The sequence below is a fragment of the Chloroflexota bacterium genome (genome assembly GCA_016235055.1).
In the GTDB taxonomy this organism is placed as follows: domain Bacteria; phylum Chloroflexota; class Anaerolineae; order JACRMK01; family JACRMK01; genus JACRMK01.
In genome coordinates this window covers 1-115,343 of record JACRMK010000050.1, presented here as the reverse complement: position 1 = coordinate 115,343, position 115,343 = coordinate 1, and the positions used below count along the sequence as shown (strand labels likewise).

Below are 115,343 nucleotides of genomic sequence, written 5' to 3'. Positions count from 1 at the left end.
TTGACGTACTCGCCCGGCACCACATTGCCGACGCCCGGCACCACGCCATGCGCGCCCGACAGCAGCGCCAGGTCGACGAGCGTCTCCGAGCCGGTGAAGATGCTGAAACCCTCGACCTGCCGCGTGCCCATGATGATCTCGCGGAACGTCTCGAGGTTGCCGCTGCTGTCCTTCAGGCCTGCGATAACACCTTCCTCAGCCAACTGGATCACGGTGCGCGGCTCCAGCTTTACCTTCACCAGCACCGGAATGTCGTAGGCCATGATCGGCAGTCCGACCGCAGCCTTGACAGCCCGGAAGTGATCCATGATCTCGCTCTGGCTGTTCAGATGGTAGTACGGCGATGCCAGCACGACCGCGTTGCAGCCAGCGGCCTTGGCGCGCAGGCCTTGCGCGATGGCGCGCGCCGTGCTGGTTTCGCTGATGCCGCTCATGACCGGCACACGCCCGGCCGAGACTTCGACGCCGGTGCGCATCACCGTTTCGCGGTACTCGTCGGTCAGTTCCGGCCCCTCGCTGGTCGAGCCGAGCATAAAGAGGCCGTGCACGCCCGCATCGATCTGAAAATTGCACAGGCGCTTTAGTGAGCCAGTATCAAGCCGGCCATCCGGGGTGAACGGGGTTGCGACCGGTGGGATGACGCCACTCCAGGTGCTTGCAGACATAGTCCAAGACTCCAATCAGTTTACTGCGGCCACTGGAAGACCACACCCAGCCAGTCTTCGCTGCCGCGCAACAACATTTCAAACATCTTCTGCGCGTCCGTGTACGGCGCGACATGAGTGATCAGGTGCCCGAGGTTCAGACGGCCTTCGGCCATCAGCCGCAGGCAGGCGCGCCGGTTGCGCTGGCGCGTCCACCGCCAGTAGGCGTGCGGCGTCATCAGTCCCAGTTCGTAATTGCCGACGATCGTCAACTCGCGGCGCAGCAACTCCTCCTGCAAGCGAATCGTCGCCGTGCCGGGCGGGCTGCCGGTCAGCACGAGGATACCGCGCTCGGCCGCGCACTCCATCAGCGACTGCAGGATACCGGCCACCTGCGTGCAGTGAAAAACCGCCTCCGCGCCCGCGCCGGTTAGCGTGCGGATCGCCGCGACGGCGTCCTCGCGCCCAGCGTTGACGACGTGCGTCGAACCGTACTTCAGCGCCTTGTCGAGCCGCGCGTCCACCAGGTCGACGCCGATGACTGGGCTTGCGCCCGACAGGCTGGCGAACTGCGCGGTCAACTGTCCGACCATGCCCATGCCAAAGACGGCCACCGACTGGTCGATCTGCAGCGACGCGCGCCGCACACCGTGCAGGGCGACGTCGCCCAGCGCGACAAACCCGGCCCACTCCGATGGCACACCGTCCGGCACCTTATCGAGGAACGCCGGTGTGTTGAGATCGACGAGCGTGTGGCTGGCGTGATTGCCGCCGGTGACCACACGGTCGCCCGGCGCAAAGTTCGCGACGCCCGGGCCAACCTGCTCCACGCTGCCGACCGTCATATAGCCGATCGACACGCGCGAGGCGCCCGGCTTGAGGCCGTACGCCACCGGGCCGTGGCGCAGGAAGTTCATCTCCGAGCCGGCGCTGACGTGCGTGTGCGTGTTGCGCACCAGCACCTGCCCCGGCCCCGGCGCCGGCACGTCGAACGACTCGCGCTCGATGAGCGGCCCTTGCGAGAATAGGAGGCGCTCGCCTTTCACAGCTTGACCTTGACCACAATCTTGCGGACCGCCGTGGACTCCGCACCGGCGTTCAGGCTCGGAATGTGCGCATCCTGCGGCGCGAAGATGGCGAAGCTGCCGGCGGGCACGAGGATGTTGTCGCCCGGGCCTTCGGCGGGTACGAAGTCCTTCGACTCATCGTACGCCCCGGCCTGCAGGTTCGCCAGCGACGCGAAGCCCATACGCTCCACACCCTTCAGCACATACTGGATATCGTAGTAGTTGCGGTGGGCTTCCCAAAACGCCTGCTCGCGCGCCTTGGTGTTGTAATCCATGATAAGGACGAACAGCCGGTCGCCATCGATTTCGTAGCGGCCCGGGGCAATCGACTTAAGATCGGTCTCCTGCAGGTACTTCAGACCGGCCGCCAGGCCGGCGCCCAGGCCGTAATACTGCGCGGCGTTCTTCAGTTGATCCAGAATCATGCCTCAGGTTCCTTTCGGTTTGCGCCGCATGCTGCGCGGCGCGGCATTCGAGAAATTTTGCGTGATGGCAATTGGGTTGGTAATCGCATTGCCGACGACAACCGCAAACGCGCCGGCTGCAAACGCGGCTCGCAGATCGTCGGCATTTCGGACGCGGCCCTCGCAGATAACCGGCACGCGTACACGCGCGGCCAGTTCGGCCAGCAGTTCCAGATCGGGTCCTTCGGTGCGCGGTCGGCTGCCGGTGTAGCCGGCCATCGTCGTCGCCAGCATATCGGCGCCGGCTTCGGCGGCGGCGATGCCCTCTGCGAGCGAGTCCACGTCGGCCATGACTGGTTTGCGCAGTTCGCGCTGTATCTGCCGGATCAACTCTTCCGGTGAAACCGCTCCCCGCCGCGCCCGGTGCGCCGCGTCTATGGCTATGATGTCCGCGCCGGCCAGCGCCACGGCGCGTGCGGCGGCGAACGTCGGCGTGATATAGACCGGCCAGCGCGGATCGCGCTGTTTGTATATGCCGATGATCGGCAGGCGTGTCGCCTTGCGCACGGCGCGCACGTCGGCGGGGCCGTTGACACGGGTGCCGACTGCGCCGCCCAGCGCGGCCGCCTGCGCCATCAGCGCCATCGCGCGGGGGCTGTGCAGCGGGCTATCGTCGTCGGCCTGGCACGAAACGATCAGACCACCCCGTAATTTGCGAAGTGCGGGTTTCATTGCTTGTTCAGCACATGTCGCGCCATGATGACCGCACCGATGACTGGTGATCGCTGCGGCTCCACCACGACGGCACGGACCGCTTCGAATCCGCACACATCGCCGGCAAACACAGCACGCAGCCCGAAAACGTGCTCGAACGCGCCACCCACCGGCGCGACATGCACAGGCATGTCGTCAAACTGCAGCCGGTTGATGACCGCCAGCGCCGAAGCGGCCAGCGCATGGCCTGCATCCGCGATGACGCGCCGCGCCACCGCGTCTCCGGCCTCGGCCGCGCCGGACACCACCGGCGCCAATGCCGCAAAACCGCGCGCGCCGAAATCCGGCGCGTAGACCATTCGCTTGGCGTCATACAGATCGGGCACAGCAAACTCGCGTAGAAACCGCTCAACCAGCGACGTGGCCGGTCCGGCCTTGTCGTAGGCCGCCAGCGCGGCGATCAGGCCGTCGCGCCCGATGGTGCAGGCGCTTCCGGCGTCACCGAGCAGCCACCCCCACCCACTGACACACGCCAACTCGCCACGGGAATCCATGCCCCACGCGATTGTGCCGGTGCCGGAGATCACAATGACGCCCGGTTGCCCCGCATGTGCCCCGTACAGTGCGGCCACGCCGTCATTCTCGACGACGACCACGCGGGCCTCCAGCAGCGCCGGCAGCATCTCGCGCACCGCAACCGCTTCGGCGGTGCCCCCGTCAACGCCCGACAGGCCCAGCGCAATCGCATCGACCGGTTGCGGCGCCAGGCTGGCGGCGCGCCACGCCTCGGCCAACGCGGTGCGCAGTGCACTGGCAAACCGCTCGCGCCCACCTTCAGCCGCGAGGTGAATCAGACCGCCGCCGCACCCCTCGCCGACCACGTTGCCATTGAGATCGGCAAGCGCAGCGCGTGTGGACGTCTGTCCGCCGTCCACGCCGATTATCAACCCGGACATTACCGGTCGTTGAGGTAATCGTCCAGCGTGTAGCCTGGCGCGCGCCACTTGGCGAACAGGGTCTGCTCGCGCTGGCGCACGTCGAGCGCCTGCTCATATACTTTATCTGCTAAGTCAGGCGGCATGCAGAACGCGCCGTTGATGTCGGCGTGGATGATGTCGCCGTTGCGGACCGCCATGCCGTCGATCATGACCGGGCTGCCGACGTCGAGCCAGCGCATCTTGCCGTGCATGACCGACAGTCCCGCCGCCCAGCAGGCCAGTCCCACGTCGTGCACGCCGGCGAGATCACGCATCGCGCCGTTGCTGATGAACGCCGTCGCGCCGGCCAGCAGCATGATCGTCGCCATACCGTCGCCGATCGTCACGGTATAGCGCGGGCGCGGCCCGACCGCTTCCATGACGGCGAAGACGGGCAGACCAGTACGGGCGGCCTCCTGCATCAGCAGGATCCACTCCTTCATCAGGCTCGGTGGGTTGTCGCTGCCGCCGCTCGTCGTATCCATGCGCGACGTGACGGCAATGCCAACGCGCGGGCCAAAGTCGGGCATCAACGCGCGCACGTCCGGTCCGGTATAGCCGACCGATGGATCGCGCACGTCCAACATTTCGAAGCCGTTGGCTACGGTCGGCGTGTCAAACTCCAGCAATCCCTTGATGCGGTCAATGTTCACAATCGCTCTCCTAGTTGTCGCGGGCACGCGGGTTGAGCGCGTCGCTCAGCCCATCGCCGAGATAGTTAATGCCGAGCGCGGCGATGCCAAGCACGGCAGCAGGAACCAGCGGCAGCAACGGGCTGCTGCGTAACTGGTGCATGTTATTACTGATCATCGCGCCCCAGGACGGATTTGGTTCCTGGATGCCGACACCGAGGTAGCTCAACGAGGCTTCAAGGATCATCGCCGTCGAGAAACCGAAGGTGGCTGCGACGATAACCGGGCCAAGCGCGTTGGGCACGATATGACGCGATAGAATCCTGCCGACTGGCACACCGACGGCCTGGGCTGCGGCGATGTACTCGGTTGCCCGGAGGTAGAGGATCTGCCCGCGTATGAGGCGCGCGTATTGAGGCCAAGTCACGATGGAAATCGCGAACAATGTAATGAAGTAGTCCACGTAAGTCGTGCCCTTGAACAGGTCGAACTTGGTTGCATCGTAGATCAATTTGAAAAGCGCCTCGCTCGGATTCCTGATTGATGCGTTGACCAGGATGGCGAAGAGGATGCCTGGTATGGACTGGACCACATCGATGAGGCGACCCACGATCCAGTCGGCGAAGCCGCCCAGATACGCGGAGGTGCCGCCCAGCACGATGCCGATCAGCATCGCAATGCCGGTCACAAAGAAGCCGACGGTGATCGCCGTGCGCGCACCATACAGGATGCGGCTGTACACATCGCGCCCCAAATCGTCGGTGCCGAGCAAGTTCTCGGGGCCCGGCGCGGCGTTAGCACGGCGGAAATTCTGCGCCCGGAAGTCATACGGCGCAGCGAGCGGACCAAAGACGGCCATGAGCACGAACAGCAGCGTCACCGCCAGCCCGACAATGGCGAGCTTGTTGCGGAGCAGGCGGCGAAAAGCGTCGCCCCACAGGCTGCGCACCTTTATCGCTTGCGGGGACAGCGCCTGTTGGATGTTCTCGGTGGTGGCTGACATGAGTTACCCGTGTGAGAGCTAAAGACCACGAAGAGTTGCTGCGCGCTACTACAGGCGCACGCGCGGGTCAAGGAAAGGATAGATGACGTCCGTAACCAGATTGGCGACCACCACCAGCAAGGCGCCGAACAAGGTGGTGCCCATGATGACCGGGAAGTCTTTGAGCTGGATGGCGTTGATGACCAACTGCCCGAAGCCGCCGAGCGTGTAGAGCCGCTCGACGAAGACCGAGCCGTGCAGGAGCGCATTCACAATCAGCCCGAGCGAGGTGACAACCGGAATCATGGCGTTGCGCATAACGTGGCGAAGTATGACAGCGGAGAACTTGAGCCCCTTCGCGTGCGCGGTGCGCACATGGTCCTGCGTGAGCACTTCAAGCGCCGAGGAGCGCATCTGGCGCACAATGTCGGCCAGCGGCCAGGCCACCAGCAGGATCAGCGGCAGGATGATCTTGCTGGACAACAGCCCGTCCCAGCCAATCGGCACCTCCAGAATCGGAATCCAGAGCACGAACAGGAACATCAGCAGCGGACCCAGCACGAAGATCGGAATGACGCGCAGGGGCAGCACGCCGCCGACGATAATGTAGTCCACCCACGTATTCTTGCGCAGGGCGGCGACGAGTCCGAGCGGGATGCCAACCAGGGCGAGGATAACGGCGGAGGCCAGCCCAAGCTGCATCGTGATGGGCAGCGCCGTCTGAATGAGCGTCATGACGGGCAGTTTCTGAGCGATGGAGTTGCCAAGGTCGCCGCGCGCCACCTTGATGACGTAGTCCGTGGCTTGCTCGATGTAGCCCTTGTCCAGCCCGTGGTCATGGCGCAGGCGCTCAACCTGCTCAGGCGTCATGTAGGCGATCTGCTCGTTGTAGATCAGAATGATTGGATCGCCGGGCGCGAAGTAGCCGAGCGTAAACGTGATCACCATCACCACAACCAGCACGGGCACGGTGATGAACAGGCGGTTCAGGATGTAGCCAAGCATGGTCGCTCCCGAGCGCAGACGGGCAATCCAAGATGGCATGCGCGCCGGCCAATCCCGACGCGCATGCCGTACCGCTCAAACGCCTACTTCTTGGCGTTCGTGATGTAACCCTGCGGGAGCCCGCCGCCGAACCAGCCGTACGGGGCGAGGTACGGGCTCAACTTCACGTTCTTGACCCACGGCTGAGCGATGGCAAAGTCGCCGCTCTGACGCCACATCGGGACGAGCACATAATCCTCGAGGAACGTCTTCTCAGCTTCCTTGATCTTCGCGCACAGCGTCGAATCCTTCGGATCCAGCGACGCAATCACATCGACCAGCTTGTCCAGCGTGTCGTTCTTGTAGCCGCCGAAGAAGCGCGTGGCATGAATCTGCGTAGACTTCATGTTGACCGACATCCAGACCTGGTCGTTGGGCGGACGCGCGCCGATGCTCTGGCGGTCGAGGTTGAGCTTCGCCTCGTCCGGGCCGAAGCCCGAGGGCTGCTCCTTGAACTCCACGTCCGTGATGCCCAGATTGGTGCGCCAGTACTCCATAATGATCTGGATGCCCTTCTTCTGCGCCGCGCCGGTCGAATTGGACGAGACGCGCAGTTTGCCCAGGCCATCAACGGTCTTGTACTTGGACGCCGCCAGGAACTCCTTGGCTTTCGCCACATTGTACTCGAAGTACTTCTCGTGTTCCGTGCTGTAGCACTTCAATTGCAGATCGGGATGCAGCAGGCCCAGCCACTCCTTCTGCGTGCCTTCGGTGGCGGCGGCGGCCAGTTCCTTGAAGTTGATCGAGTGGATCAGCGCCTTGCGCACGTTCAGGTCGTCCACCGGAGCAGCGTTCACGTGGAACGAAGCATAGAGGCCGAACGGCAGCAAGTTCTCTTCCAGACGCGCCCCCGGCGTGCGCGCCGCCAGTTTGCGCCGCGCGTTGATGTCGCCGAAGGAGTAGGCGAAGTCCACCTGCCCCTTCTCGACCAGCGCCTCGAACGTCGCCAGTTCCTCGGCGACGACCAGCTCGATGCGCTCGAACGCCGGTTTCTCGCCCCACCACTTCGGGTTGCGCGACATAACGATGTTGCGGCCGGTGGCGTCGATCTGGGTGACCTGGTAAGGGCCATTGACGCGCGGGTTCGGCTTCGTCAGGTAGTTCGGGTCCGCCTTGAGTTCCTTGGCGGGCACGATGCCCATGTAGTAGATCGACAGCTTGTGATTCAGATACGAGTCGGGGTTGTTAAGCTGGATTTCCAGCGTCCCGGCATCCTTGGCTACCAGACCACTGATGCTGGGCGCCTTGCCATCCGCCACGTCCTTGAAGCCGACGGCATCGGCAAGCGCGTATCCGGTGATATTGGACGTCTTCTGCGCGGGCAACGTAATCCAATCCCACGCATCCTTCATGTCCTGCGCGGTGACCGGCGTGCCGTCAGACCAGACCGCCTTGGGGTTGATCTTGATGGTCCACGTCTTCTTGTCGGCGCTCGAGGTCAACGACTCGGCCAGCAACGGGCGCGGGTTGAAGTCCACGTCATGGTACACGGGCGAGAGGAACTCGTTGATGGCGATGGCCTGGCCGCCCCAGCGGACGCTCCACGGAGCCAGCGGCTCCTGCGAGCCGAAGCCCTGCCATGCAACCTTCAGGACTTGCTTGTCAGCAGGCGCGGCATCGGCCGGCAGGCCGGTGGTTGATGCGGCTGTAGTGGCTACCGGCGCGGTCGTCGCGGCAGCGGCGGCCTTGGTCGGCGTGGCCGCGGCAGGAGCCGTGGTTGGTGCGACCGGCGCCGTGGTTGGCGCTGCGGTAGACGGACCGCACGCGACAATCACGGCCAGCACCGCAATAATCAACAGGGCGGTGCGAAGCTTAAGTGAATTATGCACTACTCTCCTCCTTGAGGATGGCGAATCTTCAGATGGTGTCCGACGACAGGGCACAAATATCATGAAATGGCTCGTGCAGGCATCACCTCCTTTGCCAGTATTCTAACCTATATTACTTGAGCGGCATAGAGCGCTTACATATCAGAAACCGGCATCGCGACGCGCACCCCGGCCCGGTGGTGCGATTGCAGCATGCCCAGCATGATCGACAGCGAGCGCAGCGCCTCGCGCGGGGGCGACACGCTCTCGCCGCCGTTCACGACCAGTTCGGCCATCTCCTCGATGACGGCCTGCAGCGTGCCGCGCGTCGTATGATGGCGCGGCAGGTTGCGCGTCACGACATCGTACGGGCCATCGCCGGTGGTGGACAGCGTGAATTCGTGATCCGACGCGCCGACATGGATGCGACCCTTGTCGCCGATCAGTTCCAGGTAGAGACCGCCGATCGTGCCCTGCGAGCCCTGGTACAGGGCGCGCACGCCGTTCTTGAAGCTAATGATGCCAACTGCGCCGGGGTCGAACTTCGGGAGGCGGCCGCCGTCGCCCGCGTAGCGCGGTCCGTAGCCATCGAACTCGGCATCCAGCGCGCCGGTCACCCATTCGGGGTCGCTCTCGGCAAAGAAACAGATCAGGTCGATCAGGTGCGTGCCGTTGCGGAACAGCATCGCGCGCTCACCGTTCAATGTGCCGACGATGCGCCGCAACTGCCCGATCCGGCCCGCCCGCACCTGGGCGCGCGCCTCGTGATAGTCGTACACCCAGCGCCGCGTGTGCTCGATCGACATCTTGACGCCGTACCGCTCGGTCGTCTCGACCATGCGCAGCGCATCCTTCATGGTGGTCGCGATCGGCTTCTCGCAGATGATGCCCTTGATGCCCGCCTCACAGGCGGCCACGACCATGTCGGCGTGCACGTCGTCGGGCGTGCAGATGCTCAACACGTCGAGCTTCGTCTCGGCAAGCATGGCGCGCCAGTCGGTGAAGTACTTCAGGTCGGGCCAGCGCGCACCCCAGCGGTCTTTGAAACGGTCGAGCGGCGGCTGCACGATGTCGCAGATAGCGACCAACTCGGTCGTCGGGGAGATCTCGTAGGCTGCCGCGTGCGTGTACGGCATCTTGGTGCCCAGCACGGGGTGCGGCGCGGCGTCGGCTTTGGCCGACGTGATCACGTCCGAAAGCCCGATGATACCTGCTCTTAGTTTCGTCACAGCGCTCCTGTTCTATATGTAAACCCAAAGGCACCCAGACGACTCGGACTCCGAGAGCAGCTATCCAGGCGCCTCTGCGGCTGGATGGTAGGTATGTTGTTGCCCGGTCAAGCGCCCGCCGCAGTCAGGTAGTCGTACGCCGCGAGTGTATAGACACGCACGCTGTTGAGAAACTCATCGACCAGCACGTGCTCGTCAAACGCGCCCATGTTATGCGGCGTCACACCATAGATGAAGGCCGGAATGCCATTGAAACGCCAGAAGCGCGAATCCGTGCCGCCCAGGCTCACGACCGGCTTCGGCATGATACCGGTCACCTGGCGCGCATTGTCCTGCACAAAGCGCAGCAATGGATGCGCCGGGTCGCACCAGTTAGCCGGGGTATGGTACGCTTCGCGCACGGTCACCTGCGGGTACCCCCGCAGGATGCGCTGCAACTCGAACATCAGGTATTCTCGGCTGGCTCCAATCGGCAGGCGGATATCCAACTCAATGCGCGCGCGGGACGGAATCATGTTGACCTTGACACCGCCCTCCATGATGCCGACGTTCAGGGAAATGGCAGGGATGACACCCGTCGCGCCGGCCCCGAAGGTGCGTTCCAACTCTTCGTGAGCGGCATCGAGCGCCCGGCGCACCGGGACGGGCAGATCAACCGTGAGCTTGGTCAACTGTTCGAGATCGCCGACCAGCCGCGCGGCGACCTTGGTCGCGCTCTCGCTCATGTGCGCGTACGCGCCGTGCGCGCCCGGGGTCTCGACGATCAATTCCAGCCAGAGCAGCCCTTTCTCGCCAAAACGGACACAATACGGGCCCGACGGCTCCGCATTCAGCACGCAGTCGCCGTGCGTTTCGGGATGGTTCTCAACCAGGTACTTCGATCCCCACGTGCCGAACGTCTCCTCGTCGGAAACGCAGGTGAGCGTCAATGTGCCACGCAACTGCTCGCGGATGCGGTGCAGGTAGCCGTAGACAAAGACGATGGCGGTGGTGCCCGCCTTCATGTCGGTCGCCCCGCGTCCGTAGAGCTTGCCATCGGCCGTCGCGCCCGACCACGGCGGAAAGCTCCAGCGTGCGTCCTCAGACACTGGAAAGACATCGACGTGCCCGTTCAACACCAGGTGCCTGCCGGGATGCGGTGCGTCGAACGACGCGACCAGGTTGGGCATCGCCGGCCGCGGCGCGATGAGGCGATACGGCATCTGCGCCGCGTCGAGATGCGCCTGCACGAACGCCATGGCATCCCGCGTGTCGCCGGGCGGGTTCGGCGATGGCACCTGCACAAAGCGCGACAAGAAATCGACCAGACGGTCGCGATCCTGTTCGATCCATGCCAGCAACTGTTCTTTCACGCCGTCGTTTACCCGTGTCGTCCGCTCAGTTGCCGGCCCCGGTCAGGTAGTCGTATGCCGCGAGCGTGTGAACGCGCACCGTATGCAAGAACTCGTCGATCGAGGCGTACTCGTCGACCGTGCCCATGTTCGAGGGCGAGGTGCCATACACGAACGCCGGCACGCCGATATACCGCCACAGCCGGGTGTCGGTGCCGCCCAGGCTGACGACCGGCTTCGGCGTGAAGCCCTTGAGCGCCCGCACGTTCTCCTGCACGATCCGCACCATCGGGTGATTCGGATCGCACCAGTTGGCGGCGTTGTGGTGCATCTCGCGCACCGTTGCCTGCGGATAGCGTTCCAGGATGCGCCCGAGCGCATCCATGACGACCTCGCGCGTGACGCCGATCGGCAGGCGCACATCCAGCTCGATGCGCGCCTGCGACGGGGTCATGTTGACCTTGACGCCGCCTTCCACGCGCCCGATGTTCACCGTGATCGCGGGAATCACCTCTGCCGCACCCGCGCCGTGCGCCCGCTCCACTTCGGCGCGCGCCGTCTGCAGCGCCTCGCGCACAACCGCCGGCATATCGACCGGCAGTTGTGTCAGGCTTTCCAGCTCGCCGATCAGCCGGGCGGCTACCTTCGTCGCGCTTTCGGACATGTGCGCATACGCGCCATGCGCCCCACGCGTCTGCACAGTCAACTCCAGCCAGAGCAGCCCCTTCTCGCCAAAGCGCACGCACCATGGGCTCGACGGCTCGGCGCTCATCAGACAGTCGCCGCGCACCGCCGGGTCGTTTTCAACCAGGTAGCGCGCGCCCCAGGCGCCAAACGTCTCCTCATCGGAAACGCACGTCAGCGTCAGGCGGCCCTTCAACTGATCGCGGATGCGGTACAGGTAGCGATAGGCGAACAGTATCGCGGTCGTGCCGGCCTTGCTGTCTATCGCGCCGCGACCGTATACCTTACCGTCCGCCACCATGCCCGACCACGGCGGGTAAGTCCAGCGCGCCTCGTCGGACACCGGGAAGACGTCGATGTGCCCGTTCAGCACCAGGTGGCGGCCCGCCGCTGCGCCCGCGAAGCTGGCCACCAGGTTCGGCATCGTCACCTGCGGCGCGACAATGCGCGACGGCACGCCCTCGGCGTCCAGGAACTGCTGCAGGTACGCCGTGGCCGCGCGCGTGTCGCCGGGCGGGTTCGGTGATGGCACCTGAATGAAACGCGACAGGAAATCGACCAGCAGCGCTTCGTCCTGCGCGATCCACGCCAGCAGTTGCTCTTTCACGCGACCTCCACGACCTGGTTGGTCCTCGACGACTCGTACGCAGCCAGGATCGCCGCCGTGACGGCGCGGCCATCACGCGGTCCCACCAGCGGCTCGCGGCCCGTGTCGATCGCGGCGATGAAGTCGTCGAGGATGCCGACCGTGCGCGCCGCGCCCGGGTCGTTGGCGACCCGCGCGCTCACACCCAACCCGCGTTCGCCGTAGATATCGACGCGCGGCCGGTACTCGTCCACGAACAGGTAGCCGTGCGAGCCGTGGATGCGGATCGTAAACTCGCCGACGTTCGGCAGCACGGCGGGAATGCGCCCGACGGTGACGGTCGCCACGACGCCGCGCTCCAGCGTAAACGCCACCGAAGCCAGGTCCTCGACGCCCCACTGGCGATGCGGCTCGAAGAAGTGCGTGCCCGCCGCCGCGTACACGCTGACGATCTCCAGCCCGGTCAGGAAACGCAGGTAGCCGACCGGGTAGACGAGAAAGTTCATCATCTCGCCGCCGCCGCTCAACGTGCTGTCCACAACCAGCCGGAAGTCCTCCACCGCGCCAGAACCCAGACCGCCGCCCGACAGAAAGTCGACATGCAGCGCATACGGCAGTCCCAGTTTACCGTCGAGGATCGCCTGCCGCGCCATCTGTGTGGACTGGCTGTACAGGCGGTGAATGTACGTGCATTTGACGCCGGCCTGCTTCACCGCCGCAATCAGCCGGTCGCCATCTTCCAGCGTCGTGCACATCGGTTTGTCGACCAGCACATGCTTGCCAGCCAGCGCGGCCTGCGTCGCCAGCCGCGCATGGCGCGTCGGCTCGGTGCAGACCGAGGCGATCTGCACGCCCGGGCGCGCCAACGCAGCCGCCACGTCTTCAATGTACGGCACGTTGTAGTTCGCCGCCATGTCGACATTCGCCTTGCGCATCCAGTCCGGCAGGCCCGGTTCGTCGGCGACGGCGACGATCTTCAGGCGCGGATGCGCCGCGATGTACGGCGCATAGTCGCGCTGATGGCGGACACACGAAAGCAGCAGAACTCCCAGTTGGTCAGTCATGGTTGGTTCGTTTCCTGCTTCAAATCTCGACCACGCGACCGGTGCGTGACGACTCGTCGGCAGCCAGCGCCGTGCGCAGCGCCGTTCGGATCTGGGCCGGCGTCACCATCGGGTCGCGGCCCTGTTCCACACAGTCCACAAAATGCGCGACCTGCCGGGCAATCGGCGGATCCAGTCCGTCGTCCACGAAATGCAGCCCGGTGTCGCTGATCAGGTAGGCGTCGTCGCTCAGGTTGTGATACGCCGAGCCGTGCGAACCGACCAGCATCGCGGCGCGCACGCTGTCGCCGCGCCGCGGCAGCGCGTAGGTCAGGTTGGCGATCGCCGTCGAGTCATCCGCGAAGCGGATAATCGCCTGATAGTAGTCGTTCATGTCCATCGCACTCGACGCGCGCTTGATCGTCTGTGCGTAGATGGAGCGCGGCGGACGGTCGAACAGCCACAGCAGCAGGTCGAGCATGTGAATGCCCAGGTGCAGGAACAGGCCGCCCGAAAGCGCCGGGTCGATCTGCCAGCCCTGCCAGCCGCCCGGCCAGAAATGACCGGCATCGGTGTTCACGCGCGCCATCACCAACTTGCCGATATCGCCGCGCTCGATCACCTGCTTCATCTGCTCGTGCACCGGCTTGAAACGCTCGGTCTGCCCGGCCATGACCTTCACACCGGCCTGCTCACAGGCGTTCAGCAGCGTTTCGCACTCGGCAACGGTCATCGCAAACGGCTTCTCAATATGCACGTGCTTCCCGGCGCGCGCCGCCGCCGTCCCGATCTCCACGTGCGTCGCGCTCGTGGTGCAGACATCCACGATGTCGGCCATGTTGAGCGCTTCGCGGTAATCGGTGAGCCATGGCACGCCGCCCGCCATCGCCGCCATGCGGCGCGCGCGTCCGGCATCCACATCGACGACGGCCGCCACCTGCGCGTTGGCCGCTTGCAAGTAGCCTTTGAGGTGGCTCTCGGCGATAAAGCCGGCGCCCACCAACACGACTTTGATCACGATTCCCCCTTCTCACAGAGACAGGATGACAAGATGACAAGATGAAGAGACGACACGGTGACATGATGCCCCGGTGACGGGCACTCGGTTGTGCCTTTTCACCCGGTCACCTTGTCACCCCTTCATCTTGTCATCCTGTCACCCTGTCATCTTGTCATCCCGTCATCGTGTCGCATCAATAGGCCAGCGCGTAGCCGTCGCGGCGCGGATCGGCGCCGCCCATCCAGACGCCCGCCGCGCCATCGCGCAGCAGCCCCTGTCCGCCGCCGACCCCGTACGACCAGTCGCCCAGCAGATTGAGTTGATGACCGCGCGCTTCCAACCCGGCGCGCACGTCCGAGACGATGCGGCTTTCGACATCCAACCCTCGCCCGCGCGCAATGCGAGCGCGCGGCATCTCGATCGCTTCCTGGATGTTCATTCCGAACGCCAGCAGGTTCAGCGTCATCTGAACCGTCGTCTGCAGGATGCCATAGCCCCCGGGCGTACCAATCGAGATCTGGAACTGCCCGTCGCGATAGATCTGCATCGGCGACATGTTCGTTGCGGGACGGAAGCCGGGGCGCAGGTACTGCGGGCTTTGCGGGTCGAGATCGGCCCACAGGTCCATGCTGTTCATCGTGATGCCGGTGCCGGGCGGAATGAACGCCGAGCCGAAGAAAGGTCCCAGCGTCTGCGTGACCGTGACGACGTTGCCCTGCGCGTCCGCGACGGCGAAGTGCGTCGTGTGCTCGCGCATAAAATCGGCTGGGGTGCCCGGCTGCAACTGCTCGGGCAAGCGCTCCGGATTGAAGCGCTCTCCGCCGGTGACCGCCGCTTTGCGCGGGTCGATGCGCTTGCGCTGCGACGCCGCATACTCTTTGGAGAGCAGTCCGGCCAGCGGCGGCGCATCCTGATAGCCGTACGCAACACGGTCGGCGTTCGCCAGTTTGACCGCCTCGACCAAGTGATGCAGGTACTCGGCGGAGTTGTGGCCCCACGCATTCAGGTCGTCGTGCTCGAGCATGTTGAGCGTCGCGAGCATCTGCCACGCCGGGAATGGCAGCGGGGTCGTCGCCAATTCATAACCGCGAAATGTCGTGGTCAGCGGCTTGCGCCACGTCGGCGCCCAGTTCGCCATGTCCTCTTCGCTCAGCCAGCCGCCGGCCTCCTGCACGCCGCGGCAGATCGCCTTCGCGATCGGGCCACGATAAAAGGCGTCGATGCCGCCCTCGGCCACCTGCCGGAACGTCTTGGCCAGATCCTTCTGCACCATCAAGCGCCCCGGTTGGGCGTTGTCGAGGAAGCGCTCGCGCGCGGCGGTCGACGTCATCAACACCGGGCGCGCCGCTTCGATGAACTCGCAGTTCTTCCAGGTGAACGGCGTGCCCTCGTCGGCCAGCCGGATCGCGTGCGCGAACAGCCGCTCGCGCGGCAGCGTGCCCCAGCGCGCGTGCAGCGTCAGCCAGCCGGCCGCGTTGCCCGGCACGATGCACGCCTTCGGCCCGTGAGACAACTCCTCGATCGTCGCCTGCCGGGGGTCGGCGCCCTTCGGCACCGGGCCGACGAAGTCGAGCACGTGCCGCTCGCCGGACTTCGCATCGTACACCATCATGACACCGATACCGGCAATACTGGACATGTACGGCTCGACGACCGTGATGGTGCTGCCGATGGCGACCGCCGCATCCATCGCGTTGCCGCCCTCCATCAGCACCTGCAGGCCGGCGAGCGACGCCTGCGAATGCGCCGAAGCGACAACGCCATTCCGGCCCATGATGACCGGGCGGTATGAGTTTCGGTGTGGTGGCATAGATCGTTCTCCGTGCGTGACGTCGCCGTTCATCGGCGGCGAGACGAGCAAGTGAGTCCACCGGAAACGCAGCCTTGTGCCTACGTCGCGCCAGAAGAGAGCCGTGTCTCGCGATCAGCCGATGCGGATGACCCTGACGGGGCAGAGACGCGGTCGTATGCGCGTATGTCAGACAAGATCGTTTCGGTGGGTGTCTGTGGGCGCGTTTAACGCGCGCATTATAGTGAATGCGCGTGAAACCGTCAACGACGCCTTGATGCTGTTCGGCTATTGTATGTCAGACAAATGTCTCTACGGCAGCGGGGCAATGGTCACGGAGTCGTCACCGCCGGCGGTCGTTAGGCGCACGCCGCTCGGTGCATCGTACAATCCAACGAGTACCCGTGCTACGTCGGATGCCACCGTCAGGTAGTGCGCGTCGCGCACCATATCGCCCGCGACCCACTCGGTGGACGGCCGCGTTCCACCCGCCGGCGGGCCGTCGTGCTGCCCGGCCAGTTGACCGTCGGCGGCGAGCGCATGCACGAACACCGTGTACGGGCGCATCACCGGAGCGCGGGCGCGCCACCACAGGATGACACGCGCCGCTTGCCCGGCTTTCAGCGGCCCGGCTGCGGGTCGGTAGATACCGTCCGCATCGCGCACCGCAACGTCGAACCCGAGCAGATCGACCTGCGCGCCAAACGTCTCGTCGAGCGCGCGCGGAATGCGCGGCGTCACCGTGTATTGCAGCACTTTGTAGTCACAGCCGTCGCCGATCAACGCGTACGCCGGGTCCGACAGGAAGCGATTGACGAACGCCGGCACGTCGAGGCGGCGAACGAGCGGCCAGTTGCTGTAGCCGCCCGCTGCTTCATAGTTCGCGTCAATCGCCACGTACTCGGCCAGCGGCTCTCCCATCGACGGGAACACCCAGAGCGACGAGCGGTGTGCCAGGTGCGGCATCAGATTGTCGAGCGCGGAGAGCGATGCCGCAGGCGGGATCAATTCGAGCAGTTTGTGGCCGCACGCCGTGCGCTCGGTGACGGCGAAACGCGCAGGCTCGTATTGCGCAGCCAGCGGCCCCTCGCCGTACTGCCAATACCCCCAGATCGCCGCCAGCAGGCATAGTCCGCTCAGCGCCAGAGCGAACCGTGGTCGCGCGCGCTCAATCGTGCGCGCCGTGGCGATGAATAGGATCGGCAGCAGCGGTGCCACGTACCAGACCTGCAACTCGGACACACTGTGCTTGCTCGACGCCAGCAGATAGCCCAGCACCGCCAGCGCCGGCGCCGCAAGCCCCGGCGAGAGCAGCGGCAGGAAACCGAGCGGCGCCAGGACGCGCAGTACCGCCGCGCCTTTCGCAGGCACGGCAAACCGGCTGATCAGGAACGCCGGGTCGGTCAGCATGCGCATCGCGCCCTGCAGTGGCGTCGGCGCAATGTCGCCGTAGCGCAAGCGCCAGTGCGAGACCGCTTCCGGCAGCAGCGATGGCAGCACACCCCAGACGAACGCCAGCCAGCCGAGCGCACCCGCCGCAAGCCCAGCGCCGAGCCAGCGCGCATGGCGTGTGTGACCGGCGCGCGGCCACGCGATGAACACATAGACGCCAGTCGCCGCCACGACGACCGCGACCTCCTCTTTGGCCAGCAGAGCCGCCAGCAGGCAGCCGACCATGATCCGGGCGCGCCCGTTGACCATCGCCCACAGTGCAAAGGCGAGTAACGGCGCGGCCAGGCTGATTTCATGAAATTCGCTGAGTGCCACGCCGATCATCGCCGGATTGAGCAGGAGCGCGGCCAACAAAAGCAGCGCAGCGAGTGGATGCGCGCGCCGCGCCAGCAGATAGGCTGGCACCGTCGTGAGCGCCAGCGCAAACGCTTGCGCGATCAATAGCATACGCGCGTCCGGCCAGAGCCAGTACAGCGGCGCGAGGACAATCAACAGCGGCGAGACGTGCTCGCCGAGGAAGATACGCGGTTTGTCCGGCATGTCGTTGACGAACAGCCGCCCCTGTGACGTGTTCCACATGACGTTGTCGAAGTACGCCATATCAAAAGCGTGCGTGTGGAACGAGTCGTGCTGGCGCACCGCCAGTGTCGCCGCAAACGCGACATACGCCAGCACCAGCAGGACGGCGGCAATATCAATTGCCAGCCGGTGCAGAGAACGCACAGCGGGGGGAGTCAACGGCTGGCGAGCCACTCAAAGCCCTCCAGAGCGCCCGCCGCCATTGGCGCGCTGATCCGCTCGCCAAACGACGCGGTCGCGGGGCGAATCGGCGAGGCGTTCTCGTTCACGATACGCGCACCGTCGCGAGCACGCATCATCACGACCGCATGGCTCCAGCGCCAGCCAATGTCCGTGCGCACTCCATATCGGCGGAGTTGGTCGATAATCGCCCCCGTCAGGTATCGCGACGCCTCGTCGCGCACCGCAAACGCGAGTATGGATGGATCGGACGCCAGCAGTGCAGCAAATGCGTCGGCATCGGCTGTTGCGCTGAACGTATCGAAGGACGCCACGCGGCCATCGTACCAGACGTTGTATCCGCGTGCATTCGGCGCATAGTCCACCCCGTCAACCCAGAGGTGCGCGAAGTCGCCGACTTCGTTGCCCGCGCTTTTCGCCACAATGAACGGTGCGGTTGATCCGGAGGTTCTAGGTATAGCGCTAACCGGCCACAGCGCGCCCCAGGTCAGGCGCACGTCGTTGACCGGTCGGTCAGCCACGCCGCGCGGCACCGAGACACGATATTCGCCGGCGCCCATACGGAGAGGCTGCGCGCCAATTACCTGCCCATTGATCGCCACGGACAACGATTGCGCACCGGGCGAAAACAGCGTCATCTGCAAGTTTGCGCCATCGGGAAACGGCGGCAGCAGCAAGCGCGTTTCGCTGCGCTGCGCCCACACACGCGGCGCTCCGAGTTCGCCCCAACCCTCCGCAAAGTTGAGCCGCGCCTGTGCATCGCCAGGCGTTACAGACAGGTTCGCGGCTACCGACAACGGCGCCAGCCGGTAGACCCGCACGCCGCCATCCTCGCGCCAAAGCGACAGCCCCGGCAACGCCGCATCGAGATACGGCTGAACGCGGTCGCCAGCCTCCGGCCGCACGACGATATAGCGCACGTTGAAGAACCGCATCACATCGGGTGCCAAGCGCCGATCCTGATCCATCGTCGCCGCATCGAGATCGTGGCCCGTTTCCAGCGCAATCAGCGAGTTGATGACCGGAGCTTCCGTGAAGTACTGGAACTTCAGTTCCGGGTTGCGGCTCGTGTTGCCGCTCAACATCGGCTTCGCGTGGATCGTCTGATAGAACTGCGAGAGCATGAAGACCTTGTCGAGCGTGCCGGTGATGCGGAAGCCGTTGCGCCAGTCGAGCGGAATTTCCAGCACCGTAAAGTCGCCGGGGTCGTCGCGGATCTCCTGATAGAACGACGGCGCACGATAGTCCGAGAGTGGCAGGATCGCCCAGTGCTCGCCCAGCATGAGCGTGATTGCCAGCGCCGGCAGCACGACGGCAGCGCGCATCCCGCGCCGTGCCTGCATGCGCCGAATGATCCATGCGAGCGCCAGCGCGACCAGCACCGCGATCCCGAGCGTGATCATGACGGAGTAGCGGCTCGGGTAGCGGTTGCCCTTGAAGAACGGCAGTAGCTGAAAGATGCGAAACGGCAGCGGCAGGTCGATCACCGCACCGTCCACGCGCAACTGTGGGCCGAGCGCGATCAGCGCGAACGATAGGGTGTAGAGCGCCCAGAAGCGGACTGACGGCGAGCGCCGCCAGATCCACACGCCGATAGCCGCCAGCGCCAGCGTCAGCCAGCCGACGAACACGAAATTGATGTACGGGAAGTTGAACGCCGCATCGAGGCCGCCGAGCAGCGGGTGCAGGCGGCCGGGCACGACGAAGCCAAGCAGGTCGGCTGAGAACGCCTCGGCGAAGCCCGAGCCCTCAACGAAGATGTCGCCCTCGGTCGCCAGTTCTTGCAGCATCGGCACGAGAATCGGCAGGAAGCAGAGCGTGAACAGCGTGCCGGTCAGCGCCAGCCCCAGCCACATGCGCGCCTGCCGCCAGTTGGCCAGCGCAAAGAGCGCCGTAAAGACGACCAGAAACGACGCGAACGTGAACTCGGCGTACGCCTGCAGGAGCAGAAACAGCGCCGCCAGCGCGGCGGCCCGCACGGCCGGCGGCGGCAACCGCCACCAGGCGCGACCCGGCGCGGCAGAAAGCGCATCCCGCAACTGAAACACGAACAGGACATAGAACGGAATCCATTGCGACGACGCGATGTTGAACTGGCCGAGCGACGCATAGAGCGCCTTGTTGGTCGAGAACGCGTAGACGATGCCGCCGCCAAATGCGGCCAGCGCCAGCCCGCGCGCCGGTCCGGGTAACACCTGTTTCAGAACGTACGCCGAAAGCAGGAACGCGCCGTAGCCGCCGAGCACGAACGAAGAGAGCAGCAGCAGATTGGCAGCCGGTACCAGGCCGAAGGCCGCCTGCAGCGGCAGCGACAGCGCGTCGTTGAGCAGCGTCAGCGTGTAGAAAGCCAGGTTGATGCCGATCGGGTAGAACATGGCGTCGGAGATCAACGGGGACACGTGCAAGTCGAGCACCGCGCGCTTGAACCACCAGAGGTTCCAGGTCAGCGCCGGGTCGTCGCTGCCGTCGCCCACGACGTGCGTCGCAAAATTCAGCGCGAGTGGCTGGGTCAGCGCGATGGCAATCAGCGCATACAGCACGATGGCGAGGACATGTTTGCGCACAACGCAGACTATAGCAGAAGCGGCATGAATCGGGAAACTCCACGGGTCATTCTGAGCGCGGAGGCCAAGCTGATGGAGCGCACCACGTTTCGCGCGCGAAGAATCCGGGGCGCCACAGTTCGAACGTCTCGCCCATGTGACAGTCTCACCGGCCATCGTCTTGCCTCCGCGCTGCCCAGAGACTTCAACGAGTTACCATTTTGCCGGCAAGCCCTGCCGCAGAGTTCAGATCCTTCGCGCGTGCAGCATGCGCACACGTCATGGTGTTGCCTTCGCGCTCAGGATGACAGTTTCTGCCGCGCCGCGCGCCACGCGCGGTGCGGCCTCCCTCGACAGGGCGAACTGGGACATAGTCAACTTGCGATGATGCGAGAGCACCTAAGCGGCCAACCACGCTGGTCTGTACTGTTTATGCCGCATGCGGCCGGGCCGTTTCATGTTTGATCTGTTCCCGCTTAAAATGAAGGATGTTAGGAGTATATTGATGGCCACTGCCAGACGCCGCACACGCGGCACCACAACCCGTCGTTCCGTAATGCAATCGTACCCGCTCGTGCCGCTGCGCGAGACGGTGCTCTTCCCGCACGTCCTGACGCCGCTGCTGGTCGGTCGCGAGCGCTCGATGCGCGCGCTGGAAGACGCGCTCGACCACGACCAGATGATTGTGGTCGTCGCCCAGCGCAGCGCCGACCATAACGATCCGGCGCCCGACGACCTATACGAGACCGGGACGCTCATCGAAATCGGCCGCCTGCTGCACATGCCCGACGGCGCCACCAGCATCCTTGCCCAGGGCGTCCAGCGCGTCAAGATCGACTCCTACGAGCAGACCGACCCGTTCTTCCGGGTACGCGTCATGCCGATCGTCGAGCCGCGCCGCAGCACGCTCGCCACCGAGGCGCTCATGCGCGCCGTGCGCACACTGTTCGAGCGTTATGCCCAGTTGAGCGGCCAGATGCCCGAGGAGATCTACAGCAGCGTGATCGGCTCGACCGAGCCGGGCATGCAGGCCGACCTGATCGCCTCCACGCTGCGCCTGACGCTGCCGGAGCTGCAGGACCTGCTCGAAGCGGTCGCGCCGGCCGACCGGCTGCAGCGAGTACACGCCATCCTCGAAAAGGAAATCAGCGTCACCGAGCTTGAACATCAGATTCAAGATCGTGTCCACCAGGAAATGGACAAGTCGCAGAAGGAATACTTTCTGCGCGAGCAGATTCGCGTCATCCAGAACGAACTCGGCGAAGGCGGCGGGCCGCTCGGCGATGTAAAAGAACTGCGCGAGAAACTGGCCAAGCTGGAACTGCCCGAAGAGGTGCGCCTCAAAGCCGCCAAGGAACTCGAACGCCTGGCCCAGATGCCGTCCGCCTCGCCGGAGATCGGCATCGTGCGGACGTACCTCGACTGGATCATCGACCTGCCGTGGTCGAAGACGACCGAGGACAACTTCGACCTGAACGCGGTCGAGCAGGTGCTGAACGCCAACCACTTCGGCCTGCCCAAGGTGAAAGAGCGCATCATCGAGCACATCGCCGTGCGCAAGCTGGCGTCGGACACGATGCGCACGCCGATCCTCTGCTTCGTCGGGCCGCCGGGCACCGGCAAGACCTCGCTCGGCAAGTCGATCGCCGAGGCGCTCGGCCGCTCGTTCGTGCGCGTATCGCTCGGCGGCATCCGCGACGAGGCCGAGATTCGCGGGCACCGCCGTACCTACATCGGCGCGATGCCCGGGCGCATCATCCAGACCATGCGGCGCGCCGGCACCGTCAACCCGATCTTCATGCTCGACGAGATCGACAAGATCGGCGCCGACTATCGCGGCGATCCGTCGGCGGCGCTGCTCGAAGTGCTGGACCCCGAACAGAACCATGCGTTCTCGGACCACTACCTCGACGTGCCGTACAACCTGTCGCGCGTCCTGTTCATCACGACCGCCAATTGGCTCGACCCGGTGCCCTGGGCGCTGCAGGACCGACTGGAGGTCATCCGCTTCTCCGGCTACACCGAGTCGGAGAAGCTCAAGATCGCGCGGACCTTTCTGGTGCCCAAGCAGTTGAAGGAGCACGGTCTAAAACAGTTGCGCATTACCGACTTGGCGCTGCGTTCCCTGGTTCGCGAGTACACCTACGAATCCGGCGTGCGGAACCTCGACCGTGAACTGGCCAACATCTGCCGCAAGGTAGCGCGACGCGTGGCGGAGGACAAACCGCCTGTCAGCCAGGTCACCCCGCTGACAATCGGGAAGTATCTCGGCCCGCCGAAGTTCGACTACGGCGTGATGGAGGAGCAGGACGAGATCGGCGTCGCCATGGGCGTGGCCTGGACCAGCGGGGGCGGCGATACCATGCCGCTCGAAGTGATTATCATGGACGGCAAGGGCGGCATGCAATTGACCGGCCAGGTCGGCGAGCAGCTCCAGGAGTCGGCACAGGCGGCGCTGTCGTATTCCCGCGCACATGCCCGCGAGCTTGGCATCACAGCCAACTTCGACCGCATCGACATTCATATCCATTTCCCGGAGATGGCGGTCGCCAAAGACGGCCCCAGCGCCGGCGTGACCGTCGCCACGGCGCTGATTTCCGCGTTGACCCGGCGTCCGGTGCGCCGCGATGTGACGATGACCGGCGAGATGACCCTGCGCGGGCGTGTGCTGCCGATTGGCGGCGTGAAAGAAAAGACACTGGCCGCCCACCGCGCCGGCTTAAAGACGTTCATCCTGCCGTACAAGAACCGCAAGGACCTGGTGGACGTGCCGAAGAACGTGCAGCGCGACCTTAGTATAGTGCTCGTCAAAACGATCGCCGACGTGCTGTCGGTCGCGCTCGTGGCGGAAAAGCCGGTGACGCGCCCCGCCGCGAACCTGCGCCGTGGCCGTTCGGTACGGCACCAGCATTCCGTTCCCAAAGCGCCGGAGCAGCCGCCAGCCAGTGCGCCGGCGGCCCATTAACCGCAGCGGACTACGCCGCTGCGCATCATTAGCCTCCATTGGAGTTTCATTCAATGATCTGTCCGAATTGCGGCCATAATGTCCGCGAAGGAGCCAAGTTCTGCGACGAGTGCGGCATCGTCATGCCGGCGACCACAGCCAGCGTGCCGCTCGCGCGCCCCGCGCCGGCGACGTCTGCGTACACAAGCCGACCGGCCGACGCGCCGGCGCCACAGCCGGCCGCCTCCAGTTACGGCGGCGCAACGGGCGGTGCCGGCGGTTCGATGCTACCGCCTCCCGATCCCGCCGGCGGCCGCCGCAAGTTCGCCATTATTGCCGGCGTGCTCGTCTTTGTGCTGTGTTGCTGTTGCTCAGGCGCCGCGGTGGTCGGCTACCTGTTGATGAATCAGACCGGCATGTAAACTTGCGGCGCGCCGGTTCCGACCGGCCGCCCTTCCCCCGTTCCGATGACCCCCGGCGAGATTGAGGCATTGATCGCGGACGGCTCCGGGCAAGAGATCGAACTCCTGCCCGAGCCGGTCTCTGCTCGCGCGCTCGCCGCGCAACTGGTTGCGCTGGCCAACGCTGACGGCGGCACGGTAATCATCGGCGCAGCCGGCTTGAAATCGTCGGAGCGCGCCCACGATGCCGCCATGCGCGCATACATGCTCTGCTCCCCGCCGATGATGCTGCCCCTGCCGGAGCGCGCCGAGGTGGACAGCAAGCCGTGTCTGCTCATCCATGTGCCCAAGGGTTTGCCGCACGTGTACAATCTGCGCGGCAAGTACCTGGTGCGCGACGGGACGCGCAATACCCCGCTTGGGACGCGCCGCCTGCGCCAGTTGCTGTTGGAGCGCGGTGAAACGGGCTACGAGTCGCAAATGGTCGCCGGCGCGACCCGCGACGACCTGGACGAGCGGCGCGTACGGGCGTACGCGGGCGCCGTCGAGGCGCTGGCCAGCCTGCCCGTCGACGACGTGCTGCTGCGGCGCGGCTGTGCGCGGCGCGACGGCGGCGAACTGAAACCGACCGTCGCCGGGCTACTGATGTTTGGCCGCGACCCGACCCGGCACCTCAACCAGTGCGGCATCCTGCTGGCGCGCTACGACGGTCAGGCGATGGCGGACGCGTTCGAGAAGGAAGAGGTGCGCGACACCCTGCCCGAGCAGATTCGCCGCGCCGAGGGCTTCGTCGTCGCCCGCATGCGGCGCGGCGCACGCCTCAGCGGGTTGGCGCGCGAGGAACGGCTGGAATACCCGCGCGCGGCCGTTCGCGAGTTGATCGTCAACGCCGTGGCGCACCGCGACTATTCGATTCGCGGTGACGAGATCCGCATCGCGCTGTATAGCGACCGCCTGGAGGTGTACTCGCCGGGTCGCCTGCCGGGGCATGTCACGCTCAAGAACATGGTGGACGAGCGCTTCAGCCGCAACGACGTGATCGTGCAGTTGCTGGCCGACCTCGGCTTCATCGAGCGGCTCGGCTACGGCATCGACCGCATCCTGCGGCTGGCGAAGGAGCACGGCCTGTCGCGCCCGCGCTTCGCCGAGACGGCCAACGGTTTCAAGGTGACGCTGTACGGTCCGGGCGACGACTTTCGCGCCGAAGTACCGGACGCGGCGCGCTGGCAGAAATACGCGCTGAACGACCGACAAATGCAGGCGGTGCGCTGGCTGCAGGCTAACGGGCGCATCACGAACCGGGACTACCATGAACTGGTTCCCGACGTGTCCGAAGAGACGATCCGCCGCGACCTGGCCGAGATGGTCGACAAAAACGTCCTGCTCAAGATCGGCGACAAGAGAGCGACGTACTATATCCTGAAGTGACGCCGGCGCGCGGAGTTATCCACAACCTCCGCGGCGGGTACCCGGCGGACCAACTGATCAGCGTTTTGAGGCCGTGTGGACGCCGCAAAATACGTCGCACTATGTATCCCACACCTATCCCACAGTTATCCCACACGTTTCCACCGGTTTTCCACAGGCGCGCATCGTGTATAATCGGAATTGATACTGTTTTGTGATGAGTATGTCCCCAAGCGATTGTCGTATGTGTCAGCACTATATAGCAATCGCCGCCCTCCCCCCGGCCCCCTCCCAGCGAAGCTGGGAGGGGGAGTGAATCAAAGGGGAGGTGCGCGGCGGCTTTGCCGCCGCGCACCTCCCCAATCACCTTTTCCCCTTCTCCCCCCGCGCGCGGGGGAGAAGGGGCCAGGGGATGAGGGGGGGTGACAACGACCTTGCCACCAGCTATGGGGACATGATCAAACTGGAACAGTGTGACGTCTTCTTGGCCGTCATCTGGACGCACGGTCGGAGACGGAGCACACCTGAAGGGGCATCTATGGAATTGAGTTTCTTGACGGTCGGCGTCGCATTTGTAGCGGGCATCCTCTCGTTCGTCTCGCCTTGCTGCCTGCCGCTGGTTCCCGCGTATTTGAGCTACATCACCGGCGTCTCCGTGGAGGACTTCTCCTCCGAGGCGGTCGCGCACCGGCGCACGCAGATCTTCATGAGCGCGGTGGCGTTCGCGGTCGGTCTCGCGCTCGTGTTCACGCTCGTGTTTGGCACGACGGCCACGCTGCTCGGCCAGGTGCTATACGACTACAAAGACTGGTTTGAGAAGATCGCCGGCGCGCTGGTGATCGTCTTCGGCCTGCATATGCTCGGCGTCATCCACATCGGCTTCTTCGAGCAGGAGAAGCGCATGGACTTCACCAAGCGGCGCGCGCCCGGTTTCCTCGGCGCAATGCTGATGGGCGCGGCGTTCGGCATCGGCTGGACGCCCTGCGTCGGACCGATTCTGGGCGGCATCATCACGATGGCGTCGCAGGCCAACCGCATGTTCGACGGCATGGTTCTGCTGCTGGTGTACGGGTTAGGGCTCGGCGTGCCGTTTGTGCTGGCGGGGATCTTGATCGGCCAGTTGACGCAGGTGCTATCGCGCATCAAGCGCTATATGCGCGTCGCCAACTATGCCAGCGGCGCGCTATTGATCTTCATGGGCCTGCTGCTGATGACCAGCCAGATGACGGCGATCACGGTCTACCTGACGCGCATCTTCGGCACCGGACTGGCCGGCATCGAGATCAAGTTCTAATGGCCGGCCGCCGCCTGACGCTGTACGGCAAGCCCGACTGCCATCTCTGCCACGAGGCGAAAGCGATGTTGGCCCGCCTGCAGCGCGAGGTGCCGTTCATGCTGGACGAAGTAGATATACTAAGCGACGAAGCGCTGCACCGGCGCTACGCCTTCACAATCCCGGTGATCGTCATCGACGGCCAACTGGAGATCGAAGCGCCGATCCGCGAGAGCGAAGTGCGGGCGGCGCTGCGGTAGACGGAAGGCTATGAAGGAAACAAATCTTCGCTGGGCGATACGCTCAACGAGGAATTTTGTCCCGCCGAAACGTTCGCAGCTACAGCATTTTTGAGAAAACCCAGATCCAACGTTCATTGATCCGAGCCATCCAAATATGCCTGTCGCTACGATAGCACGGATCGAAGGATTGCGGACAGTACTTCAGGTTCTGGCCATGCATTCCCCATGAATGACCATACAACTCAAATATGAACGGTGACTGGTCAACCATGGAGAGATTCTCGGACCTGTAGGTCAAAGATTCTCCATACTTCATGTAGATGCCTGGCACAGCCGGCATATAGGTCGGGACCAGATCGTAGAGCATATCGGGATAGCGACCGTGTTCAGAATGGTACTTTTCAATTGCATCAACTACCGGATCGTATCGGCTGATGGCATAATCCAGCAGGTGGTCATTGATTTGATCTCTGAACAGCCATGGAAGCGCCGAACTGCCTAGCACCCCCATACCGACAATGAACAGCGCAACTTCAACCGCACGGTTCGCACGAAACCGATCGAGTATTACAATGAGGTTAGCCACAGTCCCTATGACGGTGGCGACTGCGATTAGCGGTGCGCACAGGCAAAGAACCAAGGGACCGACAAGGCATGTGAGACTGTTGTTGACAAGTTCAGTGGGGAATGGGGCCCACTCAGGGAAATAGTCCCAATTGACGTAAAGCCAAGCGACGCAAGATGCCGCTGCAAGCAACAAACTGGTGAACGGCAGCGCGCCGCTCCAACGGCTTCGAGTGATGAAGAAGAACATGCGATAATGACTCGTCCGGTGTTCAGCGCAGTTTGCCGCCGAATTGCCTCCGCAGGAACATCTGCCACAGCCAGACCAGCCCGCCGACCACGACCGCGCTGATGACCATGGAGCGCACGGCCGCCCCGGCCACGCCTTCGATCTGGACGCTGTGCGCCGCCTCGTCAATGGCGGCCACCACATCCGGCGGCTCCGCAGGCCGTCCATCCTTGTCTGCGCGGTTCATCGGTGTACCTCCCTGTCCTACTCGGCCCCAAGGTCAACGATTTCGGCGATCTGTAATGCCGGATCGAGCACCACATTGCGCCCGCCGGCCGCCGCCTTCGCGCCCAGGTCCCAGATGCGGCAGAACGAGCAGAGGCCCGGCGCGGTGGTCGGCTGACCGCACAGGTCGCATTCGTGCAGTACGACACTGTCGCTGACCTGCTGGAACAGGCCGTCCTTCCGCGCGCGCAGGAACTCCTGGTAGAACGCCAGCTTCGCGCCCGGCGAGTTCGTCTCAAGCTGGTTGAGCAGCGTCTTGTAGAACAACGAGGTCGCGCCCTCGGCGTGCGGGCATTCATCATAGATGTAGTCGATGCCGCGCACCAGCGCATAGGCCGCCATCTCGCGCTCGTAGAAGCGGCACAGCGGCTTGACCTTGCGCGCAAATTTGGGGTGCGTCGATTCGAGCACCGGCGACTGCCGCGCCAGGTAACCGGTCTGCCAGCGCAGCGTGTTCTGCATCAGCACCGCCGCCTCGTCGTCCACATTGTGGCCGGTGGCCAGCACGTAGCCGCCCTCGGCGGCGATGCGGTTCATGATGTGCCGCTTATTCAGCCCGCAGACCGAGCACGGCTTGTCGTCGCGCCGCCGCGCGCGCGCCAGTTGCGGGATACTCATGCCATACGTCTCCGGCAGGTCCACGCTGTGGAGCTTGGCATCCGGCCAGAACTTGGCGATAAAATCGTCGATTTTCCGGTGCGACTGGTTCGAGTAGTCCACCCCGCCATCGATGCCCAGCCCGATATACATGCCATCAGCCTTGTAACCGAGCTTGAGCAGAATGTCCCACAGTGACAGCGAATCCTTGCCGCCCGACACGGCGACCAGGATGCGGTCGTCCGGCCCGAACATCTTGTACTTCTCAATCGTGCGCTGCACCTGCCCCGGCACCCACGCCAGATAGTGCTCGGCGCACAACGCCAGCTTGTGGTGCCGCATGCTGATCACAGCCGTGTTGCCGCATGTCTTGCACTTCATGCCCCCTCCCTCCAGGCCGGATTCAACTCCCGCCCGATGCCACGGCGACCAGCTTCACGACCTCGCCGTCCTTCAATATGTAGTCCATCGTCACCAGCGTGTCTTTGATCGTCGGCAGCACCGCTTCCGGATCGATGCCGATCTTCCTGAGCGCGGCGTCTATCGTCATACCCGGCCGCACCTCCCACGACTGTTTGCGAAACGTCAGCGTGACCATCGACGAATGTCCCTCCCGAGGATTTCGTTCCAAATCTGGAAGCGCGCGGTTTGCTTTGTTTTGCGTGCCGCCGCTTCTCCTCATGATTGTAGCGAAAAGAAATCCGGGGGTCAACGCGCGACCCCCGGACGAAAACACAATCAGACCTCGCGGGTCTGCGAGACCCGCGAGGTCTGCAATTGGCTTAGACCTTCAGCGCCGCCATGCTGCCGCGGATGATGCCCACGCTTTTATCGAACATCGCCTTCTCGTCGGCGTTCAGCTTGTACTCGTAGATCTGCTCGATACCCTTCGCGCCCAGTTTGCACGGCACGCCGAAGCAGATGTCGTTCAGGCCGTACTCGCCCTTGAGGAGCACCGAGCACGGCACCACCAGCTTCTTGTCCTTCAGGATCGCCTCGACCATCTTCGACACGGCCGCGCCCGGCGCGTAATACGCGCTGGTCTTGAGCAACTCGACGATCTCGCCGCCGCCCTTGCGCGTGCGCTCGACAATGGCGGTGATGCGCTCGGCCGGCAGCAGCTCGCTGATCGGCACGCCGGCGATAGTCGAGTAGCGCACCAGCGGCACCATCTCGTCGCCGTGGCCGCCCAGCACCGACGCCTGGACGTTCTCGACCGACACCTGCAACTCGCGGGCCAGGAACGTGCGGAAGCGCGCCGAATCGAGCATGCCCGCCTGCCCGAACAGCCGCTCGCGCGGCAGGCCGCTCGCCTTCAGCGCGAGGTAGACCATCGTGTCCAGCGGGTTCGTGACGACGATGAAAATGGCGTCCGGCGAGGCCGTCAGCGCCTTGGACATCACATCGCTGATGATGCGCTGGTTGGTCTGCACCAGATCCTCGCGCGTCATGCCCGGCTTGCGCGGCACGCCGGCCGTAACGACCACCACGTCGGACCCCTTGGTGTCCGCGTAGTCGGTCGTACCCGTCAACTGCGTGTCGAAGCCGAAGACGGGGCCCGCCTGCATAAGGTCGAGCGCCTTGCCCATCGGCATCTTCTCGGTCGCCGGGATGTCGAGCAACACGACGTCCGCGAGGTTCATGGCGGCCAGCCAGTGTGCGGTCGTCGCGCCGACGTTGCCCGCGCCGACGACGGTGACTTTGTTCTTCATGCCTGACTCCTTTAGGGACTTGGAACAACACGGGACGGCACGCATGTGCCGCCCCGGTTCGTTGCCTTACAGGTTAGAGATAATCGCCGTGCCAAATTCCGAGCACTTGACTTCCTTGGCGCCTTCCATCAAGCGCGCGAAGTCGTAGGTCACGGTCTTCTGGCCGATCGTCTTCTCCAGCGCGCTGATGATGGCGTCGGCGGCCTCGACCCAGCCCATGTAGCGCAGCATCATTTCGCCGCTCAGGATGACCGAGCCCGGGTTGACCTTGTCGAGGTTGGCGTACTTCGGCGCGGTGCCGTGCGTCGCCTCAAAGATGGCGTGGCCGGTGACGTAGTTGATGTTGCCGCCGGGCGCGATGCCGATGCCGCCCACCTGCGCCGCCAGGGCGTCGCTCAGGTAGTCGCCGTTCAGGTTCGGGGTCGCCATGACATAGAACTCGTCGGGCCGCGTCAAGATCTGCTGCAGGGTGATATCCGCAATGGCATCCTTGACCATCAGCATCTTCTTCCACTGGCCGTTGCCGTGCGTCGGCATCAACTTCAGCGCGATCTCGACTTCGGCGCGCACGTCGGCCTGCTGCTGATCGGTCATCATGTCGTAGCCCGGATCGACCTGCTTCGCATTCTCCGCGACGCTCAGGGACGGGTTCTTGTCCTTGTTATCGACAATCCATGACTCGCGCTCGGTGATGATCCGGTGGCGGTACTCGCGCTGGGCCATGGCGTAGCCCCAATCGCGGAACGCGCCCTCGGTGTACTTCATGATGTTGCCCTTGTGCACGAGCGTCACCACCGACTTGCCGCCCTTCTTGGGGAAGCGCAGCGCGTAGTCGATCGCGGAGCGCACCAGGCGCTCGCTGCCCGGGCGCGAGATCGGCTTGAGGCCGACGCCGATTTCACCGATCGCTTCCATGCCAAAGCGCACCTTCTTGAAATCCTTCGGCAGGTTGTCTTTGAAGAAGTTCAAGATCTTGATCGCTTCGGGCGTGCCCGCCTCGAAGTCAATGCCGGCGTAGATGTCTTCCGTGTTCTCGCGGAAGATCACCATGTTCACTTTCTCGGGGCGCTTGACGGGCGACGGCACGCCGCTGAAATATTTGACCGGGCGCACGCAGGCGTACAGGTCGAGCAACTGGCGCAACGCGACGTTCAGCGAGCGGATGCCCTTGCCGATCGGCGTGGTCAGCGGGCCTTTGATGCCGATCAGGTACTCCTGGAAAGCGTCGACCGACTCTTGCGGCAGCCAGTCGCCCAGTTCGCGGAACGACGACTCGCCCGCGTAGACTTCCATCCAGTGAATCTTGCGCTTGCCGCCGTAGCACTTCGCGACCGCCGCGTCGAAGACGCGCACGCTCGCCGCCCAGATATCCGGCCCCGTGCCGTCGCCGCGGATGAACGGCATAATCGGCTCGTCGGGGACCTGCAGGGTTCCGTTCCGATTGGCAATCTTCTCGCCACGTGCAGGGGGCTTGATCTTGTCAAACTTCATGCGTTATGACCTTTCTTGGTGGTATTTCGGGGAGATGCCCGGTGCAGACATGATATGGCTTGCGAAAGTATCGCATGAGCGCAGCCCATCGTCTATGGTCAAATGTCCGCAGTATTGCGGGACATGTGTCAGGCTTCGTTACAGGCCGGCCTTCTCTTTCACCGCCGGGTCGTAGATGTCCAGGATCTGCCCGTGCAGATCGGTCTGTCGCGCCAGCCAGACGATCAGGCGAGCCGGCGCATGCGGCGGTAAGTTGAGCCCGTGCGCGTGGCGGTCGCGAAAGACCTGCACTTCGCCGCCCATCGCCTCGTCCTCGGTATCGCGAATCAGCGCCTGCATGCGCGTCTCGGTGGTACCCGGGTAGATGGCGTTGACGCGGATGTTCTGGTCGCGCAACTCGACGGCCATCACGCGCGTCAACTGGTCGACGGCGGCCTTGCTGGCGCAATAGGCCGACCAGCCGTAGCGCGCCGAGCGCGCCGCGCCGGTCGAGACGTTGATGATGGCGCCGTGCTTGCGCCGGAGCATGCCGGGCAGCACCGCATGCGAGCAGAGGTAGACGCCTTCCAGGTTCGTGCGCACGTTCTTGCGCCACGCCGCAGGCTTGGTCGTCCAGAGCGGCCCGATCGGCGCCAGCAGCCCGGCGTTGTTGACCAGGATATCGATACCGCCAAAACGCCGGGTGGCCTTCGCGACCAGCGCTGTCACGGAACGCTCGCTTGACACGTCGGCCGGCATCGCGAGCACCGCCGCACCCTGCGCCTTGACCATCTTCGCCGTCTCGGACACTTCCTGCTCGGTCCGCGAGGTGACGACGACGCGCGCGCCGGCCGCCGCAAACTCCAGCGCCGCTGCCCGGCCGATGCCGCGTCCCGCACCAGTGATGAGCACCACCTGGTCAGCCAGCAAGTCTTTTTTTGCCACGATCGTCTCCGTTAGTCTGCCGCGGCAACCACGGCGCCGCCGGCAGGTGCAATGTCCGGCTCGGCCGCCAGCAATCCCTCGGCCACCAGCACCTTGCGCAGCGCCACGATCGCCACCGCCACCATGCCGTCGTCGGGCGGCCGGGTCGTCAACCGCTGCAGCGCCAGGCTGGGCGACAGCAGCGCACGCATCAGCGGGTTGGCGTAGTGCGCCGCGCCAAAGCGGATAAACTCGTAGGCGATCGTCGCGATCACCGGCACCAGCACCACCCGCGACAGCAGGCGAATGACTATCGGCGGGCGGCCCAGCAGCGCAAAGACCAGGATCGAGATGACCACGACGACCAGCAGGAATCCGGTGCCGCAGCGCGGGTGCAGTAGCGAGTACTTCTGCACCGACTCCGGCGTCAACTCAGCGCCCGCTTCGTAGGCGTTGATGGTTTTGTGCTCGGCGCCGTGATACTGGAATACGCGCCCGATCTCCGGAATCCGGCCCACCGCAGCGATGTAGCCGACCAGGATCAGCAGGCGCACGATGCCTTCGAGGATGTTGTTGACGAGATCAGACTGGATTTGCGCATCGAGCAGGCTGACGAGGAATGTCGGCAGCAGGAAGAATAGCCCCACGGCGGCGAGCAGCGACACGGCGACCGTCGTCCAGGCCGCCGGGCCTTCGAACTTCACCGCGCCGGGGTCGGACTCGTCGGCGACGGCGATATTGGCGGACCACATCAGGGCGCGCGTGCCAAGCCCCAGCGCGTCCCACAGCAGCGTCAGGCCGCGCAAGAAGGGCCATTGGGCCCAGTTGGAGGTGTACAGCGGGTTGGTGAGCGGCTCGCTGTGCAGGACAACGCGCCCGTCGGGCGCGCGCACCGCAACAGCGAACGCTTTGCGGCCGCGCATCATGACCCCTTCCATGACCGCCTGGCCGCCGTAGTTAAATCGAGCCAAGGAATCTCCCGAACATGCAGGACTCCCGTTGGGCCGGGAGTCGGTAGCAAATTAGCGCACTGGGTTGCGCCGGGCCGCTGCCGCAGGCGCGCGGCAATCCTTGTTTAATTCTAGTGCAAAGTCCGCCAAAGTCCCAATTCCCGCCGCGCCATACCCGCTAGATGAGCTCGGTCCGCGTGCCGCGCGGCACGTCGTGATGCTTGCGGCAGCGCGCCTGGTACGCCTCGCTGGCGCCGACCAGAATGATCGGGTCGTCATAGCTGGCCGGCTTGCCGTTGATCAGCCGCTGGGTGCGTGTGGCCGGCGCGCCGCACTCCATGCAGATCGCGTGCAGCTTCTCGACCTCCTCGGCCTGCGCCATCAGCAGCGGCATCGGACCAAACGGCTCACCGCGAAAATCGAGATCGAGTCCCGCCAGGATAATGCGCTTGCCCCGGTCGGCCAGCGCATTGCACACATCGCTGATCGACCAGTCGAAAAACTGCACTTCGTCAATCGCGACGACGTCAGTGTCCGGCGCGACCAGTTGTAGGATCTCGGCCGCCGACTGTACCGACACGGCATCCACCGTCGCGCCGCTGTGCGAGCTGACGCTATCTTCGCCATAGCGCTTGTCGATCGCGGGCTTGAAGACCTGCACCTTCTGCCGCGCAATCGCGGCGCGCTTGATCCGCCGGATCAGTTCTTCGGACTTGCCGCTGAACATGCTGCCGCAAATCAACTCGATCCATCCACCGTCAGGTTGATGTTTCATGGGGCATGGTGACCGGTCAAAGAAAAACCTCCGAAGCGGGGCTTCGGAGGTTTGTGGAATCGCTAGGCTGAAGCGCCCTCGGACCCTGCCGCCGGCTCGCCTTCGGCCTTGGCCGGTTTGCGGGCGGCTGCGGCGCGCGGCTTGCGCGCGGCGGGGCGGCGGCGCGGCGCATCGTCGTCATCGCCGCTCACCACGACTGCGCCGCTCTCGTCTTCCAGCACGGTGCGGACGCGCAGTTCATCGCCCATTTCAATTTCGGCGGCCGGCTCGCTGGCCGCGGCCGGTGCGCTGCCCGACGCAGCCACTGGCGCGGACGCCAGCGCCGCCGCCGCTGCATCCGCGGCCTGCTCGTCCGGGTTCACCACCAGCACGCGCTGGCCGCGCACCTTCTTCGGCGCCCTCTCCTCGCGCTTCTGTGCCAGCCGCATGCGGAAGCGGTCGACGCGGCCGGCCGTGTCCACGATGCGCTGCTCGCCGGTATAGAACGGGTGGCAGTTGAAGCAGACGTCCACACGGATTTCGGGCTGCGTTGCGCCGGTCGTCCAGGCTTTGCCGCACGCGCAGACAATGCGCGCTTCCGGGTAATATTTCGGGTGAATGTCGGGCCGCATGTTAGTTCACCGCCGGCTTCTGGGCGTACACGCTGACGCGCTTCTTGCCGCCCGTGACATGCTCGAACTTCACAAAGCCGTCCATCTTGGCGAAAAGGGTGAAATCGCGGCCGAGGCCGACGTTCTCGCCGGGATGGATCTTCGTGCCGTGCTGGCGCATGATGATCATGCCGGACGTCACCTGCTCGCCGTCGTAGATCTTGACGCCGAGACGCTGGCCGCCGCTATCGCGACCGTTGCGGCTGCTGCCGCCGCCTTTTTTATGAGCCATGGGTTCCTCTCTTCTTTACGCCGGCGGGTCTCACCCGTGCGCGACATGGGCGCAACGGGTGCGCCGGCGTTCACTAAACAGATCGCCCTTACGGGACGACGATATCCGAGATCGCCACGCGCGTGCGGTCTTCGCGGCTTCCCAGGCGACGCCGGTAATACTTCTTCGGCTTGTACTTCCAGGCATCCTGCTTGGGACCGCGCGTATGCGCTACCACCTTGCCGCTCACGCTCGCGCCTTTCAGCGCGTCCGGGGCGACGATCAACGAGTCGCCGCCGACCAGCAGCACCTGCTCGAACTTCACGTCCTCACCCACCTTGGCGGCAATGCGGTTGATTTCCACGATCGCACCCTTCTCGACGCGGAACTGCCGGCCGCCATTCTGGATTATTGCGTACACGGTTGCGTACCTCCTCAAGTTAAGACAGCGTTAGTCATTATACTTGCGGGCGGACGCCTGTCAAACTCGCGATGCGGGCAGATCGGTGGGCCGCGCACGCTTTGACAGCCCGCGCAATCGCTGCTAGAATATTTTTCGCCGCTTGGCCTGTTCGTCTAGTGGACTAGGACGCCGCCCTCTCAAGGCAGAAACAGGGATTCGAATTCCCTACGGGCCACTTTACGGCTCTTTTCGCCCCGATATGATCGGGGCGTTTAGCTTAGTTGAGCAGAAACACTCAGTTCCGCCCATTCAGCGCGCCGAGGCGCTGCGACGTCTGGCTAACGACGAATCTGACTCCGCCAATACCGCGTTGTTCGGCGTCCAACCACGGACCACCAGCCGAGTATCGCCCGCCAAGCGCACGCGCCGGCGATCTCACGGCCAGAAATTGCAGATGGAGTCGTGAACACCGGCATCGGACCACCGAACATATGTGCGACGCAAAGACCAATGCCGCTAGGCGACGGCCAACAAACGCTGTAGAATCAAAGACACGGGCAAGCGGTCCCACGCATTACCCGAGGAGTCATTCAAGATGAGCGAACAGCAATCACCAGTCCCCATGTCCGTGTCGAGTGGCCCGCTCGAATTTAGCTTGCCAGACGACGTGACGACAATTTACGCCAATGCAGCAGCGGTGACGATGAGCAGTGAAGATTGCCTTATCATGTTTGGAGTGCGTAGCCCTAGCGATCCAAATAAAGTAAGCACAAAGGCTCATATCTATTTGACACTATCGCACGCCAAACGTCTGCAACAAGCATTGACCCGCACTGTTGCGGCTATCGAAGCCAACCTGGGTCCCATTGAGGTGGATCCGGCAGCACGGTATAACGAGAGTCAGTCGAAACCCAAGACTGGTAATTCATAAGGAGCACAGTATGGGCGTCAAACGATCCATGATTATGCTCAATACGACCAATCCTTCTCAACCAATCCAGTATCATAACCTCACCACGGCGACGATAACATTGGAAGCTCATCTAGCTTTTTCGACTGGCAGTCCCATTGACGACTGGCTAACTACGCTTGCCCAAAAATCTGGGGGACTGATCCATATTTTGCCCAAGTACAGGAACATGCCGACACTGGAGGACAAGAACGGTCGCACGGTATTTCTGTACGAGTTGATAGAGGCAATCGACGGGTTAATTGACTATGCTGACATTCAGCGCGATTTTCCCGCATTGAGCATAGGTCAAATTGATGCGGCCATGCGGTTCATCAAGTCCATGGCACAATATAATACGTCTGGGATTGACGTCGACGAGCTCGAAAACGACTTTATTCGCGACAATTCAGCATTTCTGTCTGAGCTCGCACGCGCGGTGGCTACCAAAGAGGGAACACATGTGCTCGATCACGGCTAACAATACCGTTGAGGAGCAATTATCTGGGCTTAGCACACATGATGCAGAAATGATTAAGCGCCGTCTGGTTCAACAAGCAGGCGACGCCAATTTGGAGCATTCAGGGCCAATTGACAGGCAAATCATGACTCGTATGCCTCCTGAACTAAAGGGATTGCACAAACTGACCGTTGGCCGACACCGAGTTTACGTTACCGGGCACCACACACATTGCACATACCATACTGTATACGTCAAAGCATTCAAGAAATCGGGCGTGGATAACGAAGACGATCGGAAATTCCAGGGCAAATTGATTGCAGCCTTAACTTCACCCGGCGGTACTCCACTCGCTTTGCCGCCAGAAGAATAGCTTTTCCTCCCCCAGCGCCTCGATCACCTCGGCAACCGTATTGCCGTCGATCCTTGCAAGGGAAACCACGAGTCCGCCACAAATGGCGGTCTCTTTACGTGCTTCAACATCTGGTCAAAACGCTACAGCGATCCGTCCGCCGCGATATTCACAACTCAGCCGTTTGCCGACCGCCGTGCCCGCGCTACCCGTCAGCGTCACCGAGACGCTGCTTTCCGGCGCGCGGGCCGGTGGGGATCAGGCACGACTGACACCGGTCTTCGACTGCATAAATAGCGTGGCTGACGTTCTGGCGCACGCCGGTCCGCTCCAGCGGCGGCCGCGATCGGCGGCCTGTGCGCGCGTATCGCGGTTGACAGTGATGGCCGCGTCTGTACAATGATGCGGCAGCAGATCTTACACCGTTACGTGGATGTCCTCGCATGCCAAGCGGCAGTGCGAATAAGGCGATGCGCCAGATGGGCCGGCTGGACGCCAGAGATCAGACGCGGGCAACGGAATCGTGAAGCCGCGCTTTTCCCATTCAACGGCCATCATCATTGACCTGGCAACCTATGGAGGATCCTATGCGCTTCGACAACAAAGTCGTCCTCGTCACCGGCGCCGCACAGGGCATCGGTGCCGCTATCGCCAAACAGTTCCTAGCCGCAGGCGCGCGCGTCGCGCTGAACGACCGCACGCCCGAGCGGGCCGAGACCGGCGTCGCCAAACTGGGCGGCGCGCAGGCCAACCTGCTTGGCGTCGCTGCCGACGTCACCCGGCGCGCCGAAGTTGAGGCGATGATCGCCCGGATCGTGGAGCGGTTCGGCCGGTTGGATATCGTCGTCAACAACGCGGGCCTGTACCCGGTGACGCCGGTTCTCGACATGCGCGAGGAGGAATGGGACACCGTGCTCGACGTGAACCTCAAAGGCACGTTCCTCGTGTCGCAAGCCGCGGCACGACAGATGGTCCGGCAGGGCTCGGGCGGCGCGATCGTCAACATCTCGTCGGGCAGCCACAAGGTCGCGCGCATCGGCTGCGCGCACTACTGCGCATCCAAGGCGGGCATCGTCATGTTCACGCAGGTGCTGGCCATGGAGCTCGCGCCGCACCGCATTCGCGTCAACGCCGTCGCGCCCGGCCTGATCGAAGTGCCGGACCAGCTTACGCCCGGCACGACGGAGTACATGGCCGACACGCTCGCGGTCATCCCGGCCGCGCGGCTCGGCACGCCGGACGATATCGCGCAGGCCGTCCTGCTGCTGGCCGACCCGGCTGCCGATTACATCACCGGCGCGGTGCTGGCCGTCGATGGCGGTCTTTCGGTCGGCCGCATGCCCCCGCGCAGACATGCCGCGCCGTGAGCACAGGCTGCCCGCACGTGGCCGCCCACCTTCCGCGCGGTCATGCTGCGGCCGGCGACGAGTTCATGCGCCGCGCATATCGCAGCGCCCGGCAGACGTCTTCGGAGGAATGTTGACAGGAGCGGCGCTATCGATAGAATGGTACTCGTGCGCGCACGCCGGTCTCCGGCGGCTGGCACATGCCGAAGATTGATGCGGCCCAGTTGCCGCAATCCCATCATACCGGTTTACGAGGTCGCCTCCATGGAGTGGATCACCAATCCCGAATCGTGGGTCGCACTGGCCACGCTGACCATCCTGGAAATCGTGCTTGGCGTGGACAACATCATTTTCATCTCCATCCTCGCGGCGCGCCTTCCGGAACACCAGCAGGCGCGGGCGCGCAACATCGGGTTGTCGCTGGCAATGCTGACGCGCATCGGGTTGCTGCTCTCGATCTCGGCGATCATGGGCTTGACGGAACCGCTCTTCACCGCATTGGGTCACGGCTTCTCAGGACACGATGTGGTCCTGATTCTTGGGGGACTCTTTCTCATTTACAAGGCGACGAGCGAAATCCACGACAAGCTGGAGGGGCAAACCGAGAGCGAAGGCGGAGCCAGCAAAGCGCGCGCTGTTCTCGCCTCCGTGGTCTTTCAAATCATCCTTTTGGACATTGTCTTCTCACTCGACTCCGTGATTACCGCGATCGGTATGTCAAACCAACTGCCGATCATGATCGCGGCGGTCGTTATCGCCGTGGTCGTTATGCTCTTTGCGGCGGGCGCGCTAAACACCTTCATTCATCGCCACCCGACCGTCAAGATGCTGGCGCTCTCGTTCCTGCTGATGATCGGCGTGGTGCTCATTTCGGACGGGCTGGGACAGCACATTGAGAAAGGCTATGTATACTTCGCGCTGGCGTTTTCGATCTTCGTCGAGATGCTGAACCTGCGCCTGCGCGTCAGGGAAGTCGAGCCGGTCAAACTCCACGAGCAGATGACGGCGGAGGGCGGCTAAACGTCCCGCGGCAGGCAAACGATGCACACGCCGCGGTGCCGTATCCTCGCGATCGCACTCGTCTGCTGCCTGTCCGCCTGCGCCGCCGGTGCAGGCTCGCCAACCATCGCGCCGCCGGCTGTTCCGACGGCAACGCCCGCCGCAATTCCAACCGCCCGAGCGACTGCCACCCCGTTCCCGCCGCCGACGCTCACTGCGACCGCAACGCTGACGGCCACACCGCCGCCCACTGCGACAGCCATGCCAACCGATACGGCAACGCCATCGGCGACGCCAACGCCGACCCGCGCACCGTCGCTATGCGCACGCGGCTGCGTCACGCCGCCGCCGCCCTGTACCATCAAGGGCAATATCTCCGTCGCCGGCACGAAGATCTACCACATGCCCGGCGGGGGAGAAGGGGAAAAGCTAACGGGGAGGGCAGCGCCACTTTTTCGGCGGGCCAGCTTGCGTGACAAGCGCCTGAGAGCCAGCGCATCGCAAGCGGCATTGGAAAGTACCCGTACAAAGCCAAATTGAGAATTGCTGCATACCGATGGCCGCGCTTGACAGCCCACCCCTGACCGGTACAATACTCACGTCGGTGAGCAGCACCACCCGTTCGCCTCTTCCACGGCGCGCCACCCAAAAAGGACAATCCTATGCGACTCGGCCTCAACAGCGGCGGTTGGAGCACGAATAACGCGGACTTGATCGCCAGGGCGCAGGAAGCCGAGCGCCTCGGCTACCATTCGCTCTGGACGGCCGAAGTGTACGGCACCGATGCGGTCACGACCGCCGCGTGGCTGCTGGCCAACACGAGCCGGATCAACGTCGGCACCGGCATCATGCAGATGACCGCCCGCGTGCCGACCGTCACGGCCATGTCGGCGATGACGCTCGACATGCTGAGCGGCGGGCGCTTCCTGATCGGCATCGGGGCGTCGGGGCCGCAGGTTGTGGAAGGCTGGCACGGCGTCGCTTATGGTCAGCCGCTGAAGCGCACGCGCGAGTACATCGAGATTATGCGCGCGGTGCTGGCGCGCGAAAAGCCGCTGGAACACCACGGCGATCACTACGACGTCCCGCTGCGCGGCGGCACCGGGCTTGGCAAGCCGCTGATGCTGATTAACCGCCCGGTGCGGGCGCAGATTCCGATCTACATCGCCGCCATCGGGCCGCAGAATGTCGCCATGACGGCCGAAATTGCCGACGGCTGGCTGCCGATCTTCTTCTCGCCGTTCCGCATGAGCGTGTGGAACGAGTCGCTGGCCAAAGGCTTTGCCAAAGGCGGCAAGGACGCCGCCGGCTTCGACATCTCGCCGAGCGTGAGCGTGGTCGTCGGCGACGATCTGGACAAGTGCCGCGCGCAGATCAAGCCGGGACTCGCGTTCTACATCGGCGGAATGGGCGCGCGCGACAAGAACTTCTACAACGATCTGGCGCGCCGCTACGGGTACGAGGACGCCGCCCGCCGCATCCAGGACCTGTTCCTGAGCCGCAAACGCGACGAGGCGACCGCCGCCGTGCCCGACGAACTGGTGGACGAGGTGGCCCTGATCGGACCGCGCGAGCGTATCAAGGAGCGCCTGCAGGCCTGGAAGGAATCGGGCGTCACCACGCTCCGCATCAGCGCCGCCAGCATCGATACGGTGCGCATGATGGCGGAGTTGGCGGCGTAGCCTGCCCTACGCACCGAACGAACTCCTATCGCGGCGATAAATGATCGTCCACGCTACGGAGCGTGACAGGCAACTTTTCGAGCGGGCGATGCGGCTCGCCTGCCGACTTTCACGGCACACCTTCAACGCTCAGTAAGAGTACTCATGCGACCTAGTGTATGTTTAATTACGCTTGACTCGTGGCGGTTTGACGCGCTTGAGGGCGCGCCGGCGCATCGCGGGATGGATCGCTTCGATGTGCGCGGTGCGCTGCGCACGCCAAACCTGGACCGGATAGCGCGGGACGGTGTGTTTTTTACGCAGGCGCTCTCCTGTGCTCCACATACCACCGTATCACATGCGTCGCTCATGACCGGGCTGATACCGCCCCACCACGGAATTCGGTCGTTCTTTTACGAGCGCCTCCCCGACCACGTGGAAACGCTGGCCGAGGCGCTGCGCGCCACGGGGTACGCGACCATCACGCTGCGCGAGTCAGAGCAGCCCGAACACCCGGGCATCCTGCAAGCCAACGGCGTCCTGCGCGGCTTCGATGCCGTGGCGAACACCCTGCACGATTTTGTCGACCTGTGCCGGCAAGCGCAGCGGCGCGCGCAGCCGGTGTTTGCGTTCCTGCACCTGTGGGATCTGCACGCGCCATATTTGTACACGCCCCGCGCCGGCTCGAGCGGATCGCTGCGCGCGCTGGAAGCCAAGGCCGAGGCGCTTGCGACGGCTTGCCACATCGCGCCACCGGCCGCGCTGACCGAAGGCGACCTCTCGCGCTTTCGCGAGCGCGTGGCGCTGGCGGTTCCCGATGTGCACGAGCGCATTCGCACCCTGTTTGAGTGGTATGTCGAAGGCGTTAGCTGGTTCGACCGCGAACAGTGGCCGTTGATCGAAGATGCGCTGCGGTCCGGCGGCTTGTGGGACAATGCGGTTGTGTTCTTGTTTGGCGATCATGGCGAGCGGGTTCACCCCGAAGGAACCGGCGCGGACGTGTTCGGCCACGGTTGGACCGTGATGGACGAGGTGCTGCGCGTGCCGCTCCTGATGCGCGGCGCGCCCGGAGTCGCGCCGCGGGTGGTCGAGCGGCAAGTTTCCTTGACCGATGTCGCCCCAACCGTCGCGGCCCTGGCGGGAATAGACATCGACCGCCATTTTCCGCTCTGGCAAACCATGCCATACGCTGGTCGCAACTTGCTTCCACTGGCGCAGGGCGCCGCGCCCGCCGAGCCGCACATTCATATTGCCGAAGTCTGGCGCAGCCAGGAGCCGGCGCCCGCCGGTCAGTTGTCTCGCCAGGCCCCGTATCTACGCTGCGCGCGCAGCGAGACGCGCAAACTGGTGCGCCACGATGGGCAGGTCTTCCTGCCGCGCTATCGGAAGGAGCTCAGCGTCATCGAGCTCGGCCGGCAGCGCTGGGCGCGCCTGACGGAGCAGCCATCCTCTGCCAGCTATTTGTTCTGGAATGATCTAAACCAGGACCCGGACGAACTGCGCCCGGCGCGCATCGGGCCGCACTCACCCGGACCTGCCGAGCTAGCGGCCGCGCTCGAACGGGCTTATCGGGGGGCTATTCAAGGTCCGGCGATCGTTCTCGAGCGACCGGTTAACGAAGACCCGGTGGTCGAGCGCTTGCGCGCGCTCGGTTATATTGACGACTAGCGGATGGGCGTCTAACGATGTGTGGAATTGCGGGCCAACTCAACTTCGACAACGCCCCGGCGGACGAGGCGCTGCTGCGGCGCATGTGCGGCCAGATCACGCACCGCGGGCCGGACGACGAGGGCTTCTACCTATCCGGGCCGGTCGGCCTCGGCATGCGCCGCCTGAGCATCATCGACGTGGTCGGCGGGCGCCAGCCGCAGTCCAATGAAGACGGCACGATCTGGATCGTGTTCAACGGCGAGATATACAACTTTCAGGCATTGCACGCCGAGCTCGAAGCGAAGGGCCATCGCTTTGCCACGCGCAGCGACACCGAAGCGGTCGTCCATCTGTACGAGGAGATGGGCGAGCGCTGCGTCACACGCCTGAACGGCATGTTTGCATTTGCGCTCTGGGATTCGCGGCGGCGGCGGCTGCTGCTGGCCCGCGACCGGCTCGGCAAGAAACCGATTGTCTATGCCCTGCGCGAAAACGGCATCCTGTTCGCATCGGAAATCCAGGCGCTCCTGCAAGACCCGCGCATCCGGCGCTCGGTCAGCCTTCCGGCGCTCCAGCACTACCTGCGCCTGTGGTACGTCCCGCATCCGCTCACCATGTTCGAGGGCATTCTTAAACTGCCGCCTGCGCATATGATGATCTGCGAGAACGGGTGCGCCCGACTGGAGCGCTACTGGGACGTCGATTTCGGCGCCAAACGCGTGCAGAGCGAGGCCGACTGGGCCGCCGAGGCGCTCGCGCTGCTCGACGATTCGGTGCGCATCCGCCTGATGAGCGATGTGCCGCTGGGCGCGCTGCTCTCCGGTGGTATCGACTCCGCCACCGTGGTCGCGCTGATGGCGCGGCAGATGAATCAGCCGGTCAAGACGTTTTCCATCGGCTTTGACGAAGAAGCCTACAACGAACTGCCGTATGCGCGGATCGCGGCCAACCAGTTTCACACGGAGCACCACGAGGAGGTCGTGCATCCCGATGCGGCCGCGGTGCTCACGTCCCTCGTGCGGCACTACGGCGAGCCGTTCGGCGACGACTCGTGCATCCCGACTTACTATGTGTCGCGCCTGGCGCGCCAGCACGTGACGGTGGCGCTGGGCGGCGACGGCGGCGATGAGAGTTTCGGCGGCTACCCCCGGTTGCGCCGCTTGCAGGAATTCAGCGGCCTGAACTCTCTGCGCGGGTTGCTGTCCAGCCGCGCGCAATCGCTCGCGCGCGACCCAGCCCCGGCGGGTGCGCTGTTCAACCGCGAACGCTGGGGCGGCTTCATGCGCGAAGCGGCCTTTCGCCTGGCGGAAATACGCGATCCGCTGCAGCGCTACGCAAACCAGTGGAGCGTTTGGAAGAGCGACGGCACGGATGCGCGGTCACCCGCACTGCGGCAGTCCGGGCGCGCGGGCGTTGGCCTGCTGGCCGATGCCTGGAACCGGTCAGCCGAATGGGCGCCGCTCGACCGGCTGCTGTACCTGGAGATGGTGACGTATCTGCCGGACGATTTGCAGGTCAAGATCGACATAGCCAGCATGGCCGCATCGCTCGAGGTGCGCGCGCCGTTTCTCGATTACCGGCTCGTCGAACTTTTGGCGTCGATGCCGGCGGAACTCAAGCTGCACGGCGGGCAGACCAAGGTGTTGCTGCGCCGTCTGGCTGCCGGACTGCTGCCGAAGGAAATCCTGCAGCGCTCCAAATGGGGCTTCTCAGTGCCGATTGCGAACTGGCTGCGCGGCGAGATGCAGCCGCTGCTGCGCGATACGCTGCTGAGCCCGCAGGCGCGCCAGCGCAGCTATTTTGCCTCGAACGTCGTCGAGCAGATGGTGACGGCGCACGCGAGCGGCGCGCGCGACCACGGACGAAGCCTGTGGCTGCTGCTCAACTTCGAGTTGTGGGCGCAGATGCTGCTCGACAACCCCGTGAATGCGAGCGCGTGATGGATAGCTTGCCTGTCGGCTCTCATGCGCGCAACGGTGACGACGCCAACATGACCAGACCCTCGTTTGCCGCATACTGGGAGTCCACCCTCAAGCCCGGCACGCGGACCGAACTGGCCGAGCACTGGCGGCAGTACGTCATGTCCGGAGTGGAGCGCGGGCGCCAGGTTCTGAGGGCCGTGCAAGCCGTGCGCCCCGGCACAGCCGTGCGCGTCCTGGACGTTGGCTGCGGGTACGGCGGCGCCAGCATCGCGTTTGCCCTCGATGGAGCGCACGTCACGGGCATTGACCTGTCGCACACCTATATGGCCGGCGCGCGCATTCGCGCTGCCGAGCACGGCGTGACGACCATCGCGTTTGCCGAGAGCGTGCTGGAGGCGCTTCCGTTTTCCACGGGCGCGTTCGACGTCATCATCTGCAGCGATGTACTGGAACACGTCAAGGATCAGCGCGCGTGCATACGCGAAATTGCGCGCGTGCTGGCGCCGCACGGCGTGGCCTACCTGTCATTCCCAAATCTGCTGAGCCTGGACAACCTGAAATCGGACCCTCATTTTCAGCTATTCGGCGCCAGCGTGCTGCCGCCGCGCATAGGCGAGTGGTATGTGCGCCGCCGTGGGCGATTGGAAGGCGAGTATGGCGTCGGGCGCTTCCCCGTTGCGCGCCGGCTGCGTGGCTTGTTCCAACGCGAAGGCATGCAGGTGGTATGGCAGAACCCGATGCTGCGCCGCAATCTTGGCATGCTTACGGTTGTTGTCTGCGAGCTTTTGACGAACACCTACCCGTTGGTTGAATGGATTGTCGAAAAATGTGCATGAGGCACCGCACCCCCATATTGGAGGAACTACATGGCTAGCATCAAACATATGGCGCGGCGCCTGCTGACCCGCTCAAATTGGGGTCGCCGCGTGTACCGTGCGCGTGACCTCGAGAAAGCCGATCACGTCAGCCCGCAATCGCACTTGCCCGGGCATTATCATTCGCCGATCCCCGATCTGCGCGTCGTGGCAAACGACGCATTGCGCATCTTTGCCGATCCGGGGCCTGCCCTGGGCGGCATTGACCTGCGTGACGGCGAGCAGTTCGCCCTGCTTCAATCCCTTGTCTCGTACTACGGCGACTTGCCGTTCGCGGCGCAGCCAACAGCCGGCCTGCGCTATTACTACGAAAACGGCTACTATTCCTATTCCGACGGCATTTGCCTGTACGGGCTGCTTCGGCACCTGCGCCCCGCACGAATCATTGAAGTGGGCAGTGGGTTCACGTCGAGCATCATTCTCGATACCAATGAGCGGTTTCTGGATCGCACGCTGGCATGCACCTTCATCGACCCCGAGCCGCAACGGCTGTTGTCCTTGCTTCGACCGCAAGAACGCGACAGCACCGAAGTCGTCGCTCGCCGGGTGCAGGATATCGCACCCCACGTGTTCGAACGGCTGAGCGCCAACGACATCTTGTTGATTGACTCAAGTCACGTCGCAAAGATCGGCAGCGATGTCAACTACCTGCTGTTCGAGATCCTGCCGCGACTCGCCGGCGGCGTCTACATCCATTTCCACGACATCTACTGGCCGTTTGAGTACCCGCGCGAATGGGTGACGAAGGGAATTGCATGGAACGAGGCATACACGTTGCGCGCGTTTCTGCAATACAACCCGGCCTTTGAGATCAGTTTCTTTTCGTCTTATCTGCGAAGCCGGCATCCCGATTTCTTTCGGGATGCGATGCCGTTGTGCCTCAAATCCGAATCCAGCAGTTTATGGATTCGCAAGCTCTAGCGCCCGATGACCGCGAGCAACTCTACGCCTCCCGCGACGCCCGCCGTATCGGTGCTCATGGCCGTTTACAACGGTGCGCGCTACCTGCGCGCGGCGGTCGACAGCATCCTCGCACAGACGCTCACCGACTTCGAGTTCATCATCGTGGACGACGGCTCGACCGACGACACGGCGCAGATTCTGGCGGCGTACGATGATCCGCGCATCGTGCGCCTGCATAACGAGACCAACATCGGGCTGACGCGCGCGCTGAATCGCGGGCTGGCCGTGACGCGCGGCACGTACATCGCCCGGCAGGACGCCGATGATGCGTCTACCCCGGAGCGGCTGGCGCGGCAGGCCGCCTTCCTGTCAGCGCACGACCGCGTGGGACTGGTCGGCTCCGGCGCGCGCTGGGTCGACGCCGATGATCGGCCGCTTCAGGACTGGGTTCCGCTGACGGATTGCGCCGCCATTCACGCGACGCTGCTCTGGACGATTCCCTTCTTGCATGGCACGTTCATGTTCCGGCGCGCCTGCCTCCTGGATCTGAGCGGGGGCTACGATGAGAGCTACCCCGTGGCGCAGGACTGCGATCTGCTGCTCCGTTTAACCGAGCGGTGGGACGCCGCCAACCTGCCGGATCTGCTGTATCTGCACCGGCGTCATGCGGCTACGGTGACGGCTGCGCGGGCCACGGAGCAAACGGCGCTGCTGGCGCGCGCGCAGCGTGCCACGCTGCAGCGCCGCCGGCAGGCGGGATGGGCGCGTGTCATGCCGGGCAGCCATCCCCCTGCATGGGCGCAAGCCGCCGATCGCCGCTGGCTGTCGCAGCGCTTCGTCTGGTGGTCGGCCGCCGCCCGCCAGATGGACCGTCGCATCGCACTGGAGTATTTGCTGATCGCGCTGGCTCTGGAACCCGGGTCGGTGGGCGCGTGGAATTATGTATCCAACATCTTGCGCCGCAAGCTGGCCCGCCGGCCGGCGCCGAGCGCCGGCAGTCCATACTCCGTCTGAACGAAACATGGTTGACCAAGACAAAGAGTCCCTGCAAATCGAAATCGCGACACTGGCCACCGAACTAAACCGGCTGAACAACCTGCGACTCATCCGGCTGTTTCACCTATACCGCAGGCTGCGCCGCCGGATTGCGGGAACCTTCGAGCGACGGCACAGCCCAGGCACGCACAGCACGACGCTGCACGACGATCGCGCGACGGATGGACGTTACGATGTGATCTTTATGTCGTGCGCGGACTGGCGCTGGCGCTTTCAGCGGCCGCAGCACCTGTCGCGGCAATGGGCAGCGCACGGCCACCGCGTGTTCTTCGTCAGCCCGGACTTCCGGCCGGCCGTCAACCCCGCGTACAGTCGGCAACCAGGCCAGTATGCGGCCAGGCCGGTCTTGCCCGGCGTTCAGGAGATCCATCTGGCGGGCTCACGCGAGCTGCGCCCGCTTCAGGAACGTATGACGGCTGCGGAATGCAGCGGCCTGGCCGGTTCGATAGAAGCCCTGGCCCGCGATTTCAACATTTCAGAGGCCGTCTGCATTCTGGAACTGCCTTTCTGGTGGCCGCTGGCCAGGCAACTGCGAGCCGAGCGAGGCTGGAAGGTTATCTACGATCTGATCGACCGCTGGTACGGCATCTTGCCACAGGCGCATGCGATGTTATCCGAAGAAGCGCCGCTCGTGCGGAACGCCGATGCGGTGGTCGCCACGGCCCGCCTCTTGCAGAGCCAGGTCGCCGCAGAAGCACGCACGGTCCAACTGATTCCCAACGGCGCGGAGATTGAGCATTTTTCACAAGCCGCGGCCGGACGCACTGCAATTCCCCTCGACGACAAGTCGTCGGTGATCGGGTACTTCGGCAACCTGGCGCCGTGGCTGGATGTGGAGTTGCTGGCGCAAACCGCTCGCGAACATCCCGAGTGGGCATTTGTACTGATCGGAAGCGGCACAGCGGATTTATCACTTCTGCGTGGCCTCCCGAATGTGCGACTCACCGGCGAGGTACCCTACGCCGACTTGCCGGACTACCTGCACTCGTTCGCCGTGTCGATTATTCCGTTCCGGCTGCTGCCGGTGACGGCGTCAACGGACCCCGTCAAGTTCTATGAGTACCTGGCCAGCGGCAGTCCCGTCGTCGCGACGGCGCTGCCCGAGCTTGCGCCCTACCGGGACTACGTGTATCTCGCCGCCGATCAACCATCATTCGCGCGGTTGATCGCTCAGGCGCTGGCCGACGACAACAGCCAGCGCCGCGCCGAACGACGGGCATTTGCCGCACAACACAGTTGGCAGCGCCGTTACGAAGCCTTTGACGCTCTGATTCGAAGGCTTGACGATCCGATCGCCGCGGACAATCCGGCGGAGCCGATTGCCCCCACGCCGATTGTCGACGAATTGCAGCCATGGTCAATCCGCGCAGGCGATGAGTCGACTGTGCAGGTTAGGGTGCGCGGCCGGCATTTGACATCGTCATGCGTGCTGCTGGCCGACGAGGCACGCTTGCCAACGCGCTGGATCGCGGACAATGAGTTGCAGGCCGAGTTGCCGGTCGATGCCAGGCGCGCTCCGGGCGTGATCATGCTCTCGGCGATGGATGAGCGCACCTGGCGGCAATCGAACCGTCGTGCGTTCATCGTCCTCAGCGTCTGATCCATGAACATCCTCTTCCTCGCCCTCTACCCGCCGCTGCCGGCCATCGACGGCGGGCGGCTGCGGATTTTCAATGTCTTGCAGCAGGCGGCGCAACGGCACCGCGTCACGCTTGTGGCGCTCGACGACCCGCTCTGCGACGCAGTCAACCGAGCCGCGCTGGCGGCGCTGTGTGAAGTTGTGACCGTCCCGCGCCCCCCCGCGCTGGCGCGCACCTGGGTGACTCGCATCAGGGACATTGCCTCGTCCGAGCCGGTCGGCCTGAACGCGTGGCAGTCCGATGCGATGCATGCGCTTGTGCGCCGCCTGGCCGCCGAAGAGCGGTATGACCTGGCGCATATCGATCACCTGTCGCTGATGCCGTATGCCGGCGATCTGGGCGCGATGCCGGTCGTGCTCACGCACCACAACGTCGAGGCGCTGGCTCAGCGGCGGCAGCTCGCCATCAGCGGGCGCAGCGTTCTGCGGCGCTGGCTCGATGCGCGCGAGCACGAACGCTGGCGGCGTTACGAGATCGCCGCATCGAAGCGGGCCGATGCGCTGATCGCCGTGTCGGAGACCGACGCGGCGTATTTCCGTGCGGCGCTGCCTGGCAAGCCGGTCTTTGTGGTGCCCAATGGCGTCGACACGGCACACTTGCAGCCGCGCCAGCGGGCAGCGGGTGCGCGCCTGCTCTACACGGGCAGCATGAACTACGCACCGAACGTGGATGCCGTCTGCTGGTTTTGCGAAGAGATCTTTCCAGCCATTCGCCGCGCGCGACCCGACGCAGAATTCGTCATCGCGGGCCGCGATCCGACGACCGAGGTCAAAGCTCTGGCCACCATCGATGGCGTGCGAGTTACCGGGCGCGTCGACGATATGCGCCCGTACTATGCTGACGCGGCCGTGTTTGTGGTGCCGCTGCGCGCCGGCAGCGGGACCCGGTTGAAGATTCTTGAGGCGATGGCAATGGGATTGCCGGTCGTGACCACCACAATCGGCTGCGAAGGACTCGATGTGAGCCATGATCGAGACCTGCTGATCGCAGATACCCCCGGCGCATTTGCGACCGCCGTCAACGCGGCGCTCGCAGATCCCGATGTGTGCGCCCGGTTGGGCACACATGCACGTCAGACGGTGCTGCAAAACTATTCGATGCAGGCCATCGACGCCCGGCTGAGCGAAACGTACCAGTCAATTGCACATACAGATCCACCGAGGGAAAATGAATCGACCCGGTAGCAGCGAGAGCCGTAGTCCCACGAGTGATGTATGGGATCACTATTGGCTCGGCGTGAAAAGCACCATAGCTACCAATTTCCACGTCGACATGCTCGCGCACCTCAATCGGACGGTTGATGTCAAAGGCCGACGCGTGCTTGATATCGGCGGCGCCGGGTCGGTGTCCCGAGACCTGGCGCGCGCCGGGGCCGCGGTATGCCTGATTGACTTCTCAGGCGTGGCGACACGCGCCGCAAGAAACCTGGCGAGCGAAGTTGCATTTGATGTGGTGCAGGGCGATGCACGCGAACTTCCGTTTTTCTCGGAGTCCTTTGACATTGTCCTGCATCAGGGATTCCTGGAACACTTCGTGAAGCCGGCGAATCTACTTCAGGAGCAGCATCGTGTGTTGCGAACTGGAGGCTTCCTTCTGGTCGATGCGCCACAGCGGTTCAATTGGTACGCTGTCGAAAAACGCATCGAGATGAAGCGCGGCACCTGGCCATACGGGTGGGAAACGGATTTCACCTACCACGGCCTGTGCCGACTGCTCCGTGACACCGGTTTCGTGCCGATTTACGCGTATGGTCGCGGCTACCACCCACCGATTATCCGCGCGCTGCGCAACCTACGCCGGATTGAAAAACGGATAGGCCACCAGGTGCTACCATCACGCATCTGGGATTGCTATGACGCCCTATGGAGTCATTTTGAAACAGGCGCTGGTGGATGGTATTCGCTCGTAAACCTCGGCGTGATTGCGAAGAAGCTGACCTGATACCTACGGAAGATCATTCTCCATGCGCGGCAAACACCATCAAGGTTCCGCTTGCGAGCGATCAGGTCTTGATTTGCCTCACCCACTCTCTGAGCACCGTCCAGCCCCACCACAGCGCCACCCCCACGCTCATCGGCAGCAGCGCCATCGGTGCTTCGGTGTTGCCCTCTTTGCTGGCCAGGAAGACCGCCCACGGTATGATGAAGAACGCGCCGGCGGCGACAACGGCGCGCACCCGCCGATACGGCCGGCGCCGGGCGAGATCGAACAACAGCGGCAGCAGCAGCGCCAGTTGGTTGGTTGTGGCCGTGTGCACGGCGACAAGCTGGGCGACAATTATCGCCCAGCCAAACAGCGGCCAGCCGTCGCGCCAGCCACGGCGAACCGAACGCGCGCACGCCAGCCCGAACACCAGCAGCATCAGCCCTGACGCGAGCGCCGCCAGCCCCGCATTCGGCAGCACGACCTGCAGCGGCGAGGGGCTGTCGAAGTAGCCGGCGTACGCCGTGGCCGTGCGTGCAAATCCCAGCGGCCAGTCCGGCTGCAGCGCCAGTGTCGCGGCCAGCAGCAGTGCGAGCGTCAGCGCAAAGCTCAGCACCAGCCGCCGCCGGCGAACCTGCCACGCGCACAGAAGCGCCAGCGGCACGAGCAGAAACACCACTTGCGGCTTGATGGTGGAAAGCGCCAGCAGGCTGCCGGCCAGCGCATCACGCCGTTTGGCGGCCGCCCACCACGCCGCGGCCAGGCAGGCAAAGACCACGATCGAGAGCTGACCCAGTATGAAGCTGCGAGCCGCCGGGTAGAGCGCGATCAGCCACAGCATGAACCCGGCCAGCGCCAGCGGCCGCAGGCGCACGCCCAGCGTGTCCAATATCAACGCACCGCTCGCAAATAGCAGCGGCAGAAGGAGTGCGTACCAGGCCGCTTGCGCCGCGTCATACGGCAGCCCGATGAACGGCGCAACCATGAAGATGGCGTACAGCGGGTAGGCGAAACCCCACTGGTGCTCGCCGGGCGGCACCGTGCGCCCGAACAGGCCGATCTGAATATCGCGTGTGACGTCGGCGCTGTACGGATCGCGGCCTTCGATCAAGCGCGACTGGGCGGCGCGCCACGGCACATAGAAATCGTTGGCCCCGGCGTATTGCTGCGTGAGGTTGTGGTAGAAGGCGGGCGCCAGCAGCAGGTCGAACACCACAAACGCGATCAGCGCCAGTCCGATACGCGCGTTCTTCATGGCGCTGCGCGTTTCTGAAACACGACTGCCGTATCGTCGGCGTAGAGGCGCTGCCAGGCCGGCGACTGCGCCAACTGGCGACCAAGCGCTCCGTCCTTTTCCATGACGACCAGACGCACGCCATAACGATCAAGATACGCCTGCCAATCCCCGCTGGCTAACCAGATGCGATCGTAGTACTCCGCAATAAACCTGTCGCCGTACACATACTCGGCGCGGCCGTCGATAAAGACCGGGTAGTCCGGATACAGACGCCAGATCAAGTAGCCGCCGAAATTGTACGAGTTCAGCAGCGGGCCGGCCGGCCGCTCCCGCAGAATGTAGTCGGCCGCGCCGACCGGGAACTGGCGCGCCACGCTCTCCGGCGCGCGCAGCAACGTGCTTGCAACCTGAACCAGCGTTGCGAGCAGCAACAGCGCAAGCGCCGCCGCGTTGAGCCGGGCCAGGCGCGCCGGCGGCAGGGCAGGCGGTGCGGCGCTTGCCGGGGGCTCCGCGCGCCAGGCCGCCACCTGCCGGGTCAGCAGCGGCGCGGCGATCACGGCGAACAGCGGGATGAAGCGCGCCGACAGCCACGCGGCGTAGCCAAATCCGATGACATATAGCAGGTCGGTCAGCGCAGGGCGCCGCCGCGAAAACGCCAGCGCCACCATCAGACCAAGCCAGAGCGCGGCAAACGGCAGAAAGCGGGCATTGTGCAGGTCCGGCGGTCGCCACTCGGCGATATACAGCGGGATGGTGCGATTGCCAAGCGTTCCGAGCGGCGCCAGGTAGGCGCCCACACCGTACGGGTTCGCCAGCGTAAGCGCAAGCGACGCGATACCCGCCAACGCCAACGCCGCAAGATAGCGTCTCGACGGGATCGTGTCCGAATCGGGGGGCGGCACGCGCCCGCCAAACCGGCTGGCGAGGACCGCTTCAAGCGTGTCGCCAAACAGCGCGGTCGCGATCACGACGAAGCCGAACACGAAGCCGCTATGCACGTTGATCCACAACCACATGATCGGCGGCAACAGCGCCAGCCAGCGCAGCCTGCCGGTGCGCGCGCGGCGCAGAACCAGCAGGACGACCACAGCGAGCAGCATCGTCAAAATCTGCGGCCGGGCGTCCCACGTAAACGCCGTCGCCAGCGCCGCCACGATCGTCGTGAACACGGCGAGATGCGGTCGCAACACGCTGAGCCGGTAGACGCCGACAAACGTGGCGGTGATGATCGCGCCGGCGACGATGGACAGCAGGTTCAACCCGCCCAGCACAAACAACGCATACAGCGCCGTGTTCGCCAGCCACTCATGCTCCATCCACGGCGTGCCCGCAGCCGTGAAAGAGAAGAAGTCGGCGGTAGGCACCGCGCCGTGCTCGCCGATCCACTGGCCGCTGCGCATGTGCCACCACAGGTCAGGGTCCGAGACGGGCTGCACGGCCAGCACAAACAGGGCAACCGGCAACAGCAGTGCCAGTGTGTTACGGGGGGTCAGGGTTTCGCGAATACGCATAACGGCATTGTAGTCAACTTCTTACCTGTTTGGCAAGGGCAGTTTTCTGGTGCGTCGTACCTTGACGCCGCCCTCGATTGCAGCTAACGTATGGACATGAGCCTCACGCCGGGCGGCTGGCGCACTCGCTATGTCGCCACATCGCTCTGCACATTCGACCGCACCGATTCCACACAAACTGAAGCGCGCCGCTTGATCGCTGGCGGGCACGGCAGCGGCGCGCTGGTGCTGGCCGCCGAACAGACCGCCGGGCGCGGCCGGTTCAGCCGCGAGTGGCACTCGCCGCCAGGGAACCTGTATCTGTCGTTCGTCCTTCGACCGTCGCGACCGGTGGCCGAGTGGCCTGCGGTCATGATGGCGGCATCGCTGGCACTGGTCGAGTTGCTGGACGCGCTGGGGATCGCCAAGGTCGGCATCAAGTGGCCAAATGATGTACTGATCGGCGGGCGCAAAGTGGCGGGTATGCTGGCCGAAGTGGACGGCACGTTCCTAATTCTAGGCATCGGGCTGAATGTGAATGCCGACCCGCCCGCCGACCTGCCGCAGGCCACATCGATCTGTGCCGCGCTCGGACGCACTGTGGATGCCGCTGCACTGCTGCGCGCGTTCGTTGAAGCTGTTGATGAGTATTATGGCCAACTGGAGGCGGGACTGTCGCTGCGAGACCGTTGGGCGGCGCGCATCGTAACGCTGGGCCAGATGGTTCACATCCGTGCTGGTGACGAACTGATTGAAGGCGTCGCCGAAACCGTGGAGCCGGACGGCGCGCTGGTCGTTCGCTGCCCGGATGGCACGCCCGTCACCTGCCACGCTGGCGAAGTCACACTGAGTACCTGAAAGGGAGGCTATCCATGCACGTTACGGAAGCGATCCGCACCAAGCGCGCCACACGGCAGTTCGCGGCGACGCCGGTGCCGGACGACCTCATCCGGCAGATCGTCGACGCTGGACGCCGCGCGCAGAGCAGCAAGAACACGCAGCCCTGGCATTTCGTCGTCGTGCGTGACCGAGAGCGCATGAAGGAGTTATCGCAGACGGGCACCTTCGCGTCGCACCTGGCCGGCGCGGCGTTCGGCGTCGTGCTCGCCTCGCCGGACCCGGCCACCCGCTGGTCGATCCCGTTCGACGTGGGGCAAGCCGCCGCGTATATGCAGTTGGCGGCGTGGGAACTTGGCGTAGGCTCGTGCATCGGTTCAATCTACGAGCCGGATAAAGTGCGAGCGCTGCTGGGTCTGCCCGCCGATCAACACACCTACGTTTTTCTGTCGTTCGGCTACCCTGCCGACAGTAAACCAGCGCCGGCCCGCCGGGGCGGGCGGCGCGCCGTCGACGACGTGGTGCACTGGGAGCAGTGGTAGCCGACTAGCGGGCCGGCGGCAGGAAGCGCTTCGCCAACTTGCACACCATCGTGTACGCCGGATCGAAGACGTTGCCCATGTCGTACTGCACGCACTGACCCAGCAGGATACTCGCGCTGCGCAGATCGAGGCCGTAGTCGGTCGTCAGCCAGCTCAGCATCTCGGTCGTCGCGTGCTGAATGCACTGGTCGAGCGGGCGCGCATTGCCGACCGTGAAGATGTGCTCGTCGTTCTCGCCGCGCGGCCAATTGATGCGTTTGCCTTTGAGCAGGCGCACGCTGAACTGCACCTCGCTGGAGATTTCCACGCCGGTGCCGACGATCTCCCCATCGCCCTGGATCGCATGCGCGTCGCCGAGGTGCAGTAGCGCGCCGGGTGCGCTGACTGGGAAGTAGACGGTGACACCGGGCCGGAAGCCGCGATAGTCCATGTTGCCGCCGTGCGGCCCCGAGGTGGCGGTCGAGATCGCCTGCCCGCCAGCCGGCGCCACGCCGAAGCAGCCGAGCATCGGATCGAGCGGCAGCGACAGCCGCCCCAGCGCGCCCGCCGGCTCCGCGAGCGTCACCGTCTGCTGCTCAAAATCCACGTACCAGTCCACTTCGATGTCGGGCGGCATCTGCTGCACAAACTCCGGGTCGAGCACGTTCGGCGCCACCGTCGAGCGCGTGAAGCCGCGCCGGCGGCTCGGCGTGACGCGCTCGATGCGCATGGCCAGCGTGTCGCCCGGCTCGGCGCCTTCCACGAAGAACGGCCCCGTTTGCGGGTTGCCGCGCGGCGTCACCTGCGAATTGGTGTGGTCCATGCCGCGCGCATCCACGCAGCGCGTGACTACCGTGTCGCCGTCTGCAATGTGCAGTACCGGCGCATGCCAGCCAATCGTCGTGTAATAGCGGTCGGGGGTGAATTGATGAACGGTCATGGTGTCAGCCTATCCTCAGCGAGATTGTTATGTTATGCCCCCGGCGCGTCGTTCGGCCTCGATCGGCGTGTCGGGCCGGTTGCCCCATTCATACCATGACGCCTGGTAATTGCGCACGTTGGGGTATCCGAGCAAATACTTGAGCACAAACCAGGTATGGCCGGCGCGCCAGCCGCCCGCGCAGTACGTGGTGATCGTCGCGTCGGGCGTGATGCCGCATGCGGTGTACAGCGCGCGGAGTTCGTCGGCGCCCTTGAAGGTGCCGTCTGCGTTCAGCGCGTCTTCGTAGTGCGCGTGCGTAGCGCCGGGAATGCGACCCGCGCGCTCCGTGCCTTCGGGCGGCTTCGAGCCAAACCACTGGCCGCTGTGTTCTTCGGTGCGCCGCGTGTCCACGACCAGATGACCGTCCGCGCCGATCGACTCGACCACCTGCTCGCGCACCGCCAGGATATCCAGATCCGGCGCAGTCGCGACATGGCGGGTCGGTACGACCGCCGGAAGCGCCGTCGTGAGCGGCCGCCCTTCCGAAACCCATTTCTGGCGGCTGCCGTTGAGCAAACGCACATCGCGATGGCCGAACAGCTTCATGTACCAGAAGCCAAGTCCGTTGGCCGAGTGCGTCGCGCTGTAGAAGACGACGGTCGTATCGCTGCCAATGCCCGAACGCTCGAACAGCGCCGCCGCCGTTTGCGGGTTGAGGTCCACGCGCCGGTCGGGCGCCATCACATCGTCATATGCAGACCAGAAGACCGCGCCAGGTATGTGCCCGCTCTCATACGCCGTGCGCGTGCGGTCGATCTCGATGACACGCACGCGCGGGTCGTCGAGGTGCGCCGCCAACCACTCGGTGCTGACCAGCGTATCCGGGTCAGCGTAGGTTCCGCTCATTTCGCCCCCTCCTCAATAATCACCGGCGTCAACTGCCGTCTGCCACTCCGCCCGCACATAAGTATAGCAGGGTTCCGGCGCCGTTCGCGTCACCACCCGATGCGGTCACGGCTGCACGGTGAAAATGTGCACGCCGCCGGCCGCATACACCTGCCGGTAATGCGGGCTGGCCTCGAAGCGGTCGAGCGGCAGCGCGCCGCCTTTGACGCCGATATACACGTGCGTCACGCCCCAGTCGCGCAGCGCGGCCAGCCAGGGCGGATCGTCGGGGTCCGGCCCCGCCTCGATCTGCCGCGCTAACGTATTAACGCGTGCGACGTACTCTGGCGTCCCTTGCGTGTAGAACACAATCGGCATCGTCGTGCGGCGGCCGGTCAGGTTGGTGATCCAGTAGCCGCCGTCGGACCCCATATACGTCTGCCCCTGCCAGCGGCGCTCGTTGACCGCAAACACAGCGTCGGGCGGCGTATTATGGCGGATCCACGCCATCGCATCCACGTCAGACTGCTCGGCCAGCACCGTAACCGGATTGACGATATCGATCATGGCAGGCGCGGTCACCAGCGCCAGCACGACCACCGCCGCCTGCATGACTGTCTCGGCTCTGCCGGTGCGCATCCGTGGCACGGCATCGGCGAGCGCGGCCAAGCCGAGCGCGATCAGCAGCGCCTCGGGGACGTAGAGCGCAATCGCGGCCGAAAAGTTGTTGACGATCCAAGTTGGTCGCGCGCCGAAAACGCCGGGGTTCAGCGCGACCGCCGTGATGGCGACCCACAGCAGCACGAGCGCGCTGTACCGGCGGAAGCGACCACCGCGCCATAGCGCGATCAGCGCGCCGACGCCCGCGGCCACGATCAGCCAGGTCATACCGGGGCGCTCAAACAGATCGAACGGCACGGCGTTGTAGTCGTCGTTGCCGGCAAAGCGCACCGCCAGCGTGTCAAGTGGTTGCAGGATGGTCGTCCAGAGCCGCCAGAGCCACGGCGCGGCCAAGAGCAGCGCACCCGCCGCCACGGCGGCCGTACGTCGTAACAGAGCAACAGCCTTGCGCATATCGCCAGCCGTGAGTGAGTGCAGCAGGAGGTATGCCGCGACGAACGTCGCGAAGAAGAAGGTAACCCGATAGTGGACCCAGAAGAGCAGCCCGGCCGCGATCGCCGCCGCCAGCAGATCGATCCGGCGGCCCTGCTCGGCCGCACGCTGGTAGGCCAGCATCGCCAGCGGCAGCAGCACGAGCGCCGCCAGTTGCGTATAGCGCCCCCACGTCACGTAGTACGCCGGCATCAGCGACAGCGTACCGGGCACGACAACCGCGAGCAGCGCCGCGCTGCGGCGCCCGGTCCACGCGGCGGCGAGCGGGTACAGTGTGAAGCACGCCAGCGCGTTCAACGCCTGGCCAAACCAGAGCATCGTCTGCTCCACGCTGAAGCCCGACAGGCGCGCCAGCACTGCCACGGCGACATGATAGCCGAGGTGATAGTAGACCTGGTCAGCCTCGGCAAACGGCCTGTACGACTCCGGCAGGCCACCCTGCGCGAGGATCAGCCGCGCGATGGCAGCGTGGTGGACGGAGTCGACCCAGAGGGGGAGGGAGTGAATCTGCAGGAAACGAAGACCCAAAATGAAACCAAACGAAATCACACAATGCGCTACGGGCATTCTACTTTGGCAAGTTAACTTTAAGTACCCCAAGGTCATTAAGCTTGTCAGCAACCACTGTCACCACAAGTTGCTTGCTCATATCTGATTGGTCAGGAACGAATCTGGAATCGTGCGGCAACCACAGTATTAGAACGTAGCTGCCGGCGGGAACGTTTATTGCAGCAAACTTGCCATCAGAATCAAGTATGGCTCGGGGTGATGTCTGCGGATCTACTGTCACCAGAAAATCCGAGCCAGTACCAGACGACACCGTCTGCCCAAAATAAACCCCCATCCCGGTCATGGAGCGATTCTGATCCAAGCTGATGAGCCTCCCAATGATGTGCCCATTGCCAGGTTGTGGCGTAGAGGCCACTGCTTGCGCCAAAATAGAAGGCTGGTTGTCCTTGCTCTGTATCACCTGCGGCGCTTCGCATGCTGTCACTAGCATGACCAGCAACAATAATGCAGTCTTTGTAATAATTGGGACTACTCCTGGGTGCGGTGTTCGGCACGTCCCGATATCAAGAACTTGGGCCGATTGTTCAATAACAAAATGGGCCGAAACTTACGTCGCGGCCCATTCTCTATTCGCCGGAGAATCTACTGGTTGATACCTTCGTAGGCGTACAACTGATCTTTCGACTGGGTCGAGTCTGGAGCTTCGTTCTGATCTTCATTGATAACACATACGATTGGCTGTCCGGTACTCGTAATCGTAGCCGAACCGTTGTAGCCGTTGCCCAACTGCACCTGATTTGGTTGATAGAACAGCGCGTTGCCTCCCGACGGCACAGCGCTCGCCGACGAAGTTGTCGCAATACCCGCGAATGCTATGGTCATATCTGTCGGAGCGTTGCCAACATTCTGGCACGTGATACTTGTGTTATAGGCGAAGTAGCGCTTCAAGACAATGGGAGCACGTACTTTCGTCGTACCGGAAGCGAATGCCGAATACGACGCGGCACGATTGGTGGACGCTGATGACTCGTTTACCTGGGCCACAATCGGCTGACTGGCACTCTCAATCTTGGCCGATGTCAAAGTGCCAACAGGCAGACCAGGCACATTTGGAGTGTAGGCCAGATACGACGAACTTCCGGCAACCGTCACAACCGTCTTGGTTGGAATTGCGGAATAGGTGATGGTAATTACCGTTGATGAAGCACCGATATTTTGCACCGTAAGCGCTGTGTTATTGCCATAGTAGTTCTTCATGATGACTGGCGCATAGGCGGCTTGCGAGCCGCTCGCAAACGGCGTGTACGAGTAGAGCTGACCTGCCGTAGCACCGGAACCAAAGCTGTTCACTTCAACAGCCACATTGCCAGTCGACGTAATCAGCGCAGAATAGGGCACATTGCCAAACATACCAGCCAGCCCTGACTGTTCGAAATTGGCAAACCCATTAGGCTGTACGTTTGTTGCTTGCTGTGTCGCCACCGGCGCCCCACCACCCGGAGCATAAATCAGAACGGAAATGTTGACTGCAGAAGCAGAGACATTCTGAACTACCATGTTGGTGTAGTAGCTGTAGTAGTTGTTATAGGCTCCAGGAACATACCAGATGTTCCCCACCTTCGAGCTATCAACGCCACCGTAGGATCCTGCACTACTGCCCACACCACTACCATTGCTCTGATTAACAACTGCAGCAACCTGCTGATCGCAACTCACCACACCTGCATATTGGCCAACGGCCAACCCGGCTATATTTGGCACATAGGTGAACTTACTGCCATCAACTGAAACGGTAAAAGCTGCACTTGTATATACTGATACCCCCGACGCATTGTAGAACTGATACACACATGAAGCCACGCTACTACCAAGGTTTTGGATCGTAAACGCAGATACAAAACTCCCGGTCGGTCCTGGAACCGATTGGGGCTGGGGACCCTGCGCCACTGCCAGACCTGCTCCAAGAAGCAGGAAGCTTGAAATGACGATAGCCAGAACGAACTGGTATTGTTTCATTTGGTGTGGACTCCTCTGTAGAATGCGATAGTTAGACCAGCATGTGCAGTAGTTTGGGAACAGAACACGCCGCTCTTCATGGGAAAGTCACTGCTAGCAGTTTGTCGGAGAGACAATCCTAATGACCGCATCTTGTGGTTCGGGGCTTGTTTTCGCCATTGAGACCACAAGATGCAGTTCTCTCCGACAAACTGCTAGGAGCTTGTAATTCATGTTTCTCTGAAAAGCAGTAAGAATCCGACCAACAACCATTATTCAGTATAGGAAGATCTACCTTGCGGTCAATTACCCGAATGTATTACGTAGATGGTTCTCTCGGAAAGACTCGAAAACATGTGATTAATTTCACTGATTATTAGCTGTACTCATAACGAGGCAGTTCGAATCTAGTTTCAACATTATCAATTGCTTATAAGGTACGCACGAATTGGCCCGAACAAACAGTAGCAATTACCTATTTTCAATATTCATGTCATCGAATTTGGAATGCTGCCTGTCAATTTCAATTTGGGTCAAGCCAATTGCAGAGGATTCAATCACCTCAGGACGAGCACCAAAGACCTTGGCAAGTGCTATTATTATAAAACTATACACAATATCGCAGCTCACAAACAAAACCCTCACTGTCGCTGCAAGAAAGATAGCCGAGTCGAGAGGCAGAAACTTCATCGTGAGAGCAGTTATGCTGATATCCCTTACACCTAGATTGACGGGCAGTATTGGCGATGTGAGACTTGAGAAGAGAACTGTTAGCGACCAAAGCTGAGTTGCATCACTCAATGAAACAGCAATTTCAGGGTTCCCAGCCTTTATCAGCAAATAGACTTTGACAGCTCCAAGAAAGACACAGAACTGATAAATAGTAAGTGCAAGAAGCAAATGGGGAAGCAGGCGCACAAACGCCTGAAGCTTCGCATACTGTGGAGCCGCGCACCGCATGATAAGCTGAACGCCTGTATGGTAAATTCCGCTCTCAACCACTCTATTGAGCCAGATGCAGCCAACAACTACTGCCAGCTCACACGCGAAAAAGGAAGCAACGGTCAACGGACCTGAAGTTACGAAAGCGTATACAGTGACGGAGGCACCAACAAGTAGTACCCATTCGGCACCACTCGCCGTCAAAGTTTGCGCCGCATTGATTTCATGTTTCTCATAATGCTTTACACGTTCTAATAGATACCAGACAGCACCTGGCGCACGGCGAAGGACATTGCTGGTCCCGTATATTGCGACATCGGTCCAATCCGTTCTTCGGTGAAGAATTCCTCGCGCCAGCAAACTCCAGACAGAAACCTGCAGGCCGAACGACATCCCATACAGTACAGTACTTGATGCTACCGCCACCAAATAGGTCGCCCAAGGGAAGGATGAGAAGTCGCGTGAGCTCTGCAACACAATTAGCAACAGTGAGGCACCAGTCAGTACCCATCCCACGCCGCGGGCCATTGCCAGCAGAAACGGCGCCCACTTTTCGCTAATCTGACGGATCAACACCGTAACTCACGAATGGCGAAATATGTTGTAGTCGAAGACATATTCAGTGCATCAAGACAGTATACTAAGGGAGCTACCGCCAACTGGAACGGCGAGGATCGCAATCCTCGAAGGACAGATTGAACAACCGCCGGTCGAACACCGCAATAATCGCGCAGGTACCATTTCACACTCACTAGAAGCATTTGGTAGCTTCCCGCAACGGCGTTTTGACGAACAACTGTTAGGCCATTCTGGTAGAGCAAATCAGCCAGAGCTCTCCGAGGCACTAGATACAAATGCCGCGGTAGATCCCAACCCGCCCAGTAACTCTTGAATAGACGGCGTTCGATTCCCTCAAGATTGGGAACACTGAAGACCAGAAGCCCGCCCGGGTCAAGTGATGCTGCAAGCCGCACTAAAGCCTTTGCGGGATCGGGCAAATGCTCAAGAACGTCCCACATGCAAATTACGTCAAATGATCTTCCGCTCAGATCAAACTGTTCTAGTGATCCCGAGAAGACATTGAGGCCCAAACTTTCACGCGCATATGCCGATGCATGCAGACTCGGCTCGACGCCGGACACATTCCAGCCACAACTGCGCATTTCGTCGAGAAACAAGCCCGTCCCACAGCCAACTTCCAGCAATCTCCCATTACGCACATAGCGTTCGATTGCTCTACGCCGTTTGATCAATCCATAGCGATCGATCACTTGGCGCAATATGTGGCGATCGCCCTGAGGCGCTTTGCGATAAGAAAGATACTCTGACGGGTAATATGCTGAAAGATCAGCCGCGATTAGTCGTGGTTCCTGCCGAATCCAACCACACGTTCTGCATTCCACGTGACGAAACATTCCAGGCAAGCCGTGCATCCGATCAGGCCCGGTCATCACTTCAAGAAACTCCGAAGTGCCACAGTTGCAGCAAGCACTGGATTCGAACTTTGGTTGCCCCATTGTCGTAGGTGAATAGCCACCGTTATTCTTGACCCATCAACATGGGCATCAATCCATGCCGAGATAGCCGACCATTTAATGCGATTACTCGGATTAGACCCCGCGTTCAGTTGTATCGAACAAGATCTCACTCTGGGGCACTTGGGCATCCGCTAGAGTAGGAATTGCACCGAGGGGCTTATTTAAGCCCAAGCGAACTCCGACTGCAAACGCTCCCACCCAACGCCAATTACCCCTTATGATTTCGCGCCCCATTATGTACGCAATATGAAGAGGCAAAGAGATCATTACCGGGCTACCATGCCGCCGATAGAAGCGCGTCGCACTTTCACCATATACCTGGTAGAAGGATTGCATATGGCCTGACCGTTTCGTTGAACGCGAAATCTTATGCGCGATGTGTGCTTTAGGGACAAACCGTATGTCGAGACCATGTGCACGCACACGCTGCGAGAAATCCCAGTCATCAAAGTAGAAGAAATAACCCGGATCAAATAGCCCGGCTGCTTCAAAGGCCCGTCGATGAATAAGCAGTGCACACGAAATGGCGTATTCAATATTCTGAGGTTCTGCCAACTTCGTATTGGCATCAAGTCCATTTCCAATTGAGACTATAGCCGGTGGAAACAGGCGGCGGCGCGCACCCGCTGCCCAGATCATATTGGGCGCATCATAATAGACCACTTTGGGCATCGCTATGGCAGCTCTTGGATTGTCGCGCATTGACTGCAATAAATGTGCCGCAGCATCCGGAGCCAAGACCGTATCATTGTTTAGCATGAGGATATACTCTGCACCACTCCTCAGAGCGGCTACAAATCCATAGTTGTATCCCCATGGCACTCCGAGATTCCTGCCCGTTTCCAGAACGCTTATTTCCGCGAAACGCTCTCGCAAGGTCTGCGGCGTGTCATCTGTGCTGCCGTTATCCACGACCACAATGCGCATCGCCACGCCGACCTGCCGTTTAACAGACTCGATACACTCAATTGTGTCATGTACGTTGTTGAACGCGAGAATTACCACGTAGATTTCGGGGTTGGATTCGGTATCCACCTGGAATTGTACCTCTGGGCTGGACAACTGGAGGGGTTCGGCTTGATCAGCGATCTGCTTTGTTACAGAGAGAGCTGTTGCGAAGTTGTCATCGACCTCCTTATGCTCAAATTCCGCACTACGGCCTATCAGGAACAGGTTTTGATAACGCGCAAACAAGACGCGCGTATCTGTGACCGTCTGTTGGTATGCACGCGAGTAGACCGGATACCCAAAAGGCTCCACCATTTCCATCGTGTCGACAACATCGCCCGACGAAAGAAAGCGCGACCGCACCAGGTCGTCTACTACACGGGTAGTGATGTCGTACGATGTCGCCGTAACTTCAGCGCACAGCACGCTGCTATCAGGCGGGCAATCGAACGGACTCATGTTCTTGAATTCAACCATCCGGTTGACAATATAGCCGGGATCCATGAAATATACCCAGTGATTATCAGATGCATATGCCTTGCGGATGTGCAAATAAACCGTGTGAACGGGACGGAAACTCAACGGGACGCGCCGCCCCAGCATCCGTCCAAGAATTGTCATGGGCATCGTAGATATCACAATATCAAACTCATCTCGGCGAATTTCATGCCCGTGTTTTGAGATTACCGCTGTAATGCGGTTACCGTCTGTCTCAAGTGCTGTCACCCGTGTGTTGAGTCGCACCTGAGAGGCTATGGCACTACCAAGTGCTCGCGCTATTGCGCCATAGCCGCCGTGAAGCGGATAATAGAAATAGGAGAATTTCTTTTTTGAATTTTCTCTCAGCACATCCGCGAAGCCTGCCAAGCGAATCTTGTTCCTTGCCCACTCTACATCGATATCGTCTCCGGGAATGCCGAATAGACGCTCGGTATATGACTTGAAGGCGAATTCATTCATCGCGCGCCCATAAAGCGCGTCAACATAGTCATTAAAGGAGCGTGGGCGTTCATTTTTCTGCCGGACGAGGTAGCTCCAAGCAAGTCGCCCCGTGATAACCGGGCTAAATCGCCTACCGATTTCCAGCACGCTAATCGGATCACCCATCCACTTGCCTCGCAGGAAGATGCTGCTTCGGCGCACATGCCTTCCCATTGGGACGAGTGAAATCAACTGTCGAAGGAGTGCCTCATCGAGAGTGAACAGACGATGGCTGGCAAAATCACAATTGAAGCCCTGCCATTCGAAGCTTCGCGCCAAGCCGCCTACAAAATCACGGCGCTCAAAAACGACGGAATCAATACCACGCTGTTTTAGAAGCCAGGCACAAGATAGACCGGCGATACCGGCACCAAGGATACCAACCCTCACTGCCTTCTCCTATTCTCGGCTGCCCCAAAGCACCAAATCAGTTTGAGCAGAAAAACAATCGGGGCAAGATACCAATTCGTCCAGAGTGCTCGATCATCCAGGTAGATCCGCAATGTCGAAACGAGTGCAATTAGCGGTGAGCACACAATCAGCAATGAGGCATGCTGAAGGGGTAGCGGCGTCTTAAGAAACGAATCCCAGCGCCGATCCGCTTTGATCGAAAACCGACCAGACTGGTAGGAATGCCGAACTACCGATTGACAAGTTACGCGCGAAGGGGCATGCAGAACTCGAAGATCAGGATCAAAGCGCAGTTGGGCGCCGTGGCGCCTAATGCGCGTAGTCAAATCGGAATCTTCTCCACTTGCGGCGGGAAACCTCTCATCAAATAGGCCCACGTCAGCGAGCAACGACCTTCTTAAGGCTAACCCTATCGTTGGAAGCTGTTTCCGCAACCCCTCCTTTGCCGACGTTAGGTATTCGTGGAAGGAGCTTATATGGTCGCTCATCATCCAATAGTTGTGCGGCGTCACCAAATCGACACCACTGCCAACCGCATTGGTATGGGGGTTGTCAAACCACTTCCCTATCCGTTCGAGCCAGTCCCTTGCCGGAATCGCATCTGAGTCTAGCATCACGACGAGTGGACCATGTGTTTGCCTGATACCGATGTTTCGTGCCGCAGCTGGTGACACGGGATGCGGTGTAGCAACAAAGCGCACATTGGGATTTTCTCTGACAAGTCCCGCATCGTCACGACCAACGATGACCACCTCAAACAGATCAAAACCTATAGTCTGGGACATCAGCGCCCGAATCACGTCAGCAATGACTGGTGAGTTTAAGATCGGAATCACAACTGAGAAGCGAATGTCGGCACTTGCGCCAGTTTGTGGCCTCGAGTTTGCTGATTGGAGAAGGGACATGTCAGTAACCAAGCTTCGCCCTATCTCGGACTCAGACTGTGCCAGCTTGAACATCGTGGTAAAACTGAACATAGGTGCGTGCAACCTTGTCCCAGCTGAACTCACGAAGCATGCGTTCACGAATGTCACTGGCCGGCCACAGACGGTCGCGATTCGCAATCAAATACTCGATTGCCTCTAAGAAAGAATTAACATCTCCAGTCCCGGCGAGTAGCCCATCTTTGCCATTAAGGATTGACTCGCCAAGTCCGTCGACTTCGGATGCAATGACCGGTAGGCCCAGCGCCCGAGCCTCAAGCGTAACAAGTCCAAAGCCCTCTGGATCGGACTCGCACTTGATGTTGGGCGCAATAAAAGCCGTTGCCCATGATGAAATGGCTCGAATTGATTCAAGATCTTGTCCACCCAGCATTATGACCTGTTTGGAAAGCCCCAGACGCAAGATAGCACGCTGTGCAGGTAGCGCATTACTTCCTTCACCAACCACGATGTACAACACGCTGGGGAGTCGCGCCGCTAAGACCGGCATTACGTTTTCGATGAACCACAGCACCCCCTTTCGCGGCACCAGGCGGCCGACAGTCATAATAACGACACGCTCAGACAAGGATGGCAACCTCAAATCTTCCAGTAGCAGGAGCGACTTGTCACGCGACATCGGCATATACATCGACGTGTCAACGGCAAGTTGAATCACCCTCACCCGTGACGGGCGAACGCCAGCAGAGAGGCTTAGCCGACTAGTATATTCACTGTCACACGCGACTCCATCGATTCTTCGGAGATGGGATACAACCAGGTGCCGGTACATGTGGCCCGCATGCGTAACATCTAGCCCATGAGCTGTGACAATTGCCTTAGCATTGGAAAACCTTGAAAGCGTTGAAGCCAAAGGAGCCAATGCAGCATCTGCACAATGTATAACCGCGTGCTGGTCGCTGGCAAACTGCGCGAGATTGTGCCTCAAGACCTGATACAGCGCAGATGAACTAAGGTAAGGAAGCGCCCACCATGGATAAGATCCCCCGATAAGGCGAACATCGATGAACTTTCGGAGCGAACTAAATAGGTAATACGAAAACGCCTCCATCCCCCCAATGGAAGGGGGATATTTGCGCGTTATGAAGAATACCTGCATGGACGGTGCTTTGCAAGCTCCAAATCGTCTCAAAAATCACGAACCCCACGTGCGTTATCGGTCAAGCCCGCTGTCAGGTTCTTGTGGTACATGATTGGCTACTCTGCTCGCCGGTCCGTTGTCTTCTCGGTAGGCACTCCCCAACGGAACGCTACGCCTCACGATCAAGTCCGCGAGTAACCCTACAGCAGCCAGTTGTAGGCCAGTGAACACAATGGCCAAAGTCGAACCAGGTATGTAGAAGACATTACCACCATACACAAATATGTCGCGGAAAGCTTTGGCCAAACCAAGAATAAGGAATGCAAGGGAAATGGGAAGCAATACTTTCAGTGGATCAAAATACATGGTCGCGCGCACCACGAGCGTCAGGTAGTTGTAAGTATCGCTCACCGGATGAAACTTCGAGCGCCCCTTGCGCGGATAATACTCGATCGGCGCAAACTTGATCGTGAGGCCGCTCGAAAGATAGGCCATCGTAATCGTGCTGACCCACGAGTGGCCAAACGGCAGGATCTGGAAGAAACGCATGGCTTCTGCGCGCCGGAAGACGCGCAATCCGGAATTCAGATCCGGTATTTTGACGCCGGTCAGATAGCTGGCCAGCCAGCGGATAAACGCCTTGGCCGGCACCCGCAGCGCCTTGAGCGTGCCCTGCTCCGAGGTGCGTGCGCCGATGACCATATCGTACTCGCCCAGAAAGGTCAGCAGGCGCGGGATGTCCTGGTTCGGATAGGTGCCGTCGCCGTCGGTCATGACGATGACCTCGCCTTGCGCCGCGCGAATCCCGGTGATCAATGCTGCACCGGTGCCACGATTGTAGGGGTGCTTGAGCATGCGCACCCACTGCAGCGCAGCCACAATCTCAGCTGACCGGTCCTGCGAACCGTCGTCCACCACGACGATCTCATACGGCTCGCCCAGCGAGCGCATGGTGTCCGCGATCACATTGAGATCGTGCTCAATCGCGGCTTCCTCGTTGTACATCGGAATAACGACGCTAATCAATCTGTCCGCCTGAATACCAGACCTTGCAGCGCCGGGCGCGCGGTGATGCCGGCGCAACGCAGCGCTACCATTGCAGCCTATTATAGGTCAGGACGGCTGAACGCTGAAGTGCGCCGAATCGGCACACGCGCATCCCGGAAAGCCGTACAGTCGCGTCGGCGCAGTCGATCGGCTGACCGATGGCCCACCGGATGTCTCAGGGGGAACGCCGTTCTACCGAAGCGCGGGCTTCGCGAGCAATTTCGCACGCATCGCTTGATACACGGCATCCAGGCGCATGCGGTGCTGGTCTATGCTATCAACCGCGCTTGGCCGCGCAGTGCGCAAAGCCTTCGTATTACGAGCAACCTGATTTAGCGCCTCCGCCCACTCCCCCACGTCCCCCGGCGGCACCAACCAGCCGTCAGCCGCCGAGCGCACCCGCTCGCGCAGCGCGCCGATATCCGACGCCATGATCGGCAGGCCGGCCGCGCGCGCTTCCATCGCAATCAGGGACGCCGTCTCCGGCCAGAGCGACGGAATCGCGACGACATCGCACGCGGCCATCTGCGCGGCCAATTCGGCGCGGTCGAGCGCGCCGTGAAATCGCACCGGCAACCCATCCGCCAGCTTCTTGAGTTGCGCGACATACGGCGCATCGGCACGCTCATCGCCGCAAATGTCCAGCGTTGCAGTCCCCGGTGGCATGCGGCGAAACGCTTCGATAAGGATGTGTACGCCCTTCTGTGGCGTCAACCCGCCGGCGTATAGAATCCGCAGTCGGGTATCGGGTGCCGGCACGCGTGGCACATCAGGCAACGGCTCAATGCCATGCTCGATCAGGCGCAAACGTTCCCCCAGCGCGAAACGCTGAGCGTACACATCATACACGAATTGCGACGGCGCGATAATCCGGCGAGCCGCCCGCAGTGCGCCAGCCAGGCAGGCCGCCCGGTGCGCAAATAGCCCGGCGACCGCTGGCGCAACTCCCCACCACAGCGCCGACTTCGCCCGGTGCGCCGCGCAGTCCACACAGTTCAGCCATAACCGAGGACCACTGCAAACCGTGCTGTGCGGACGCAGCAACTGGGCGTTGCCGCAGAAATACCAGTAGTCGTGCAGAGTGGTGAGTACGGGCGCGTTCGCCTCTCGTGGAATGGCATGGTGCATCCCCTTCAAGTGCTGGATGTGCACCAGATCCGGCGCATACTCTGCCGCCACCCTACGGAACGCCGACAGCACTGCTTCGTTTTGATAGGAGTCTCGAAACTGCGCGGGTGCGCCGCTCGGTTCAGGCTCGAAGAACCGATAAACGGTTAGATCGCCCTCAGCTTGCACCGACAACTGCTTACGCCCTTCTGATCGCACCCGTGTGAAGACCGCGACCGCGTGGCCCGCGGCGGCTTGTGCGCGCGCCAGCGCCTGTGTGTAGATCTCGGTTCCGCCGACATGATGCGGAGCGAACTGGTGCACCACATGCAGAATGCGCATCGAGCCCTGAGTGTCAGCTCGTGCTGGAACGCGATTGACAACCGACATTCATGTCCACCACGCAGCGATTATACATGCAATTCAGCCGCTGCCCAATCATCTATATACGCACTATTACTGCATTGTAACCTTTTCGAACGGACGGCATCTAATGTAACAGACCAACGTACTTGTTTACCGGGTAGTCGTCGTGAGTATTACCGGGTAGTCGTCGTGAGTATGCAACCCGTTCTACTCAGTTTGGGCGTAAATCGCATGAGCGCCCTGCACGCTTGCGCGGGATGGCGCCCCGGGCGAACTCGCTTGTACCCATCAACCCCACCCCCAACCCCTCCCCGCTTTCGCGGGGAGGGGCGAAAAACATAGGGGATTGGCGCGGCGGCTTCGCCGCCGCGCCAATCCCCAAGAGTGATTCCCCTGCTCCCCCGCGTTGCGGGGGAGCAGGGGCCAGGGGCTGAGGGGGCGAGGCGCGCTCGGCATGCTTCAAGTGAGAATTCAATACGAGCCGTGCCAGCAGCATCGCGCATGCGGCCATCGAGCGGCCGACCAGGCCGGACACGCGGCAACACCAACGAATATGCGTCGGCAGACGCGGTAAACAAATACAGACCAACATTACAGGGAGCCAAACTATGAACGCCACACCGCTTGGACTGCATGTGCACCTCAATTCGACGTTTGATGAAGCCGTCAACCGCGTCACCAGCGCGCTCAAGACCGAAGGATTTGGCGTGCTGACCGAGATCGACGTCAAAGCCACGTTCAAACAGAAGCTCAATATCGACTTTCGGCCGTACAAGATTCTCGGCGCGTGCAACCCACCCCTCGCCCACCGCGCCCTGAGCGCTGCGCCCGAAGTTGGCTTGCTGCTGCCGTGCAACGTGACGGTGGCCCAGACCGAGAGCGGTGTGGACGTATCGCTGGTGGATCCGATCACCATGCTTGGCTTCGTCGCGAACCCGGCGCTCGAACCGATCGCCGCCGAAGCCCGCGCGCGGCTGGAGCGCGTGGCGAACGCGCTGCGGGAGTAGCCACCATGCCCATGTACGCCTTCACCTGCAACGTCTGCCATCAGCCGTTCGACAAACTGGTGCGCAGCGCCGACGCCGTGTCGGAAGTGGTGTGCCCGTCGTGCGGTAGCGGCAGCATCAAGAAGCAGCTATCAATGTTCGCCGCCAAAGTGTCCGGCGGCAGCTTCGCTTCCGCGCCCGAGGCCGCCTGCTCGACCGGCGGCACCTGAGGGTTCCGTCGCTAAACGGGCCGTGCGCCCGCACTCCATGCTGTCGACAGGTTTTGATAAGCTCCGATCGGCTGGCATTTTGTTCATCATCGAGAATTTGAGATGTCAAAGACGAATCATCGCAAAGCAGCGCAGCGTTCCTGGCTGCCCTGGGCGTCTGTGCTGGTGGCCGCGGTGCTGGTCATCGCGGCCGGCGCCGTCTGGGCGTTTTCTTCCGCGAACGCGCCGGCTACTTCGACCTACCCCGCCGAGATCGGGCTGGCCGATGCCGTCGCCAAACGGGCTGCCGGCGCATTCATCCTGGACGTGCGTCAACCCGATGAGTGGGCCGACTACCATGTGCCCGGCTCCACCCTGATCCCGCTGGAGCAGTTGGAAGCGCGCGCCCGCGAACTGCCGCGCGACCGCGAGGTCGTCGTCGTGTGCCGTTCGGGCAATCGCAGCGCCACCGGCCGCGACATCCTGAAGAAGGCCGGGTTCAGCCAGGTCACGAGCCTGGCGGGCGGGCTGAGCCAGTGGAAAGCAGCCGGCCACCCGACCGTCAGCGGGCCGTAGCGCCCGGAGGCAATGCTATAATCAGGGCATGCCAGCGCCGCATATTGATTCGGCCGAGCAAGCCCTGATTGAACGTCTGCGTGCCGGCGACAAGGCCGCTTGCGCCCTGTGCGTTGAACTGCACGCCAACGGGCTGTATCGGCTCGCCCTGCGCATGATGCGCAACGAGCACGAAGCCGAGGACATCGTGCAGGAGGCGCTCCTGAGCGCCTTCCGCGCCATCCAGTCGTTCGATGGCCGCTCCAGCCTGAAAACATGGCTGTACCGCATCGCGTACAACGCGGCGCTGATGCGCATACGGCGAATGGAGCCGCTAACGGTTCCGGTTGACGAGCCGTCCGACGACGACACCGCCGTGCAACCCGTCGAGTTGCGCGACTGGTGCTGCTTACCCGAGCAGGAATATGAGTCGGCCGCGGCGCGCGCCGAACTGGATCGCGCCATCGCCGAGTTGGCACCGCGCCTGCGCGAGGTCTTTGTGCTGCGCGAATTGGAAGAATTGAGTACCGGGGAAACAGCGCAGACGCTGGGCGTCTCGGAGGCGGTCGTGAAAGTCAGGCTGCACCGCGCGCGGCTCTGGCTGCGTGAGCGGCTGGCCGGCTACTTCAGCGAGTTTGCCCAGTCCCGAAACTGATCCCACCCATGGCACACGATTGCAGGCATCTACTTGGCGACCTGTCTGCCTATCTTGATGGCGACGCGGCGCCGGTCGTCTGCGCCGAGATCGAGCGGCACCTGCGCGACTGCGCGGACTGCCGGGTCGTTATCGACACGCTGCGCAAGACCGTCACGCTATACCGTACCCAACCCGCTTCGCGTCTGCCGGACGATGCCCGCGACCGGCTTTATGCCGCATTGAATCTCAACGAATACAAGCCGCGCTCACGATAGCCGGCCCATCGCATCCCAAATCAAAACGGGCAGCCCCGATCGGGGCTGCCCGTTGCGTTTACCTCATCCGGCTGTACGATTACTTGCGGATGATCGGTAGATAGAGCTTGTTCGGCAGGTTGGGCGGCGGTACGACCGGCGCCGCCGCTTCGTATCCCTGGTGCGTCACATCGTGCCGGAACATCGGCCACGCCATGCCCGACTGCGGCCAGTTCGCGCTGCGGACACCGCGGACGCTCTGGACCAGCGGGTTCGCTCCGGCCGCGAACAGCGTGGCATTCCACGCGCGCACGCGCCCCACACCATCGCACGTCGCCAGGCAGAAGCTGCCGGCCGCCACGATCTGCAGCGAGCCGTTGCCCTGCAGGTCGCCCACGGCCGCCGAGTTCGAGATCGCCGCGCGCCCCAACCAGAGCGTCGGGATGCCGGCGCGAATGGCGCCGGTCGTCTCGGTCAACTGACGGCCGTTGCGATCCAGGACCGTGATCTCGCCGGCATAACCGACAATGATCTCGACCTGGCCGTCGCCATTCAGATCAGACGCGATCGGGCTCGACGGGATCAGGATGCCCTGCGTGCCGCCGAAGTTCTTTGGCTTCATGCTCCACAGCAGCGGGAAGCCGGGCTGCCCGCTCCACACATAGACGCTCGCGCCGCCATTGGTCGCATTGCCCATCGTCGTCGCGATGATATCGAGGACGCTGTCGCCGTTCACGTCCGCCACGATCGGCGACGAGAAGACTTCGGCATCGGTCGCCAGCGTGGCAACCAGTTGGCCGGACGCCGACCATACCTTCACCCACTTGCCATTGCCCGTGCCGTTGCAGTTAGTGCCAACCGGGAAGGCGCAGCCCGAGCCGATGATGATCATCTTGCCGCGGGCGCCGTAGTCCGCCACGACCGGGCTCGAGTACAGCGACTGGTTGACGTAGAGGCCGTAGTGGCCGATGTTGAGCGGCGCGCCGGTCAAATTGCCATACTGCACATTGAAGCCGGTGGTGTGCGCGGGGCCGATGCCTTGCTCGTTGTGCATCACGCGCAGCAGGCCGCCATCCTGGGTGCCGGCCGCGCCATTCGCCGAGATGTCGCCGCCAAAGATAAAGTCCAGCTTGCCATCGCCATCGATATCCGCGATCGCCGGCGATGACCAGATCGTGTCCAGCATCTCGGCGGGCCAGAGGTTATTGGACGGCGCGCCGAAAGCCTGCCCCGTCACGCCATCAATCAGGTGCAAGCGCAGATCCCAACCGCCGGCGACCACCTGCTTGCGACCGTCGTGGTTGAGGTCGACGATGGCCGGGCTCGCCCAGACGCCATCCGTAACGCCGTCGCCATTGCGATCGAGCGTGCGGTAGAACCAGAGCTGGTTGCCGTTTCGATCATAGGCCACGATACCGCCCGGCGTCGTCGGGTTGCTGCCCGCGCCGACGCCCACCACGATCTCTTTAAAGCCATCGCCGTTCAGATCATCGATCGCCGGGGTTGAATTGACGGTGCCGGGCGCGACACGCGACCAGCGCAAGGTGCCGTCACTATTGAGAACCACGAGGCACGCACTGTAGTCTCCTTCAGCACCGGAGTTCGTCTGTGTGCCGACTACGATTTCCTGGGTGCCATTGCCGTCGAGATCGACGAGCATCGGCGAGCTTCCGTAGACCACGCCGCACGGCTGGCCGCCGTCATGGGTCAACGCGGTGTCAAATACCGGCGTCGTGAATGGGTCAACGGGGGTGATTGCATGGACGGACGTACTCAGGGAGAAGAACAACAGGCCGAGAAAGCTCAGGCCAACCGCAACGGCGACAGGGAAGCGGCGGGACGCTACGTCCCCCGCGCCACACGAAGTATCGAGCCGGATCTGACTCGTTTTCATCACGCACCTTCCGGTTTCTAAGTTCTCCCCGTTTGGTCCTGGGAGGGACAAGCACCGGAAAGTGCCTGTTCCCCATTCGGTAGCCGGGCTGCCATCGTCGCGTTGACTTAAGGCCCCGTAACTTTGCGTCCTCAGCTTTCGCTGAGTTTGCCCTTATCGTGGAGAAGCTGCTACTACTACAGAACGTAATTTAGTTTTCTGTTTATACAATACACGTTGAAGCGATAGTTATCAATGGTACCTGTGGCTCACGGCTGCCACCCGGTACACTGGTTGGCAGAAGCTGTTGCTCTACGAACCGCTGGTAGCAAGCCGTACGCAAGCTATGAACCGATCTATAATATGTCACCTTTATTGGTGCAGTGCCGTCGCGGGCTTACTGCTTGATAATATGTAATGTATATTCGATGGATCACGTCTTGTGCGTCAACAAGCCCCGCACTGCCACCAGTCCGCGCTTCAAACCACGCCCGTTCATGTGCGGCTTCAGCATAGCATAGCCGGTGCGCCCGGCCTGCCAGCCGACGCTGGCCACGTCCAGCGGCAGATTGACCCAGCTTTGAACGGGTGCCGGCACCCGCCAACTGCGAGTTGTGTCCTCCGTCTGGATGGCATGCACAAGCAGATGCGGGCTGCGCGGGTCGGTCGTCAGCGTGACCTTGAGCACCGGACTGGCGAATTGCGGCAGATCGAACGAGAACGTCGCCCAGCGTGGCCCGACGCGGAACACGCCAACCGGCACGTCGTTGACCCGGATACGCCCGTGAATGAAGCGCGCCGCCTGCGAGCCGAGTGTGAGTGACAGCATCCGCCTGCCGCCATTCTTGAGAAACACGGTCGCCTCGCGCCCCATGTGCCGCGCTTTGTAACCGGGGCGCGCCTCGAACGCGTGGCTCCATCCAAGCCCATGTACCTCATGCTCGCCCACCACCATCGCCTCGCGCAACGTGTCGAGCGGTGTCGGCGGGTTCCATATCGCGCGGCGACACTGGAAACAGTCACGCGGCGGCCGCGCAGACTTCAGGGCCTTGCGGAAGGACTGATACTTCGGCCCGAACCAGATCTCGTCAATTGAATTGTCGTTCAGATTGCCCAGCACCGTCGGAGAGATGCAGCAGGGGTGCACTTCGCCGTTCGCGCCGATGATGACATGCGCCCACGGCACGCTGCAGCCTTTGCGCCAGCCTTTGGCGACGATCTCGTCGCGCGTGTAGTCGTTGCTGAACAACTCCGGCGCGATCTCCTCGCCGTATGACGTAGTATCGCCAATCTCGTGGTAGAAGCGGTGCGGCGACTCGATGCCGATGCTGACATCGGCGGCGCGCGCCCGCTCCATCATCTCGTTGAACTTGCGCCGGGCGAACTCCTTTGGTCCGAGCGCGCCGGCCTCCGACACGTTCAGGTCCTGCGGCAGCAAAAAGTCGTCCATGGCGCTGACGGTAAGCTGATGGACACCCACCGACTTGACCATCTCCACCATGTCCGGCAACTCGGCGACGTTATCCGGCTGCGCCACGAAGGCGATCTGCAGGAAGGGCGCCAACGCATGCTGACTCGCCTTGGCGTCCTGCAAGCGCCGGATGTTCTCCTTGATGCGCTCCAAGCTGCCGCCGGCTCGTATCTTCTCGAAGACCTCGTCGCTGGCGCCGTCAATCGACACCGCCACGCTATCGACGTGCTTGCTGACGACCAGCTCGGCGTAGTGGTCGTTCAGCAGCATGCCGTTGGTCGTAATGTGCACGTGAATCGGCCAGCGCTTGATGCGGTCAACGATCTCGCCGATGCGTCGGTTCAGCAGCGGCTCGCCGATCCACGACAGCACCACCTGGTCGAGGTGCGGCAACAGGCTCTCAACCTTGTCCAGCAGTTCGAGCGGCAAGTCGCCATATTCCGTGCCGCTGCTGGGGCTCTTGCCGACCGTGCGCGGGCACATGATGCACAGCAAGTTGCAGCGCGACGACGACTCGATCATCGCCAGGTATGGATATGGCACGTCGTTGGCGAAATGATTCTGGTATATTTCAGTGTCTTCTAGATACTGCACAATCGTCACACCCTTCCCGCTTGCAGCCGTTGTCCACGCTGGTGCGCATTATAATGCGGAACCGATTACAACCCAATCGAGGTCAACTGTGCCTCAAATTGAGCCTGCACGGCCGGCGGGCTGAAGTCGCGTGCGCGCGCAGACTGCCCGGCAATGATACGCGCGCGCAGGGACTCGTCGCGGGTCAGCGCCGACGCCAGCGCCGCCAGCACGTCCCAGCGCTTCGCGTGCACCAGCACGCCGGCGTTGCCCAGCGTGTACGGCACGCCGGTCGACGCGTAGGCCGCCACGGGCACCCCCAGCGCCATCGCCTCGACCAGCGGTACGCAAAAGCCTTCGTGCTCGCTCAGGCACAGGAACAAGTGCGCGCTGCGGTAGTAGGCCACCAGCGCCGCATCCTCAACATGCCCGGCCAGCACGACCTGTGCGGACAGGCCAAGCGCCGCCGCCAGCGAGCGCAGCGATGCCAGGTAGCGCTCGCAGCCGCCCCATGCGCCCACCAGCACCAGACGTGCCCGCGGGTCGATCTGGCGAAAGGCATACAGGAAGCGCAGCAGGTCATCCTGCTTCTTGTTTGGCGCCACGCGCCCGACAAAGAGCACGTTGGTGCTGCCGTCCTGCATCGCATGCATGATCTGCGGATCGGGCGTCGCCCGCTGCGACAGCGTCTCCGCCAGCGGAAGTACCGCCGTGCGCGGATAGCCCAGCCCTTCCAGTTCCAGGCGATTGAACTCGGAGTCGGCCAGCGCCAGCTCGGACTGTTCCTTGAACGTCGGCAGTTCAGCGCGGCCATGCTCGGCCCCGTCGGCAATCTGCGGGTTGACGCCGCGGAAGTACTCGGGCGGCGTGATGTTGTGATAGATGAACAGCAGGCGCGGCGCGCGCAAACGCACCAGCGCATTGAGCGTGGAACCGATTGAATAATGGAAAATCAGGACATCGTCGGCGCGCGCGCGGTAGCCGTCGGCGGTGTGCGCGTCGCCGCGCGGCAGCGCGGGTGATATCCGCTCCGCGTAGATCTCCGAAGCATAACCGCGCTCGCGCAGGATGCCGCGCAGGAACAGCGCCTCATTGAAGATCGCGTCGCCGGGTGCGGCGCCGACGAGCAACTGGTCAACCCGCCGCTTCGCCATAGACCGCCCGCAGCATTTTCGCCAGCACGCGCTCCCACGTGAAATTGGCGCGCACATAGCGCGCGCCCTGGGCGCCCATCGCCGCCGCCTCGGTGGGATGCTCGGACAGCCAGCGCAGCGCGCCGGAGAATTCCGCGTAGTTGGCAAAAAAGAGACCGCCGTGGCCGGCACGGCAGTGGCCGACCGTCACCGCGCAGCCGGCATGCACCAGCACCGGTCGCCCGGCAAGCCAGGCTTCCATGAGCACCAGCGAGAAGCTCTCGTTCAGCGACGGGTTCACCAGGCACAGCGCGCCCGCCAGCGCATCGTGCTTCGTCTGCTCGTCCGTCACACCCAGGTCGATCACGTCCGGGCGCGCCGCCGCGGCCGGCATGCCGCCCGGCCCGATCAGCACCAGCTTCAGGTCGCCGCCCTGCTCCAGCTTCATCCGTCGAAAATGGTCCAGCAGCAGCGGCGTATTCTTGGTTTCGTCGCGGCGGCCGACATAGACGATGTAGGGACCGGCGAGCCGGTGCTTTTCGCGGAACCGGGCCGGGTTGGCGCCCGCTGCGGCATCGACCCCCGCGCCGATCAGGTGCAGGCGCTCGGCCGGAATGCCGTACAGCGACTGCATGAGGTCGCGCTCCGGCTGCGAGAGCAACAGGAACCCGCGCAGCGACGGCATCAACGCGCGGAACGCCGCCATGTGCGCGTACGCTTCGTCGTGCAGACACGGCATCATGAGCGAGTTTTCGGGCGCCGCGCGCGCGCCCCAGTAGCTCGTGCCGAACATATAGGGCAGAAACACGAAGCGATACGCATCGCGATGCTCGCCGATATACGCCACCAGCTCATCGCTGCCGATGATGTGCTGCATGAACTGCTGCTCGTCGGCCGTGCTGATGCCCAGCCCGCGCATCAGGCGCAGATTGACCTGGTGAAACGCCTGCCCATCGCGCGGGCGCACTCGAAAACGGCGCACCGGCACGCCGTTCAGCGTCTCCAGCCCGGGGCGGTGATGGTTCTTGCCCCAGTCGCTCTGAAAGCGCCAGGCGCAGGTCGTCAGCACTTCGACGGCGTGCCCGGCGTGGGCCAGGTGCTCGGCCAGCCCGCGGCAGACCGTCTCCGCGCCGCCCGTAATATCGGCGCCGTACCACGGCGTGACGAGCGCGATGGCCGGACGGCTCATGCGCGCCGCTCCAACTCGTCGAGCCGCGCCCGCAGGCGTTCAAGATCGGCGCGCAGCGCGCGCACCTCGGCGTCGCGCGCCGCCAGCAGCGACAGCACGCGCACAAGCGACGAGTTGAAGTTCACCTGCAGGCCGGCATGCTGGTTGACGTAGTAGACGGCCAGTTCATGTGCGCGCGCCTTCAGACGGGCCAGCCAGCCGCCCAGCAGCGGCACGTTGGGCCGCATGACGTTCATTTCGACAAAGACCTGGTCGTATGTCAGGTTGGCCTGTGTCAAGTGAAACGCCAGCGCGCCATCGTCGCTCTGCGCGCCGAGCGGCGGCACATCGGGCGGCATCAACGGCCCGTGCGCGGCCAGCGTAGCGCGAATCTGCGCCATAACATCGTCTACATTTACCGCGGGGTCGCGGATTTCGACGATCTGTTCAAGATCGGGCAACGGTTTCGCAAGCTCGCTCATAAGTATCCCGCACCAGCGGATAGATCGCGTCCCACGTGAAGCGCGCCAGCACTTTGTCGCGCCCGGCCTGTCCAAGCCGCATGCGCAGCGGCCCGTCGCCCAGCAGGCGTTCCACGGCAGCCGCCAACGCCGCACCATCCCCCCACTCCACCAGCAGGCCGTCCTGACCTTCGGTGATGACCGACGGCAGCGCGCCGGCGCGCGCGCCAATCACCGGCTTGCGGTTCAGCCACGCCTCCAGCAGGACGATGCCGAACGAATCGGTGCGCGACGGCAGCGCCAGCAAGCTGCACGCCGCCAGCGCGTCGCGCTTGGTTTCATCGTCAACCGGGCCAAGCAGATGGGTGCCGCAACGAACCGTGCTCGAGGCGCGCGCCAGAACCTGCGTGACGTCCGGCATCGCCTGGCCGGCCAGCACCAGCCGCGCCTCGGCGCCGCGCTCCCAGAGACGCTGCATGGCGCCGATCAGGTGCAGCGTGCCTTTGTCGCCGGTTTGCGTGCCCAGCGCCAGCACGATCGGCTCATCCGTGCCGATCAGCGCGCGAAAGCGCCGCACATCGCCGCCGGTGACCGCGGCCGGGTCGGCGCCGGCGCCCGCCACAACCAGACGTTCACGCGGAATGCCGGCGTCGGCCCAGAAGCCGGCTTCCAACTCGGTTAACGCGATGACGGCTGCGCTGGCCTTGAGCAGCGCAGCCTGATGGCGCATGGTGTAGTAGTCGCTCAGGCTCGCGCCGCCGCGCGCCGGCGTGGCGGCCAGGTGTGTTAGCGGATACATCAAAAAAGGAATGCCTTCGCGGCGTGCCCAATCCGCGGCAGGCCAGTAGAGCGACTCAAACCCGATGCCCGACGCCGCAACCAGGTCGAACGCGCCGCGCTGCGTCCGCAGCCAGCGATGCAGGCCCGGCACGCTCAACGCCAGCCCGCCCAGCGCACGCAGCATGCCGATTCCGCCGATGCGCCGCCGCGACAGTTCGACGGAGACGCGGCGCAAAGCGCGGAAGGCAAAGGTTGTGACAGGCGGTTGACGCAGCGCAAATCGCCGGATCGTCACGCCCGCGTGCGTTTCCACCGCACGATCAACGGTTCGATGCGGCGAGGTCCAGAACCCCTCGATATCGGCGACATCGGTCGTCGCGACGGTCACGGCATGCCCGTCGCGCGCCAATCGCTCGGAGAGCGCTTGCAAGTGCGCTTCGGCGCCGCCGAGCGCCGGCCAGTAGCGCTGAATCAGATGCAGGATGCGCACGATAGAGTTCGGCGGAACAACTGGTTACGAACGCCCCGGCTCGCCATGCAGGCCGCTTTCGATCTGCGCAGACAGCGTTTCGATCTGCGCCTCAAGGCGCGCTAGTCGCTGCTCGATGTCACCCGGAACCGGCGCGCCGCTCGCACGCAAAGAATCTTGCCAGCGCAACAGCCGTATCAGCGATAGCAAGATCTGCCGGTTAAAAGTTACCTGCCGCTCAAGCACCGGGTCGATGTACGGCTCCCGCAGATGCGATGTCAGGTTGCGGCGCACCCACGCGATGAACGCGCCGACAACGGGTACGCGGGATTCGATCCGATAGTCGCGCAGCATGATGTCCGCCATCGCCTCCAGTCGCTGCAAATCGGCATTGATGGCGATCCGCTCGTGCGTGCCCGAAACCGTTGCGGCCCCATAACGACGACGTTGTGCACTGCCTGCCAGCAACGCGGCCTCGCCCGCAATGCGCTCCCAGGCGGCGTCGTGCCTCTCCCGCGAGAAGGACATTGCGCGCGCCAGGCCGCGCCGCGATAGATCGGCATGCAGGGCGGGTTCGCAAAGCACCCGCACGAGCACGTCCGCCATGGCAGACGCATCGTTTGACACGCACAAGAGGCCCGCAGCGTCGACCACTTCGGAATGCGCTGCCGCGTCGCTGGCAACCACCGGCACGCCGGATGCCATCGCCTCGACGAGCGGCACGCCAAAACCCTCGTGCTCACTGGCCGTGGCATACACGCTGGCCAGCCGATAGTGCGCCGGCAGTTCATCCGTAAGCCCCGCAAACACGACGTCCTGCTGGAGGCCGAGATCCGACACGCGCTCGTGGACCTGTGCCACGTACGGCGCCAATGCGGGCGACTGCTGGTCACCAACCAGCAGCAACGCTGCTTCCGGCACATGCTTGCGAACCAGCGCTAACGCTTCCAGCAGCAGATCGACGCGTTTGTTGCTCGCCATGCGGCCAACAAATAGAATGACTTTGCGCCCGTTCAGACCGTAGCGAGTGCGCAGCGCCCGATCAGCCGAACCCGGGCAATACACGGCCGGATCGATCACAAAGGGAATCACGCGGATGCGATCGGGCGCAACGCCATAGCGCGCGGCCAGTTGGGCGGCATTGTATGCGCTCGGCGTAACGATCAGATCGGCGCGATCGGCCAATTGCGCAGCGCGGTCGATGCTGCGTTGCAGTGCTTCGCGGTCATACGCCGCGCCCTGCCAGAGGCCCGGCGGCGTGATGTTGTGAAAGCAGAGCACGGAGCAGGCGGCGCCGATCGACTCGATCAGCGGGTAGACGATCGAGTAGTGAAAGATCAGAAGATCGGCGCCGTTGAACATGGCCGCATAATTCGCCGGCCCGCCGGTCGCACCCACAGTGGCATGCTCGGCAAGCTCGTCCGGCACGTGGTGCGGCGGCGACGTAAGGTTGAGCCGCACGTCGTCGCCACGCGCGCGGAAGAACCGCCACTGGTCGAGCATGTATCTGCCGACCGCATCCATACCTTCGAGGTTGGAATTTACGATGTGAACTCGCATGCGCGCTCATCAATTCGCGGCCATCACGTGAGCGCCCGGATCACGCGGCGCACCGGGTCACCAGCGGCGGCAGCCTGGCTCTCGTTGCCGGACGCGTACGCACATCCGAACGACTCTATTTTATCACGATCTCATCGCCCCGATGCCGCAGACGGCCGGTCGGAGCGCTCGGGCGCAGCGGCGGTTTGAGACGGCGGCTCCGCCGACGGGTTTGTTTCCGGTGGAAGCGCCGCGGTCATCCGATCCAGTTGAGCTTGCAGCCGTGCCAATGCGTTGGCGATTTCTCCGCTGTCCTTTGGTGAGGCGAAAGCATCACGGTCCACGTGCAGCGCGGACGGCGCGCGGCTCAGTGCAAACACCTCGGCGCTCAACCGGCGCACGACCAGCGCCAGTTGGCGATTGAATGCAACCTGGCGCTCGAGCATCGGGTCGAGGTACGGCTCGCGCAGGTGCGAGGTCAGGGTGCGCCGAATCCACGCGATGGCTTGACCGACAACCGGGAGATGCGACTGCACGACATACCCGCGCATCATCACGTCGGAGAGCGCGTCAAGCCGCCCCAATTCAATGCTCAACGAACTGTACCAGGCCGGTTCCGCCGCGTGTGTCGGAGCCGAACTCGCACGCGCGGCCAGTGGATTCGGCAGCCAATCGGATAGTTCGGCCATGAGACGCGACCACCCCTCATCGTGGCGTGCGACCGAGAACTCCCTTGCGCGAGCGATTCCCTTGCGGATCAGATCAGCGCGCAAATCGCTGTCGCCCAGGACACGTACGATCGTAGCCGCCATGTCAGCCGCATCGCCGGGACGGCAGAGCATGCCCGCATCGCCGATGACCCACGAGTGCGCGGTCGCGTTGCTCGCGACGACGGGCACACCGGACGCCATCGCTTCGATCAGTGGCACGCCAAACCCCTCGTGCAGGCTCGCGCTCACATAGATGTCGGCCAGGCGAAAGTGTGTCGGCAAGTCGTCGACCACGCCGGCACAGAGAACGTCGCGCGACAGTTGCAACTCCGCAGCGCGCGCCCGGATCCGCGCCGTGGACGCGCGGTATGTTGGCGTGCTGTCGCCGTCGCCAACCAGCAGAAGCGCGGCTGGAAACTGCGCGCGCACTTGCGCCAGCGCATCGACCAGCAGATCCACGCGCTTGTTGCGCGCCATGCGCCCCGCAAACAGCAGGATTTTCTTTCCGCTCAGGCCATAACGATTGAGCAGCACGGCGTCTTTTTCGCCCGGTCCGAACTCGTCGAGTGGTACCGCCAGAGGCAGCACCCGAATCTTATCCCGGCCCAGCCCATGCGTGCGGACAAGATAGTCGGCATTGTATGGGCTCGGCGTGACGATGAGATCGGCGTAATTTGCCACCAGAGGAATGCTATCGATGCTGTGTTGCAGCGCCTCCTGGTCAGACCACTCGCCGTCCCATAATGTGGGTGGCGTGACGTTGTGGAAAAAGAGGATTACGACGCCGCGTTCGAGAGCGCGAATTGTCTCTATCAACGGAAAGCGGCCCGTATAGTGATAGATATATACGTCCGACTGGCTGAAGTGGTTATCGGGCCGCGCCGCCAGGTCGGCCAGGCTTACCGTCCTGGCGAGCGGCAGCACATCGGCCGGTACTCTGGCGGGCCGAGATATGGCGTAGACCGCAACGGCATCGCCGCGGCGCGTAAAGTACCGGGCCTGATTGATGATCGAATGGCCGACTGCATCGGAACCGATCAGGGCCTGGCATACTATGCTAACGTTCACGCTGGGCGCCTCCTCCGCGCCACCCCTTCCGAAGGCTTGCGGGCAGCAATCGCTTTCGCCGGGCGCGTGCCCGGCACACGGCTAGCGTTCCATGACTTCACGATACGCCTGCAAGACACCCGCAATGTGGCTGTCCATGGAGAACCGTGTGCGCGATGCGGCCAGGCATCGCAGGCGCATGCGGCGTCGCGCAGGCGCCGGGAGGGCGAAATGACCGATCACGGTGGCGGCCAGCGAAGCCGCATCGCCGCGGGGAAAGAGGTAGCCCGTTTCGCCGTCCGTAACAAGTTCCGGAATGCCGCCAACGCGCGATCCCGCGACGGGCGTGCCGGCCTCGAAACTCTCATAGATCACCGTGGGCGAGTTTTCGGGCCAGACCGATGGCGTGACCGTCAAATCAGCCGACGCAAACAGTGCGCGCATGGCGGCATACGGCAGCGGCCCAAGCACGCGGACGCGCGGCCCAAACGCGCGCATGGCGGAGAGAAGGCGCTCCTCCCCGCCGCCCGCCACCAGCACCTCCAGGTTGTCCACGGTGCGCAGCATGATCGGCAGCGCGTCAAGCATGACGGCCGCCCCCTTAGTCTCAATGCCGCCGCCCGCATAGACCAACGTCGGGCGCCGCGCGTTGAGCGCTCCGAATCCGGCGTCAGGCGGCGCGAGTTCGAACCCGTTCCCGGACGCCACAATACCGTTTGGGACCATGCGGAAGCGCTGCGCATTGTAGCCGGCACGCACGTGCTGCTCAATCAACGCCTGGCTCGGGGAGATGAACAACTGCACGTTGGCGGTAAGTAACGAAAACAGAAGGCCTCGAAACGGTACAGCGCCCCAGTAGTCGTATCGCCGGAAGCACAACCGGCAACCCCCGTGCGCGGGCCGCGAGTCGCACAGCGTCCCGTCGCGCCGATAGCGCATGTTGTTCGGACAGAGCAGCCAAAGATCATGCAGCGTGTTGACCACGCGCACTCCCGCCGCCCGGCAGGCGAGATAGGGTGACAGGGTTGCGCCCGATACATTATGCGCATGGACCAGATCCGGCCGGAAGTCTTCGAGTTCGGTTCGCACATACTGAAACACACGCGCGTCAAAGACGTCGGTCCAGGCGGCGCGAATCGGCGTATTGAACCGGGCGCGACGCACGCTCAGTCCGTCGTATGTAAGTGCGTCGCGCTGTGACCGCCCGGGGAATCGGTTATTCACAACCAGCACACGGATGTCCATGCCGCGTCGCTGCAGTTCGCGACACGTATGGAGCGCGGAGATCTCCGCGCCGCCGACATAGTCGGGGTAGAATGTCGGAAGGATGACCTGAATCCGCATCGCTTTAACAAGTGGCGCGCCGTGGCCCGCAGGCGATTGGCCCGCCGGTCCGCGCGCTGCCTCGGCGGCGCGAGAGGGCACAAGCGCGTATGCCGCGGGCAGTTCCGCGCTTAGGCGGCGCCGGCCGCTGATCCAGGGGCCGTGTCGGCCTGCCATTGGCCGTGAAGAGTCACCAAGCCAAAACGCTCGCGCGGCTTGCCTGCAAACACGCGAAACGAGCAGATGCGATCGCGATAATCATAGATCTCTGTACCCTGCCTGTTATTGACGCTCACCGAGATCAGATAATCGCCATCGAGCAGTGGGAGTTCCGATACATGGTAAGTGACCATACCGTCACCGGCAAGCATCGGAAACGAGAGGCCGTTCTCGCCCGTGTTTGGGCCGCTGACGAGCACTCCATTCTGGTGATACACAGCCAATCCGAACACGGGGTCGGCCACCGGCATCCGCGCGCTATAGTGCAGGCGCAAGATCAACGCCCCGCCGGTAACGAAACTATCGCGCTGATACCCGCGCCCGTCACACAATTCCGCCCGCGTGATCTGCACCTTGCCCGTGCCCGTGCGCTGCGCGTCGCGAGCGACGCCGCCGGACTCATCGGCCTTCTGCGCAGTGTGATCGAGATACGCAGTCACCACGTCAGACACCGCGCCAACATCCCGCACGCGTCCGTTGTCCAGCCAGATGGCGCGCTCACAGAGTGATTGTATGGTGCCCAGTTCATGCGACACCACCAGGATCGTTGCGCCCTCCCGCTTGATGTCCATGACCCGCGCGATGCATTTGGATTGAAAGGCTTGATCACCTACTGACAAGGCCTCGTCGATCAAAAGGATATTGGGCTTGACATGAATGGCCACCGCAAAAGCCAGGCGCGCATACATGCCCGATGAGTAGAACTTGACGGGCGTATCGATGAAGCGCTCAAGCTCGGAAAACGCGACAACCTCATCGTAGACGCGGTCAATCTCGCTGCGAGTCAAGCCCAGCATAGCGCCGTTGAAGAAGATGTTCTCGCGGCCTGACAGCTCGTGATGAAACCCGGCGCCCAGCTCCAGTATGGCGGCGACTCGGCCGTCCGCCGTGACGTCGCCGCTGGTCGGACTGATGATTTTGGCGATCAGCTTAAGGATCGTGCTCTTGCCACTGCCATTGGACCCGATCAGACCTACCGTTTCACCGTGGGCCACAGCCAACGATACATCGCGCAACGCCCAGAACGATTCGTTCCAATCGCCGCGGCGCGCTAGCAACTGGCGCCAGAAGCTAGCCCCTGCACGTTGCGGCTGGTGAGAGAGGTTGAAGCGCTTGGACACATTCTTGAAGGCGATGGCGGTGGACATTCTGGGATCACGAACCAGCAGTACATTCCATTATCGCCGCCCCGGCGCATTCCGGCGGTGCGGCCGATCAGGTCGTCGTCGACCGTTCGACGCGGGGATCGCGGCGGCAGTGGCATGCGCGCCAACGAGTGAGTTTACCATAGGTTATTCGTACATCCCAAATCGCATGCGCGAGTCGCCAAGCCCCAACTTCACGGCAACACACGCGCGCATTCCGACGCCGCATTACGCCTATGTGCGGACACACCCAATACCCCCGGAGCCGCACAGCGTACGTCCTTCATACTCAACGCGCTGCATGGATTCGCACCGATGTGGACAGGCACAGCCAGACGACCGGCCTACAATGTTTGCTCAGTCAAGCGAAATATGTAGAATGGCATATCGAATCGCCAAATGAATGGCGGGAACAAGTCCCGCGATTGGCCAATGAGCGACGAGTCCCAACGCAATCGGCCTGTCATTGTGTAGCGAATTCTCCCAGGCGCCGACGCAGACGCCTCAGACTCGCTGACGAAGTACACCGGTCTGCCTTGCGCAAGCCACTTCGACACGGCGCTCATGAGCAGGCGTTGATCGACCGCCGGCTTGGACAGCAATACGGCGTCCCGCCCGTAGACGGACCAGAGCGGACACGCGAACCAGCCAACCTGCGAGCTATCCCCTATCGGCTCAAAAATGATTACGGCGTCAGTCGGGAATACTTCGGCCAAAGACGAAGCGAACTGCGTTGTCCCTTGAGCTTCTTGATATACAAGGTAAGGGGCCGATGTCGCGAGCACACCGCTCATGACTAAGGCGAGAACGGCAACCTGTGCATTCCGGAGGGTCGTGGGAAACATACGGCGCCAGAACGAACGCGAGATCGCCCATCCAATGAAGTAGCTGGCAAAAAGCAGTAGTGCGGGGATGACTTCAGGCGTCAACCGTCGCAATGCCACCGGATATACGGCGGCGGATGTGTACCGCGGGAGAAAGAGGCCCGCAAAGAGCACGGTGAAGGTCATCAGCACGATGTCGTGCCCGCGCGGACTCTGCCAGAAACACAGCACTAACCCAAAGGCCGCTGCCGCAATAAGCAATGGCGTAAGATAGAGGCCCAGCCTGGGGAGCATATCGTTCGGCGGTATACCCGCGCGAACCGGCGGCCATACCGGGTGAATGAAGTACAGGTACAGCGTGATGCCGATGACGAGCGCGGCAAACAACCCACGCACAAATGTGTTGGCGGCCAGGCCGAGTGCGGCGTCGCGTGCCCGCAGGCCGTGCTGATAGAGCAGCACCGCAACGGCCAGTGCTGTCGCACCGCCAATGGCCGCCAGCCACGGCCAGATCTTTAGAAAACCGTATACGTAGATTGAAAACAACTGCTGCGATGCCAATACATACGGGGCAAGCCAGGTCATGGCATTGACGAGCCAGCCTGCGATTGACAATGCCATCCAGCACAGGAAGATTGCAGCGCCCCATGCATCGCGGCGCGCAATCAGCAGAAAGACAACCACCAGCGCGGGCAATACGCTGGCCAGGGCATCGATTCGTGTCAGTATAGCGGCGCCAAAACTGGCGGCGGCGATCAGCAGGTACATCCGGCGCGGCCTGGACAAGTACGTAAACACGCAGTACAAACCACCCCAGACGAGCGCCTGAGCCATTGCTTCGGCATACGGTGTGCGCGCGAAATGAATCTGCGGGAAGCTCACGACGAGCAGGAGCGCTGCCAGCATCCCGGTGCGGAACCCGTAGAGCCGCGCACCTGCAAGATAAAGCGCTGTCACGCCCATTACACCAAACAGGGGTGTCACCGAGAACACGGCCGCGCGGCCAAACGCCGCAAACGCCAGCGCCAGCCAGACGATGAACCCGGCCGGCCGTGATGATACGATGTGGTTCGAATCTGCATCGACAACGTAATAGGCGCCGTAGAGCAGTCCCTGGTATCCCACAATGACCATGCCAGGAATCTGCTCATCGGACGGCACATAGAAGAGCTTCTTCTCATCCGGCGTCAGGCCCCGGAACGGCGTGTATTCATACGTCAGGCCTGCCGTCTGAGCCAGCAACGCGCCCGTGTTCGGATAGATGGCCGAGTCGCCGATTAGTGGATAATGTTCAGTCGGCTGTGCAAAGAGGACCGTCGCAAGTATGACCGGCAGAGCAACGGCCACGTGTGGCCAGCCAACAACCGGCAGATGCCAACGAATGCGACGCCGAGCCCACCAGCCCACGAGCGCCAGGATGGCCCCGGCACCGGCCGCGGTGTTCACAAGGGAGAATACGCCGAATTGCGCCAGCGCAACACCAAGCCACGTGACGGTGAGCACCAGCACCAACAGTGCCAGAAACAACTGCTCACCGGGCAGCGCTCGCGCCGCCGATTCGCTCATGCGGGATTGGCTGACGCTATCGTCGTGCACATCCCACGTGAACCGTTTGCGAGATTGGGTCAATTGAGTCAGGCCTCGTACCAAAACGCGGCGTTTGCGCGTTGGCTATGCGCTTCGGGGATTGGAAATCAACTGTGCGTAGTAGCTTTCCAGGCGATCGACATAGCGTGCGAAATCAAACCGTTCACGCGCAACCTGCGCGGCATTTTCACCCAGACGCAGCCGCAATTCCGGATCGGTGACCAGTCGCTCAAGCGCGCCGGCCATGGCGGCCACATCATTGGGCGGCACCAACAGCCCGGTCGCCTCGTTCACGACGGCCTCGGCCGTACCGCCCGCCATGGCGGCGGCGATGGCCATACCGCAACTCATCGCCTCGACGGGCACGGCCGCGAATGGCTCATCCCACAACGATGGGAAGACCAGTATGTCGTGCGACAGCATGGCGGCACGGACGGCGTCGCGCGTTGCAAACCCGCACAAGGAGACCTGCTGCTCCAGGCCTTCTTCGGCGATAACGCCGAGCAGCCAGTTCTTGAACTCTTGCGTTCCATCGCCGTACAGATCGAGTGTAAGCTCGGTATGGCCGTTGCGCTGGAGCACACCCAGCGCCCGCACAGCGATATGCGCGCCTTTCCCTCCCCAGAGCGATCCGACATACAGCAGGCGCAACGGGCCGGTGCGGTTTGCGCGCGGCGTGAACGCAAACAAATCGGTTGGCACGCCGAGATGTATCGCGCGCAACGTCTCCGCGTCGAAACCCTGGCGAACATAGTAGTCGCGCATGAATTCACTAATGGCGACAATGTGTTCAGGTCGCCCCAACCAGTACAGAATCGGCTGCACGAACGCCTGCGAAGCTCGCACCAACCATTGGTGCGACTGCCGGCCCGGTCGCACCAGCGCGCCAATGTGCTTCAGGCCATAATCCAACCACTTGTCGGCCACCTGCACGACGACCGGACGTCCGCTGTGCTGGGCCGCGATCAATGGCGACATCGATGCGAGATACAGGTTCCACACGACAACCAACTCGGGGTCGGTCGACCGAATCAGCCGCCGCACGGCCTGGTAGCTGCGCCTGTTGAACAGATGCCAGTTGATGAGGTCGCCGGCCGTCGGCTCCCGCCCACCCAGAAACGATTCTTCTTTTCTATCCAGGTCCAGGTTGAGGATGCCATGCACCGCTTCGCCGTCGGGCAGGCGGACGCCGCGCCCAGTTGCGATGGACACTGTGTGGCCGCGACGGCGCAATTCCGTTACGACGTCATGTGCGAGCATCTCATTGCCGCCCACAATATACGGCGGATACAGGTTGTTGATGAGCAGCAGTCTCATCGCGTTTGCCACGTGTTAAGCATCGTATGAACCAGGCGGCTCCAATCGTAGGTCGCCGATAGCTCCCGCGCACTGGCAGAAAGGCGGTGCTGCAGATCACGGTCCACCAGCAAGGCTGCGGCCTTGGCAGCGAACACTTCCGGGTCATCTGCCACAACGATGTGGAGCCCATCTTCCACATTCAGGCCCTGGCAGCCAATGGTGGTTGATATGACAGGCACTCCCATGGCCATGGCTTCGAGAATCTTCAGACGGGTGCCACCCCCGAGTCGAAGCGGCACGAACATGGCGGTGCTGCGCGCCAGATAGGGCCTGACATCCGGCACGCTCCCGGTGACCACCACGTTCGGGTGCTCCCCCAGCCGGAGTATCTCCGGCGGCGGCTGGTGTCCCACGATCAGGATGCGCACGTCAGGCACGCACACCAGCAAGCGCGGGTAGATTTCCCGCCAGAAGTAGAGCACGGCATCGATGTTGGGGTAGTAATGCATTGTGCCCGAATAGACCAGCGTCGGCGCATTCGTCTCGCCGTCGGTAGGCCAGTCGGCGCGTGGCGCAAAATACGCGGTATCCACACCATTGGGCATGATGGCGAAGCGCGTCTCGGGGCGCAGCTTGCTTAGCATCCGCTCGTCATCGCGCGAGCATACTAAATGAAGGTCATAGGCATCGCGAAGCGCGCGCGCCTGGAACCGGCGAAGCTTCAGGCTCTCGATGTAGTCAAGCAGTTTTACCTTTCCCCAGGGCCGCGCGGCAGCCGTTTCGTAGTAATGCCAGAAATCGATCTTCTGTTGCGACAGGATGCGCCGCATGGAATGCAAGCCCGCCGTGTACGCCGCCATGACGAGTTCGTCCACAAACACCAGGTCATAGCCGCCGCTCTGCAACTGGGCGCGAATGGACAGGAGGCTCTCCGGCGTTTGGAAGTGATCGACGCTGCGCGGCAGAGCGGACAGCATGCGTCTGGCGCGGTCTGTTTCCCGCCACGACTTAACCAACTTGACCAGGACCAGTCGCACGCACAAGGCACGGATGCCGTCGGCCTGTGCCGGCTCGTCAGCTCCGTGATATACAGAAAAGACATTCAGCTCGTGGCAGCGCGCCAATTGCTTGATCAGATGGAAGCTGCGCATTTTGCCGCCCGTATCCGGCGGAAAGGGCAGGTAGGGCGTGAGGAACGCAATCTTCATGTCGCCGTTCCATCCGGCCGGCGACCCACCACAAATGTTTCGCGCGGTGGATACAGGAAAAGCGTTGCCTCGCGCAACGATTGAGTAACCTCCACCAGGTGGCTCTCCTGCGCTTCGAGCGATTGCACGTGCGCTGCCAGGCGCCGCTCGCGCTTCTCAAGCCGCAGCACCGCCTCCATAAGTCGTTGCTCGCGCTCCTCCACCCGATCCACTCGCACCGAAACGAGCGCGATGGCATCCCGTACAGCGTCCAGGCCGAGCATGCGACCAACCGGATTTGCGACGATTCGCACAAATACATTCCGGATGGATACGCGAATGCCGGTTGACGATGAATCGGACTGCTGGCTCTCGGCCGGTGTGCGAACCGACCCGTGCGGCTCGCTGCCGGGTAGAGCCACAACGTGGCCGTCTATACCCGACACACCGTCCGCACCAAGCGCAGGATTCGACGTGATGGGGGGCTCACCTGCCAAGTTACCATCTGGTACAGATAAGTCTTGCAGGTTGAACCGTGCCAGAGGCGGACTCCAACCCGTCGCCGGGTTCGTGCCGCTGGCCGCGAGCTGGAAGCCGCTGTATACCAACATGAACTCCAGCAGCAGGCGATTGTACAGTCTGGCGTGCGTGGCGTCGCGCCAAAACTCATACAGGTGCACAATCAGGCTTTCCGGATTGGGGACCGCCACCAGAAACGTGCCGCCGGGCTTGAGCGCGCGGAATGCGAGCGCGAAGAGACCGACGGCCTGCGAAGCGGGGAAGTGCTCGATGACGTTGGAAAGAAAAATGCCGTCAAATGTGCCTGCGGAACCACGGAGATACTCAAGCGCATCGCCGAGGTGAACCGACAGCCCGCGGGCGTTGCAGGCCTTCACCATGCGCGGGTCGCTGTCCACGCCGCGCGGTTGACATCCGCGCGCGCGCAACAGTTCCATGAAATCGCCCTGGCCACACCCGACATCAAGCACCAGTGCACCGGGTGAAAAGTAGCCCAGGTACTCTCGCAAGTGGCTCAGGTTGGCCTCGGCACTGATGTGACCGCATGAATACATGTAATCGTAGAATCGTGCTTCGAAGTCAGCATTCAACGCACACCTGCCCCAATAAGCTATCGGTCGACATATAGGCTCCGCGATTCTATGACGACTATGGACGAAAGCAACGCGTAACCGAAAATACCATTGGATTGACCGGCCACGCGGTCGCAAATTCTTTCACCACACCACACTTTTTCGCTTCCGGCAGGTCATCGAGCACGAAATAATCCGGAGTGTGGCTGCGCCGGATTTGCCCCGGAGTTACCAGCCCCGCACTGTCGATGACATAGCGTTGCGATTCGTAGCCGATGTGGCCGATACCGCCCGTAAGCACTTCACTGTCGGCCGGCGTGTTATCGCGCAGCCATTGTCCGATGGACACACGCGTGCCTTCCACCTTAAGTAGGTACTCTTTGAAGCCCGTGACGCTCGAATACGCGTGGCGAACTTGCGCGGGCAACAGCACGATCAGGAAGAATACCATAGCCGCTCCGCTAAGCAGCGCGCCCCAGCGTCTATCGTGCCCAGGCACGGGAAGGCCCGATGGCTGCACCGCCGTGTCTTCGTCCGGCGTCGCACCTGCGGGAATTGTACCAAACAGAACGCGCAAGCCGGAAACACGCCGGTACATCCAGGTGAGTATGCTGCCGACGCTTGCCAGGCCTTCCGAGATGAGCACGGCTAGCACGGGATAGGCTGGCATGACGTACCATTCGTAGAAAGGAATGCCGATTGCGGTATAGGCCAGGAGATAGGCTGCCAGCCACACGAGGCTCGCAGCCGACCGCTCCACCTCAAGTTTGCTGCGCAATGCTCTGCCCAGCCCTATCAGCAGGAACGGGAGCATGTAGAATCCGTCCCGCCACGGCGTGACAAACAGCCATTCCCAAATCCAGTATCGGCTTGCCCCCGAGCCGATGAGATGCTGCTGTTTGGCGACCATCGAAAGGGGCAACGGTGATCCGAAGTATGCCGTGGCAAAGGCATACCATGGGGCCAAGAGGATCACGGACAACAGAATTATGTCGATGGGAAGGCGTTTCTGTTTCAGCGCGCAGAACAACCAGATCGTCACCACAATAATCAGCCCGTCAAGACGGGTCAATGCAGCCAGCGCCGCCGAGGCTGCACTGAACGTGTATTGCCGGCGTATTAGCAGGACAAGCGACAGCATGATAAGCAGTGTGTACAGCGGCGTTTCCATGCCGGCCATTGTGTAACGGAGAAACGATGGCTGGCACAGCAGAATAACTCCCGCAATGACACTCTGCAGAAATGAGCCACCCAGCGACTGAACAATTACCAGGGTTAGCGCAATGGCCGTCAACGACGAGGCCAATCCGATCATGTTGCTGGTCGCCGCCACCGGTTGCCCGGCAACACGCGCCGCCGCTAGCAACAACGTGTACAAGGGCGTGCTCGTACCTTGTACGCGCTCTCCCACGTTATAGACGAAGCCGTTGCCCATGGCGAGATTCTCGGCATAGCGATACGTAATCGGGGCGTCATCAATGTCATACGGCGCATCTGTCCATAGAATGACGACCGCCGCGACAATCAGCAAGCCAATGCCTGCGGCCCACTTTACTTCTCGCATCGTGACAGACATGTCTCCGCCAATTCGAGCCCTACGGCCTGTTAGTTCTGCAATGACACCCGCCCCGCTCGATGCTGGTCGAGTCTGGTTGAAGTGGGATATGGTCAGGCCGAAACAGTACTACGTCCGCACCCGTGTACAAGGCCGGTCACGTGGGAACACTACTCCGTGCGTTTGCCAGTGATGATGATCGGCACTTCAAGACGAGCATCCCGTGCGCGCGCCTGGCGATCTACGTAATAGCTAAACTCCAAAGGAAAGCCGTTCAATAGGTCGATAACCTCAGCCTCGGTGAAACTGTATGGGTGTAGCTCAACATCCGTGCCCTCTTTATTCCAATCTTCCGCAAGGTTCACATACAGCAGAAATAGTCCACCGGGCCTCAACACGCGCACAAACTCGGCTACCCATGCGGGTGGTGACTCCACGTGATCCAGGACATTTCGGCTGAACACGACATCGGCGCTAGCGTTGCGCAGGGGAGCTTCCTCGCCCCTTGATGCAATCCAATGAACAGCGTCCGCCCGCGTCCGCAGATGCTCAAACTCATGCCCGTATGCGCCCATCAACGGGTCTATCCCGATCACGTGTTTGCACTGCAGATAGCAGGGAACTCCGATGGGGCCGCAGCCGAAATCCACTACGGTGTCAGCACTGAACTGCGTGATGGGTTTGAGCTTTGAGAGCAGGCTCAGGGTGTCTTCCCCATGTTTCTGGAATAGCTTGGGCCAGGGCAGCCCGTCGTAGCCATTGACGCGCACATGGCGCCAGAACGCCAGCTCATGATACTGCGCCGTGCTCCATTGATTGGGATACGCCAACTACTCCACCTCCACATGGTGCGCTGGTGATCACCACACTAGGACGTGATTATCAATCAGCGTTTCAGCCCGATGGCAAACATCGGCTTTGCAGCCTGCGCTTCCGTTTCGATAATTGCCCAAAGCCATCATGGTATTATATGAAACTGGCACGGCCGGGCCAAACTTGAGATAAGAGCGGGTACACTTGAGTTAGGCACTGGTTTGTCATTCGGCCGCACGCTGCAATCCAGAGGGGCGTGCGCGAATCCAGATGCGCGCAATTGCGGCAGCTGCAAACTGGCCTGCGGCCAACAACACGCCGGCATGACAGGTGGGCCGAACGCGCGCGCCAGAACTGCAAAGCGCCTTTACAAGCCGGCTGCGCACCAGCGTTGTTGAATCTCCATGCCGCCTATGCGGAACTCGAGAGAATGCTGGCCAACTGCTGTCCTGTCCGCATCCACTCGAAGCGCACCGCTTGCGCCAGCCCCCGCGCCCGCAACTCCGCCTGCAGCGTCTCGCTCTCCAACACCCGCGCCAGCGCCGCCGCCATCGCGTCGACGTCGCACGGATCCACCAGCACGGCCGCATCGCCGGCGACTTCGGGCATGGCCGAGCAGTTCGACGTGATAACCGGCAATCCGCACGCCATCGCGTCGAGCACGGGCAGGCCGAACCCTTCGTATAGCGACGGGAAAAACTGCACCGTCGCCATGCGATACAGCGCCGACAGCGCCTCTTCCGACACGTAGTTGGTCAGCACAACCTGCCGACCCAGCTTGCGCGCGCGTATTTCGCTGCGCAGCGACTGCCCTTCAACCGCCGACAGACGACAGACGACCACCAACGGGTACGCTTGCCGCAGGGGGGCCGGCAGGCGCGCATAAGCATCCAGTGCCCGTGGCAGGTTTTTGCGGTGATCATAGCCGGTCGTGCACAGTACGAAGCCGTCTCGCAATCTCCAGCGTTGCCGCATCGATCGCTCGGTTTCTGGCGTGGGCGGGCGCAGCACAAATGCGCTCGGCCCCGGTGGCGCAACGCGGATCCGCGTGGGAGCGACGCCGAGCCGCTCCATTATATCACGCCGGGAACAGTCCGAAATTGTTATGATCTGGTCGGCATGCCGGATCAGATCGCACACTTGCGCGTACCGGCCAGCATACCACGGGGGCGTCGTTTTCAGGTAGTGATCGGCGAAGATCAACGGGATCAGATCGAAGACCGTCAGGACAAGTCGAGCGCGAGCCGGCCGGCTGTGCGGCGGCGCGACAAGCTCAAAGGGGCTGTGCACAAACAAGACGTCGACCGCATTGGCATCGATGATCCGCTGCCACATGTCGGCATAGGCCGGCTGGAACGCCAGCCAGGCCTCCGCTCGGTAGTCAGCAGCCGGCTGGTCGACGTTCACCACGCGCCAGGCCGCGCCTTCGGTGGTAAACGGGGGCGGCGCCGGTAGATCGGGGTGAATCGCCAGCAGGTGCGTCTGGTCGGCCGCGTTGTGTTTCAATAGCGCATCGATGGTGTGCCAAGCGTATTGACCGATACCGCGATGCCGCGTCGGCTCGACTTGCAACGGGAGCAGGTCTGACAGAATCCGAGTCATCGCCCGTCCGTCCGCCGCCGCGCGCCGTCAATCGCCGCGAAATAGACCGCCGCTGTATGCTCCGGCCTGTGATAGTCGGCGGCATACCGGCGCGCCGACTTGCGCAGCGCCGCGCGCAGCGCTGGTTGAGCCGCCAGGATGGTCAGTGCATGTGTGAGCTGCTCCAATTCAAGGCGCCCGGTCGCCGCCTTGATGGCCACGTCGTCAGGCAGTTCGGCATACGAGCCGGCATCGGACACCACGAGCGGTACGCCGCGCCCAAGCAGTTGAATCGCCACCGCCGAACTTTCCCCGGCTGTTGGATCGCGCAGGTTGACGGCGACATCGGCCAAGTCGAATGACGCGTAGAAGTCGTCCAGCGGCAATCGCCCGGTGAGACGCACATGGCTGCCAACCCCGCTTTGCGCAATCAGGCCGCGCAGGTCAAACAGCGGCACCGGCTCGCCGACCAGCAGGCATACCGCCGTGGGCACGCTCTCGCGCAGGCGCGACAACGCATGCAGGAGCGTTTCCAGCCGCTTCTGCGCGTCCAGCCGGCCGAAGGCTGCCACCACAAAAGCCTCCGGGCCGATCTGCCATTGTTCGCGCAGTCGCGCTGTACGCAACGGATCGGCAACGAGCGCACGGGGATCGCAAAAGAGCGGCGCGTGCAGCACGGTCGCCTGTGGGCGCACCGCCAGGATCTGGCGCGCAGCGTGCGCGCTGTGCACAACGACCACGCGACTGGCATCGACCACACGTTCGAACAGCGGCATCGTGTACAGCGGATACGGGCTACGCCCGCCCATCGCTTCCTCAGCAAGCCGCGCCCCCGCCGCTCCACCGCTATAAGCCAATTCGCGCGCATAGCCCGCCGTATCGCCATATTCCAGGGTCCGTTCGCGATGAAAGTGATGCAGGACGAGATCGTGCAAAACCGTTACACCGGGGAAGCGCATGAGCCACGCGTACTCGTGGCGGTGGAACGGGCTGTTGCCCATCTGATACACCAGCGCATCGTGCGGGCGCTCGCGCCGGCGTCTGGCAAACTCCGTGTGCGCGAACACGCGGAGTGCGTTGGAATCGCGCCAGGCGGCTGCGACCGATTCGTCGGCGAAGACATCCACCTCGACTTGGTGCGCAAGATACGGAATAAGCGCCTCGCTGTAATCCGAGACGCCGGTTGGCTGGGGATTGAGCGGCGTAAAGTATGCGATGCGGGTCATATCAGGTTGGCGCTGCAAGCTGCGAAGGCCGCGCAACTACGGTTGCGGCAGGCGGCCATCATCCAGCGCCTGTTCCAGCGCCGCCATCCGCGCTTCCAGCCGATCGAGCCGCGCCGACAGGCGATCGGCGTGCGCGAGTAGTGATGCATCCAGATTGCCCACGTCGGTTTTCAAGGATTGCACCTCGCGATCGAGTTGCATGCCGATTTCCGTCATGTCTTGCAGGTAGATGAAACTGCTGGCCACCGTCTCGTTAAACCGGATCTGCTGCATGATGAGCGAGCGGCGCTGCGCCAGCAGCCACACGGCGCTGCCAAGCTCACGCAGAAACACCAGCAGGCCGCCCAGCAGCGGCACGCGTGCCAGCGAACTCAAGCGCCGCAAATCGCTGAGGCCGGACGGCGCGGCCAGCATCCACCCGGCATGAAGCCGGTCGCCGTACTCGTGTGACACCAAACGATGTGCCTCAGGCGCCGGAGCAGCGGTGTTGCGTGCATCGCGCAGTTGGGTGTTCAGCGCCTCAGCTGATGCGGGTATGGTGTCGGGGTTGTCGGTCATGATATCGTCAGCAGAAATAGGTCCACGCCCAGCACCGCACATGCCGCCAGCGCCACTATCCAGCGCATCATACGCATGCTAAGCCGCAGGCGCGTGACGGCCAGCCACACCACGTAGCCACCGGCGGCGAAAACCACCAGGTATGTCATACTGGACGCCGGCGTGCCGAATGGCCCCATGTGCCACTGGCCGACGATCGACGGCAATATCAACCACTGGGCCGCGCTGAGTTCCGGTACGCGCGCAAGCGCCGAGGCCCACGTCAGCGGCTCGCCGGGCAAAACGCGCGCCGAGTAGAACTCCGCCATGAACAACCACTGCCCGGCCGCGCACAACACACACAGTGCAACCAGCGCCAGCCGCAGTCGCGCGCGCAGCCAGTCAAACAGGGCGCTCAGTCCAACGATCATGATCGGAAAGGCATCGATAAAGCGGCGCGGACCGAACGCGCCTCCGGCCCACCAGTCCAGCACGATGCTGTTGACGTAGACATAGAGCGCCAGCACCACCGCCAGCGGCAGCGCAATATCCTTGCGCACAACAAAGAGACGCGCCAGCCCAAGCAAACACACGAGCGCCAGCGGCATCCACGACACCAGTCCGTGCAGCGGCGAGAACAACACCGCGGCGACTTCCGGGCGCGCCCAGAGCAGGAAGCCGTCGCCCTGCGGTACCGCGAGCGGCGTCCCGAACAGTATAACCCAGGCCGTCATCTGCGGCGAAAACGCCAGCACAAAGCCGCAGGCCAGCGCAACCGCCCGACGCACACGCGGCCACAGCGGGTCGCGCGCTGTCAGCAGCTCGAACGCGGGCAGCACCAGCCACACCGCGCTCTGCCAGCGTAGCAATGCTGCCAGGCCGCCCAGCATGCCCCAGCCCAACCAGACCGCGAGGCGCGGCCGCTGGCGCACCGCCGGCCAGCACGCCACAAACGCGCTCGTCGCTGCAAACGCGATGGCGTGCGGCATCGACGGTACCACAACCATGTACGCCAGCAACGGCGATGCGAGCCAGACGGCGAGTGTGGCGGCCCACGCGGACCCGAGCGACGTGACATGCGCGGCATAGCGCTGTGCCATGAGCAGTCCGGCCCAACCGTACAGCGCGGTCCCCAGGCTGACCGCCGTGACGTATAGCCAACCGTAGCCTTCCCAGCAGAGCGCAAACACACCGATCAAGCGGCAGACACCGTCGGCGGCGAGAAACCAGGGCGTCCACACCAGCGCCGCGCCCACCGGCGCGCTGTCGGCCACGCGGCCCGTCACAGTGCGCTGTTGCGCCTCCACGGGCACCAGATCGTTGGCGAAGTCGAGATCACGGTCCAGCACCGCCGAGCGCAGATAGGCGTAGTGCGCCGCGCCGTCCCAGTCCACGATGCCGGGCCGGAAGATCAGCGCGCCCAGCAGTGCAAACAGAAACAAAGCGAACGGAGCAAAAAGCTCCGTTCGTTTAGAATCGCGCGACGTAAACCACTTCACAAGGGCATATTATCGCATAATCAACGGCAGGTAAAACTGAAGCACCTGTTGAATGGTGATATTGATCGAGCCTTGCTGATAGTTGTCGGCCATGCTCGTCTCGCCGGCGACATTGCCCGGATCAACCGTCACATAATAGTTGAACTGGCCCCGCGTTCCGACTGGCACGCGCGCCGGCACTTTGACCTGGTATTCACGGCGCGCGCAACCACGCACCCCCCGAATTGTCGCGCTGCCAATCACCTGGGTACGCGCCGCGTTTGAATAGACCGTCACCACGACCGGCGCAGCCGGCTGAATCGAGCCGTTGTTGAGCACGCCGACATTCACGTCAAAGCCAATGCCGTTGACCGCCGGGTACTGCGCGCCCGGTTGCGCCTGCGTGGCTACGAAGTTTAGCGTCTGCGGGAACTTGGCCGGGTCGGTCACCATACTCTTGAGCGCATTGCCCGCGGGCGCGAACGACTGGCTGCCGCCGGGATCCATGATGCTCGCTTGCAGAACACTTCCGCTCAGAAACATATCGTACCAGAGCCACTGCTGCACCAGGCGGTTATTGTCTGCGGGATAGCCGAGATTCGGATCGCTCGCCGTGTTCAAATAATTGAACGTGTCCTGGAGGTATTGTGCGGCGCGCTGCGGTGTGAAACAATTGCCCCATTCATCGGGAAGGAAACAACCATATGGATACCACGGGCTCGCTGGATCGGTAATGATCTGGTAGGGATACAGCAGCCCGAATTCGGTGATGATCAGAGGCTTATTCTGTTGCCCCTTGGCTTTCATCCACGTGCGCATGGCAACGATCTGCTTCGCGAATTCATTCACATCGCCATGGTCATGGGTGCAGTAATAGGCGTCATCGCTGCAGTACGCCTGCGCCGCCGTTCCGACGACGCCGATAAACGTAAGTTTACCGAGTTCGGGCCGGGTTCCCTTGGCCACGCTCGCAATGTTGTTTGCCTTCAACACACCATTGTCGACGTATGTTTCAGGCAGCATGTAAGCATGGACATTGAACACGTCCACCGGGGGCGTGACGCCATATAGCGACTGGTACGTCTGCCACACCAGATCGAGATAGCTCAGACGCCCCGGTGTCACCTCCACGAGTCCCGCAATAGCCACCTGCGCCGTTGGATCGGCATTCTTTATTTCGGCATATACATCATGATAGGCTCTCGCGTAGATATCGGGGTATGTATCATCCTGCACGCGGTTGGCATCGGTCGGCGAATCGGGGCCGCGATCCGGTTCATTGCCGACCAGCCAGAGCGAACCGGGAGACGTGCGTGCATACGAGGCGATTGCGGAGAGCGACGGGCTGAGCGTGTAGGTCGACAGGTAGTCGTACGTGCCGTTGCCGTTCAGTTGACGGTTCTGCTTCACGCGAACAAGCTTGAAGTAGTCGGCTCCGGGTAGCGTCGCAGTGTCGGGGTGCGCGCCGAAATCCAGATATGCCCCCAGGCCCAGGTTCTGCCCGGCGAGCCAACTGGCATATGGCTCTCCGCCAGTTAGCCCGTAGCGGCAGTTGGCGGTTATGACTGCCGTCACATCGGCGACCGATGGGTCGCCCGCCGTGCCTGACGGCGGACCAATGCGATAGTGTTGCCCTTGCACCCTATCGGCGCCGGCGTCGTCGGATGAAGCAGAAACGATGACACCGCCCAATAGCAGCGCAAGGGTCAGCGAAAAAGCGAATAAGGTGAATCTGACAAGTTTAGTCGATCTCGAAGTCATCCAGTGCCTTACCCAAGTGGATTGCCTTGCAGGCCATTCTACAGGTAAAACGATGGAGTTGCCTATTTAGATTCACCCAGAATACCGGCAGATACATTACACATTACGGACATCATGTGCTTATGAAGTTCACGCGAGCAACTGGCGTAGCCAGCACAAATGTGATTTGCACCATCAGCTCAAGAAGATCCCATTGGCCGGACGTGAAGTCCGAGGGCGCCCCGGCAGAGCCGGGACGCCCTCGGACACCCATGACAACCATCAAGCGACACACCCTATCCGCGCTAACGCCGGATCACGGGTAGCCAGAGGAAGTTTGATCCAATAAAGACAACCCCCTGCGTATCGTTATCACTCATCGTCGTTTCCCCGGCCAGATTGCCCGGATCGACACGCACATAATAGGAGAACATGCCAGTATAAGTCAGTGGAAGGCTGAAGTTGACGACGGTGGGGTACTCCTGACGCGCGCACCCGCGCACGCCCCGTACCGTGGCGCTGCCCAGCGGCTGCGTGCGGCCTAGATCGGCATACACCTCCACACTGACCGGTGCCGATGGCGCAATCGAACCATTGTTCATCACCCCCACCGAGACCTGCACATTGTTGCTGCCGCCGCCGGGCAACGACCCCAGCCCGCGCGTGCTCGATGCGAGCAGGTTGATGCTCTGCGGGAAGCTGATTGGGTTCGTGACGTCCGCCATGAATGTCCGGCCGGCCGGCGCAAACGTGTACGGCGCTGTTGCGGTCACGATGTTGGACACGTGTCCCAGGCCGTTGACGCCGTTGTTCATGTGGAACCACATCCACTGCTGGACGAGGCGGTTGCCATCCATTGGGTAGCCGATGCCGGCGTCCTGCGCAGTATTCAAGTAGTTGAACGATCGATCAAGGAACTGCGCGGCGCGCTCCGGAGTGTAGCAATGCCCGTATTCGTCAACCACCCAACAGTTGTAGGGGTTATTCGGCCACGCCACGCGGTCGTCCCCCCACAGAATGCCGAACTCGGTCAGGATGAGCGGCTTGTTCTGCTGCCCATTCGCTTTCATCCAGGTGCGCATCGCAATGACCTGCGCCTTGAACTCGTCGATGTTGTCGTGCTGCGCCCAACAATAGTACAGGCTGTTGCTGCAGAACTGTTGAGCCGCGGCGTCGAACTGCAACGAAAGGCCTTCGCGCTTCCCCAGCGATAGCGGCGTGCCTTTGGCGACGCTGGCGCTGCCGAAGGCTTGGGTCCCGCTGTGATCGGTCTCCGGCAGCACGTACAGGTGCATGTTCCACACGTCGACCGGCATCGTCGCGCCATACCTGGTCTGGTACGCCTGCCAGACCTGGTCGAGGTAGTTGAGGCGACCGGGCGTCACCTCGACTAGTCCGGCCACGGCCACCTGTGCTCTCGCGTCGTGCGATTTGATGTACTGGTAGACATCGTGGTACGCTGCCGCATAGACGTCGGGGAACGTGTCATCCTGCACCCGGTCGGTATCCGTCGGCACCAACGGGCCGCGGTCCGGCTCGTTGCCGACGATCCAGAGCGCGCCCGGCGCACTCGCGATAAATGCGCCGAGGCCGTTATCTGCCAGCGCCGGATACACCGTGTAGGTCGGAGAATAGTAGCCCGTGACGATGTTGCGATCCTGCTTGATACGAATCACCTGCGCATACTCGGCGCCTGGCATGGCATCGTAGTTGTAGCGCACGTTGAAATCCAGATACCAGCCGACGCCGGTGTTTTGCGTAACAATCCAGTCGGTCCACGGCGATTGACCGGTCAGCCCGTACCGGCAGTTGGCCGTCAGCGTGCTGGACGCGGCGAGCAATGACGCATCGCCGCCGGCGTCAACCGGTTGTTGCGCCGGCGCTGCCGCATCCTGCGCGACCGGTTCAGTGGACGCCCAGGCAAGCAATGAAAAGGCGCTTGCTGCACAAATCAGTGCGGCCAGTGCTGCGATGGTCGCTCGTCGTATCGAGAATATCATGTGCTTGTGCCCTCCCTCTCTGGCGGGTACTTCGACCCTGAAAGTTTTCCCGGCCCTCGGCCGGCGACAATAGTCTTCGATCTAGGCGGGTTAGCGCATCTGAGAGTCGTCGCGGCGCGCCAACCGGACGCCCACAACGGAAATGATGACGCCGACCGTGGCGATGAAGCAGCCGACGATCGTGAACAAATCAGCGCCATCGTTTTCGGGCAGCACCGCAACCGGCGGCGACGTTGCACGCGGTCCACCCGTCGTGAGCGTCACATCGACGAGCGGGGCATTGGGCGCACGAGTCGTCGGCGTCCAGGTCGGCGTGGCCGTCATCGTGGCCGTCGGTGCGCTCGCGCTCGGCTGGCGAGTCACCGGCGGCGGCGTACCCGTCTCCGTGCCCGTGGGCGACGGAGTTGGCGTGGCCGTGCCGGTTTCCGTCGCGGTCGGCACGGCCGTGCGGGCCGGCGCGGCAACAGTTGGCGTAGACGGCGCAGGCGGCGCGGTCGCCGTCGGCGTGCGTGTGACGGTCGCCGTCGGACGAAACGTCGGCGTAGACGGCACCGTCTGCCGGTCCGGGCTCTGACCGCGGCTTGCCCAGGCGCGCTGCGCCGACGGCCCGGCCAGCGCCAATGACAGCAGCGCCAGAGTCAGCGTGAGCATGCCCAGGCGTCTCGCATGCTTCACCGCGACATGCCTCCGGCGAGAGCAAACGCGATATCGAACTCCGCGTCAGTCTCCAATGTGAAATCCACGACAATCGTCGACACGGGGAAGACCCCGCTGTCGCGAACGGGCTGCGCGACGCGATTGACGCGCACGGCGGCCGGCTGTGCGCCGGCGGGCAGCGTCAGGCGCAACCGGCCGCGCGCGGCGCGAGTTCCGGCCTGCTTTTGCCATGTCAGCCGGTAGTGAACCAGGCCGTCCGCCTCGCGCCCGGCCACCGGCTGAGTTAGCACATAACGATACCACAGGTCTCGCGAACCGCCACTGTCGACCATGATGAACGATGCGAACGCATCGCGATCGTCCTCCGACGCCAGCACCTCCGGATCACCGCTTGAGTCGGCGCGGCTGAGTAGACGAGAGCCCGCGATGAATTGCCGCGATGCGCCGGTCAACGGCGCGCCTTTCGGCACGACCACCCGCACGTAGTCCCAGTAGCACATGTTCGTGAGGTCGTCGTAATTGTAGCCGGCGTCCGGCACGCGCTGCACGCACGGCAGCGGCGGCGGCGTCCCGCCGTGGCGATAGGTGACCGTCAGCGCATTCTGCGCCGTCAGGTCGGGCCGCAGGCTCACGTCAAGCAGGTATGCGGATGTGACCAACGCGTTGGCCTTGTTGAAGCCGACATTGGAGTCCACCACCATCAGGTAATTAGGCGCCTGGCTGCGCACGGCGCCATCCCAGCCGAGCGCGCCCAGCGAATCGCTCAGCGGCGAATCGCCCGGCCAGATCGCGATATGGCGCTGCTGGAGCGCGTCGTAGACGCCGCGTGCCAGTCGCGCGCCGTCCACCGGTCCGCCGGACACCACGCGATTCTGAATCGCTTTGGCCAACTGGCCGACGAACCCTTTGCGCCCGGAGTTGCTGCTGAGGCTGGTGGCCGGCAGCCATGACTCACGCAAAAAGGCGATCAGGTTGTCAGCCGTCACGCTCTCCGGGCGCTCGGCGCCGACAGCGAGCGGCGCAAAGGCGGCCACGACCGACTGCACCGCCGCCTGATCGACGGCGATGACGCCGTCAATACTGCGCTGCTGCCCGGCGGCAAACAGGTCTGCGAGCGTGCGCGCCGACGTCGGAAAGTCGGGCGACCAGTTCGCGTCGCGAAACAACCACGTTCCGGCGCGCATGATGCGTTGCAGTGCATCCGGCGGCTGCGGGTAGGTGCGCGTCAGATCGTCAACCGCATAGGAATCCATGAATATCAGTTCGCTGATGTGACCATGATCCACGGTCACCAGACCGACCGCCGACACAAACCCGCCCGTGGCGCGCAGCTCGTCCTCGTTCTGCGCGACAACCAGGTAGGAGCGCGGCGCCGCGCTGCCGAGCAGGTCCGGCGCAACCAGACTGCCATCGGCCGCCAGTTGTGCGAGCGGTACCATCGGTACAGCGCGCTCGAATAGTGCCGCGGTGCGCGGCGACAGTGCCGCCGGATCAATACGCGACTGCCACGTCGCGGCGCGCGCCAGATACGCCCGCGCCAGCGCGAACTGGTCATGCGCCAGTGCGAGCGGTTCGACGGCGCGCTCCATGTTCAGCCCGGCATCCAGCACCGGCCCCCAGCCATCCAGCAGGCTGTCGGCCGCCGCAGCCAGATCAAGCGACCAGTTCAGCAGCGCCTCGCCCTGGGCCGCATCCGCCCCAATCGCCGGCAGCGAGCGCAGCGCCGGCAATAGCGGGAAGAGCGGACGCGCCATGGAACGCAAGCTCGACAGGTCGGCCCGGATCGCTTTGACCGACAGCCGGCCCTGGCGCACGTCGATACGGCCCCCCGGCGACGCCATGCGCGACAGGAGTTGCACCTGGGCTTGCAGGTCGCTCACGCGCAGCGCCGCGCGCGCGCACACGCCCAGCACGCCGACGGTGATCAGCAGCAGGCCGAGCCAGACCAACAGGCGCGGCTGCGCCAGGCGGCGCGGCGAGCGCGTCACCGTCCGGGCGGTCGACATAGCGTATGGCGTAGACAACGGCTTATCAACATGCTGGCGTGTGCGATTGATTTAGTGTGCGCCGGCTCCCGGCCGCGTCGCAGAGTATGCTGACGGGCCGCACCGCAGCGGCGACCCTTTCCTTTCAAGGCGCCGGTGCATCGAGCGCGTCGGGTGCGCGCAATATGCCGGCCGGGTCCAGAACCATGACGGGCCGCACACCCAGTGCAGCGACCCAGTCGCGCAGATCCGAACCGGCGTCCGCCGAGACGCCCCAGCGTCGCGACAGATAGGCCCGATATGGGGCATAGGCCAGCAGAGTGCGATCGATCACGACCGCGTCCGGCCGCTGCCCGCGTGAGTCTATATGATACCACAGCGCAAATGTCTGGCGGTCGGTGTTGGTGACCAGCAGTGCGCGCGGAGGCAGCGCCGCCAGCACCTGTGCCGTTTCGCTCTCCGCGGCCGTGTCGCTTGAAATGTCCATCTCCGGCCAGCGACCAGCGATCCATAACGCTGAAAACGCCGCCCAGACCGTCACGGCGAAGGCGAACGCACGCGTGCCGCCTCGTTCGGCGATCGTCGCGCCAAGAACACTAACCCCTTCGGCCAGCCAGATCGCCAGGACGAGCCAGGCAACCATCAGGTAGCGATATGCGTCGCTCGTGTTGTACCCGGCGCTGAAGAGCGCGCTCGCTAGCACGCAGGCCGCCAGCGATACGAGTTCCAGGCGAGAGCGGCGCCAGATGGCCGACGCGCCGACCGCTGCCGCCAATACGCCCCACGGCGCAAACTCCGCGAGGACCAGCGACGGCAGCGAGAGCCAGCGGTTCAGACCATCGACGGCGGGCACTCCAAACAGAACGCTGTGATAGATGTCGCCGGTCAGGTAGGCTACAAACGCATCGAGCGTATCCACGTTGCCCCACGGCGACGCGGCACCGAATACGGCGGATAGCGGTAGAACCAGATAGACGCTCAGACCAAGCGCCAGCCCCAGCACCACAGGCGGCGCGACGGCCCGCGCGGTGCGGCAGCGCCAGAGCGCCGCGAGCACGACCGGCGCAAGAAAGACCAGCGTCACATGGTTGCCCAGTCCGGCGCCGAACGCCAGCCCGGCGGCAAAGGCATGCCGGGGGCGCAGCGACCGCCCGCAGCGATCGATCGCCGCCATAGCGACCACCGCCAGCAACAACTGCAGGCCGTGCACTTCCGCGATCAGCGCCTGCGACCAGACGAGCGGCGCGAAGGCCAACGCCAACGCACCGGCGCCCGCGCCCGCGTACCGCGCCGGTGACGCAGGCGCGCGCGCCTGCCACAAGCCGAACAACGCCACCGCCGCCGCCGTACACACCGCGGACAGCAAGTTGAGGCGATACGCCGCGTCGCCGGCGGGCCACTGCAGGAACAGCCGCGCCAGCAGCAGGTACGTTGGGTAGCCGGTCGGATGCGGCACGCTGCCCAGCATCGCGGCGCGCGCCAGGTCGCCGCCGTCTGCGCCATCGTGCCGCCAGGTCAGGCCGGGCGCCATCGTCAACGCATAAACGGCGAGCGATGCGCCAAACAGCACGGCGGCGATGAGCAACGAAATGCGCCCCACACTGCGCGACTGCGTAACCATCCGGCTCAGGTGCGACCGCGTCCCCGCTCGCTCAGGAGCGGCATGACGCCAATCAATGTCAGGATGCCAAAGGCCGCACCCAGGCCAATCGCGAGCGCGCGCGCGAAGACGAACAGGGGCAACAGCGGCAGCAGCGCCCGGTCGTGCCGCCACGCGACCCGGTACAGCGGCCAGCCTGCCAACAGGCACGCAACGATCAGGAATGCGGCGACCCAACTGCTGAATAGCCCGGACAGCGACAGCGCAGCGGCGACGGCCGCGGCCCCCAGCAGAACAATCTGCAATTTGAGGTTATTGGGTGTATAGGAGTCTTCGATCATCCGGCCGGGATAGCGGCGATAGACCTGCATGCGCCCGTAACCGCGCCAGAATTTCACGCGAATGTAGGTCAGCCAGTCGGCCGGATGTCGATGGTACACGACCGCGCGACGGTTGAACGCGATGTGAAAGCCGCCGGCAACGAAGCGGTACGCCATATCCACGTCTTCGTTGTTGGCCAGCGCCGTATCAAACGCGCCAAGCGTCTGCTGTGCGCTTTTGCGCAGGGCCAACGAGTGGGTATCAAAGAAATCGATGTGCGGCGCAGCTTGCAATCGGTCGTAGCGTTCCTCAAACTCCAACTGCACCATGCGCGGAACCCATTGGCGCTGGCGGGTGGCATACGCCCCCTTCACGCCGGCTGTCGCGGAAGAATGCAACGGCGTGAGTAGTTGGGCGATCCAGTCTGGCGCGGGGCTGCAATCGGCATCCGTGAACAGAATAAAGTCGCCGCGCGCCGCGGCCATGCCCGCATTGCGCGCCGCAGCCGGACCGACGCGCGGCAGCCGGATTACCCGTGCGCCCAGCGCCTCCGCGCGCGCCGCCGTCTGATCGGATGAATCGTCATCCACCACGAGCAGTTCGTCTGGCGCGCCGCGCGTCTGTGACTGCAAGCATCGCAGGCAGTCGGCAATCGTTGCCTCGGCATTGTGCGCGGGAATAATGACAGAGATCATGCGGGGCCCGCTTTGCGGCGCGCGGCGCGCCAGCCGGCCGCCTCCTGCCACAGGAACGGCGCGGCCAGCACCACCTGCGACAGCGCAATGACCAGGTACAGCAGCATGCCATAGCTGAATGCCAGATCGCTGCCAGCGTTGAACAGCGCTAGCGTCAGGCTGACGAGCACCTGAAAGACCCCCAGCCGCCCCGGCGTGCTCGGCAGCGCCACGCCGATCTGCAGGACGACGAGCAGAAGCGTAGCGGGCAGCAACGTCGCGGGTGCCGATGGCGAGCGCCACGGCAGGGACAGGAAGAGCACGTAGTTGGTGGCAATCATTAGCAGAAGGATGATGAATGACCAGGGCAGAATCGTCGTCAGCAGAACGCGCCGCGCGAACGGGTCGAAACCGCCGGCGGCCAGATCGATCTGCCGCCCAACCTCGGCTGCGCGCGACGGCGCGAACCGCGCGACAACCCGCAGCGCGATATTGCGCAGCCAACCGCGCCGGGCGTATGCCACGCCCAGGATAACTGCGGCAGCCACCAGGATCGTCGCGCCGCGCAAGCCCGGATCAACCAGCCAACCTGGCAGCGGCACGAACGGGGCACAGGCTATGGCCGCCAGCGCCAGCATTGCCAGGTCAACGATCTTCTCGGCGACGAGCGTGCCCGCAATGCGCGCGGCCGGTTGGCCGGCGCGCCGCCGCAGGACGGCCACGCGCGCCAGGTCGCCGAGCCGTGCCGGCAGCATGAAGTTAGCGACCTGCCCGATGGCGATCGCGGCAAAGGAGTCTGCAAGAATTGGTGAGTCCGCGAAGAACGCCCGCCAGCGCCAGGCACGCGCGAGAGTGGTCAGCGCGAACAGCACGACTGCCAGCGCGACTGGCCACGCATCGGCGCGGGAGAGCAGCCGGGCCGCCTGTTCGAGCGAGACGCCCCACAGCGCCAGAGGGATGAAGATCAGCAGCGCGAGCAGCGACCAGACGGCGTGCCGCAGGACCGGCAGAGGACGGGCGCTTGCCGCTGGCGTGAACATTCGGCGGGTCGGCCGCAAGGCCATCAGGCGCGGGTCGGCGTGGCCGCCGGCCCGGCCGGGCGCGGCGGGGGCGGGATGACCAGCCGTGTGCCGACGCGAATCAGCCGCGCGTCGGTGATGCCGTTGGCATCCATGATCGCCTGCGTCGAAACGCCGTACTTGGCGGCGATGGCGCCCAGCGTATCGCCGGACTGCACAACGTAGATAATCGGCGTCGGGGTCGGCGGAATTGTCGCGGTCGGCGTCGGCGTCACTGTCGGCGGCACGGGCGTGGCTGTCGGGGTGAGCGTCGGCGGGATTGGCGTGCGGGTCGGCGTGCGCGTGATCGTCGGCGTGCTGGTCGGGATCATCGCCTCGGCCGCCATCTGCGGCAGGCCGCTCGCCAGCAGCAGCGCCCCGCAGACAATGACCGCCAGAAGCGCGCCAGTCGCGATCAGGTACGGGCTTGGCCGCCAGGGCGCGGTCGGCGTCGACACGCGCTCGAGCGACTCGCTGGCCGCCTGCGTCGCCTGCTTGCGGCTCTGATGCGCCAGGTAGAAGCGGCACGTTGTATACGCGCCCAGGCAGAACGCCTGCTGCTCGTCTTGCGTCAGCGGCGAGACGCGCGTATGCGCGTAGCACTGGTGCTCCGGCGTCGGGTACGCAAAGCGCGTAGCCCGGTCGGCGCGCGTGCCGAGCAGCGGACAGATCTGTTCGAGTTCCACTCTCATGCCTGGGATGACGGCCACGTCAGGCGACGAGGGCGCGCCGCCGCAATGCGTCCATGATCTGCGCCGCGCTCTGTTCCTTCGAGTCGCGGTCGCTGCGCACGATGACCTCGGGCTGCAGCGGCGCTTCGTACGGATCGGACACGCCGGTGAAATTTTTGATCTCGCCCGCCAGCGCCTTCTTGTACAATCCCTTCACGTCGCGCTCGGCCAGCACATTGATCGGGCACTCGACATACACTTCGACAAAGTTGCCGTTGTGCATTGAGCGCACTTCGTCGCGAATCTCGCGGTACGGCGAGATCGCCGCCGCGATGGCGATCACACCGTTGCGCGCCAGCAGTTGACACAACCAGCCGACGCGACGGATGTGCGTATCGCGGTCTTCCTTGCTGAAGCCAAGCCCCTTGCTCAGGTGCGTACGCACCACGTCGCCATCGAGCACCTCAACCTTGTACCCCTGGCCGCGCAGGTTGGCCGCCAGCATCTCGGACAGCGTGGACTTGCCCGCGCCCGACAGACCGGTAAACCAGATCGTAAAACCTTTGTGTTCCAATCGTATCCCCTACTAGTTGCTAGTTGCTAGCAGCTAGTCACTAGTTGCTAGCGACTAGCTGCTAGTCGTATGTCGCGCCCGGTCATCTCGGCGGGCACGGGCACACCCATGATGTTCAGCACGGTCGGCGCGATGTCGTAGATGCGCGCGCCCTTCGCGCGCGGCCGGCCGCTGCCGTTCGGCTCACGCAGGATGAACATGCCGTACTGCGCGTGGTTGGCGTCGTCCGGCCCCGAATCGTTGTCGAACGTGTGAATGCTATTGTAGCCCAGGCTGCCGATCGAGCGCCAGTATAGGTCGCCGAAGTAGACGATCAGGTCGGGCGGCACGTTACGGATCGAGCGATAGACCGCTTCCGGCTTGTACGCCTGGGTGCCGATGTTGCGGCCCTTGTCGTCAGCGATGGTGGACAGCTTCGCGATCAACTCGTCGCGAGTCGCCTCGTACTGCGCTGCCGGAACAATGCCCTGCGGCTCTCGGCCCTCGACGTTCATGAACAGCCGCCCGTAGTAGCCGCCCTCACCCCATGCCTTCGTCTTCGACCAGTCGACCTGCGCCTTGCCGAACGGGATGATGCCCTGCGGCTCTTCCTTCAGCACCAGGTAGCCTTCACGCCGCAGCCACTCGTTGAAGACGATGCCGCCGTCCATGCGCTTTGCGCCGTGGTCCGACACGATAAACACGCTGGTGTCGCCGTCAATCGCCTTCAGCATCTCGCCGATCTGCGCGTCCACGAACTTGTAGTAGTCGCGGATGGCGTTGATGTACTTGTTGCCCGGCACGTGCTTGGGGTGCAGCGGATCCATGTACTTCCAGAACGCGTGATGGATGCGGTCGACGCCAATCTCCATCAGCATGAAGAAGTCCCACGGTTTGCTGCGGATCCACGCGTTGCCGACCTTGAAGCGCTTCTCGGTCATCTGGTAGATCTGCGCCAGCAGCCAGTCCTTGTCGTCGGTGCGGAAGTTCGAAACGTCGACCATGTACTCGCCGACCAGCGCCTCGACCTCGCCGCGCAACTCGTCCGGGTAGGTGAATTGCGATTTGGCCGACGGCGTCAGGAAGCACGAGATCATCGCGCCGTTGACCGGCTTCAGCGGGTAGGTCGGCGGCACGCCGATCACGACGCACTGCTTGCCCTGCCGCGAGAGGATGTCCCAGACCGTGTCATGTACGACCGTGCGCGACGTGACCATCGCCATCTTGTCGTACGAATAGTCGGCGCGGTTGCGGAAGCCGTAGATACCGAGCTCGCCCGGCTGGCGCGACGTCATCATCGTCATCCAGGCCGGCACGGTGATTGCCGGCATGCACGACTCCAGCTCGCCCCAGTGACCGCCGCCCGCCAGCGACGCCAGGTTCGGCAGTTCGGAACGCCACTGGTCGAAGACCAGCGACGGCTCGGCGCAGTCCAGGCCGATAATCAGGACTTTAGGCGTTCCCATCGGCGCGCATCCCTTTCATGAGCACCTGCGATACCTCCGGCCGCGTGAACTCCGGCGGCAGCAACTGCCCGGCGCGCAACATCTGGCGCACCTGCGTCCCACTGACGACCAGATGGTCGCTCGCGGGGTGCGGACAGGTCTTAGCGGACACGACCGCCGCGCAGACTTTGCAGTAGAAGGTATGCTCAAAGAAGAGCGGCGTGATGCCGAGCTCTTCCGGCTTGAATTCGTCGAAGATGCGCTGGGCGTCGTAGGTGCCGTAGTAGTTGCCGACGCCGGCATGGTCGCGCCCGACGATGAAGTGCGTGCAGCCGTAGTTCTTGCGGCAGATGGCGTGGAAGATCGCCTCGCGCGGGCCGGCGTATCGCATCGCGGCCGGGAAGACGCTCAGCACCACGCGCTCGGCCGGGTAGTAACCCTTCAGCAACACCTGGTACGACTCCATGCGCACGTCAGCCGGGATGTCCTCGCTGCGCGTCTCCCCCACCAGCGGGTGCAGCAGCAGGCCGTCCATGATCTCCAGCGCCGTCTTCTGGATGTACTCGTGCGAGCGGTGGATCGGGTTGCGGGTCTGGAAACCGACCACGCGCTTCCAGCCGCGCTCGCGAAACTTTGCGCGCAACTGCGCCGGTTCGTTCTGGAACTCCGGGAACGGGCGATTCGCGGAGCGCTCAGTCAGCCAGACATCGCCAGCCAACAGCACATCGCCTTGCGCCATCAGACGCGCGACGCCAGGGTGCGCCGTTTCGGTGGTGCGGTAGACGTTCTGCGCCTCGCGCGCCTTGTCGTAGCTATACTTCTCACTAATCGTGAGCAGGCCCATCGTCTGGCCCGAACCGCTGACCAGTGCGACCTCCTGCCCGATCTTTAGCCCGTCGGCGGTAGCCGCATCGACCGGCAGCGTGATCGGCATCGACCAGACCAGGCCGTTGGCGAGCCGCATCTCGGACACGACGCGCTCATAGTCGGCCTTGCCCATGAAACCGGTCAGCGGCGACAGCGCGCCGATCGCAATCATTTCGAGGTCAGACTCGGCGACCGGCGTCAGTTTGACCGGCGTAAGCCCGGCGACTCTGGCGCGCGCCGCATCGAGCGCCGCGTCGGTCAGGACCCGGTCGACCAGCACGCCGCCGTGCGGCGCGATTCCAGTTGGTGTACCCATGCTTAGGCGTTGAACTCCACAGATAAGGTGCCGAGATAGACACCAGCCTGCCCACATAGCAGACCGCCATCTTCGTCACGGCAAGTGATTATACCAATAACCGGAAGATTGGCCGAAAAGCGGACAAGGTTCCGTCATCTGACGAACTGAGACATGCAACGGCGAGTCTGGAGCGCAAGAGCCGCGAAAGTGCACGCTCTTATCGTGTCTTTCGCGCTCTTTCGCGTCGTTCGTGTTCCAAACGACCCCTACGGCATCCACAGCGTCCCGTCGGGCCAGCGACTCTGCGCCCACTCGACCGGCGCAATGTTTTCGCGCTCCCTCAAGTTGCCTTTCACGCTTTTCCGTGATACACTGGTTTACGTGGAGGATTCATGGAAACACAAAATATCACATTGGCCCTGCCCAAAAAGACGCTCGTCCGCATCAAAGTGATCGCCGCCCAGCAGCAGACATCGGTGTCAGCGCTGCTAACGAAAGCGCTCACCCAACTGGCTGAGCAGGAGGAAGCGTACGGTCGCGCTCGGCGGCGGCACATGCGGCAACTAGAACACGCCGCCGATCTGGGCACGCATGGGCGGCTCAAGCTCAAGCGCGAGGATCTGCATGAGCGACGCTGAATCGCCCCAGTTCGTGGACACCAACGTGCTCGTCTACGCGCACGATCAATCGGCGGGCGAAAAGCACAGGCGGGCGAGGGAACTGCTCGGCGAGCTTTGGGCGAACCGGACCGGTTGCCTCAGTGTCCAGATTCTGCAGGAGTTCTACGTCACCATCACACAGAAGGTCGCCCGGCCTCTCAAACCGGAGACGGCCAGCCAGATCATTGCTGATCTGGGCGTTTGGCGTGTGCATCAGCCGGGAGTAGATGACATCCTGGCTGCGATCCAGCTTCAAGGCCGCCACCGACTGGCGTTCTGGGATGCGATGATGCTCACCAGTGCCGCCGCGCTGGACTGCGAGATCGTCTGGTCCGAAGACCTCAATCCCGGACAGCAATACGATCAGGTCGTCGTCTCAAACCCGTTCGCCTCGGCGGCGTGAGGGTGAGCGACGTCGATCACTTCTCCAGACACGACGATGCCGCGCCATTATCTCCCGACTCAGCGCTCTCGGCAGCAATTCTCAATTTGGCTTTGTACGGGTACTTTCCAATGCGGCTTGCGATGTGCTGGCCCTCAGGCGCTTGTCACGCAAGCTGGCCCGCCGAAAAAGTGGCACTGCCCTCCCCCCGACCCCCTCCCAACTCCGTTGGGAGGGGGCGAGATTCTTAGGGGAGGTGCGCGGCGGCTGCGCCGCCGCGCACCTCCCCGTTAGCTTTTCCCCTTCTCCCCCGCGCGCGCGGGGGAGAAGGGGCAGGGGATGAGGGGGCATATTGGCAGCCGACTCC

At 63.1% G+C, this 115,343-nt stretch carries 102 protein-coding genes, 1 tRNA gene and 1 riboswitch (1 of these 104 running past the window's edge); of the genes, 29 read left to right on the top strand and 74 right to left on the bottom strand.

Annotated elements, in window-relative coordinates; all coding sequences use genetic code 11:
• The 17 genes from HZB53_12830 to HZB53_12750 all read right to left on the bottom strand — a co-directional run.
• Positions 1 to 665 carry the 5' portion of a dihydrodipicolinate synthase family protein gene (locus HZB53_12830; protein ID MBI5878526.1) on the bottom strand. The gene continues 265 nt to the left of window position 1, outside the view, so only the first 665 of its 930 coding nucleotides appear in the window; the start codon lies at positions 663 to 665; the stop codon falls past the left edge of the window.
• Positions 666 to 685: 20 nt separating this feature from the next.
• Positions 686 to 1,690 carry a zinc-binding alcohol dehydrogenase gene (locus HZB53_12825; protein MBI5878525.1) on the bottom strand — a complete coding sequence of 335 codons (1,005 nt, stop codon included), beginning with the start codon at positions 1,688 to 1,690 and terminating at the stop codon, positions 686 to 688.
• Positions 1,687 to 2,136 carry a YhcH/YjgK/YiaL family protein gene (locus HZB53_12820; protein ID MBI5878524.1) on the bottom strand — a complete coding sequence of 150 codons (450 nt, stop codon included), beginning with the start codon at positions 2,134 to 2,136 and terminating at the stop codon, positions 1,687 to 1,689. The genes HZB53_12825 and HZB53_12820 overlap by 4 nt, the downstream gene beginning before the upstream one ends.
• Before the next feature lie 3 nt (positions 2,137 to 2,139).
• On the bottom strand, positions 2,140 to 2,847 hold the full coding sequence (locus tag HZB53_12815) for a putative N-acetylmannosamine-6-phosphate 2-epimerase (protein MBI5878523.1): 708 nt from the start codon (positions 2,845 to 2,847) through the stop codon (positions 2,140 to 2,142).
• Positions 2,844 to 3,785, bottom strand: a complete 942-nt coding sequence (locus HZB53_12810; protein MBI5878522.1) for an N-acetylglucosamine kinase — start codon at positions 3,783 to 3,785, stop codon at positions 2,844 to 2,846. Before HZB53_12810 ends, HZB53_12815 begins: the two co-directional genes overlap by 4 nt.
• A complete protein-coding gene (locus HZB53_12805) occupies positions 3,785 to 4,459 on the bottom strand; it encodes a hypothetical protein (protein MBI5878521.1) in 675 nt (224 codons plus the stop codon). Before HZB53_12805 ends, HZB53_12810 begins: the two co-directional genes overlap by 1 nt.
• Positions 4,460 to 4,469: 10 nt before the next feature.
• On the bottom strand, positions 4,470 to 5,441 hold the full coding sequence (locus HZB53_12800; GenBank protein ID MBI5878520.1) for an ABC transporter permease: 972 nt from the start codon (positions 5,439 to 5,441) through the stop codon (positions 4,470 to 4,472).
• Positions 5,442 to 5,489: 48 nt separating this feature from the next.
• Complete coding sequence (locus tag HZB53_12795; protein MBI5878519.1) at positions 5,490 to 6,425, bottom strand: ABC transporter permease; 936 nt, start codon at positions 6,423 to 6,425, stop codon at positions 5,490 to 5,492.
• Between the two features lie 83 nt (positions 6,426 to 6,508).
• A complete protein-coding gene (locus HZB53_12790; GenBank protein ID MBI5878518.1) occupies positions 6,509 to 8,293 on the bottom strand; it encodes an ABC transporter substrate-binding protein in 1,785 nt (594 codons plus the stop codon).
• A gap of 134 nt (positions 8,294 to 8,427) precedes the next feature.
• A complete protein-coding gene (locus HZB53_12785) occupies positions 8,428 to 9,501 on the bottom strand; it encodes a Gfo/Idh/MocA family oxidoreductase (GenBank protein MBI5878517.1) in 1,074 nt (357 codons plus the stop codon).
• 107 nt (positions 9,502 to 9,608) lie between these two features.
• Positions 9,609 to 10,853, bottom strand: coding sequence for a M20/M25/M40 family metallo-hydrolase (locus HZB53_12780; GenBank protein MBI5878516.1), 1,245 nt, complete (start codon positions 10,851 to 10,853; stop codon positions 9,609 to 9,611).
• Between the two features lie 25 nt (positions 10,854 to 10,878).
• Positions 10,879 to 12,123, bottom strand: a complete 1,245-nt coding sequence (locus tag HZB53_12775; GenBank protein ID MBI5878515.1) for a M20/M25/M40 family metallo-hydrolase — start codon at positions 12,121 to 12,123, stop codon at positions 10,879 to 10,881.
• Positions 12,120 to 13,166 carry a Gfo/Idh/MocA family oxidoreductase gene (locus HZB53_12770; GenBank protein MBI5878514.1) on the bottom strand — a complete coding sequence of 349 codons (1,047 nt, stop codon included), beginning with the start codon at positions 13,164 to 13,166 and terminating at the stop codon, positions 12,120 to 12,122. Before HZB53_12770 ends, HZB53_12775 begins: the two co-directional genes overlap by 4 nt.
• A 19-nt stretch (positions 13,167 to 13,185) precedes the next feature.
• Positions 13,186 to 14,163, bottom strand: coding sequence for a Gfo/Idh/MocA family oxidoreductase (locus HZB53_12765; GenBank protein MBI5878513.1), 978 nt, complete (start codon positions 14,161 to 14,163; stop codon positions 13,186 to 13,188).
• Between the two features lie 175 nt (positions 14,164 to 14,338).
• On the bottom strand, positions 14,339 to 15,955 hold the full coding sequence (locus tag HZB53_12760; protein MBI5878512.1) for a gamma-glutamyltransferase family protein: 1,617 nt from the start codon (positions 15,953 to 15,955) through the stop codon (positions 14,339 to 14,341).
• Between the two features lie 291 nt (positions 15,956 to 16,246).
• Entirely contained in the window at positions 16,247 to 18,109 is a 1,863-nt protein-coding gene (locus HZB53_12755; protein MBI5878511.1) for a DUF2079 domain-containing protein, read from the bottom strand.
• Positions 18,110 to 18,120: 11 nt separating this feature from the next.
• Positions 18,121 to 20,709 carry a hypothetical protein gene (locus tag HZB53_12750; protein ID MBI5878510.1) on the bottom strand — a complete coding sequence of 863 codons (2,589 nt, stop codon included), beginning with the start codon at positions 20,707 to 20,709 and terminating at the stop codon, positions 18,121 to 18,123.
• Between the two features lie 535 nt (positions 20,710 to 21,244).
• Between HZB53_12750 and lon the strand changes: the two genes are divergently transcribed.
• From lon to HZB53_12725, 5 genes are all read left to right on the top strand, one after another.
• Positions 21,245 to 23,653, top strand: a complete 2,409-nt coding sequence (gene lon, locus HZB53_12745) for an endopeptidase La (GenBank protein ID MBI5878509.1) — start codon at positions 21,245 to 21,247, stop codon at positions 23,651 to 23,653.
• A gap of 53 nt (positions 23,654 to 23,706) precedes the next feature.
• The gene (locus tag HZB53_12740) at positions 23,707 to 24,054 is read left to right on the top strand and encodes a zinc ribbon domain-containing protein (protein MBI5878508.1); all 348 of its coding nucleotides are present in this window, start codon (positions 23,707 to 23,709) and stop codon (positions 24,052 to 24,054) included.
• Between the two features lie 45 nt (positions 24,055 to 24,099).
• The gene (locus HZB53_12735) at positions 24,100 to 25,461 is read left to right on the top strand and encodes a DeoR family transcriptional regulator (GenBank protein ID MBI5878507.1); all 1,362 of its coding nucleotides are present in this window, start codon (positions 24,100 to 24,102) and stop codon (positions 25,459 to 25,461) included.
• 517 nt (positions 25,462 to 25,978) lie between these two features.
• Positions 25,979 to 26,734 carry a sulfite exporter TauE/SafE family protein gene (locus tag HZB53_12730; protein ID MBI5878506.1) on the top strand — a complete coding sequence of 252 codons (756 nt, stop codon included), beginning with the start codon at positions 25,979 to 25,981 and terminating at the stop codon, positions 26,732 to 26,734.
• Complete coding sequence (locus HZB53_12725; GenBank protein ID MBI5878505.1) at positions 26,734 to 26,973, top strand: glutaredoxin family protein; 240 nt, start codon at positions 26,734 to 26,736, stop codon at positions 26,971 to 26,973. Before HZB53_12730 ends, HZB53_12725 begins: the two co-directional genes overlap by 1 nt.
• Positions 26,974 to 27,052: 79 nt before the next feature.
• Here the strand turns inward: HZB53_12725 and HZB53_12720 are convergent, their stop codons facing one another.
• The 12 genes from HZB53_12720 to rplU form a co-directional block, all read right to left on the bottom strand.
• Complete coding sequence (locus tag HZB53_12720; GenBank protein MBI5878504.1) at positions 27,053 to 27,769, bottom strand: hypothetical protein; 717 nt, start codon at positions 27,767 to 27,769, stop codon at positions 27,053 to 27,055.
• Between the two features lie 22 nt (positions 27,770 to 27,791).
• On the bottom strand, positions 27,792 to 27,995 hold the full coding sequence (locus tag HZB53_12715; GenBank protein MBI5878503.1) for a hypothetical protein: 204 nt from the start codon (positions 27,993 to 27,995) through the stop codon (positions 27,792 to 27,794).
• Positions 27,996 to 28,012: 17 nt separating this feature from the next.
• Positions 28,013 to 29,011: an adenine nucleotide alpha hydrolase family protein gene (locus HZB53_12710; protein MBI5878502.1), complete on the bottom strand. Its 999-nt coding sequence runs from the start codon at positions 29,009 to 29,011 to the stop codon at positions 28,013 to 28,015.
• Positions 29,012 to 29,033: 22 nt separating this feature from the next.
• Positions 29,034 to 29,228, bottom strand: a complete 195-nt coding sequence (locus HZB53_12705; GenBank protein MBI5878501.1) for a MoaD/ThiS family protein — start codon at positions 29,226 to 29,228, stop codon at positions 29,034 to 29,036.
• 184 nt (positions 29,229 to 29,412) lie between these two features.
• A complete protein-coding gene (gene mdh, locus HZB53_12700; protein MBI5878500.1) occupies positions 29,413 to 30,342 on the bottom strand; it encodes a malate dehydrogenase in 930 nt (309 codons plus the stop codon).
• A gap of 66 nt (positions 30,343 to 30,408) precedes the next feature.
• Entirely contained in the window at positions 30,409 to 31,833 is a 1,425-nt protein-coding gene (gene icd / locus HZB53_12695; protein ID MBI5878499.1) for an isocitrate dehydrogenase (NADP(+)), read from the bottom strand.
• Positions 31,834 to 31,971: 138 nt separating this feature from the next.
• Entirely contained in the window at positions 31,972 to 32,757 is a 786-nt protein-coding gene (locus tag HZB53_12690) for an SDR family oxidoreductase (GenBank protein MBI5878498.1), read from the bottom strand.
• 11 nt (positions 32,758 to 32,768) lie between these two features.
• Complete coding sequence (locus tag HZB53_12685) at positions 32,769 to 33,674, bottom strand: DUF1385 domain-containing protein (protein ID MBI5878497.1); 906 nt, start codon at positions 33,672 to 33,674, stop codon at positions 32,769 to 32,771.
• A gap of 190 nt (positions 33,675 to 33,864) precedes the next feature.
• Positions 33,865 to 34,461 (bottom strand): thymidine kinase, encoded by a 597-nt coding sequence (locus HZB53_12680; GenBank protein MBI5878496.1) that lies wholly within the window; start codon positions 34,459 to 34,461, stop codon positions 33,865 to 33,867.
• A gap of 62 nt (positions 34,462 to 34,523) precedes the next feature.
• The gene (gene rpmE / locus HZB53_12675; GenBank protein MBI5878495.1) at positions 34,524 to 35,072 is read right to left on the bottom strand and encodes a 50S ribosomal protein L31; all 549 of its coding nucleotides are present in this window, start codon (positions 35,070 to 35,072) and stop codon (positions 34,524 to 34,526) included.
• A gap of 1 nt (position 35,073) precedes the next feature.
• The gene (gene rpmA / locus HZB53_12670; GenBank protein ID MBI5878494.1) at positions 35,074 to 35,343 is read right to left on the bottom strand and encodes a 50S ribosomal protein L27; all 270 of its coding nucleotides are present in this window, start codon (positions 35,341 to 35,343) and stop codon (positions 35,074 to 35,076) included.
• A gap of 88 nt (positions 35,344 to 35,431) precedes the next feature.
• A complete protein-coding gene (gene rplU, locus HZB53_12665; GenBank protein ID MBI5878493.1) occupies positions 35,432 to 35,743 on the bottom strand; it encodes a 50S ribosomal protein L21 in 312 nt (103 codons plus the stop codon).
• A 144-nt stretch (positions 35,744 to 35,887) separates the two neighbouring features.
• Here rplU and HZB53_12660 point away from each other — a divergent pair.
• From HZB53_12660 to HZB53_12590, 15 genes are all read left to right on the top strand, one after another.
• Positions 35,888 to 35,960: transfer RNA gene (locus HZB53_12660), tRNA-Glu, on the top strand.
• Positions 35,961 to 36,320: 360 nt separating this feature from the next.
• Positions 36,321 to 36,656 (top strand): DUF3467 domain-containing protein, encoded by a 336-nt coding sequence (locus HZB53_12655; protein MBI5878492.1) that lies wholly within the window; start codon positions 36,321 to 36,323, stop codon positions 36,654 to 36,656.
• A gap of 10 nt (positions 36,657 to 36,666) precedes the next feature.
• On the top strand, positions 36,667 to 37,155 hold the full coding sequence (locus HZB53_12650) for a hypothetical protein (GenBank protein ID MBI5878491.1): 489 nt from the start codon (positions 36,667 to 36,669) through the stop codon (positions 37,153 to 37,155).
• Entirely contained in the window at positions 37,136 to 37,507 is a 372-nt protein-coding gene (locus tag HZB53_12645) for a hypothetical protein (protein ID MBI5878490.1), read from the top strand. Before HZB53_12650 ends, HZB53_12645 begins: the two co-directional genes overlap by 20 nt.
• A 566-nt stretch (positions 37,508 to 38,073) precedes the next feature.
• Complete coding sequence (locus HZB53_12640) at positions 38,074 to 38,853, top strand: SDR family oxidoreductase (GenBank protein MBI5878489.1); 780 nt, start codon at positions 38,074 to 38,076, stop codon at positions 38,851 to 38,853.
• A 243-nt stretch (positions 38,854 to 39,096) separates the two neighbouring features.
• Complete coding sequence (locus HZB53_12635) at positions 39,097 to 39,852, top strand: TerC family protein (protein MBI5878488.1); 756 nt, start codon at positions 39,097 to 39,099, stop codon at positions 39,850 to 39,852.
• A 641-nt stretch (positions 39,853 to 40,493) separates the two neighbouring features.
• Complete coding sequence (locus HZB53_12630) at positions 40,494 to 41,513, top strand: LLM class F420-dependent oxidoreductase (protein MBI5878487.1); 1,020 nt, start codon at positions 40,494 to 40,496, stop codon at positions 41,511 to 41,513.
• Positions 41,514 to 41,657: 144 nt separating this feature from the next.
• Positions 41,658 to 43,160 (top strand): sulfatase-like hydrolase/transferase, encoded by a 1,503-nt coding sequence (locus HZB53_12625; protein MBI5878486.1) that lies wholly within the window; start codon positions 41,658 to 41,660, stop codon positions 43,158 to 43,160.
• 17 nt (positions 43,161 to 43,177) lie between these two features.
• Positions 43,178 to 45,082 carry an asparagine synthase (glutamine-hydrolyzing) gene (gene asnB / locus HZB53_12620; GenBank protein ID MBI5878485.1) on the top strand — a complete coding sequence of 635 codons (1,905 nt, stop codon included), beginning with the start codon at positions 43,178 to 43,180 and terminating at the stop codon, positions 45,080 to 45,082.
• A 50-nt stretch (positions 45,083 to 45,132) separates the two neighbouring features.
• On the top strand, positions 45,133 to 45,900 hold the full coding sequence (locus HZB53_12615) for a class I SAM-dependent methyltransferase (GenBank protein ID MBI5878484.1): 768 nt from the start codon (positions 45,133 to 45,135) through the stop codon (positions 45,898 to 45,900).
• A gap of 48 nt (positions 45,901 to 45,948) precedes the next feature.
• Positions 45,949 to 46,860: a class I SAM-dependent methyltransferase gene (locus HZB53_12610; protein ID MBI5878483.1), complete on the top strand. Its 912-nt coding sequence runs from the start codon at positions 45,949 to 45,951 to the stop codon at positions 46,858 to 46,860.
• Between the two features lie 6 nt (positions 46,861 to 46,866).
• Complete coding sequence (locus HZB53_12605) at positions 46,867 to 47,856, top strand: glycosyltransferase family 2 protein (protein ID MBI5878482.1); 990 nt, start codon at positions 46,867 to 46,869, stop codon at positions 47,854 to 47,856.
• A gap of 7 nt (positions 47,857 to 47,863) precedes the next feature.
• Positions 47,864 to 49,498 carry a glycosyltransferase gene (locus tag HZB53_12600; GenBank protein ID MBI5878481.1) on the top strand — a complete coding sequence of 545 codons (1,635 nt, stop codon included), beginning with the start codon at positions 47,864 to 47,866 and terminating at the stop codon, positions 49,496 to 49,498.
• Positions 49,499 to 49,501: 3 nt separating this feature from the next.
• A complete protein-coding gene (locus tag HZB53_12595; GenBank protein MBI5878480.1) occupies positions 49,502 to 50,722 on the top strand; it encodes a glycosyltransferase in 1,221 nt (406 codons plus the stop codon).
• A gap of 52 nt (positions 50,723 to 50,774) precedes the next feature.
• Positions 50,775 to 51,479 (top strand): class I SAM-dependent methyltransferase, encoded by a 705-nt coding sequence (locus HZB53_12590; protein ID MBI5878479.1) that lies wholly within the window; start codon positions 50,775 to 50,777, stop codon positions 51,477 to 51,479.
• 61 nt (positions 51,480 to 51,540) lie between these two features.
• On the opposite strand, the gene HZB53_12585 is transcribed toward HZB53_12590, so the two are convergent.
• Together HZB53_12585 and HZB53_12580 are read right to left on the bottom strand one after the other, a co-directional pair.
• Positions 51,541 to 52,716: a DUF2029 domain-containing protein gene (locus HZB53_12585; GenBank protein MBI5878478.1), complete on the bottom strand. Its 1,176-nt coding sequence runs from the start codon at positions 52,714 to 52,716 to the stop codon at positions 51,541 to 51,543.
• Positions 52,713 to 54,209 (bottom strand): hypothetical protein, encoded by a 1,497-nt coding sequence (locus HZB53_12580; protein ID MBI5878477.1) that lies wholly within the window; start codon positions 54,207 to 54,209, stop codon positions 52,713 to 52,715. The genes HZB53_12585 and HZB53_12580 overlap by 4 nt, the downstream gene beginning before the upstream one ends.
• 90 nt (positions 54,210 to 54,299) lie before the next feature.
• On the opposite strand from HZB53_12580, the gene HZB53_12575 reads away from it, so the two are divergent.
• Together HZB53_12575 and HZB53_12570 are read left to right on the top strand one after the other, a co-directional pair.
• A complete protein-coding gene (locus HZB53_12575; GenBank protein MBI5878476.1) occupies positions 54,300 to 55,046 on the top strand; it encodes a biotin--[acetyl-CoA-carboxylase] ligase in 747 nt (248 codons plus the stop codon).
• 14 nt (positions 55,047 to 55,060) lie between these two features.
• Positions 55,061 to 55,567 carry a nitroreductase family protein gene (locus HZB53_12570; protein ID MBI5878475.1) on the top strand — a complete coding sequence of 169 codons (507 nt, stop codon included), beginning with the start codon at positions 55,061 to 55,063 and terminating at the stop codon, positions 55,565 to 55,567.
• A 4-nt stretch (positions 55,568 to 55,571) separates the two neighbouring features.
• On the opposite strand, the gene HZB53_12565 is transcribed toward HZB53_12570, so the two are convergent.
• The 12 genes from HZB53_12565 to HZB53_12510 all read right to left on the bottom strand — a co-directional run bounded on the left by HZB53_12565 (position 55,572) and on the right by HZB53_12510 (position 70,312).
• Entirely contained in the window at positions 55,572 to 56,486 is a 915-nt protein-coding gene (locus HZB53_12565; GenBank protein ID MBI5878474.1) for an acetamidase/formamidase family protein, read from the bottom strand.
• Between the two features lie 27 nt (positions 56,487 to 56,513).
• Entirely contained in the window at positions 56,514 to 57,374 is an 861-nt protein-coding gene (locus tag HZB53_12560) for a sulfurtransferase (protein ID MBI5878473.1), read from the bottom strand.
• 105 nt (positions 57,375 to 57,479) lie between these two features.
• Positions 57,480 to 58,994, bottom strand: a complete 1,515-nt coding sequence (locus tag HZB53_12555; GenBank protein ID MBI5878472.1) for a hypothetical protein — start codon at positions 58,992 to 58,994, stop codon at positions 57,480 to 57,482.
• A gap of 40 nt (positions 58,995 to 59,034) precedes the next feature.
• The gene (locus HZB53_12550) at positions 59,035 to 59,337 is read right to left on the bottom strand and encodes a hypothetical protein (protein ID MBI5878471.1); all 303 of its coding nucleotides are present in this window, start codon (positions 59,335 to 59,337) and stop codon (positions 59,035 to 59,037) included.
• A 281-nt stretch (positions 59,338 to 59,618) separates the two neighbouring features.
• Positions 59,619 to 60,992, bottom strand: coding sequence for a hypothetical protein (locus HZB53_12545; protein ID MBI5878470.1), 1,374 nt, complete (start codon positions 60,990 to 60,992; stop codon positions 59,619 to 59,621).
• 450 nt (positions 60,993 to 61,442) lie between these two features.
• Positions 61,443 to 62,486, bottom strand: a complete 1,044-nt coding sequence (locus tag HZB53_12540; protein MBI5878469.1) for a hypothetical protein — start codon at positions 62,484 to 62,486, stop codon at positions 61,443 to 61,445.
• Complete coding sequence (locus tag HZB53_12535) at positions 62,483 to 63,193, bottom strand: class I SAM-dependent methyltransferase (GenBank protein MBI5878468.1); 711 nt, start codon at positions 63,191 to 63,193, stop codon at positions 62,483 to 62,485. The genes HZB53_12540 and HZB53_12535 overlap by 4 nt, the downstream gene beginning before the upstream one ends.
• A gap of 330 nt (positions 63,194 to 63,523) precedes the next feature.
• Entirely contained in the window at positions 63,524 to 65,770 is a 2,247-nt protein-coding gene (locus HZB53_12530) for an FAD-dependent oxidoreductase (GenBank protein MBI5878467.1), read from the bottom strand.
• Complete coding sequence (locus HZB53_12525; GenBank protein MBI5878466.1) at positions 65,767 to 66,768, bottom strand: glycosyltransferase; 1,002 nt, start codon at positions 66,766 to 66,768, stop codon at positions 65,767 to 65,769. Before HZB53_12525 ends, HZB53_12530 begins: the two co-directional genes overlap by 4 nt.
• Positions 66,728 to 67,834: a glycosyltransferase family 4 protein gene (locus HZB53_12520; protein ID MBI5878465.1), complete on the bottom strand. Its 1,107-nt coding sequence runs from the start codon at positions 67,832 to 67,834 to the stop codon at positions 66,728 to 66,730. The genes HZB53_12525 and HZB53_12520 overlap by 41 nt, the downstream gene beginning before the upstream one ends.
• A gap of 54 nt (positions 67,835 to 67,888) precedes the next feature.
• Positions 67,889 to 68,842, bottom strand: coding sequence for a glycosyltransferase family 2 protein (locus tag HZB53_12515; protein ID MBI5878464.1), 954 nt, complete (start codon positions 68,840 to 68,842; stop codon positions 67,889 to 67,891).
• 213 nt (positions 68,843 to 69,055) lie between these two features.
• Positions 69,056 to 70,312 (bottom strand): glycosyltransferase, encoded by a 1,257-nt coding sequence (locus HZB53_12510; GenBank protein MBI5878463.1) that lies wholly within the window; start codon positions 70,310 to 70,312, stop codon positions 69,056 to 69,058.
• A 632-nt stretch (positions 70,313 to 70,944) separates the two neighbouring features.
• Here HZB53_12510 and HZB53_12505 point away from each other — a divergent pair.
• The 5 genes from HZB53_12505 to HZB53_12485 all read left to right on the top strand — a co-directional run bounded on the left by HZB53_12505 (position 70,945) and on the right by HZB53_12485 (position 72,998).
• The gene (locus HZB53_12505) at positions 70,945 to 71,343 is read left to right on the top strand and encodes a DUF302 domain-containing protein (GenBank protein MBI5878462.1); all 399 of its coding nucleotides are present in this window, start codon (positions 70,945 to 70,947) and stop codon (positions 71,341 to 71,343) included.
• 5 nt (positions 71,344 to 71,348) lie between these two features.
• Positions 71,349 to 71,552, top strand: coding sequence for a zinc ribbon domain-containing protein (locus tag HZB53_12500; GenBank protein ID MBI5878461.1), 204 nt, complete (start codon positions 71,349 to 71,351; stop codon positions 71,550 to 71,552).
• A 102-nt stretch (positions 71,553 to 71,654) separates the two neighbouring features.
• Positions 71,655 to 72,107, top strand: coding sequence for a rhodanese-like domain-containing protein (locus HZB53_12495; GenBank protein ID MBI5878460.1), 453 nt, complete (start codon positions 71,655 to 71,657; stop codon positions 72,105 to 72,107).
• A gap of 28 nt (positions 72,108 to 72,135) precedes the next feature.
• Complete coding sequence (locus HZB53_12490; GenBank protein ID MBI5878459.1) at positions 72,136 to 72,741, top strand: sigma-70 family RNA polymerase sigma factor; 606 nt, start codon at positions 72,136 to 72,138, stop codon at positions 72,739 to 72,741.
• An 8-nt stretch (positions 72,742 to 72,749) separates the two neighbouring features.
• Positions 72,750 to 72,998 (top strand): zf-HC2 domain-containing protein, encoded by a 249-nt coding sequence (locus tag HZB53_12485; protein ID MBI5878458.1) that lies wholly within the window; start codon positions 72,750 to 72,752, stop codon positions 72,996 to 72,998.
• Positions 72,999 to 73,077: 79 nt separating this feature from the next.
• Here the strand turns inward: HZB53_12485 and HZB53_12480 are convergent, their stop codons facing one another.
• From HZB53_12480 to sat, 31 genes are all read right to left on the bottom strand, one after another.
• Positions 73,078 to 74,871 (bottom strand): hypothetical protein, encoded by a 1,794-nt coding sequence (locus HZB53_12480; protein MBI5878457.1) that lies wholly within the window; start codon positions 74,869 to 74,871, stop codon positions 73,078 to 73,080.
• Between the two features lie 75 nt (positions 74,872 to 74,946).
• Positions 74,947 to 75,033, bottom strand: a riboswitch (cyclic di-GMP riboswitch).
• Between the two features lie 250 nt (positions 75,034 to 75,283).
• On the bottom strand, positions 75,284 to 76,924 hold the full coding sequence (locus HZB53_12475) for a radical SAM protein (GenBank protein ID MBI5878456.1): 1,641 nt from the start codon (positions 76,922 to 76,924) through the stop codon (positions 75,284 to 75,286).
• A gap of 56 nt (positions 76,925 to 76,980) precedes the next feature.
• Positions 76,981 to 78,048: a glycosyltransferase family 4 protein gene (locus tag HZB53_12470; GenBank protein ID MBI5878455.1), complete on the bottom strand. Its 1,068-nt coding sequence runs from the start codon at positions 78,046 to 78,048 to the stop codon at positions 76,981 to 76,983.
• Positions 78,029 to 79,216, bottom strand: coding sequence for a glycosyltransferase family 4 protein (locus tag HZB53_12465; protein MBI5878454.1), 1,188 nt, complete (start codon positions 79,214 to 79,216; stop codon positions 78,029 to 78,031). The genes HZB53_12470 and HZB53_12465 overlap by 20 nt, the downstream gene beginning before the upstream one ends.
• The gene (locus tag HZB53_12460; protein MBI5878453.1) at positions 79,213 to 79,677 is read right to left on the bottom strand and encodes a hypothetical protein; all 465 of its coding nucleotides are present in this window, start codon (positions 79,675 to 79,677) and stop codon (positions 79,213 to 79,215) included. The genes HZB53_12465 and HZB53_12460 overlap by 4 nt, the downstream gene beginning before the upstream one ends.
• A complete protein-coding gene (locus HZB53_12455) occupies positions 79,643 to 80,926 on the bottom strand; it encodes a glycosyltransferase family 4 protein (GenBank protein ID MBI5878452.1) in 1,284 nt (427 codons plus the stop codon). The genes HZB53_12460 and HZB53_12455 overlap by 35 nt, the downstream gene beginning before the upstream one ends.
• A 24-nt stretch (positions 80,927 to 80,950) precedes the next feature.
• Entirely contained in the window at positions 80,951 to 82,465 is a 1,515-nt protein-coding gene (locus HZB53_12450) for a glycosyltransferase family 4 protein (GenBank protein ID MBI5878451.1), read from the bottom strand.
• A gap of 131 nt (positions 82,466 to 82,596) precedes the next feature.
• A complete protein-coding gene (locus HZB53_12445; protein ID MBI5878450.1) occupies positions 82,597 to 84,222 on the bottom strand; it encodes a glycosyltransferase family 4 protein in 1,626 nt (541 codons plus the stop codon).
• Positions 84,223 to 84,303: 81 nt separating this feature from the next.
• Positions 84,304 to 85,545, bottom strand: a complete 1,242-nt coding sequence (locus HZB53_12440; protein MBI5878449.1) for a glycosyltransferase — start codon at positions 85,543 to 85,545, stop codon at positions 84,304 to 84,306.
• A 110-nt stretch (positions 85,546 to 85,655) separates the two neighbouring features.
• Entirely contained in the window at positions 85,656 to 86,891 is a 1,236-nt protein-coding gene (locus tag HZB53_12435; GenBank protein MBI5878448.1) for an ABC transporter ATP-binding protein, read from the bottom strand.
• A gap of 341 nt (positions 86,892 to 87,232) precedes the next feature.
• Complete coding sequence (locus HZB53_12430; protein ID MBI5878447.1) at positions 87,233 to 89,278, bottom strand: glycosyltransferase family 39 protein; 2,046 nt, start codon at positions 89,276 to 89,278, stop codon at positions 87,233 to 87,235.
• Between the two features lie 105 nt (positions 89,279 to 89,383).
• Positions 89,384 to 90,616, bottom strand: a complete 1,233-nt coding sequence (locus HZB53_12425) for a glycosyltransferase family 4 protein (GenBank protein ID MBI5878446.1) — start codon at positions 90,614 to 90,616, stop codon at positions 89,384 to 89,386.
• Positions 90,613 to 91,806, bottom strand: coding sequence for a glycosyltransferase (locus HZB53_12420; protein ID MBI5878445.1), 1,194 nt, complete (start codon positions 91,804 to 91,806; stop codon positions 90,613 to 90,615). The genes HZB53_12425 and HZB53_12420 overlap by 4 nt, the downstream gene beginning before the upstream one ends.
• On the bottom strand, positions 91,803 to 92,894 hold the full coding sequence (locus HZB53_12415; GenBank protein MBI5878444.1) for a class I SAM-dependent methyltransferase: 1,092 nt from the start codon (positions 92,892 to 92,894) through the stop codon (positions 91,803 to 91,805). Before HZB53_12415 ends, HZB53_12420 begins: the two co-directional genes overlap by 4 nt.
• Positions 92,895 to 92,952: 58 nt before the next feature.
• The gene (locus tag HZB53_12410) at positions 92,953 to 94,452 is read right to left on the bottom strand and encodes a hypothetical protein (GenBank protein ID MBI5878443.1); all 1,500 of its coding nucleotides are present in this window, start codon (positions 94,450 to 94,452) and stop codon (positions 92,953 to 92,955) included.
• Between the two features lie 149 nt (positions 94,453 to 94,601).
• Positions 94,602 to 95,261, bottom strand: coding sequence for a class I SAM-dependent methyltransferase (locus HZB53_12405; protein MBI5878442.1), 660 nt, complete (start codon positions 95,259 to 95,261; stop codon positions 94,602 to 94,604).
• 394 nt (positions 95,262 to 95,655) lie between these two features.
• On the bottom strand, positions 95,656 to 96,846 hold the full coding sequence (locus HZB53_12400; protein ID MBI5878441.1) for a glycosyltransferase family 4 protein: 1,191 nt from the start codon (positions 96,844 to 96,846) through the stop codon (positions 95,656 to 95,658).
• Positions 96,843 to 98,051: a glycosyltransferase gene (locus tag HZB53_12395; GenBank protein ID MBI5878440.1), complete on the bottom strand. Its 1,209-nt coding sequence runs from the start codon at positions 98,049 to 98,051 to the stop codon at positions 96,843 to 96,845. Before HZB53_12395 ends, HZB53_12400 begins: the two co-directional genes overlap by 4 nt.
• 36 nt (positions 98,052 to 98,087) lie before the next feature.
• On the bottom strand, positions 98,088 to 98,609 hold the full coding sequence (locus HZB53_12390) for a hypothetical protein (GenBank protein ID MBI5878439.1): 522 nt from the start codon (positions 98,607 to 98,609) through the stop codon (positions 98,088 to 98,090).
• Positions 98,606 to 100,030, bottom strand: coding sequence for a hypothetical protein (locus HZB53_12385; protein MBI5878438.1), 1,425 nt, complete (start codon positions 100,028 to 100,030; stop codon positions 98,606 to 98,608). Before HZB53_12385 ends, HZB53_12390 begins: the two co-directional genes overlap by 4 nt.
• 66 nt (positions 100,031 to 100,096) lie before the next feature.
• Positions 100,097 to 101,707 carry a hypothetical protein gene (locus tag HZB53_12380; protein ID MBI5878437.1) on the bottom strand — a complete coding sequence of 537 codons (1,611 nt, stop codon included), beginning with the start codon at positions 101,705 to 101,707 and terminating at the stop codon, positions 100,097 to 100,099.
• A 404-nt stretch (positions 101,708 to 102,111) separates the two neighbouring features.
• Complete coding sequence (locus HZB53_12375) at positions 102,112 to 103,806, bottom strand: hypothetical protein (GenBank protein ID MBI5878436.1); 1,695 nt, start codon at positions 103,804 to 103,806, stop codon at positions 102,112 to 102,114.
• A 90-nt stretch (positions 103,807 to 103,896) separates the two neighbouring features.
• Positions 103,897 to 104,457 carry a hypothetical protein gene (locus HZB53_12370; GenBank protein MBI5878435.1) on the bottom strand — a complete coding sequence of 187 codons (561 nt, stop codon included), beginning with the start codon at positions 104,455 to 104,457 and terminating at the stop codon, positions 103,897 to 103,899.
• Positions 104,458 to 104,477: 20 nt separating this feature from the next.
• Positions 104,478 to 106,469: a DUF4012 domain-containing protein gene (locus tag HZB53_12365; GenBank protein ID MBI5878434.1), complete on the bottom strand. Its 1,992-nt coding sequence runs from the start codon at positions 106,467 to 106,469 to the stop codon at positions 104,478 to 104,480.
• Positions 106,470 to 106,593: 124 nt separating this feature from the next.
• Positions 106,594 to 108,069, bottom strand: a complete 1,476-nt coding sequence (locus HZB53_12360; protein ID MBI5878433.1) for a DUF2723 domain-containing protein — start codon at positions 108,067 to 108,069, stop codon at positions 106,594 to 106,596.
• 5 nt (positions 108,070 to 108,074) lie between these two features.
• The gene (locus HZB53_12355) at positions 108,075 to 109,064 is read right to left on the bottom strand and encodes a glycosyltransferase (GenBank protein ID MBI5878432.1); all 990 of its coding nucleotides are present in this window, start codon (positions 109,062 to 109,064) and stop codon (positions 108,075 to 108,077) included.
• Complete coding sequence (locus HZB53_12350) at positions 109,061 to 110,083, bottom strand: flippase-like domain-containing protein (GenBank protein MBI5878431.1); 1,023 nt, start codon at positions 110,081 to 110,083, stop codon at positions 109,061 to 109,063. Before HZB53_12350 ends, HZB53_12355 begins: the two co-directional genes overlap by 4 nt.
• Before the next feature lie 23 nt (positions 110,084 to 110,106).
• The gene (locus tag HZB53_12345) at positions 110,107 to 110,793 is read right to left on the bottom strand and encodes a LysM peptidoglycan-binding domain-containing protein (GenBank protein ID MBI5878430.1); all 687 of its coding nucleotides are present in this window, start codon (positions 110,791 to 110,793) and stop codon (positions 110,107 to 110,109) included.
• A gap of 19 nt (positions 110,794 to 110,812) precedes the next feature.
• Positions 110,813 to 111,346: an adenylyl-sulfate kinase gene (gene cysC, locus HZB53_12340; GenBank protein MBI5878429.1), complete on the bottom strand. Its 534-nt coding sequence runs from the start codon at positions 111,344 to 111,346 to the stop codon at positions 110,813 to 110,815.
• A gap of 47 nt (positions 111,347 to 111,393) precedes the next feature.
• Entirely contained in the window at positions 111,394 to 112,791 is a 1,398-nt protein-coding gene (locus tag HZB53_12335; protein MBI5878428.1) for an alkaline phosphatase family protein, read from the bottom strand.
• Entirely contained in the window at positions 112,778 to 113,953 is a 1,176-nt protein-coding gene (gene sat / locus HZB53_12330) for a sulfate adenylyltransferase (protein ID MBI5878427.1), read from the bottom strand. Before sat ends, HZB53_12335 begins: the two co-directional genes overlap by 14 nt.
• A 374-nt stretch (positions 113,954 to 114,327) precedes the next feature.
• On the opposite strand from sat, the gene HZB53_12325 reads away from it, so the two are divergent.
• Both HZB53_12325 and HZB53_12320 read left to right on the top strand, forming a co-directional pair.
• Positions 114,328 to 114,573, top strand: coding sequence for a CopG family transcriptional regulator (locus HZB53_12325; protein ID MBI5878426.1), 246 nt, complete (start codon positions 114,328 to 114,330; stop codon positions 114,571 to 114,573).
• Entirely contained in the window at positions 114,560 to 114,997 is a 438-nt protein-coding gene (locus HZB53_12320) for a PIN domain-containing protein (protein MBI5878425.1), read from the top strand. Before HZB53_12325 ends, HZB53_12320 begins: the two co-directional genes overlap by 14 nt.
• The last annotated feature ends 346 nt before the right edge of the window (positions 114,998 to 115,343 follow it).

Excerpts from the sequence above, each read along its gene's own strand:
- HZB53_12410 (MBI5878443.1), bottom strand. The coding sequence starts at position 94,452 with ATGTCTGTCACGATGCGAGAAGTAAAGTGGGCCGCAGGCATTGGCTTG.
- HZB53_12650 (MBI5878491.1), top strand. The coding sequence starts at position 36,667 with ATGGGCGTCAAACGATCCATGATTATGCTCAATACGACCAATCCTTCT.
- HZB53_12820 (MBI5878524.1), bottom strand. The coding sequence starts at position 2,136 with ATGATTCTGGATCAACTGAAGAACGCCGCGCAGTATTACGGCCTGGGC.
- icd (MBI5878499.1), bottom strand. The coding sequence starts at position 31,833 with ATGAAGTTTGACAAGATCAAGCCCCCTGCACGTGGCGAGAAGATTGCC.
- HZB53_12815 (MBI5878523.1), bottom strand. The coding sequence starts at position 2,847 with ATGAAACCCGCACTTCGCAAATTACGGGGTGGTCTGATCGTTTCGTGC.
- HZB53_12715 (MBI5878503.1), bottom strand. The coding sequence starts at position 27,995 with ATGAACCGCGCAGACAAGGATGGACGGCCTGCGGAGCCGCCGGATGTG.
- HZB53_12645 (MBI5878490.1), top strand. The coding sequence starts at position 37,136 with ATGTGCTCGATCACGGCTAACAATACCGTTGAGGAGCAATTATCTGGG.
- asnB (MBI5878485.1), top strand. The coding sequence starts at position 43,178 with ATGTGTGGAATTGCGGGCCAACTCAACTTCGACAACGCCCCGGCGGAC.
- HZB53_12625 (MBI5878486.1), top strand. The coding sequence starts at position 41,658 with ATGCGACCTAGTGTATGTTTAATTACGCTTGACTCGTGGCGGTTTGAC.
- HZB53_12335 (MBI5878428.1), bottom strand. The coding sequence starts at position 112,791 with ATGGGAACGCCTAAAGTCCTGATTATCGGCCTGGACTGCGCCGAGCCG.
- HZB53_12720 (MBI5878504.1), bottom strand. The coding sequence starts at position 27,769 with ATGTTCTTCTTCATCACTCGAAGCCGTTGGAGCGGCGCGCTGCCGTTC.
- HZB53_12580 (MBI5878477.1), bottom strand. The coding sequence starts at position 54,209 with ATGCGTATTCGCGAAACCCTGACCCCCCGTAACACACTGGCACTGCTG.
- HZB53_12705 (MBI5878501.1), bottom strand. The coding sequence starts at position 29,228 with ATGGTCACGCTGACGTTTCGCAAACAGTCGTGGGAGGTGCGGCCGGGT.
- HZB53_12345 (MBI5878430.1), bottom strand. The coding sequence starts at position 110,793 with ATGAGAGTGGAACTCGAACAGATCTGTCCGCTGCTCGGCACGCGCGCC.
- HZB53_12400 (MBI5878441.1), bottom strand. The coding sequence starts at position 96,846 with ATGACTCGGATTCTGTCAGACCTGCTCCCGTTGCAAGTCGAGCCGACG.
- HZB53_12485 (MBI5878458.1), top strand. The coding sequence starts at position 72,750 with ATGGCACACGATTGCAGGCATCTACTTGGCGACCTGTCTGCCTATCTT.
- HZB53_12570 (MBI5878475.1), top strand. The coding sequence starts at position 55,061 with ATGCACGTTACGGAAGCGATCCGCACCAAGCGCGCCACACGGCAGTTC.
- HZB53_12365 (MBI5878434.1), bottom strand. The coding sequence starts at position 106,469 with ATGTCGACCGCCCGGACGGTGACGCGCTCGCCGCGCCGCCTGGCGCAG.
- HZB53_12325 (MBI5878426.1), top strand. The coding sequence starts at position 114,328 with ATGGAAACACAAAATATCACATTGGCCCTGCCCAAAAAGACGCTCGTC.
- HZB53_12450 (MBI5878451.1), bottom strand. The coding sequence starts at position 82,465 with ATGCGAGTTCACATCGTAAATTCCAACCTCGAAGGTATGGATGCGGTC.
- HZB53_12600 (MBI5878481.1), top strand. The coding sequence starts at position 47,864 with ATGGTTGACCAAGACAAAGAGTCCCTGCAAATCGAAATCGCGACACTG.
- HZB53_12510 (MBI5878463.1), bottom strand. The coding sequence starts at position 70,312 with ATGCGCATTCTGCATGTGGTGCACCAGTTCGCTCCGCATCATGTCGGC.
- HZB53_12440 (MBI5878449.1), bottom strand. The coding sequence starts at position 85,545 with ATGCGGATTCAGGTCATCCTTCCGACATTCTACCCCGACTATGTCGGC.
- rpmA (MBI5878494.1), bottom strand. The coding sequence starts at position 35,343 with ATGGCTCATAAAAAAGGCGGCGGCAGCAGCCGCAACGGTCGCGATAGC.
- HZB53_12770 (MBI5878514.1), bottom strand. The coding sequence starts at position 13,166 with ATGACTGACCAACTGGGAGTTCTGCTGCTTTCGTGTGTCCGCCATCAG.
- HZB53_12595 (MBI5878480.1), top strand. The coding sequence starts at position 49,502 with ATGAACATCCTCTTCCTCGCCCTCTACCCGCCGCTGCCGGCCATCGAC.
- HZB53_12480 (MBI5878457.1), bottom strand. The coding sequence starts at position 74,871 with ATGAAAACGAGTCAGATCCGGCTCGATACTTCGTGTGGCGCGGGGGAC.
- HZB53_12800 (MBI5878520.1), bottom strand. The coding sequence starts at position 5,441 with ATGTCAGCCACCACCGAGAACATCCAACAGGCGCTGTCCCCGCAAGCG.
- HZB53_12520 (MBI5878465.1), bottom strand. The coding sequence starts at position 67,834 with ATGCAGGTATTCTTCATAACGCGCAAATATCCCCCTTCCATTGGGGGG.
- HZB53_12680 (MBI5878496.1), bottom strand. The coding sequence starts at position 34,461 with ATGAAACATCAACCTGACGGTGGATGGATCGAGTTGATTTGCGGCAGC.
- sat (MBI5878427.1), bottom strand. The coding sequence starts at position 113,953 with ATGGGTACACCAACTGGAATCGCGCCGCACGGCGGCGTGCTGGTCGAC.
- HZB53_12635 (MBI5878488.1), top strand. The coding sequence starts at position 39,097 with ATGGAGTGGATCACCAATCCCGAATCGTGGGTCGCACTGGCCACGCTG.
- HZB53_12575 (MBI5878476.1), top strand. The coding sequence starts at position 54,300 with ATGGACATGAGCCTCACGCCGGGCGGCTGGCGCACTCGCTATGTCGCC.
- rpmE (MBI5878495.1), bottom strand. The coding sequence starts at position 35,072 with ATGCGGCCCGACATTCACCCGAAATATTACCCGGAAGCGCGCATTGTC.
- HZB53_12560 (MBI5878473.1), bottom strand. The coding sequence starts at position 57,374 with ATGAGCGGAACCTACGCTGACCCGGATACGCTGGTCAGCACCGAGTGG.
- HZB53_12640 (MBI5878489.1), top strand. The coding sequence starts at position 38,074 with ATGCGCTTCGACAACAAAGTCGTCCTCGTCACCGGCGCCGCACAGGGC.
- HZB53_12350 (MBI5878431.1), bottom strand. The coding sequence starts at position 110,083 with ATGTTCACGCCAGCGGCAAGCGCCCGTCCTCTGCCGGTCCTGCGGCAC.
- HZB53_12460 (MBI5878453.1), bottom strand. The coding sequence starts at position 79,677 with ATGAGCGAGCTTGCGAAACCGTTGCCCGATCTTGAACAGATCGTCGAA.
- HZB53_12425 (MBI5878446.1), bottom strand. The coding sequence starts at position 90,616 with ATGAGACTGCTGCTCATCAACAACCTGTATCCGCCGTATATTGTGGGC.
- HZB53_12370 (MBI5878435.1), bottom strand. The coding sequence starts at position 104,457 with ATGCTCACGCTGACTCTGGCGCTGCTGTCATTGGCGCTGGCCGGGCCG.
- HZB53_12605 (MBI5878482.1), top strand. The coding sequence starts at position 46,867 with ATGACCGCGAGCAACTCTACGCCTCCCGCGACGCCCGCCGTATCGGTG.
- HZB53_12360 (MBI5878433.1), bottom strand. The coding sequence starts at position 108,069 with ATGGTTACGCAGTCGCGCAGTGTGGGGCGCATTTCGTTGCTCATCGCC.
- HZB53_12470 (MBI5878455.1), bottom strand. The coding sequence starts at position 78,048 with ATGGCGAAGCGGCGGGTTGACCAGTTGCTCGTCGGCGCCGCACCCGGC.
- HZB53_12735 (MBI5878507.1), top strand. The coding sequence starts at position 24,100 with ATGACCCCCGGCGAGATTGAGGCATTGATCGCGGACGGCTCCGGGCAA.
- HZB53_12525 (MBI5878466.1), bottom strand. The coding sequence starts at position 66,768 with ATGTTCAGTTTTACCACGATGTTCAAGCTGGCACAGTCTGAGTCCGAG.
- HZB53_12710 (MBI5878502.1), bottom strand. The coding sequence starts at position 29,011 with ATGAAGTGCAAGACATGCGGCAACACGGCTGTGATCAGCATGCGGCAC.
- HZB53_12615 (MBI5878484.1), top strand. The coding sequence starts at position 45,133 with ATGACCAGACCCTCGTTTGCCGCATACTGGGAGTCCACCCTCAAGCCC.
- HZB53_12390 (MBI5878439.1), bottom strand. The coding sequence starts at position 98,609 with ATGACCGACAACCCCGACACCATACCCGCATCAGCTGAGGCGCTGAAC.
- HZB53_12740 (MBI5878508.1), top strand. The coding sequence starts at position 23,707 with ATGATCTGTCCGAATTGCGGCCATAATGTCCGCGAAGGAGCCAAGTTC.
- HZB53_12505 (MBI5878462.1), top strand. The coding sequence starts at position 70,945 with ATGAACGCCACACCGCTTGGACTGCATGTGCACCTCAATTCGACGTTT.
- HZB53_12795 (MBI5878519.1), bottom strand. The coding sequence starts at position 6,425 with ATGCTTGGCTACATCCTGAACCGCCTGTTCATCACCGTGCCCGTGCTG.
- HZB53_12355 (MBI5878432.1), bottom strand. The coding sequence starts at position 109,064 with ATGATCTCTGTCATTATTCCCGCGCACAATGCCGAGGCAACGATTGCC.
- HZB53_12725 (MBI5878505.1), top strand. The coding sequence starts at position 26,734 with ATGGCCGGCCGCCGCCTGACGCTGTACGGCAAGCCCGACTGCCATCTC.
- HZB53_12495 (MBI5878460.1), top strand. The coding sequence starts at position 71,655 with ATGTCAAAGACGAATCATCGCAAAGCAGCGCAGCGTTCCTGGCTGCCC.
- HZB53_12395 (MBI5878440.1), bottom strand. The coding sequence starts at position 98,051 with ATGACCCGCATCGCATACTTTACGCCGCTCAATCCCCAGCCAACCGGC.
- HZB53_12320 (MBI5878425.1), top strand. The coding sequence starts at position 114,560 with ATGAGCGACGCTGAATCGCCCCAGTTCGTGGACACCAACGTGCTCGTC.
- HZB53_12585 (MBI5878478.1), bottom strand. The coding sequence starts at position 52,716 with ATGAAGAACGCGCGTATCGGACTGGCGCTGATCGCGTTTGTGGTGTTC.
- mdh (MBI5878500.1), bottom strand. The coding sequence starts at position 30,342 with ATGAAGAACAAAGTCACCGTCGTCGGCGCGGGCAACGTCGGCGCGACG.
- HZB53_12500 (MBI5878461.1), top strand. The coding sequence starts at position 71,349 with ATGCCCATGTACGCCTTCACCTGCAACGTCTGCCATCAGCCGTTCGAC.
- HZB53_12730 (MBI5878506.1), top strand. The coding sequence starts at position 25,979 with ATGGAATTGAGTTTCTTGACGGTCGGCGTCGCATTTGTAGCGGGCATC.
- HZB53_12465 (MBI5878454.1), bottom strand. The coding sequence starts at position 79,216 with ATGAGCCGTCCGGCCATCGCGCTCGTCACGCCGTGGTACGGCGCCGAT.
- HZB53_12810 (MBI5878522.1), bottom strand. The coding sequence starts at position 3,785 with ATGTCCGGGTTGATAATCGGCGTGGACGGCGGACAGACGTCCACACGC.
- HZB53_12420 (MBI5878445.1), bottom strand. The coding sequence starts at position 91,806 with ATGAAGATTGCGTTCCTCACGCCCTACCTGCCCTTTCCGCCGGATACG.
- HZB53_12630 (MBI5878487.1), top strand. The coding sequence starts at position 40,494 with ATGCGACTCGGCCTCAACAGCGGCGGTTGGAGCACGAATAACGCGGAC.
- HZB53_12490 (MBI5878459.1), top strand. The coding sequence starts at position 72,136 with ATGCCAGCGCCGCATATTGATTCGGCCGAGCAAGCCCTGATTGAACGT.
- HZB53_12565 (MBI5878474.1), bottom strand. The coding sequence starts at position 56,486 with ATGACCGTTCATCAATTCACCCCCGACCGCTATTACACGACGATTGGC.
- HZB53_12610 (MBI5878483.1), top strand. The coding sequence starts at position 45,949 with ATGGCGCGGCGCCTGCTGACCCGCTCAAATTGGGGTCGCCGCGTGTAC.
- lon (MBI5878509.1), top strand. The coding sequence starts at position 21,245 with ATGCAATCGTACCCGCTCGTGCCGCTGCGCGAGACGGTGCTCTTCCCG.
- HZB53_12685 (MBI5878497.1), bottom strand. The coding sequence starts at position 33,674 with ATGGAAGGGGTCATGATGCGCGGCCGCAAAGCGTTCGCTGTTGCGGTG.
- HZB53_12760 (MBI5878512.1), bottom strand. The coding sequence starts at position 15,955 with ATGCCACCACACCGAAACTCATACCGCCCGGTCATCATGGGCCGGAAT.
- HZB53_12375 (MBI5878436.1), bottom strand. The coding sequence starts at position 103,806 with ATGATATTCTCGATACGACGAGCGACCATCGCAGCACTGGCCGCACTG.
- HZB53_12655 (MBI5878492.1), top strand. The coding sequence starts at position 36,321 with ATGAGCGAACAGCAATCACCAGTCCCCATGTCCGTGTCGAGTGGCCCG.
- HZB53_12545 (MBI5878470.1), bottom strand. The coding sequence starts at position 60,992 with ATGAAACAATACCAGTTCGTTCTGGCTATCGTCATTTCAAGCTTCCTG.
- HZB53_12435 (MBI5878448.1), bottom strand. The coding sequence starts at position 86,891 with ATGTCCACCGCCATCGCCTTCAAGAATGTGTCCAAGCGCTTCAACCTC.
- HZB53_12430 (MBI5878447.1), bottom strand. The coding sequence starts at position 89,278 with ATGAGCGAATCGGCGGCGCGAGCGCTGCCCGGTGAGCAGTTGTTTCTG.